We start from the raw sequence: 112,898 nt of genomic DNA on the forward strand, positions 1-112,898 counted from the left end.
CGGGTCCGGTTGGCGAAAAAGGCGGGCGGGATCAAGGGTCGGCTGCTTCGGGCCTCGATGAGGAACATCAGCGCAAGCAGCGCTACTCCCACGATGAGCGGGACAACGACGTCAAGGGCAGTCCAAGAATTCTCTGATGCCCTCAGCAGCCCGTAGATGACGGCTGCAAGTCCGAGAGTTCCGGCGAACATCCCGGAGAACTCGGGTCGAGCGGCGTGCACCATTCGACTTTCCCTCAAGAGGCGAGGCCCAAGCACGAGAACCAGGAGCACTACGGGAAGGGCGATGAGGAAGACATAGCGCCAACTCGCTACGTCGGTGAGCACCCCGGAGATTACGGTGCCGGTCACGCCACCGATCCCTGCGAGCGCACCCCAGACGCCGATCGCCTTTGCTCGTTCCGGTGTCTCGGGGAAGAGTACGACGATGAGTGCGAGTGCGGCGGGTGCGGCGATCGCATCGCCAATCCCTTGGATGACCCGGCCGGTGACAAGGATCCACCCAGTTGGCGCGAGGCCCGCGAGGGCGGAACCCGCGGCGAAGACGATGACTCCCGTAAAGAACATCCTGCGTCGGCCCGCGAGGTCGGCGATCCGTCCGCCGAGCAGCAGTAGCCCTCCTGCGGTGAGCGCATATGCGTCGACGACCCAAACGAGGTTTGCGGGGCTGAGGTCGAGGTCAGTGCCGATGCGAGGAAGAGCAATGTTTACAACGGTGAGGTCGAGAACGAGAAGGAATTGCATGACCGCCAGTACTCCGAGGGCCTTCCACCGGCGTGGATCGGCCGGTATGGCGACGCGGTTCGCGACGGGCCGCGTTTCAGAGGTCGACATCGCCGCTTCCGATCTTCTCCCGCAGGGTCCGCCCAGTCTCGAGAAGACTCTTCAAGTCACGCAGCATGTACGGATGACCTCCGCCCGCACCGAGGTGTTCGAAGTCCCCGCTCACCACTGCGGCCATATGAGGAGCTCCGAGGAGATCGTGCGTTACGGTCAAGCGGGAGCGGCCATCTCCCAAGCGCTTGATCGCATATCGCACTTCGGTGGCAGGCTCATCGGCGGATTTCGGATCAACCAAGAAGCGCATTTTCGTCGCGAGCAGCGAGGGTGGATCGTAGGCAGTAACGACACCCTCGATGATGATGTCTGGCGCTGGAACCGTGCCGTCTCCGGCAACAACGCGAAGGTGCGGCGGTTTTTCAACGAAGTAGCGACCTCCGACCCGCGGCTCGACCACAGCACGTCCGCCGTAACCGTATCGGGCTGTCCAATCGGGATCGGTGATTGCCTCCCAAATGCGCTCGGGCGAGACGGCGATCTCGATTTTGTATATCTGAGTCGTACCACGGCGGCGTGATGCGGCCAGGTCTTCGTCGCGCAATCGCGGCACAACAGGAGTGTCGTCATTCATTTCCATGCTCCAATGCCTCTTTCAGTTCGGTCAGCGCTCCGACGCGCTCGGCCGTGTACTTGTCGATCCAGCGGTCGTGGATGAGCCGGATGGGCACGGGGTTCAGGTAGTGCAGCTTCCACCGACCGGATTTTTTGGTCGTGATGAGTCCGGCCCCCTCAAGCACACCGAGATGTCGCATCACACCGAACCGGGTGAGTTCGATGTCGCGCATCAGTTCCGCAAGACTCTGCCCATCGCGGACGAACAGCCGATCCAGTAGCAGCCGCCTCGTCGAGTCGGCCAACGCTTTGAATACCAGTTCGTCGTCGTCCATAGAGGCCAATATAGGTGCCAAGGTTGTCACGTGTCAAAATAGTCACCTATGATGCATGCGAACGAGAGATCGATCGACGTCGCCGATCGACGCGGACGAAGGAGTCATGATGGCCGAAGTACTGCTCTTCCATCACGCGCTCGGCCTCACGGAGGGTTTGCACCTCTTCGCGAACGAGCTACGTCAAGCGGGCCACACCGTGCACACGCCCGGTCTCTTCGAGGGGCGCACCTTCGACTCGATCGAGGCCGGTGTCGCATACGCCGACGAGGTCGGTTGGGATGAGATCATCGCACGCGGCGAGCGCGCCGCGCATCCGCTGACCAACGAGCTCGTCTATGCAGGCTTCTCGCTCGGGGTCATGCCCGCGCAGAAGCTCGCCCAGACCCGTGCCGGCACGAAAGGCGCGCTGTTCTTCTACTCCTGCGTCCCCGTCGCGGAGTTCGGCGGGTGGCCTGCCGGTGTTCCAGTGCAGATCCACGGGATGGATGCCGACCCGATCTTCATGAAGGAGGGCGATGTGGAGGCTGCCCGTGAACTCGTCGAGTCAGCCGACGCCGCCGAGCTGTTCCTCTATTCGGGCGACCAGCACTATTTCGCGGACCCCTGCCTGCCGAGCTACGACGCCGCCGCGACGAAACTCCTAACGCGACGCGTGCTCGAGTTCCTCGCGCGGCGTCAGTGATGGCGCGGGCCGACCGCGAACCGGCTGTTCCCGAGACAACCGGTGAGGACCCGAAGCGGGCTGAATCCTCCACGGGGTGGCTGGTTCGGGACTGTCAGCTGACGGATCGAGGATAGTTCGGCTATTGCCGTTGTCGTCGAGCGCTGCCACGAACAAGGGTTGCGTTCGTCACGTCAGATGGTCTCGCCAGCGTCGGCGAGCAGGACGCTTCCCGTCATGATCGTGGAGAGGTCGCTTGCGGCAAAGAGGACGACGCGGGCAATGTCGTCGGGCGTGCCGGTGCGGCCGATCAGACTCTGGTTCATGACATCCATGGGCGGAATCTCGATTCCGGCGGCTGCTGCCTGCTCCATCATGGTCGTCGCCATGGCGATGTTGCCCTCGGTGGGCACATAGCTCGGGGCGACGCCGAGAACGCGGATACCGAGAGGGGCGAACTCGAGGGCCATCGCCTTCGTCATGCCGCGCGCTGCATGTTTCGAACCCACGTATGCGGTAAGGCCGGGTGCCGGAGCCTGGAAGCCGGCGGTGGAGACGATGTTGACGATAACGCCGCCGCTTTCCGCCATCTGGCTCACGGCCTCGCGTGCGCCGAGGAACGTTCCGCGAGTGTTGACGGCATATACCTGATCCCACAACTCGACTGACATCTGCGGCACGGGGACGCTCGGGAAGAGACCAGCGTTGTTCACCCAGATGGTCAGCGCGCCGGTCACGGCTGCAGCCTTGGCCGCCGCATCCGAGACGGACTTCTCGTCGGTGACGTCCATCCGCACACCCACGGCGGTGATGCCGTGACGTGTACTGATCTCCTCAGCGGCTTCGATTGCGAGTTCGATGTTCAGATCGGCCAGTGCGACATTCGCACCTGCTTCCGCCAGACGCTCCGCGATGGCGCGGCCGAGTCCTTGCGCGCCGCCGGTGACGAGAGCCGCCCGCCCGGTCAGCGAGATCAGATCCGCGAGAGGACGGGTGGACACATCGGGAAAGGGAAAGGACATTGTGGCCTCCGAGTCGGTGACTGAACTGTTATGGCAGACTATGCCAAAACGCGCACCCTGCCAAACGATAGCGTGAACGGATGCAGCGAACCGAAGCACGGATCGGCCGTCCGCCAATCGCGGATCCGGAGGCGTTGCGCTCGAGGCTCCTCGAATTCATCGAAGAGGTCGGTTACCAACGGGCATCGATGAGTGCGCTTGCTGAAGTGGTGGGAATGAGCGTGCGCACCCTTCATCGCTACTTTCCGGCGAAAGCCGACATCGTCTGGGGAGGGATCGAAGTCTCCGTCGTCGCGCTCGCCGCAGAACTGCGCGCCGCGCTTGACCAGACACCTGCCCTCGACGCTGTCGCGGATGCCGTCGCAAAGGCATTCGCTCGCAACGTCGAAGAAGTCACCACCATGCGAGCCCGACTGCGTCTGATTGCGCTGTCATCGGAGCTGCAACACAGCCGATCAGCAACCTTCGACGGCTGGCGGCGTGAGTTCATCGACTTCTTTGCAACTCGTCGCGGCGAGAGCCAAGCGAGTCTGCGATCGGTCGCCGCTGGGGCGGCGATTCACACCGTGATCATGGAATCCCTCAGCTGGTGGGCGCTACACAACGAAGTCGCAGATCCCGCAGAAAGCATTGCCGACGCGATTCGCGGACTGGGTGCGCTGCGCGATGCGTGAGCACGCCTCGGCGATCTGCACCCAGGTCAGTCCGGCACTGCGGACAGCGAACAACAGCCCCGATTCGAGCCCGTCGACTTCGGCGCGCGCCGCAGGCAGGAGCGTGAGCGCACCGTCGACGGCACATTCGGCGCTGTCACCTGTTGCGTCCGCCGTGCGGGGGCGTCTGCAAGCGACCGAACTGGCCGATCTCGGGTAGTGGCGGACCCTGCTTGGGCCTGCGTCCGGCGGTGTCTCCGGCTCCGACGCGGTTGCTGCGCTCGGTGATGGCGACGAGCGCGAGGTGCCGGTCTGCGGTCCAGCAGATGAGCCGTCCGCGCTGATCCTTTGTGCGGCCGAGGATACCGGCGTCGGCCAGTTCGACCAGGGCGTTGTGCGCCGCGGTCTTCGACACCCCGTGCTGCTGGGCGGCGGACTCGACGGTGAGGACGGGGTCAGTCGCGAGCCCGTCGAGGATGCGGCCGATGACGGCGCCGCGTCGCGGGACCGCGGGCGTCTGGCCCCGGGCCCGACGGTAGACGATCAGCTCCTCGCGCGTGCGTTCATCGAGCGCTGCGACGTCGGCGGACAGGCGCACAGCGTTGCCCGCGGCACCCTCGGTGGCCTGGGCGAAAGCGATGACCCAGTCGTCGAGTTGTGGCGGGTCGGCGCGGAACGCGGTGAGACCGGCGATGTACGCGCTCGTGTCTCCGGCGAAGACCGTGCTGATGGGGATGAGGATGTTGCGCAGCGCGTCCGCCCGGTGGAGCACCGTGTGGATGAGCGCGCGCCCGGTGCGGCCGTTGCCGTCGATGAAGGGGTGGATCGTCTCGAACTGCGCGTGGGCGATCGCAGCGCGCACGACCGGGTTGCCGGTCGTCTCGGTCACGAAGCGTGCGAGATCGGTGACCAGCCGTGGCACCTCGGTTTCCGGCGGTGGGATGAACTCGGCTCGCAGCGGACTCCAGCCCGGCCCGCCGACCCAATTCTGCTCGGTGCGCAACCCGGGCTCGAGTGTCGGCTCGATGGCGTGCTGCAGGCCCTCGATGTCGGCCACGGTGATGGGCCGGGAGCGATCGGCGAGCGCGTCGATGGCGGCTTCGGTCGCGCGCACGTTGCCGATCACGTCGAGCGCGACCCGGCTGCCCTCGCGCAGCGACTCGGCGATCGCCAGCCGCTTCGGGCTGATGCGGTTGCCCTCGATCCACGACGACGAGATGCTCTCCGACCGGATCAGCAGGTGATTCAGGTAGGCGCCGCGGGACCCGATGCGCTCGTCGGCGCGCGCGAGCACCGTCACGGCGTCTTCGGCCGCCGACTGCGCCTCTTCACCGAGCGCGGGGAGCGCGGTACCCAGCTCATCGGGGATGAAGGAGTGGTAGCGGCCGGGTGCGCGGTCTTTGCGCCCGAGCTGGCCGACGTCATCGGGATCCCATACCCGTTCGATGAATGTCGGCATCGAGGCCTCCTAAGGCGGGCGGAATTCGAAGTCAAATCAATCTTAGAGCACCTAAGGTTGATTTCGGTCGAGATTTGCCCGCGCGGGTCGGGGACTCACTTTGGCTGAGCCTCGGGTGCACGAAATTGCGTCCCAGCTTGGAGTCGACGCCAATACGGTGCTCGCGCGCCTACGGGAGATGGGCGAGTACGTCAAAGGCCTGGGATGACCAGCCGACGACCGAGGAATACGCCGGTCTCGATTGCGCCCGGTCACCAGTAGCAACTACATGATGTGCAGTTTTCGCACATCGTGTGAAAGGGGCTCAGCGCGAGGGCTGTTGTACGCCGAGAGTTCGCGCAAGATCATATTTGGAAGCGTCGTCGGAACCGGGCTCCACCGTGTAGGTGATGATCCGCAGATCTGTCCCGATCGTGGTGTACACGTCGCAGTCGACGGTGATTGGACCGACGATTGGATGCAGGAAGGTCTTCTCCTCAGACCGTTGCGCGACGGAGGTGCCCTCCAGCCACATTTCTTCGAAACGGTCGATGCGACGCAATCGCTGTAGAAGCTGCTGAACGGAGCGGTCCTTGGGATACCGCAGCGTCGCGTTTCGCATATCCGTCACTAGGGCGCGCTCGAAACGTTCGATGTACGCCGCACTCATCAGGACACTGGGCGCTGTTCCGGTGAACTGCGCTTCGATGAGGTTGTAGTCGCGGTGCGGTTGCCCGAGCATGGCCTGCCAAGACGCGTTTACGGTGAGCAGGGTCCAGTGCATCGTATAGACGCCGATCGCAACATCGGGAGCGCGGAGGAGAAGCCGCTGCACGCTTCGCGGGATGTGGGTTGGCACGTTCGTCGGCAACGGGATCGGTAGCCCCGCCGCCTGGAACAGCTGATCGCGTTCTTCGTCAGACAGCTGTAATGCGCGCGCCAACGCCCTTGCGACCTGCACCGACGGGTTTTGAGAGCGGCCTTGCTCAAGTCGAACGAGATAGTCCACGGACAGCCCTGCCAGCATCGCCACTTCCTCCCGACGAAGACCCGTCAATCGGGCGGACACCGCAGGAAGACCCACCGTCGCGGGCTTCAATCGGGCACGCCACATGTTCAAGAGCTTGCTGAGTTCGCCACGGTCGGTCATGGCTCCATTGTGCAAGAAGCCTCGCAATGGCCACTGGTACCAGGAGTCCTACCCGCATTCTCCCGGCTGCCGCGATGCTGGTCACATCCACCTAGAAAGGAACCCATCGTGGCTGAAATCTTCACCGTCGAGTACTCCTACCCGACCGATACCACCCTCCAGAACGAGCACCTTTCCGCTCACCTGGCCTACTTGGGAGAGCGTGTGGAACAGGGCGAGCTCCTGCTTTCCGGGCCGTGGGGCCAAAACGAGGCTCCCGGTGGGCTACTCATCTACAAAGTCGAGGACCGCGCCCGCATCGACAACATCGTCGACAACGATCCTTACGTCGTTCACAACGTTGTCGTGGACAAGCGCGTGCACAATTGGCGTCCCATCTTCGGACCGGCATCGTCCGCATTCGCTGCCTAACTCTCGGCCTGGCCGCGTGGCAGCGCCAGGCGGCCCTAGCAAATGGAGAAGATCACAAATGAGAAATGGTGGCCTAACAGGTCCAGTAGTCATCCAGCGCATTGAAGGTGCCTTGATCGCGGCTCTCTCGCTCGTGGGCACAATCGTCATCGCCCCAGACTGGTGGTGGATGCCGCTGGCGCTGTTCTTGGTGTTCGATCTGTCCCAACTCGGTTACCTACGGTCTCCCGCCGCAGGAGCAGCCTGGTACAACGCCATTCATACCTACGCCTGGGCGGCAGTTCTGGGTGTCGTCGCGCTAGTAGCCAGCAGCTTCGCGCCCGCTCTGTCGATGTGGTCCGGCATCATCGCCTTCGCCTGGGCATTCCACGTGGGAGTTGACCGGGCTCTCGGATATGGCCTGAAGCTCCCGGATGCCTTCACGCACACCCATATGGGATGGATCGGAAAGAACAGGGAAACGCGTGCCTGAGAGCGACCCCGCGGCGCGGATCGTCGACCGACGGGCGCCGGTAGCTTTCGTACCTTCAGGGCATCAACCGCACCCTGGTCCGCAGCCCGGTCGTCGGCGCGACCGGCGGCAGCAGGGTCATCGCGGCGAGGTCGCGATCCAACGCGTCGATCGGGCGGCCGAAGCCGCGCATGTCCCGGGAGTTCGCCCGCGGCAGCCAGTCAGTCAGCTGCGTATTGAAATCGCCCGGTGAGCCGAACAGCCGGGGCGCAGCACCCCTATTTGTCGTATTTCCAGAATCGACGCTTACCTTCAGCGATCCATTCCAAAGCTTCATCTGTTCGCCGTTGTCGCGTTGCGGTCGTCTTTGCACTTTCAACCCAAACGATATATTCCTTGCGGAATGAGACTGATTGGTTCTCGAAGATTTGCTGAGCAACGACGTTTGTCGACAGTGCGTCTAAGAAGAATGCAGGAGTTTCTATTGGCTTGCTGTTCGGCGCAGCTTTGGCCGTCTTATCGAGCTTTACGCCTCTGTCATTTAGATCCATCGCTTGCTTGACAAAGCCTGCGAGTTCTTCGTCCGAGGGCAGGTCGGACAGACTTGTGATTCTGCTCATGAATCGCTGGCCCGGCTTTACCTTCTTGCCGCATCCGACACTCGCTCGTCGATTTCTTCGAGGGCCAGCAATGCGATTCGAGTTTTGAGGTCGTTGTACCCGTGCAGGTGAGAGTAGAGGCTTGCCGGCTTCACTGCGAAGCGCCGTGCAAGCTCGGCGATGGTCACCTGCTCGAAACCGATCTCATCGACCAGCTCGAAACCGGCCTGCGCCAAACGGTCGCCACTTAAACCCGCTCGTGCCATTCGCCGCATCCTTCCCTCGATGACAAGTCGAACCTACGATGCGTAGGTTATTGCCTACGTGGCGCAGCAAGCACAAAATCGCTCGGGCGATGTGATCAGCGACGACTCACCCGACGCCTGCCCGCTCGGGCAACGAGCCGTGCGCGGCCGGCTGCGCGACCGCACTGGACGCACTGCTGTCCGCGCGCACTGATGGATGCTGAGGGAACGCAGGAGGACGAGTGCCGATCCACGAGCGAGGCGACCAGGGCGCGCAGGGACGGCACGGCGAGCGAGGCGACCCGGGTGCGAAACGCGCAGGCGGCGCGACGCCCGCGAAGCACACCGCACAGCGCGCGCAGGCGTCACTCAAGGCCTCATGGATGCAGCAGCCCGACGATGTCATCGGCCTGCAGCGGGACGCGGGCAACCGCGCGGTCGCGACGCACGTGCAGCGCGATCTCGAGCCCGACTCGCTCGCCGGCCGACATGCGCGCGAGCCGATCCCGAAGGGCGGGCCCGACATCCGGCCGGCGTTGCAAGCGCGGTATCCGGCGCTGCTCGGCGCCCTCACCGCGGCGCAGCTCGACCACTGGCAGCGGGTCGTCGACCATTTCACGATTGCGTGGCACATCGACGCCCGCGTGCGGCGGCTGTGGGATGACTTCGCCTATTACGGTACGGTCCGCGAGCAGCATCCCGACTACCTGAAGGAGCGGCGCCGGCTGCTGAGCGCCGTGCCGCCGAAACCCGACGAGCACCTCAGCGTGGACGTGCGGCTGCTGCTCGCCGACGACGTGCGCGAGCCGCCCGAGTGGGACGTCAAGGCAGAGACCGACTTCCGTCAGTGGGCCGTCGAGCAGATTACGAAACGGCCGCTCGAGCTCAGTATGCGGCCGGTGCCCGGCGAAGCGCTCGGGCAGCACCCGATGCCCGGCATCGTATACAAGACGAAGGGCTTCGTGACGGCCGACGACCTGCGCAACGACTACCCCGAAGAGTACGCGCGGCGCGTGTCGAACCGCGAAGAGCTCACGAAGCTGCGGGAGGCGCTCAAGGAGACGACCGAGGTGTGGCACGAGTTGCAGCCGATGCACGTCGAGCGAAGTGCCATCAACGCGGAGCGCATCGGGTTCGGGGCGATCCGGCACATCTCCGAGGCGCTCGGCGAGGGCAGCGCGCCCTACCCGTCGATCCGCATCTGGGACCCGCCGCGGCAGCTCATCGAGCGTGCGTGGCCGCTGCTGCGCGAGCGCAAGTACGAGCTCGCCGTGCCGATCATCGCCATGGCCGAGCAGTCCACGGCCGAGGCAGCCAAACGTTTCTCGGCGTATGAGAACCGCGTCATGACGGGCGCGGGCACCGCCGTGAAATGGCTCAACCGGCTGAAGACCGCAGGCACCATCGCCGCCGGCATCGCCTCGGGAGGGCTCGGCCTCACAGGCTCGGCCCTCGTCGCCGGCGGCTACACCTTCGCGCAGGAGGGACTCGGCCGCGCGGCTGAAATGCACTACGGCCAGCGCACGAGCCTCGGACTCGCGAGCCTCGTGCAGGCCGCCGGCGTGAGCGCCATTATGACCTACCTCGGCGGCGCCCTGCAGGCCAGATTCCAGGTCGCGATCAAGGCGCGCATCGACCGTATCCCCGACCTCGCGGGCACGAAGCTCGCAGAGCTCACCGCGAGCGCGATGGCCGCCGGCACCTCGTCGGTCTACATGACGGCGACTGAAACCGTTCTGAAGACCGTCGTCGAGGGCAAGGCGCTGCCGAAGAACGCGAACGAGTTCGCCGACCTCATCGTCGACGGCGTGGTGCAGAACGTCGCCATGGATCTCGGCCTCGCCCGCGTCAACAGCCGAGTCGCGAAGGAATATGAGGCGTGGCGCGGCGGCTCGCGCGGCCCCGCAGTCACGGTGCCGGAGACCACGGGCACGGATGCCGGGGGCAGGGCCGGGCGAGCGGCACCCGCGGTCGACGTGCCGGGCGCGGCCGGAAAGACGGGTGCCCGGCTCTCGGATGTAGCCGTGCGATCGCTGCTCACCGAGGCAGGCGGATGGCAACGGCTCCACGCCGAGCTGCAGGGCGGAACGGGCCTCGGCGCGAACCTGCCGCTGCCCGAGCGGCACGCACTCATCGCGCGGTTCGAGGCTCACCGCGAGGGGCTCGCGCGGAACGCGGGCGTGGTGTTCGGCGGCGAAGTCGTCATCATCGACTCGGGCGCGGGGCGTCAGATCGAGGTTCACTTCACGGGAGACGAGGCGGCGCTGCAGGTGCAGCACGCGACCGAATACCTCGATGCGAAATCGAGCGGGTGGGCGCGACAGACCGACGTGCGGCTCGTCGCTGAACCTGCATCGACACGGTCGCCGCAGGCGACCACGGGCGGCCCCGGCGGCAGGGATGCTGCACTCGTCGTCGAGAACCTCGGCCCCGAGGCGCGAGCGCTCGCCACGGAGTTCGTCCCCCTCTACGACCGCTACCGTCGCATGAGCCCCGAAGCGCGATTCGACGCCCTGCTCGAGATCACGAACCGGCAGCTCACGGCGTCGGGTGCGCCGCCGCTCATTCCCAACCACCTGCACAACCCGACGCCCGACCAATTCGGCAAGCAGCCCGCCTCGGTGTGGGAGCTGCATATCAACCGCGATCTCGTGTCTCAGCGGGATCCGACACCAGAGCAGTTCGCCGATGCGTGCGACACGATCGCCCACGAGGCGCGGCACGCGCTGCAGTGGTTCCGCATGGCTCGGCTGCGCATCGAGCGCACGATGCCGGGCGCGACCTACGCCGACGTGCGGTCGCGCGTTGAAGGCGACGTCGTGCTGCGGAACTTCGATGCGCAGACGGTGAAGGCCGCTTGGGAGGCGCAGACCGGGGCACGGCCCGCGGAGTCGTTCCGCGCGGGTGAGCTGCACCATGACGCCGCGGCCGCCTTCTACGAGAGCGTGTTCGGTGCGAACGGTCCGGCTCGGAATCGGATCTACGACATGACGAAGATCCGAAAGGACGAGCTCGGCATCGCGATGCGTCGCCTCGACTTCATCTCACAGCTCGGCCTGCCCGAGAACAACAAGCAACTCGGCGACGCGCGTGCGCGTTTCCAGGAAGCCCTCGATGCGCACACTCGAGCGCACAACGACTACGAGATGCTCATCGAGGAGATCGACGCCCGCATCCACGGGCAGGATGTCGCGGCCGCCGTGCTCAGCGACGCCCGGATGCTCCCGCAGGTGCGCGATCGGGCGCGCGAGGCGCACCGTGCGTTCATCCTCGCCAGTCGCGAGACTCGGGATCCCTCTGGTGGAGGTACTCGTGCCGCCCGAACGACTGCGCGAGCCAACGCCTTCCGCCGGTATGAAGAGGCCATGGAGACGCTGCGTCGGCTCCAGCAGCGCCTCGAGGCGCATGCGGCCGAGGCGGCAAGGGCGGCGGCCTCGGGTGGCGGCGGCGCAGGCGGAACGGCCGGCGGCGGGGCATCCACTCGCTGAACCGGTCAGCTTGGCGAGCCGGGTCGCGAGGCGCGGGTGAGCAACACGTATGCGCTGCATCCGAGGGCGGCGATGATGGCCGCGGTGAGCAGCGACGTCGTACCACCGGTGTCGTGTTGCGGTGCGGCGATGAGAGCGCCCATCACGGCGACGCCGAGTGTTGCGCCCACCTGGCGGACGGCGTTGAGTATGCCGCCGACGCTGCCTGCGGTTCCATCTGGCGCCGCTGACAGCACGGCAGAGATCAATGCGGGGAGGGTGAAGGAGACTCCGAACCCCACAATGGCCAGTCCAACTGCGGTCGGAATTGGCGGGAAGTGAACGGCGACGGTCACGCTGAGTACCGCGCTGCCGAACGCGAACAGCGCCAGACCGCCGATGATCGGTGGTCGTGGTCCGTAACGGGCCACGATCCGGCCCGTCAAGAGAGGGTTCAGCGCACACGGGATCGTGAGCGGCAGCAGGAACATCCCGATCTGGATCGGCGTCAGGTCGAGGTTCTGGAACAGCAGCAAGGGCAGCGCGAATATCGTGCCAGTGAGTACGAAGTTCACCGCGGCGCCGGCGATCAGCCCGGCGACGACCCCCCGCGCTCGGAGCACCTGTGGTGCGAACACGGGCGAGGCGCTTCGCCGTTCGACGATGATGAGGGCCGCCGCAACGGCAATCGCAGCCGCCCCCGACACCGTGGCGAGCACGATGTCCCGGCCGCCGAACGAGATCAGCGAGCCGCTGAGAAGGGCCAGCGTCGCGCCGGCGAGCAACTGCGCGCCGACGTCGATCCGACGTTGGGTCAGAGGAGCGGCGAATCCGGAACCGGCGACCAGTACCAAGACGATGACGGCGATCGGCACGTTGACGATGAACACGGCGCGCCATCCCGCGAACGCCACCAGCGCGCCACCGATGATGGGTCCGGAGGCGAGCCCGATACCGCTGATCGCGGTCCAGGCTGCCAGCGCTCGGGAGCGTGCGGCGGGCTCGTGGTACAGGCGGGTGATCATCGCCATCGACGAGGGGATGCACAGCGCGGCCGCCACGCCCAGCAGCGCGCGCAACGCGACCAGCAGCCCGACCGACGGCGCGAAGGCGGTCAGCAGGGACAGCAGCCCGAACCCGGCGATCCCGACTCGGAACACTCGGTGGGCGCCGAACCGATCGGCGATTGCGCCGGCCGAGAGCAAGGACGCCGCCAGCGTGATCGTGTATCCGTTCACCACCCACTGCAGTCCGCCGACCGAGGCGTGCAGAGACCGAACGATGTCAGGTTCGGCAACGGAGAGCACGGTTGTGTCGAGGAGGACCATGAAGTAGCCGAGCGACAGGCCGAGCAGTGCCCGGAAGCGTCCCGGGTGCGTCGCAGAGCTCACTGAGTGCCGGATATACGACTGGCGCTGGCGAGCGTTCACCATGTATTCCTCCCACGGAATCGAATCGAGTTCGGAGCCAATCCTGTGCGGGACGAGCGAAGTCAGCGACCGGCTGAGCCGTATGCTGATTTCGGAGATTCCGAACGGAGGTGCGTGGTGGAGCTCAGACAACTGGCGGTATTCGAGGCCATCGTTCACGAAGGAACGGTCGGCGGTGCGGCGATCGCACTCGACCGTGCGCCCTCGTCGATATCCGAACAACTGCGCACGCTCGAACAATCACTCGGCGTCACATTGTTCGAGCGGAAGTCGCGCGGTATGCAGCTGACGCCGGCCGGACAGCGGCTGCAGCGGTGGGCCCGCGGCCTTCTCGACACGGCTGATGAGGCTCGCCGTGACGTGGCCGCGACTCCGGTCGAGGTCCGGCTCGGCGCCCTCGAAACCGTCATGGCGATCCACGTGCCCCGCATGCTGGCCCGGCTCAGCGCCCGACGTTCGGGCATCCAAGTGAAGACGAGCTGGACGGCCAGCCGCGTCGCCCTCCTCGAAGACCTCGACAGTGGGGCGATCGACGCTGGACTCCTGCTCGACCTGGGCGAGGGCCTCGGTGAACTCGGATTCGAGACGCCACCAGGCGACTTCGCCTACCTCGACATCGAACCGGTGTCACTCTCCCTCGTGGTGGCGGCGTCGCATCCGCTCGCGCAATCGGCGCCGCCGGAACCCGACAACTTCGAGGTCTACCCGCTCGTCGGCACCAGCCCCGGTTGCTCGTTCTGGCTCGCGGCCGACAAGATGATCGCCCCGCGCACCCCGCGGGTCGAAGCAGGCAGCGTTGCGATCGCGAAAGCCTGGACGATTCACGGCGACGGGCTGGCGCTGCTTCCGGACTTCGCCATCACGACCGAGCTCGCTGCCGGCGAACTCGTGCGCCTTCCGGTCGAGACACCACAACTCGAACTTCGCCTGGTCTGGCGCTCCGACCGCGAAGGGCGCCCCGGCGTCCGCGAGCTCCTCTACGCGATCGCCGATCCGACGTAGAACCGGGTCCCGCCGTGCACGGTCTACGTGCTCGACGGCACGGTGCGCCCGAGAAGGGTGTCAAGCGGCTGCGAACGGCGTTCGAGGAGTTCTGCATAGGTGCCGGCGCGTTCTGCCCAGCGAAGCGTCTGTGCGCGCTCGACCACGATCTCGTTCGGGGTCGGGTTCACCGTCATGAGGGCGATGACCTCGTCGAGGAATTCGTCCAGTGGCAGGGCAGCTGGGTTGATCTTCTCCTGGCCGGCCGTTGCGACCGCCGGCGGCACGAGTTCGGTGACCTCGACACCAGTGCCGGCGAGTTGTGCGCGGAGCGATTCGGTGTGCGCGTGCACGCCCGCCTTCGACGCGCCATACGTGGGCATGGCGGGGAACGGAAGGAACGCGATGCCGGAGGTTACCGTGATGATGTCGCCGCCACCGCGGTTGATCAGGTGCGGGGTGAATGCGTCGATCACACGAATCGTGCCGAGGAGGTTGACGGTGATGGTCGTCTCGGCCTGGGCGAGATGCGCGGGGTCGCGGAGGTCCTCGATGATCATGACACCCGACATCGTCACCACGACATCGAGGTCGGGATGGTTCAGGAGAACCTCGTCACGGGCGCGGAGGACGGATGCTGCGTCGGTCACGTCGATCTCGACCGCCTCGAGATCCTCGACCCTGCCGGTGTCACGCCCCCCGACGATGACGGTGCTTCCCGCGTCGACGAAACGTCGTGCCAGCCCGAGCCCGATGCCGGACGTTCCTCCGACGATCAGAACGGTGCGATTGCTGATGTCCATGTCTGTGTTCTCTCCATGCGATGAGCGGTACGTGCCGATGGCCGGTACGTCTCACCATGGTCACCCGAACGGCACAGCTCAGGAAGGACCCCGTCGGTCCGGGGAGTGACAGGACCCCTTTCACCCGCTGCCGCACGGATATCGTGGCCGCTATGGATGTTGACGGCCAAGCGAATCTCGACGGCGAGGCGAATCGGCTCGGTGAGTACCTCCGCGCGCGGCGCGCGTTGGTCACTCCCGAACAGCTCGGGATCGCCGTCGACTCGAACCGTCGCGTGCCCGGGTTACGCCGCGAAGAAGTCGCGTTCCTTGCCGGCGTCAGTGCCGACTACTACCTCAGGCTCGAACGGGGGCGGGACAGCAACCCCTCTTCACAGGTCTTGGAGTCGTTGGCCCGTGTTTTGCGACTCGACGAAGTCGAAACCGAGTACCTGCTCGGCCTCGGCGGACCTCGCCCGCGAGTCCGGCGGCGGCGGCACACCGAGCGAGTTCCTGCGCGGTTGCACCACCTGCTGGCCGCCCTCGACATGCCGGCATTCATCGAAGGGCGGCATTTCGACGTGCTCGCCTCGAACCCGCTCGCCGTCGCGTTCTCGCCTCGCCTCACGCCCGGGCAGAATCGGCTGCGGTCCCTGCTCTTGGATCCCGAAGAGCGCGAGTTTCACGAGAACTGGGATCGGGCCGTGGTCGAGTTCGTCGCATCGTTCCGGCGCTCCATCGGCGACGACGTCACCGATGCGCGCGCGGTCGAACTCGTCGGCGAACTCTCACTCGCGAGTGCTCGATTCCGATCGCTCTGGGCACGACACGACGTGCAGCAGCTTGACGGGGGCAGCACGATCGTGAACCACCCGACGGTCGGCGAGCTTCGCCTTCACCGTGAGAAGCTTCCCATCGGCGATCTCATCCTCGTGCTCTACTACCCCGACGAACGGAGCGACAGTGCAGAAAAGCTCCGCCTGCTCGCTTCGGGCCGATCAACCGCCGCGCACCCGCGCTCCTCCGAGCGTTCGCATCCCGACGCGCAGGGGTAGATGAAGGATTGGACGACCGCCCGCTCGGAACGGCGCGAGGAGCTCACCTGGTCGGGCCGCCTCAGGATATCGGGGTAGTCGAAGCTCTTCGAGAGAGCGGCGAACGCGGCGAGCGCGGCGTTGAATGCGATCGGAAGCGCGATCAGCAGGATGCTCGCGGCAGGCGACGTCGTCATCGATGATCCTCCTCAGCCGTGCTCGCGTTCACCCCGACCAACTCGGCGCTGACCCGCCAGAGGCGCTCGGCGTCGGCGTGATTCTCGCTACTTTTCGACGAACTGACGCGCTTGCCGTTCGAGAAGAACTCGCCGGTGACCCGCCCGAGTTCGGGAGCGGAGGCCAGCCGGATCGATGTCGCTGCGCCTTGGGCGGGCGTCTTCATGAACGGCTTGATGAGCGGCACGATGACGCGCTGCACAGTTGCCGGGTCCTCGGCGCCGAACGAGGTGCGCACCACGCCGGGATGCAACGCGTTGGAGGTGACCCCGCTGCCCTGCAGCCTTCTGGCCAACTCGTAGGCGAAGAGCACATTCGCGAGTTTCGACTGGTCGTAGGCGTGGGAGCCGGAGTAGGCGCGTTCACCTTGGAGATCATCGAAGTCGATGCGCCCGGTTCGGTGGGCGTTCGACGAGACCGCGACCACCCTCGATGGCGCGCCGGCCTTCAGTCGGTCGAGGAGGAGGTGAGTCAGCAGGAATGGCGCGAGGTGGTTGACGGCGAAGGTGCGTTCGAGGCCGTCGACGGTGATGTGCCGGGTCTGCCAGAAGCCGCCGACGTTGTTCACCAGCACGTCGATGCGCGGCAGGCGCTGCAGCACCTCGCCAGCGACGCGTCGCACCTCCGCTTGCGAGGAGAGATCGGCGACGAACGCGTCCACCATTCCATCGCCGGCCTCACGGATGTCGCGTGCTGCGGCCTCGGTGCGCTGCCGATCACGCCCGATGATCGCCAGGTGCGCACCCGCTCGAGCCAGCCCGAGGGCGGTCGCCTTGCCGATGCCGCCCGTCGCGCCGGTCACGAGCACGACGCGTGGCCGGGGCCCGGGCGGAGTCGAGGCCGACGCGGCATCCGACGGGGATTCCGAGTGATCGCGGCGCTCTGCTCCTCGCGACATGGCACCTCCCTCGGCGCGGATGAACCCAGTATGCTCCGGAACTCGCCTGGCCACAGCTGCGCGTGCTCGCGGACACCGACTGTGTTTCGAGGATCACCCCTGCGCTGACCCGATCAGTTGTGGGAGATGCGAGACGGAGTCGCCGGAACCGATGAGGTCGGGGCGGCGGCATCGCCCTGGCCGTCGAGGAGCAGGCGGACTGAGATCGCGGCGACGAAGCCGAACGAGATCGCAGTCCCCACGACGAGCCGCAAGCTCAGACTCCCCAGATCGGGCCACGCGCTGACGCCGATGTTGAGCACGAGGGCGACCACGCACAGCGCAACCCATCCCGGCCTTCCATCCGACGCGAACCGGCGTGCGAGCACGATGCAGGCGACGATCCACGACACGGTCGTAATGCCGAACCCGATCTCGTGCATGATGCCGTGCCAGCTGATGTCGGGAGCACCTTGTGGCGCGCCCGGTGGGAAACCTGCACCTGCGTCCGTGACGAAGACGCCGGCGATGATCAGGCCGATGCCGTTGAGTGCGATCAGGATGGGCGCCCAGGTCGACGCGCGTCCAGGGTGGAGTCGGCGTCGCAGGCCGAGAGCGCACGCAACGTACAACGCACCCGCGAGCACGAAGCTCGAGACCTGAATCCATCCCAGCTCGCCGAGGCTGAGCAGACTCAGTGGATGACGAGTCGGATCGAACCCGTCGCGAGTGAAGGCCTGCAGCGCCCAGATGACGAGGAACACTGGTCCGGCGAGGACGCCGCAGACGAGGAGTCGGGTCGTTGTTCTCTCGCCGCGGGCAGCGGTATCGGATGTCGACATGGTGGAACCCTTTCCCGAGCCCTCGTACCTCCGATGGAGGACGGAAGCTCGATGCTCAACAGTGAACTAAGAAGTTCAGTATTGCAGACTGAACCAATTGGTTCAATGTCGAGGGGTCGCGACTTTCAGAACGACTGCGCCAGGCGACTGAGTCCCTCGATGATCGTGGTGGGCGCGTAGGTGGTGAACGAGAGCCGCAGCGCGGTTGGGTCCGGTCGATCAGCGTAGAACGGCGCTCCCGGCACGTACGCGACCGAGTGCTCGATCGCCCGGTCCAGCTGGTGCGACGCGTCATGCCCGTGCGGCAGCGTGACCCACACGAACATCCCGCCTTGCGGGATGGTCCACGTGCTGCCGGCTGGAAGCGTCGCGGGCAGCGCGCCGAGCATCGCGTCGCGACGCTCGCGGTACGCTGCGCGGATTCGGCCGAGCACGGCCTCGAGGGTGCCGCCGCGCACGTAGTGCGCCGCAGCCGCCTGGTCGACGGTCGACGTGTGCAGATCGGCGGCCTGCTTAGTCACAACGACGGTCGAATGGAGATCGGCTCGAGTTCGGATCCAGCCGAGGCGAAGTCCAGGTGCGAGGATCTTGGAGAAACTGCCGACGGTGATGACGTGCTCGATCGAGAGGGCGGCGAGATAGGGCAGCGGTTCGCCCGAGTACCGCAACTCGCGGTAGGGCTCGTCTTCTATGATTCGGAATCCGTGGGTGGCAGCGAGCCGAGTGAGGCCCTCGCGCGTCCCGAGGTCGAGCGTGGTGCCGGTGGGATTCTGAAACGTCGGCACCGTGTACATGAGCTTGGGGCGATGCTGCAGGGCCAGCCGGTGCAGGGCATCGAGGTCGATGCCGTCGGCATTCACCGGGATGCTGACAACGCGCGCGCCCGCGAGGGTGAACGCTTGGAGTGCGGCGAGATAGCTCGGGCGCTCGACGAGCACCGTGTCGCCCGGATCGAGCAGTGCGAGCGCCAAAAGGCTGAGCGCCTGCTGCGACCCGGTCGTGATGAGGATCTCGTCGCTCGTGGTCGGCAGGCCCTGAGCGGTGTACCGATCGGCGATGAACTCGCGAAGCGCGACATTTCCCTCGGTCGTCGAATACTGCAAGGCGCCCGGATCGGCGAGCACAGCATCGAACGAGCCTCGAAGCCCGCCGAGATCGAAGAGCTCCGGCGCCGGCAGTCCGCCGGCGAATGAAATGATGTCGGGGTTCTCGGTGAGCGCGAGCAGATCGCGAACCGGAGAGCGCGTCGTGCCGCCGGAACGTCGAGACAGTTGGGGGAGCGGAGTCGGAGTCGGCATGAGGACCTTGTCGGCAGAGTGACGGAATCGCTGGATCAGGCGGCCGCTGATCGTGTCACTGGCCGGTGGGGCACGTCATCGTGGTGGGATGGCGGTGTCGAAGCTTTACGGTACAGAATGTATCGTATGGCGGCAATGACATTGGGGCGACCACGGCACGAGAGCATCGACCGCGCAGTTCTCGATGCTGCCGCGCGGATCATCGAACTCGAGAACTATCGGGCGCTCACCATCGGCCGCGTCGCCAAAGACGCCTCGACGACGCGTGCTGCCGTGTACCGGCGATTCAGCACCACCGCAGAACTCGTCATCGCAGTGCTGAGCGACCGGTTCGGCACCGACCCCGGCGTCGACACCGGCGACCTCGAGACCGACCTGCGAACCATTCAGCATCATCGCCTGGAACTGTTCAACCACCCGCTGATCGCTCGTGGTCTTCCGGGACTGATCGATGATCTCTCGATGCAACCCGACGCCGCTCAGCGCTTCTCCGCCGAGTTCCTGGGGCCCCGACGCATGGCGACGACTCGCGCCGTGCATCGTGCGATCGATCGTGGCGAGCTCGATGCATCCGTGGATGTGGAGTGGATCAGCGACCTCCTCACGGGGCCGTTGCTGATGCGAGCGCTGCTTCCGGGCCTTCAAACGATCGACTCAGCGCTGATCGAGCACACGATCAGGGTCGCCCTCAGCGAGCTCACCGAACTCGGCGCGAAGGAGCGCTCGCGATAGTCCTCTGCGATCTCATCGCACAGCGTGACCGAACCCGAGTCATGCGGGCTGGTGGGTCAGCCGAAGGGCACCGCTTCGAGCACCGTGACCTGCACGGTGCGGTTCGGCGCCTCATAGGCGACGGAGTCGCCGACGTACCGGCCGATGATCGCCGCGCCGAGCGGGGAGGTCGGTGAATACACGTCGAGGTCGACGCTCCCATCGAGGTCGGCGAGCTCGCGACTGCCGAGCAGGAAGCTCGTCGGCTCGGCGTCGCCGTCGAACCGCACCGTGATGCGCATACCGGGCTCGACGAGCCCGTCGTCGGGCTTGAGACCCACCTCCGCGTTGCGCACCATCGCGCGAAGCTCAGTGGCGCGCGCCTGCTCAGTGGCGGTCAGTGTTCGTCCGGGCCGGGAGAGTTCGGCGAGTTCCGCTTCGAGCCGCTCCAGTGCGGCCGGCGTCATCCATACGGATTCCATGGTCATCGGGGAGTTCCTCCCTCTCGGCGACCCCGCGGAGTCGTCTGGCAAAGAACTTCCCATCTTAGCCGAAGTGCCGGAGAGCGGCATCCGAAACCGCTGGCGTCGCTCTACCGGCTCAACCAGGCGATCAATGTTCCGATCGCGGTGAGGAGGATCAGAGCGATGAGCCCGTAGCGCCGTATCTGCACCGCGAGCAGCGCGACCGACGGGCGCCGGCGTCGTCGACGCCGGCGCCGTGGCGCGCGAGGGGGTTCGGGCGGAGTGCTCAGTTGGCGCTCGGCACGATGAGACCGCTCGTCGCGGTGCGAGCTTTGGTGAAGCGGGCCTGCACGTCGGCCCAGTCGACGATCTCCCAGAACGCCTTCACGTAGTCGCCGCGCACGTTGCGGTAGTCGAGGTAGTACGCGTGCTCCCACACGTCGAGCTGCAGCAGCGGGGTCACGCCGAGCGGCGCGTTGCCCTGCTGGTCGAAGAGCTGGAAGATCACGGGCCGGGCGCCGACGCTGTCCCAGGCGAGCACCGCCCAGCCCGAGCCCTGCACGCCGAGTGCGGTCGCCGTGAAGTGGGCACGGAACGTGGCGAACGAGCCGAAGCCGTCGTCGATGGCCGCCGCGAGCTCGCCCTCGGGAGAACCCCCGCCGTCGGGCGACATGTTCTGCCAGAAGACGCTGTGGTTGATGTGGCCGCCGAGGTTGAATGCCAGGTCTTTCTCGAGCTTGTTGACATTCGCGAGGTTGCCGCTCTCGCGGGCCTCCGCCAGCTGCTCGAGCGCGGTGTTCGCGCCGGTCACGTAAGCCTGATGGTGCTTGGAGTGGTGCAACTCCATGATCGTCGCCGAGATGTGCGGCGCGAGCGCTGAGTAGTCGTAGGGCAGGTCGGGCAGTGAGTAGGCCGGCATTCGGATGCTTCCTTTCGATGTGCCGATCACGTTTGAGAGCGGCGGTGGCGGGTCAGAGCTCGGGGATGTCGTGGTCGAGGCGGTGGAAGCGGCGATCGCGGTAGACGAGCGACGGCGCTGCGGGCCCGAGGAACACCTCGAGCACCTCGGCGACGACGAGGGACGAGCCGCCGACCGGCACGGTCTGCAGGGTGCGACAGCGCAGCGCAGCACTCGCGTCGGCGAGCCACGGCTCACCGGTCTCGAGCCACGACCACCCCTGTTCGGTCGTGAACCGGGGCGCGCCAGAGTGCGCGAACGCGCGGGCGACGTCGACCTGATGTGCGGCGAGGAAGTGCACGACGACGGTCTCCGCTGCGAGCAGCGCACCGGCCGAACCCGTCGCTCGCGTCACCGAGAATGAGAGCGCGGGCGGGTCTGCTGCCACCGATGCGATGCTCGACGCGGTCAGTCCGACCGGTCCGTCGGGCGTCATTCCGGTGATCAGGCCGATGCCGGCGGGGTGCCCGCGGAAGGCGGCCTTGAACCCGTCGGCGGTGGCGATCGGGTCGCGCACTGCGGCGGCATCCGTCATGAATGCGACGCCTGCGGGGGGAGCGCGGTGATCACCGGGTGGTCGAAGCTCAGCATTCCGGTCTTGGCGGCGCCGCCGGGGGAGCCGAGCGCCGACGCCGAACCGGGGGTGATCTCGAAGAACTCGACGTTGGCCTTGTAGTAGTCGGCCCACATCTCGGGCAGGTCGTCTTCGTAGTAGATCGCCTCGACGGGGCACACCGGTTCGCAGGCACCGCAGTCGACGCATTCGTCGGGGTGGATGTAGAGCGAACGTTCGCCCTCGTAGATGCAGTCAACGGGACACTCGTCGATGCACGCCTTGTCTTTCACGTCGACGCACGGTAGCGCGATCACGTACGTCACGGGGTGATCACCGACTTCACGATTCGCATACCTCTACCGTAAAACCTCAAGTAGCCTTGAAGTCAAACGAGGGGGCCGGATGTCGCAGCAAGACGAGCACGCGACGGCGACGTCGACGGCGCGACATGCGCCCGACGAGCTGATGACCGTCGGCGAGATGAGCCGGCGCACCGGCGTCGCACCGTCGGCGCTTCGATTCTACGAAGACCTCGGCCTCATCGCCTCCCAACGCACGGGCGGCAATCAGCGGCGCTATGCACGACACATGCTGCGGCGCGTCTCGCTCATCTCGGTTGCGAAGCGGCTCGGCATTCCCCTCTCCGACGTGCAGACGGCGTTCGAGAACGTGCCGCTCGACACGACGCCGAGCCACGAGGACTGGCAGCGGGCCTCACGCCGCTGGAAGCGACAGCTCGAAAAGCGCCGCCACGGCATCGAACGCCTCGAGCGCGAACTCACCGGATGCATCGGCTGCGGGTGCCTCTCGATGAAGGCGTGCGGATTGCTGAACCCCGACGACGCACTCGGTGACGACGGGTCGGGCCCCCAACGGCTCTGACCCCCTCGGCGAGAAGGTCGGCGCCTCAGACCGCCGCGACGAGACGCGTCACCTCGGCCAGCACCTCGTTGTTGTACGTCGCGTCGGCACGATCGGTGCGCGTCATGATCGCGAGGATCAGGGGCTCGGCGCCCGGGCGCCACAGCACACCGGCGTCGTTGACCACCCCGTAGTCGCCGCCGCCGGTCTTGTCCGCGAGCTCGAACGGAGCAGTGAGGCCGGCTCGCATCCGGGCGCCCGATGTGGTGTTGCGAAGCATCCACTCCTGGAGTCGAGCGGCGGCGAGCACACCGGCGCGCTGCTCGAGGATGAGCGCCCGGTACAGGCCGGCGATGTCGTCGGGGGTCGACGTGTCGCGCTCGTCGCCGGGCAGCGCGTCATTGAGCTCGGGTTCCCACCGGTCGAGTCGCGTCGCCTTCGCACCGAGTGAGGCCGCGAACGAGGTGATCGCCGATGGGCCACCGAGCTCGCGGAGCATCAGGTTGCCGGCCGTGTTGTCGCTGAAGCGCAGTGCTGCGTCGGCGAGTTCTTCGGGTGTGGCTTGATACGTCGTGGTCTTGTCGAGCACGTTCGAGTTCTCGACGATGTCGGCGCGAGTGAAGGGAATCGGCGTCGCCCAGTACTCCTCGTCGTAGCCGCGCGCCTGCACGAGGGCGGCTGCCGCGAGGGTCTTGAACAGGGAGCACATCGGGAAGAGCTCACCGCCGCGGTACCGGAATGAGCGTCGCGAGTCGTGCCAGAGAGCGGTGACGCCGATGGTGACGGATGTCGCGCGCTCGAGTTCGGCGACCGCCCGCGCCAGTTGGCGGTGACCGCCGACCGCGGGCGAGGGCGGTGCGGCGAACGCCGGCGGCGGCGAGAAGACGGCCGCGGCTGCCCCGGCGGTGGCAAGGCCGCCGAAGGCCAGCAACGAGCGGCGTGAGACGGGGGATGTCGGTCGATTCGTCATGTCCGGAGTCTGACCCGCGGTCGGCGATGCAGGCAAAGGCGGGAATGCGGCGATCAATGCAAGAATCGCATGCATGTCGCGACACCTCGATCTGCGAGCCGCGTGCGAGGCCTTCGTCTCCGTCGCCGAGCACGAGAGCTTCACGGCCGGCGCGACGGGTGCGGGGGTCACGCAATCCGTGGCGAGCCGCCGCGTCGCGGCACTCGAACATCACCTCGGGGCGCGGCTCTTCGAACGATCGTCGCGGCGGGTGGAGCTGACGGCGTTCGGTCGCGGTGTGCTGCCGAGCGCCATCAAACTCGTCGATGCGGCGCACGAGCTCTCCGACGACGCGGAGCGATCACGTCGGCTTCCAGTGACGGTCGGCGTGCCGCATCGCATCGACGAAGTGGAAGCGGCGAAGCTGACCTCCGGTGCAGCGCTCCGGTCGATGAACGTGGAACTCGTTCCCGCTCGTCCCGCAGAACGGGCCGAGTCCCTCGCCGCCGGGCGCACGACGCTCAATCTCGAGCCCATCGCGCCCGACCGCGCTCAATGGGCGGAATCACTCGGCGTCGCGGGGTCGGCGCCCCCCCCCCACGACCGGGAGTTCTATTTCGCCGAGCTTCGTCCGCGCCGGGGCATCCGTCGCATCGCACGACTCTGGTTGCAGCCCGAAGACGACGTCCCGCACGTGCGGGACCGCCTGGAACGAGTGAGGAACGGCGCCGGACTTGCGCCGGCACAGCTCCGGATCTCGCCATCGAACATCAACGCGATGGCCGCGGTGCTCGGAGGTGAAGACCTCGTGCTCTGCACCCTGACAGAGGGCGAGTCGTTCGGCCTCCGGTGGCGGGCACTCGGCGACCTGCATCTCGTGCGCGGATACGCCCTCGCCTCCCGTGAGGGGCAACTCGCGTCGCGGTTCCTCGATATCGCCCGCCCGCACATCGCCGCGCTGCTGCACTCGAGCGAGGTCGGCGGTCCCGCCGCCCCCACTCCGCTGGCGAAGAGGCCTTCACGTGGACACTGACCGGGCAGTACTTCGCGAAGCAGCCGACGTGCTCAGTGGGGCGGGCCTGCGCGCGTCGATCGCCGTGCGCGACCTCGGCACCGGACGGGAGCTCTCGCTGGCCGCGGACGACGCCTACCCGCTCGCCTCCGTCGTCAAGCTTCCCCTCGCGCTCGCCGTGCTGCAACGCGTCGCCGCCGGCACGATCGACCCGGCGCGCCCGGTGACCCTCGACCCGGGCGATCGCACACCGGGCGTCACCGGCTACTGCCGATTCCGGCACCCGACGATCGTCTCGGTCGAAGACCTGCTCTACATGGCAGTGTGCCTGAGCGACGATACGGCGGCCGACGCCTTGTTCGCACTCTGCCCGCCCGACGTGGTCACGGCGTCGCTTCGCGAGGCCGGCATCGCGGGCCTCACCGTGCGCCATTCGATCCGAGAACTGCATCTCACGCTCGCCAGCACGCTCCCGCCCGAGCAGATGCCGCACGCGCTCGAACTCGCGATCCGGGCCTCCACGCGCGGCGGCGGCCACCTCATTCCACAACTCGACGTGTCGAGCGCGAACGCAGGCACCGCGAACGCTTGCGTCGAACTGCTCGATCGCATCTGGCGCGCCCCGTCGCTCAGTGGCCAGAAGGATCGGCTGCGAGGTCTACTGGGCATGAACGTCATGCGTCACCGGCTCGCCCCCGACCTGGAATCGGATGACGCGGTGTGGCACTCCAAGACCGGTACGTTCCTGCATCTGCGCCATGAGGTCGGCGTGCTCGAGCATGCCGACGGCGGCGTCTTCGCGATCGCCGTGCTCAGCGAGTCATCCGTGCCAGCGCAGCGTCAGCCCGCAGCCGAGCAGGCTCTCGGCTTCGCCGCGAAGCTCCTGCACGACCGGGTGCGATCAGCGGCCTGACCGAAGTGTTCGGCGACTCGCGCCGCTGCGCGCGTCGGCTGCCGCCCGGGCATCGGCGACGCGGTACCCCGACGCCCGCAAGGCCACGTCGGTGAGGATCGCGCCTCATCGACGGCAGGTGTCGCGTAACCCATGGGTTGCGAGACAGAAGATGCGTTACTGAGGTATCTCAGCGGCATTCTCGCTGACCAGCTCAGCAGAAACCGTACGATCAAACCTCCCAGTCTGAGCGATAGCGGCGCGCGGAGAGCAGTTCGGACCAGTCTTCATCTTCGGCGCTCTCATCGGCGCGGTCGCCACGAGCGCCGCCGACCAACTCGCCGCGAACGCAGCACTCGGTGGCCTTGCCGAAGGGCCGAACCCTGCTCTCGGCTTCATCGCGATCGTGCTCTGTATCTTCGCTCAGGTGTCATCCAGGCCGCATTCGGGCTCGGCCTTGGCATCGTCTACGCGGCGACCACCGGGGAAGGCGTGTGGGTGCTCGGGCTCACCGCCCGCCGCACTCGTCAAGCTCCCGGCGATCTGGGCGATCACGGCGATCGCCGCGCTTCTGTACGGTTTCGCGCCGCGCGTCGCCGGCCCGATTGCCTACGCCGTGCTCGGCTGCTTGTTTGCGCTCGAGCTGGGTGCTGACCTCGGGCTCGTCCCGCGCGAGGCTCTCGTCGTCTCGCCGTACACGCTTGTGCCGGCGCTTCCGGTCGGTGCGCTTACCGTGATCCCGATGCTCCTCCTCACCGCCGCATCCGCTGCACTGGTCGCTATCGCGCCGCGGGGCTGCGTCGACGCGATCTACTCCACTGACGCGGCGCACTGATCGCCGGAAGACCACGCCCGGAATGGTCCTGAGTGCGTGCGCGGCCAACTGCGCGACCCTTGCGTGCGTGCGAGACGCCCGCGGATCCCCGGCTACACCCGGCATCGAGAACGCTGCGACCTGCCACGTCTCCGGCCAACGCCAGCATGGCGGGCCGTTCGTAATACGAGTTCGCGAGGCTGTCGTCGTTCTCTGCCGAATAGGCTGCGGCGAAAGCATCGTAGTCATTTGCCCGATGCTGCGCTCGGGCCTCAGTGCGCTTAGGTGCGTCCGTCATAGGCTCCATCCCGTCAACTTGCTAGACCGCGTGGCTGGTAATTCTGAACGTCAACTCGATCGAAGGCGAATCTGTCTTGGGAGTGGTTGCCGATTCGGGCCGTATTTCGCGGCAAGGTAGATCGGGGGATGGGAGGAAACAAACGTGGATGTGTATGAAGCCGTAAACAGTCGCCGGTCTGTGCGCGCGTTTAGCGATGAGCCAGTGCCCAAGACGGTGCTCGAACGAGTACTGACTGCGGCGATGCGGGCACCATCGAGTGGCAACCTGCAGCCCTGGCATGTGCATGTCGTGGCCGGCGAGCCCTTGTCTGAACTGAAGAGACGCGCGACCGCCAGGGCGTTGGCTGGAGATCCAGGTGATGAGCGGGAGTATCCGATGTACCCGGCCGAGCTGGCCCCGCCATACCTTGATCGTTTCTCCGCGGCGGCCGCGCAGAGATATAAGGCGCTGGGGATTGAGCGCGACGACCCGGAGCGGCCTGCGAAGATCGCAGCTTTGAACTCAGGCGCGTTCGGCGCGCCTGTCGTGCTGTTTTGCTATGTCGATCGGACGATGGGCCCAGGCCAGTGGACGGACGCGGGGATATACCTGCAGACGGTGATGCTACTGCTGAGGGCGGAGGGGTTGCACAGCTGCCCGCAGGTGATGTGGACGATGTATCGAGAGACGGTCCGCCAGACGATCGGGGCCGATGAAGGGCTCGTGCTGGTCTGCGGCGTTTCAGTGGGATTCGAGGCGGAAGGCGTACCGCCGCTGCGCACCGGGCGGGCACACGTGACGGAATCCGTGAGTTTCCTCGGCGCATGATCGGGTCATCGCGCATCGTCGTGAAACTGGTTCGGACATGTGAGCGGGAAGCACACGACCTCGTCGGCGCCGAAGGGTAGCCTCGGCACATGACGGTCGCACCGGCGACGGGGTTCGATGTTCGCGAGTACGCGCGCACTGCGCACGGCAGCCACCGCGCTGAACTCGATCTCGCCGTCTTCTCGACGGCACCCTTCGCACCCGAGGTGGCGCGGCTGCTCGCGGTGCTCCAGATTCTCGAGGGCGCCACGATGGCGCACCTCCGAAACGTGCTCGTCACGCCGACGCACAAAGATGCGCGCGTCACCGCCTTCCTGGTGACGTGGGCGTACGAGAAGTTCTGGATCGCCGACGCACTGGGAGCGATACTCGACGCCAACGGCCCGGTTTCGCCCACGGGTGGCGGCGAGCGCGTCGAGGTCGTGAGACGGGTCGGGGCGCGGGGCCCGGTGCGGCGGGCCTTCGCCGGGTTCGCTCAGGGCCCATCCGTCGTCGGAGCGCACATGGCGGTCGGGCTCGTCGACGACTGGGTGCTGAGTGCCGCATACCGACGTGCGGTCGACACCGCGAGCAACGCCGCGCTCGCCGAAGCGCTCGCCGGAATCCTCGCGGTGAAGGCGCGGCACACGCGGTTCTTCGATGAGGAGGCGCGGCGCCGCCTGGCGGCATCACCGCGAGCAGTGCGACTGACTCGCGGCGAGTGGCGCAGGTCGGGGATGCCCGTCGGCAGCGGAGTACTCGGCGAGGGAGACCACGGGTTCTTCACTCGATTCGTCTGGTCGGGATCCGAAGGCTCGGCCCTGGCGGAGGACATCGAACGCGGCATCCGAGAACTGCCCGGTATCGACGCGCGCACGGCCGCGCGAGTGCGAGCGCATCTCGCACGCTGACCGCGCGCAGTGCGCAGACGACGAGGGAGGACACGAATGGCATTCGACATCGACAGGTACACCGCGACTTCCGTCAGCGTGCACTGGGACGACCTCGACCTCGGGAGCTTCCGCGAGCACCCCCTGCCCGAACGATCACTGCGCACCCTGCGATACATGGCCGACGTCGAGTACCACACCATCTGCTACACCCGCGATCTGTTGACGACTCCATCGCACCGCGAAGCCGACGTGAGCGCCTTCATGACGATGTGGAACCGCGAGGAGTTCTGGCACGGCGAGGCGCTCGCCGCGGTGCTCACGATGCACGACATCACGATCGACTACGACGTGCTCAAAGCGAGTCGGTTGAAGCTCGGCTGGAAGGACCGCCTCGACCCCATCAAGCAATCGGTGCTCGGATCACTCGTCGGCACCGACTTCGTGGCGGTGCACATGTCGTGGGGGGCGGCGAACGAGTGGTCGGCGATCACCGCCTACCAGCGCATGGCCGAGCTCGAGGAGCATCCGGTGCTCGCGGAGTTGTTGCGTCGCATCGCGAAGCAGGAGGCGAGGCACGTGGCGTTCTACACTTCGCAGGCGCGCGACCGCCTCGCGGCGAGCGTGAAGGCACAGAAGATCACGCGCTTCGCGCTGAGCCGGTTCTGGGCGCCGGTCGGGTCGAGCATCATGTCCACTGATGATGTACGGCACGTGATGCATCATCTGATGAGCGGGCCCGAAGGTCGGCGCGCCGCGCGAAAGGTCGACGACAGCATCAGCGGCATGCCCGGCCTCGACGGTCTGACGATCGTGCAGGACGCGCTCGACGGCCTCGGCGTGCCCGCCTGAGTCGGTCGACTTCGCGCGCGGCTGCCTCGACCCGGTCGTGGCGGCCGGGGTCCAGCGCCCGGGTACCGATCGACGCGCAGAGCGTCGATGCACCGCTCTCGAGGTTTGCGATCTTCCTGGTCGTCACGATCGCCGAGACGGATGACGCGCTCGTCGCCCGGGGCAGGGCGAGTTCGGAACCTACTTCATCGGGTACCCGGGTCACCTGGGTGATCGAACTCATGCTCCGGCGCATGTTCATCGGCGATCCGCCGGGATTCCACGATCCTATCCTCGACGTCTCGACCGTGGTCACGGGTTCCATGTTCTTCGTGCCGTCGAATGCGACGCTCAGGAGTCTCTCTCTCGATGAAGCGGATGCCGAGGCATCCGCTCACTGAACGCAGGAGCGGCCGCCCCGGCGTTGAAGCCGGGACGGCCGCTCATCGCTCATCGGCGGATCAGGCCGTTGCCGCGTTGTCGCGCTTCGGCAGCTTCCAGCCGGGCCGCACGAAGTGGCAGGTGTACCCGTTCGGGTACTTCTCCAGGTAGTCCTGGTGCTCGGGCTCGGCCTCCCAGAACGGGCCGGCGGGGGAGACCTCGGTCGTCGCCGGGCCCGGCCAGAGGCCGGAGGCGTCGACATCGGCGATCGTCTCGTATGCGACGACCTCCTGCTCGTCGCTCGTCGGGAAGATCGCCGAGCGGTAGCTCGTGCCGATGTCGTTGCCCTGGCGGTTCTTCGTCGACGGGTCGTGGATCTGGAAGAAGAACTCGAGCAGGTCGCGGTACGACTCCGTCTCGGGGTCGTACACGATCTCGATCGCCTCGGCGTGGGTGCCGTGGTTGCGGTAGGTCGCGTTCGGCACGTCGCCGCCGGTGTAGCCGACGCGCGTGCTGAGCACTCCCGGGCGCTTGCGGATCAGGTCCTCCATGCCCCAGAAGCAGCCTCCGGCGAGAATGGCGGTCTCGGTTCGTGCAGTCATCGTGCGTTCTCCTGGTTCTCGAAGAGGGTGCGGTATCGACCGTAGCCCGACTCGTCGAGCTCGGCGAGCGGGATGAAGCGGAGGGCTGCGGAGTTCATGCAGTAGCGCAGGCCGCCGGCATCGGCGGGTCCGTCGTCGAAGACGTGGCCGAGGTGGCTGTCGGCGCCGGCTGAGCGCACCTCGACTCGCTTCATGAAGAGCGAGCGATCGGTGTGCTCGGTGACGGCCTCAGGGTCGATCGGCTTCGTGAAGCTCGGCCAGCCCGACCGGCTCTCGTACTTGTCGGTCGAGGCGAAGAGCGGCTGCCCCGAGACGACGTCGACGTAGATGCCGGGATCGTGGTTGTTCCAGTACTCGTTGCGGAACGCCGGCTCGGTGCCGCCGTCTTGCGTGACCCGGTATTGATTCGGAGTGAGGCCGGCGAGGGCCTCGGGAGTCTTGCGGTAGTCCTGTGACACGTTTCCTCCAAGCTCGGCGTCGCTGGCTGCGGCGTCATCAGGGAAAACGACGGCGGGCGCAGGAGTGTTCCGCATTCGGGCTCGCCGAGCTGTGGGTTCGCTGTGAACGGAGGACATGCTGCAGCACGCCTCAACTACCGTGACGGCGCATCCGTCACACGAGAGAGCTGAGATCGCCCGCTCGTTACGATTGCGGGGTGAGTGAACCCACCGTGCAGAGCCTGCCCGCATCCGTCGATGTCGAAGGCGCGGTGCGGCCCGAGCGATCGGCGCATCTGCTCGACGCGCTCGCACAGCGGGTGGTCATCGCCGACGGTGCGATGGGCACGATGCTGCAGGAGCACGACCCGACCCTCGACGACTATCAGCAGCTCGAGGGTTGCAATGAGATCTTGAACGTGAGCCGGCCCGACATCATCGGCCAGATCCACGACGCCTACTTCGAGACCGGCATCGACGCCGTCGAAACGAACACGTTCGGGGCGAACTGGTCGAACCTCTCCGACTACGGCATCGACGACCGCATCGAGGAGCTCGCCGCGGCCGGCGCCGCCATCGCCCGCGAACGCGCCGAGGCGTGGCAGGCGAAAGACGGTCGGGAGCGTTGGGTGCTCGGATCGATGGGTCCGGGCACGAAACTGCCGAGCCTCGGTCACACGAGCTACGCGCACCTGAAGCAGACCTTCGCGCTCCAGGCCGAGGGTCTCATCCGCGGCGGCGCCGACGCCTTCCTGATCGAGACCTCGCAAGACCTGCTGCAGACGAAATCGGCGGTGAACGGCTGCAAACAGGCCATCGCCTCGACCGGCGTGCGGCTGCCGATCTTCGTCGAAGTCACCGTCGAGACGACCGGCACGATGCTCATGGGCTCCGAGATCGGCGCCGCGCTGACCGCTCTCGAGCCGCTCGGCGTCGACGCGATCGGCCTGAACTGCGCGACCGGCCCCGCAGAGATGAGTGAGCACTTGCGGCACCTCTCGAAGTACTCGAACGTGCCCGTCATGTGCATGCCGAACGCCGGACTGCCGGTGCTCGCGGCGAACGGCGCGAGCTACCCGCTCACACCTGACGAGCTCGCGACCGCGCACGAGCAGTTCGTGCGCGAGTTCGGCCTGAGCCTCGTCGGCGGATGCTGCGGCACCACGCCCGCGCACATGAGCGCCGTCGTCGCGAGGCTGCGCGGGTCCGAGGCATCCGCTCTCGCTTCGACAGGCTCAGCGCGCGAGCACGACCCGGGAGTCGCGAGCCTCTACCAGCACGTGAGCTTCAGCCAGGAGAGCTCGTATCTCGCGATCGGCGAGCGCACGAACGCCAACGGGTCGAAGGCGTTCCGCGAGGCGATGCTCGACGGCCGATGGGACGACTGCGTCGAGATCGCCCGCAACCAGGTGCGCGACGGCGCGAACCTGCTCGACGTGTGCACCGACTACGTGGGCCGTGACGGCTCAGCCGACATGCGCGAGATCGTGTCGCGGCTCGCGAGCGCGTCGACGCTGCCGCTCGTCATCGACTCGACCGAGCCGGCCGTGCTGCAGGCCGGTCTCGAACTCATCGGCGGCCGGCCCGTCGTCAACTCGGTGAACTTCGAAGACGGCGAGGCGCCCGCCAGTCGCTTCGCCCGAATCATGCCGCTCGTCAAGGAGCACGGTGCCGCCGTCATCGCCCTCACGATCGATGAAGAGGGGCAGGCGCGCACCGCGGAGAACAAGGTGCGCATCGCATCCAGGCTCGTCGACACGCTCGTCGGCGAGTGGAGCATGCGCGTCGACGACATCATCGTCGACGCCCTCACCTTCCCCATCGCGACCGGTCAGGAGGAGACCCGCCGCGATGCGATCGAGACGATCGATGCGATTCGGCAGATCACGGCTAAGTACCCCGGCATCAACACGACCCTCGGCGTCTCGAACGTGTCGTTCGGCCTCAACCCGGCCGCTCGTTCGGTGCTGAACTCGGTCTTCTTGCACGAAGCCGTCGAGGCCGGCCTCACGAGCGCGATCGTCGACGCCGCGAAGATCGTGCCGCTCGCCTCGGTGCCCGATGACCGGCGCAAGGTCGCCCTCGACCTCGTGTGGGATCGCCGTGAGTACGCCGCCGATGGCACCCTCACCTACGATCCGCTCGTGACGATGCTCGATCTCTTCGCCGGCGTCGACATGGCCGCGATCCGCGATGCGCGGGCCGCCGAGCTCGAGGCGCTGCCAGTGGGAGAGCGGCTCGAACGGCGCATCATCGACGGCGAGGCGAAGGGTCTCGAAGCCGACCTCGACCTCGCCCGCGCCGGGGGACTCAGCGCCATCGAGATCATCAACGTGCACTTGCTCGAGGGCATGAAGGTCGTCGGCGAACGCTTCGGCTCGGGCGAGATGCAACTGCCGTTCGTGCTGCAGTCGGCCGAGGTGATGAAGAGCGCAGTCGCCCTGCTCGAACCGCACATGGAGAAGTCCGCCGCAGGTGGCAAAGGCAAGATGGTCATCGCGACCGTGCGCGGTGACGTTCACGACATCGGTAAGAACCTCGTCGACATCATCCTCTCGAACAACGGCTACGAGGTGATCAACCTCGGCATCAAGCAGCCCATCGCCGACATCATCAAGGCGGCCGAAGAGCACGACGCCGACGTGATCGGCATGTCGGGGCTTCTCGTGAAGTCGACCGTGGTGATGAAGGAGAACCTCGAGGAGCTGAACGCCCGCGGGCTCGCGAAGCGCTGGCCCGTCATCCTCGGCGGCGCCGCACTCACCCGTACCTACGTCGAAGACGATCTCGCCGGCATCTTCGAGGGCGAGGTGCGCTACGCCCGCGACGCCTTCGAGGGCCTCGCGCTCATGGAGCCGCTCGTCGCCGTCGCCCGCGGCGCCGATCCGGCGAGCGTGGGCCTGCCCGCGCTCAAGAAGCGCATCCACCGACCCGGACTCCTCACCGTCACCGAGCCGGAAGCGATGCCCGCGAGATCGGATGTCACGGCCGACAACTCCGTGCCGACCCCGCCGTTCTGGGGCACCCGCATCGTCAAGGGCATCGCGCTCGCCGAGTACTCCGCGTTCCTCGACGAGCGTGCGACGTTCATGGGGCAGTGGGGGCTGAAGCCCAGCCGCGCCGACGACGGCGCAAGCTATGACGAACTCGTCGCGACCGAGGGCCGCCCGCGACTGCGGTACTGGCTCGACCGCATCCTCGCCGAGGGGCTGCTCGACGCATCCGTCGCCTACGGGTACTTCCCGGTGGTCGCCGACGGCGACGACATGGTCGTGCTGCATCACGGCGACGACCCTGACGGCGTGCTGGGCGCTTCGGGTCTTCTCGCGCCCGATGGCGGCTCGGGCGGTGCGATCGGCAGCGACCGGCTCCGATTCCACTTCCCGCGCCAGCGCCGTGATCGACACCTGTGCCTCGCCGACTTCGTGCGTTCGCGGGAGTCGGGCCAAGTCGATGTCGTCGCCGTGCAGCTCGTGACGGCAGGGCAGCGCGTGAGCGAGGCCACCGCGAAGATCTTCGCCGAGAACCGGTACCGCGACTACCTCGAGCTCAACGGGCTCGCCATGCAGCTCACGGAGGCGCTCGCCGAGTACTGGCACTCCCGTGTGCGCGACGAGCTCGGCCTCGGCGGCGAAGACCCCGATGACGTCGCCGGACTCTTCAAGCTCCACTATCGGGGTGCCCGCTTCTCACTCGGCTACCCGGCGTGTCCCGACATGGAAGACCGCCGCAAGGTCGTCGAGTTGTTGAAGCCCGAGCGCATGGGCGTCGTGCTCTCGGAGGAGCTGCAACTGCACCCCGAGCAATCGACCGACGCGTTCGTCTTCCACCACCCCGAGGCGAAGTACTTCTCGGTGTAGTGCGGCGGAAGGGTCAGCGGCCAGCACGTCGTTCGCGCACCCGCTGCGGCCCATTCGCGGGCAGCTTCGCGCGCCGAAGCGCTGCGAGTACCGCCGGCCCCACGACCACGATGCCGATCACCGTGGTCACCGCGCGCACGGTATCCCACGTGAGGGTCGAGGTCACGAGCGAGTACATCGCGAAGGAGGCGACGTTCTCGCCGATCGGCGCGCCTCCGTCGTAGGAGATGCCGGTGCCGCCGCCGACTGCGAAGGGCCAGAACCAGATGTTCATGGCGAGGCCGAAGGCGTAGGACGCGACCGCACCGTAGCCGGCGAGCATCACGATCTCGAGGACAGTCGCACGTCGTACTGAACTGACGGATGCCGTGCGCGGTCTGATGCGCGGCAGCAGCCCCGCACCAGCGGCCACCCAGGCGCACGCGAACATCTGGAACGGCGCCCATGGGCCGAACCCGACCCAGAGCACTGACGACACGGCGATCGTGAGCATGCCGAGAAGGAACCCGAACCGGGACCCGAACGCCCGGCCGGCGAGGATCAGCAGGATGAAGACCGCCTCGATGCCGCCGATGCCCGCGCCCGCAATGCGGATCCCGGCACCGATCGCAGCGAGCACGCCGAGGAGGGCGACCGCCTTCGCGGAGCGCATCTGCCGGTCGAGGCACAGGAGCACGCCCGCGATGGCGGCCGGAAGTACGGCGAACGCGACGATCGGCGCCGCGCGCTGCGCGTCGGCAGGCACTGCGGCCGCGAGCAGCGGCCAGCAGAACGCTGCCAGCGCCACGAGACTGCCGCCGACGAGGGCGGCCGAGGTCATGAGATCGCGACGATTCGCGGTGACGCGGCCGTCTCGGGTTCCGAGCTTCGCTCGCGTCACGCCCTCACCCCCGCTGGTGAAGCAGGCACCGGTGAGATCGTTCCGCCGACGATGTGCAGCTTGCGGCTCGCGAATCGCTCGGCGAATTCGGTATCGTGCGTCGCGAACAGCACGGTTCGCTGCTCGTGCACGGTCTCGACGAGCGCGGCGCCGACGAGGCTGCGGGCGTGCGCATCGAGTCCGCGAGCCGGCTCGTCGATGAGGAGCACGGAGGGGGCGGGTGCGAGTTGGATTGCAATGGCGAGGCACAGGCGCTCGCCGGCCGACAGGTCGCGCGGATGCCGCAGCAGCAGTTCGTCGAACGCGGTGACGTCTGACGGCGTGCTGCGCCCGAGCAGTCGGACGAACGTCTCGGCGGTCGGCACAGCCGGCCGATCTCTTCGATCGGCCCGGTGGCACTCTGCGGCGACCGTGGTGCAGAAGAAGAGATCGTCGAACGACTCCGGCACCAGGGTGACGGAGCGGCGGCGGTCGCGGGCGGCGAGCCCGGCCACGTCGGCGCCGTCGATGATCACGCTCTCAGCGGCATCCGGAACCGCGATTGCCCACAGCAGGCTGCTCTTGCCGGCGCCGTTCGCTCCCTCGAGCGCGACCACCTCGCCCGCGACGAGTGCGAAGCTCGCATCGCGTACAGCCTCGGTCTGGCCGCGCGTCACGCTCAGACCTCGCACGGAGGCGAGCGGATGCTGCGGCGTCGCCCCGACCGGGTTGCGCGCCGTGGGGGATGCCCATTCCGCGCCGCCCTCCGGATCGAACCGTGATTCCGGCACGGCCGACGGAGCGACACCGACGGCCACTCGCGTGTCGTGAATCTCGAGCCACGCGTCGGCGATACCGTGCCACTCGGCGGTGCGGTGCTCGGCGATGACGACGCAGACACCGGACTCGTGGGCGGCGCGGTCGAGTGCGTCGCAGACCGTGCCGCGTGCCGCGGCATCGAGCTCAGCAAGGGGCTCGTCGACGAGCAGCAGGGCCGGGCTGGAGATCAGCGCCGCGGCGATCGCGACGAGCGTCGCTTCGCCGGCCGACAACGCGGCGATGGGACGCCCGAGCAGCCGAGTGATGCCGAGCCGTTCCGCGGTCTCGCGCACACGCTCGTCGATGTGCGCGGGGGAGTCGCTCCGCGTCGCGAGTGCGAACCCGATCTCGTCGAGCACCGTGGCGGTGGCGAACGCGAGACGAACCTGCTGAGCGACGGCGCCGACGAACCCCGACGTCTCACGCGGCGGGCTCTCGCGCCGGTCGAACCCGCCGACCTCGATGATCCCGCCCTGGCGGCCTCCCTCGAAGTGCTGGAACAGCCCGCTCATCGCGTCGAGCAGGCTCGACTTGCCCGAACCGGTCGGGCCGACGACGACCGTGAGCGTGCCGGGTGCGAAGGCGATGTCGAGGGCCTCGAGGCACCATGCACCGCCCTGATCGAGGGAAGCGTTCGTGAGGGTGACCGGCCGCGCCGGGTCGGGCTCGAGTCGGGAGGATGCAGCGAATCCCCGCACCTCCATCGATGCGGCTACCGCAAGTGCGCGTTCGATGGTGTGCTCGAAGACCGGGACGAGGAGTGCGGCAGGCCCGCGTTCGCCTCGGAGGGCGGCGGCTCGGCGCATCCGGCGCACGGACTCGGCCAGGGCTGGAGCGGTCGCCCACGCGATGACGAGCGATCGTGAGATCGCGCGCAGCGGCCCCCGCGTCGATCCGTGCACGAACATGCGCTGCACGTCGACGATGGCGTTCGCAAGGCCGAAGGCGAGGATGACGGCCGCGAACGGCAGAGCGCTCAGTGCGGCATTCGAGATCCCGCCACTGGTCACCGGACCGAACAGCGAGATGTGCGCGAACGGGCCGTCGAGCGGGATTCGCGGCGCATCCAGGAGGAGTACCCCGCCCCCGGAGCCGCCGCCGAACACGATCCGGTAGGCGACTCGCGCGACCACGAACACGGCTGCGACGATCGCCGCCGCCCGAAGCGGAGCCGCACGAAACCGCATCACCCGGCCGGAGTCGGCGTCTCCGTGCCGGTCGTGTAGACGAGGCCGACGCTCTGGCCCGGCTCGAGCTGCAGCGTCGGGAGCCCCGCTTGGGCGTACTCCCACTCGGCATCGGCCGACGTCTTGACCCAGAGCGCCCAGTACGCGTACGCAGGGGGCATCGACCGGCACGACTCGACGAATGACGCTTCGCCTTCGACCTCGACGGTCTCGTCGGCCGCAGGTCGCCCTTGGACGCGGCAGATGATCTGGTCGCCCCACTCGGCCGATCCCTCGGTGGTGACGCCGGCCGAGCCGAGTGCCGACACCGCATCGACGACGGATGTCGCCTCGACGCACTCCGACGCGGACGCGGTGTCGAGCGTGCCGAAGTCGACGATGACCGACACGCCTTCGCACGCGGAATCGGCCGCCGGAGTCTCCGAAGCCGAAGACGACGCGACCGTCGGCGCGGGGGATGCGGCCGCGCAGCCGCTGACGGCGAAGACGCCGACGAGAACCAAGGTGAAGAGGGGCAGTCGCACGTCGTCCACCCTAGCGACGAGCTGATCGAGGCCGCACTCACGTGAAGCACCGTGACGCCGACGGGCGGACGCTCGGTACGAATGGCTTGTGAACGCGAGGATCCCTTCGGTTAGTCTGTCGGGATTGGCAACTTCCGCGGGCGGAGGGCGCTCGCGGATCGTCGCATTTCGGGGGATCGGCCGATGAGTCGCGTTCCCCGACTGGGGAGAAGCATGAGCGAATCGTCCGGACCAACGACCGCCGCACGGCCCACGACGGGCGGATCGACCGGACTCGGCACACCGCGCAGGCGACCGCCCGGTCGGCGGTGGCGTGCGTTCGTCTCCGCCGGGGCCGTGATCGGACTCGCGGCCACGGCCGGCATCGGAGTGCTCGCGCGAGACGCCGTCGTCGATCGCGAAGCGAGCATCGAGGCGACGGCCCTGCTCACCGAGGCGTCGAATCTCGATGCGAGCCAGCTCGGCGTGCACGGCGGGATCCTGACTGCACGGGCGTCCCAGGACGCGACCGAGGCGCTCAGCGCGGCCGATGCGGCACTCGCGGCGGCGAGCGGTAAGTCGGACGCGGCCGACCTGGCGGCATCCGTCGCGGCGCTGAGGTCGTTCGAGCTCTTGGCGCCCGAACGCGTGTTCGCCCTCGCTGACCTGACGCGCGCCCACGCAGCGACTGTGCACGCCGCGGTCGCAGAGTACGACCGGATTGCGGCGGAGCGAGTCGCCGCAGAGCAGGCTGCCGCGGAGAAGGCTGCCGCGGAGAAGGCTGCAGCTGAGCAGGCGGAGGGCGCACAGCCTGCGCCCGCCGCACCTGCACCTGGCGCGCCCGCGAATCCGAGCGAGGCACAGGTCATCGCCCGCGACATGATGGCCGCGCGGTACGGGTGGGGCGACGACCAATTCGGATGCCTGGTCGCCCTCTGGAATCGCGAATCGGGCTGGAATGTCTACGCCGGCAACCCGAGCGGCGCCTATGGAATCCCGCAGGCGTTGCCGGGAAGCAAGATGGCCGCTGCAGGCGCCGATTGGCAGACGAGCGCGGCCACGCAGATCAGTTGGGGCCTCGGCTACGTGGCCGGACGGTACGGCACAGCGTGCGGTGCGTGGGCGCATTTCGAAGCGAACAACTGGTATTGATTCGCGCCGACAGGATTTACATCACGAGCGCGGGGTGCTGGTGCACGTGGATGACATTCACAGGAGAACATGAGGGTCTGTCCAGAACCTCTCGGCAGACTGGCCCCTTCGCCCGGGCGCCCCCGCTCGTGGATCGTCGATCAAGGATCGCCAAGCGCTCTGCGCCCCGGCGATCCGCCTTGTGAAAGTCATGCAGAACCAGTCTTCTTCTTCTGAAACCCCTTCGTCCGAACACCGCGAGACCACGGCACTTCGCCAACGGCCGCGCCGCAATCGCCCCCTCTGGAGGAGCGGCCCGATCCTCGCCACCGCCGCGGTCGTCGTCGTCGGCGCCATGGTCGGTACCGGTTTCGCCGTGCAGACCGCCGTCGCCGCGCAGAGCGAGAGCGTCGCCGAGACCGAGGCACTCACAGCTGCCGCGAACCTCGACATCGAGCAGCTCGGCTCCCATGCCGGCATCCTCGAGGCTCGCGCGGTGAAGGAGGCCAACGACACGCTCACCGTGGCCAACGACACGATCGTGGCGGCACAGGGCAAGGCGGATGCCACAGTACTCACCTCCTCCGTCGCCGCACTCGGGGACTACGAACTGCTCGCACCCGAGCGTGTCTTCGAGCTCGCGAACCAGACGCAGGCGCACGTAGTGCCGGTGCAGGCTGCAGTCGCCGAAGTCGATCGCATCGCCGCCGAACAGGCCGCATCCGCTGCGGCCGCTGCCGCGGAAGCTGCCGCCGCCGCCGCGGCAGCGGAGGAGGCCGCAACGCCCACACCGTCGACTCGCCCGACCGGGCCCGCGAACCCCAGCGGCGCCCAGGCGATCGCTCGCGACCTCATGGCCTCCCTGTACGGCTGGGGCGACGACCAGTTCGGCTGCCTCGTCTCCCTCTGGAACCGCGAGTCCGGTTGGAATGTCTACGCCTCGAACTCCTCGAGCGGCGCATACGGGATCCCCCAGGCTCTGCCCGGGAGCAAGATGGGCAGCGCCGGTGCCGACTGGCAGACGAACGCCGCGACCCAGATCACCTGGGGTCTCGGCTACATCGCCGGCCGTTACGCCACGCCCTGCGGCGCCTGGGACCACTCGGAGTCCGCCGGCTGGTACTGATCGCCGTCGAGTGATCGAGCGGCGGTGTCGTCGGGTTCAGCCCGATGTCACCGCCGCTCGGCATTTTCCAGGTGTCAAGCGGCTGCACGGACATCCATGCCTCGATAGCCTGACGGCATGAACGAGCACGGGGGCACGGGCCGGGAAACACGGAAAGCGACGGCATCGGCGGGTGGCGGCATCGTCGCGCTCGGAAAGCGTGTGACGGCCTGGGCATTGGCCAAGAAGCCCGTTCGTGCGTTCCTGCTGTACCAGGAGCACCACGGTGCGATGCTCGCCGACAGCGTGACCTACCGCGCGCTCTTCTCGGTCTTCGCGGGTGTCTTCCTCGGGTTCGCCATCGCCGGAGTCTGGCTGGCCGGAAACCCCGACGCGCTCGAAGCGCTCATCGCCACGCTCGGTACGGCGATCCCCGGCCTCGTCGGCGAAGGCGGACTCATCGACCCCGACGACCTCGTGCAGCCGCTGACCCTCAGCATCGCGGGCATCATCGCGCTGATCGCGCTCGTCGGAGCGGCAATCGGGGCGATCGGCTCGCTGCGCACGGCGTTCCGTGCGATCGGCGACCAAGCCGACGATCAGACGTTCTTCCTCTGGCTGCTGCTGCGCGACCTGCTGCTCGCCATCGGGTTCGGTGCTGCGCTCGCGGCCGCGGCTGCGGTGACGTTCTTCAGCACTTCCGCGCTCGGCACTTTGCTGGGCTGGCTCGGTATCGCCACGCACGACCCCGTGTTCGATGCGAGCACCAGAATCGTCTCGATCATCGTGATCTTCACCATCGACACCCTCGTGATCGCCGTGATGTTCCGACTGCTCTCGGGCCTGCGACCGAGTGCCCGTTCGCTCTGGACCGGGGCGGTCATCGGCGGCGTCGGGCTGTCCGTGCTGCAAGTGCTCTCGGGCCTGTTCCTCGGGGGCGCGACGAACAATCCGCTGCTCGCATCCTTCGGATCGCTCATCGCCCTGCTCATCTGGTTCAACCTGTCGAGCCAGGTCATCCTCATCGCCGCGGCGTACATCGTCACTGGCGTCGATGAGGAGCACGACCGCGTGCGCGCACGCCACGGCGCGCCGACGATCGCGATCAGGCGTATGCAGCACGCCGAGCGGCGGGCAGCGGATGCAGCGGCCGAACTCGCGGCGGCGCGCGACGCGGTCGAGCGTGAGCGGGTAGGCGGCTGACGGGGGCGACACGAAAGCCGCTGCACGCCAGAATGGGCAGATGCCGACCGTGTTGCATTTCGTCCGATCCGTGATCTCGCCGCTCACGCGCACTCGGCTGTTCCGCTGGAGCGCACCTCGAGTACTGCCGCGGGTCGAGCGGGTGTTCCGGGTGGCCTTCGGCGGCCGGGTGCAGCTCAGTGCGCTCCTCGTTCCGTCGCTCGTGCTGCACACGACGGGCGCGAAGTCGGGAGAGATGCGAGAGAGCGCGCTCATGTACACCCCCGACGGACGCGGGCGCGCGATCGTCGCAGGCACGAGCTTCGCGCGCGATCGGCATCCCGGCTGGACCTACAACCTGATTGCTCACCCCGATGCCGCCATCACGGTGCGGGGCAGGCGAATCCCGGTGCGTGCGAGAGTGATCGGCAGCGACGAACGCGATGCCGCGTGGGCCCGCATCGAGGCCCAGTGGCCGGGGTACCGCGCGTACGAGCGCGATTCGGGTCGTGTCGTGCGTTTGTTCCTGCTGCAGCCGGTCGCCGACACGCACCACGCCTCGATGTGAGGTGTCTGCGGCGACGCGTCGATGAATGCCACAGGCCGCGCTCAGCACCCGCGATTAAGCTGGGGACATGACGCGACGTCGCAGCGAACCCATCTACAGCGCGGCCATCGTGGCCGGGCGCGGACTCTTCGGGTTCTGGGGTCTGAAACGCAGCGTCACTGGCGTCGAGAACGTTCCCAAGTCCGGTGGCGCCGTTCTCGCGATGACGCATTTCGGGTACTTCGAGTTCGCACTCGTCGAATGGGTGACGTGGCTGGCGACGCGCCGGCACATCCGGTTCATGGCCAAGCAGGGCGCCTTCGACAAGCCCGTCGTCGGCTATCTCCTCCGTGGCATGAAGCACATCGCCGTCGACATGAAGGCCGGTGCCGCCGCCTACGGAAAGGCGGTCACCGCCCTTCGAGACGGCGAACTGCTGGGCGTGTTCCCCGAGGCCGGTGTCAGCGCGTCCTTCACCGTGCGCGAGCTGAAGTCGGGTGCGGCACGACTCGCGGCGGAGTCGGGCGTGCCGATCATCCCGGTCGCGGTCTGGGGTGGGCATCGATTGATGACCAAGGGTCATCGGATCCGATTCTTCGAACGGTTCGGGGTGCCGGTGAGCTTCGCTTTCGGGGCGCCGATCACCGTCGGCGCGAACGATGACCCCCGCACCGTGACCGAGCGACTGCGCGAGACGATGCAGGGGCTCGTCGATCGGCTCCAGGCCGAGTATCCCGTCGACGGCACCGGCAAGTGGTGGCAGCCGCGGAAGCTCGGCGGCACCGCGCCGACGCCCGAAGAGGCAGCCGCCGCCGATGCCGCGCGCGATGCGACGCGTGCCTCCGCACGCGACGGCGACACCGCCCCGGCCGGCTGAGCTCGAACGCGCGCAGCGTCCCAAGCAACCCGAGACATCCCTGACTCCACGCGTTAAGCTCGGAACATGTGCAGGAACATTCACACCCTCCACAATTTCGAGCCTGAGACCACCGACGACGAGGTGCACGCCGCCGCGCTGCAGTTCGTGCGCAAGGTGAGCGGTTCGACGAAGCCCTCGAAGGCCAACGCCGAGGCGTTCGATCGCGCAGTCGCCGAGATCGCGCACGTCACGCGGCATCTGCTCGATGATCTCGTCACCAGCGCACCGCCGAAGAACCGCGAGGTCGAGGCCGCCAAGGCCCGTGAGCGGGCGGCTGGTCGGTACGCCGCGATGCCGGCCGCACAGACGGCGTGATCCCGCGAGGCGGCCGGGCGACGCGCCCACCGGGGGAGTAGCGTCGGTTCCATGGCCGATGCCGTCACTCTCACAGTTCCGGGTCCGCACGGCGATCGCGACGTGCGGATCTCCAGTCCGACACGTGTGCTCTGGCCCGAGGCCGGCATCACGAAGCTCGAACTCGCCGAGTACTTCATCGCGGTCGGCGCACCGTTCGTCGAGGCGAACGGCGACCGCCCGGTGTCGCTGCAACGATTCCCGGGAGGCGTCGACGGCGAGCAGTTCTTCTCGAAGAATCCGCCGAAGGGCGCGCCCGAATGGGTGCGGTCGGTGCCCGTGACCTACCCGAGCGGGCGCACGCATCCGCAGCTCGTGATCGACGAGCCTGCCGCCGCGGTGTGGGCCGCGCAGATGAACACGATCGTGTTCCATCCCTGGGCCTCGCGCGCCGAGGCCCCCGACTTTCCCGATCAGCTGCGCATCGACCTCGATCCGCAGCCAGGCACCGGATTCAGCGAAGCCGTGCCCGTCGCGCTCGCGCTTCGCGAGCTCTTCGGTGAGGTGGGGCTCAGGGGCTTCGTGAAGAGCTCGGGCAGCCGCGGCATCCATGTATTCGCGCCGATCGAGCCCGAGCGGGAGTTCCTCGACGTGCGGCACGCGGTGATCGCGCTCGGTCGCGAGCTCGAGCGACGGATGCCGCAGCAGGTCACCACCAACTGGTGGAAAGAGGAGCGGGGCGACCGCATCTTCATCGACTTCAACCAGGCCAACCGTGATCGCACGATGGCGGGCGCCTACTGCCCCCGCCCGCTGCCGCTGGCCTCGGTGTCGTGCCCGCTCGAGTGGGATGAGCTCGAGCGGACGGATCCGAGCGAGCACACGGTGCGCACCGTGCCCGAACGGCTGCAGCGCGTCGGCGACCCCTGGAAGGGCATGCACGATTCGCCCGGCCGCATCGACACCTTGCTCGAGTGGTGGCAGCGCGACCTCGACGACGGGCTCGGCGAGTTGCCGTTCCCGCCCGACTTCCCGAAGATGCCGGGCGAGCCGCCCCGCGTGCAGCCCAGCCGGGCGAAGCAGCAGCGCTGATTCATCGAACCAGCAGCGCTGATTCATCCGCGCGGGAGCGGCAACCCCGCGACGTCGGCATACGAGGGCATCGGTGCGCCGTCGATCGAGTCACCGGTGAGCGAGGCGACGGTCGAGGCGATCGAGCCGAGCGCGGTGCGGAACAGCAGCGAACCGGTGCTGATCCTGGCCACACCGAACCCGGCGAGCTCGGCGATGCTCAGGCTCGGCTGCACGAGCACGTTGAGCGGTGCGTCGATTTCGTCGGCGAGCGCGGTGATGGTCGCAGACGCGAGCACGCCGGGCACGAAGATGCCGGATGCGCCGGCCGCCAGATACCGCCGGGCGCGCGACACGGCACTGCGGTGGCGTTCCCCAGAGCGGATGCCGCTTCGGGCGAGATCCTCGATCCAGAACGGGTCGGTGCGGGCGTTCAGGTAGAGCTCCGGCGCAGCGGCGGCGATCGCTGCGACTTTCGCCGCGGCCAGATCAGGATCGACGAGGCGCCCGTCGGCGTCGGAATCCTCGATGTTCACCCCGACGCACCCGAGCGACGCGAGCTGGGCGGCGAAGCGGCCGACCTCGTCCGGATCATCGGAGAACCCGGCTTCGAGGTCGACGGTCAGGGCGACGTCGTGCTCGGCGGCACGTCGAGCGAGATCGAGGGATTCCGGTGCGATCGCACCATCGCCGTCGCGCTTGCCCGCGGCGACGGCGATGCCGAGACTCGTCGTGCCGATCGCGTCGTGGCCGGCGGCGTGGAGCCAGCGCACCGAGGCGAGGTCCCATGCGTTCGGCAGGAGGAACGGGCCGCCCGGCCGGTGCAGGGCGGCGAATTCAGCGGCCGTGAGCATGCGCTGCCGCCGCTCTTCCATCGGTGCGCGCTGTGTCGATGATCGCTTCGGCGATCGCGAGTGCGTGGTGCGGTGCAGGGCATGCACGAGGTCCGGCGCCGAAGGCGAGCACTCGAGCCGCGTGATCTGCATTGGCGGCGCGGTCCGGGCCGTCCAGTCGCAGTGTGACGACGTCATGATCGTCGCGATCCGGCAGCAGACGCCTCGTGAACGGCACCGGGGAGTCGTCACGAAGCACGGCTTCGAGCAGCGCTCGCGTGGGCTCCGTGTCGGTGGCGGCCGCGGCTCGATCGAGTGCTCGCTCGATGAGCGCCGCCGTTGCCGCGTAGGCCTGCACGAGCAATTGCGTGCGCAACACCTGATCTGTCTCGTCGAACACACCCGCCGCGCCGAGCAGCGCGTCCACGGCGGCGTCCGCGGCCGACGATTCATCCGTGTCGCCGTTCGGGTAGGCCGACGCCACCGTCGCGACGAGCGCCGGCAGCGAGTCGGGGTCGCGGAAGCCGAGCGCCGCGCCGATCGTCACGATCGGGATGCGATGGGCCAGCTCAGCCATCGCGTCGGATCCGTCTATGCCCCTGTGTCGGTCTGCGAGGGTGGATCGCGCACGTTCGGAGGCTGCGCGAGCGAGGAGCGCCGGGTCGAGCGCGGCGAGGAGCGCGTCGATGCGCGCTCGGCGAGCATCGTGTTCGGCACCGTTCACGAACCTCGACACTTGTGCGCGGAAGCGCTGCAATGAGGTGCCGTTCGTGCTCACAGCTTCGGGCACTCGAGCGGCCGGGTCTGAGAGGATGCGCGCGACATCGGCGCGGTCGATGATCTCGGTCATGACTCGACGCTATTCCCGACACGCTTCGATGGGCGACGAAGTGTCACCGTCGTATCGTGGAGGCATGCACGGAGATGCCGATCTCGCAGAACCAGCCCGACTCATGGGCGAGCCAGCTCGGGCGGCCATGCTCGTGGCACTTCTCGACGGTCGCTCGCTCCCGGCGAGCGAGCTCGCCGCGATCGCCGGCGTCGCCCCGCCGACCGCGAGCGCGCACCTCGCGCAACTGCTCGGCGGCGGCCTCGTCACCGATCGGAAGCTCGGCCGGCACCGCTACTTCACGCTCGCGGGGCCGAACGTGGCGAATGCCGTCGAGGCCCTGCAACTCATCGCGCCGCGCCGTGCCGTGACCTCGTACGCCCAGTCCACGGCCTCCGAACGGCTCGCGCTCGCGCGATCGTGCTACGACCACTTCGCCGGGCGGCTCGCGCTCGATCTCACGGATGCGCTCGTCGGGGAGGGCGTGATCGCGCCGCTCGTCGCCGGCGAGTCTGGCCGGGTGCTCGATCCGAGCACGCCGCTCGCGCAGCGCCTGGGCATCGCCGAGCTGGCCGGCCCTTCGCGCCGGCCCGCCGTACGCGGCTGCCTCGACTGGACCGAGCGGCGCCCGCACATCGCGGGCCGACTCGGCGAGCACGTGCTCGCGCGGCTCCTCGCCGAGGGCTGGGTCGTGCGGCGCTCCGGCGATCGCTCACTGCGGGTGACCGACGCGGGCGAGCGGGTGTTCGCCTCGCTGGGGTGAGACGCGGTCAGACCTCGATGCCGGTCAGACCTCGATGCCGGTCTGGCCCGACGCAGGGTGGACGTGTGCCGACGACGCGGGGGGCGGGGCGCCATGCACCTCGCGGTGCAGCCGCTCCATGCGCGCATCGAGGTCGGCCGCCGTGTGCGCGGCATTCGTCAGGCCGTCGAGGAGCTCTTGCGGCACCTGCCGGTCGTACTTGTAATAGATCTTGTGCTCGAGGCTCGCCCAGAAGTCCATGGCGATCGTGCGGATCTGCACCTCGACGGCCACCGGGTGCGCGCCGGTGGAGAGGAACACCGGCACCTCGACGATGACGTGCAGGCTCTGGTAGCCGTTGGCCTTCGGTTCCTTGATGTAGTCCTTGACCCGCATCACTCGGATGTCGCGCTGCGCCGTGAGCAGCTCGAAGATGCGGTACGCGTCGGAGACGAAGCTGCACGTCACGCGCACGCCCGCGATGTCGGTGATCGTGTCGCGGATCATCTCGAACGTGGGATCGATGCCCTTGCGCTGCATCTTCTCGACGACGCTGTCGAGGCTCTTCAGCCGGCTCGAGATGTGCTCGATGGGGTTGTAGTCGTGGGTCTGGCTGAACTCCTCGCGCAGGATCGAGAGTTTCGTGATCACCTCGTCCATGCCGAACTTGTACCGGAGCATGAAACGCTCGGTCTCGTCGCGGAGCGCGCGCATCTCATCGAGCGTCTGGCCGTCGATGGTCTCGAGCGTGCGTTGCGCACGCGCCGTGAGCATGGGCGGCGTTGCGGCGTGCCGAGTTGGCGGGGTTCCGTCGAGCGGGGTCACGGATGCCACGCTACGACCTGAAGCTCTGCATTTCCTTTGATCACCGCGCCCGTTCGCCGATGGCGCATCGTTATTCTCGAGACATGGCAGATTGGCTCACCGTCGCACCCGGCATCCATCAGCGGCGGTACGACCCGTTCGACATCTCGATCGTCGTGATCGAGGGCGATGACGGTCTCCTCCTCGTCGACACCCGGGTGCAGCCGAGCGAGGCCGAAGAACTCGCCGCCGACATCGCGGCCCGATTCGGCCGACCGGTGCGCTGGGTCGTCAACACGCACGCGCACTTCGACCACACGTTCGGCAACCAGGTCTTCGGGCCGGGTACGACGATGGATGCCGCGATCTACGGCCATGCCCGCATCTACGCGCACTTCTCCGAATTCGAGGGCCCGCGGCTCACCGCCTGGCGGGCCGACCCCGCGCGTGAGCCCGGTCGGCAGTGGGAGGACGTGGTGCTCACCGCTCCGACGCATCCGCTCGCCGAACCCCTGATGCTCAACCTCGGGGGCCGTCTCGTCGAGCTGCTGCCGCAGCTGCCGGCGCACACCGACACCGACCTCGTGGTGTTCGTGCCCGACGAGCGGGTGTGGATCCTCGGCGACCTCATCGAGCAGTCCGGGCCTGTGATGTACGGATCGGGCAGTTTCCCCCTCGACTGGCCGGGCGTGCTCGAGTCGCTCGCCGCTCAGATGCGGCAAGACGACCGCGTCATCCCGGGCCACGGCGGGGTCGTCGATCGTGCGTTCGTCGAGCGGCAGGCCGATGAGCTCCGGCTGATAGCCGACCGCTTCCGCGCGGCGCACGACGCCGGCCTCACGGCCGCCGAGGCACTCGCAGCCCACGACGATTGGACGATCCCCGTCGATGGGCTTGTCGGCGCCGTCGAACGCGCCTACCTGACACTCGATCGTGCCGCGGAGGCCGGCGCGTGACGGGCATCGACGAGCCGTTCGAGATCAACGTCTCCGCAGGCGAGCTCGACGAGTTGCGCACGCGGTTGCGGCAGACCCGATTCGTCGAGGCGAGCAGCGCGCGCCCCTGGGCAGCGGGCGTTGATCCCACCTACCTTTCCGAGCTTGTCGCCGAGTGGGCGGACGCGTTCGACTGGAGCACGGTCGAGATGGAGCTCAATCGTCTCGACCACCGCGTGGCGGTCGTGCACGGCACGCGGCTGCACTTCGTGCGTATGGGTGTCGGTGCGGCCGACGGGCCGGTGCTGCCGCTCCTGCTCATGCACGGCTGGCCGTCGAGCTTTCTCGAGATGCTGCCGCTCGCCCGCGCGCTGCAGCACGAAGGCGAGGCTCGAGGCATCCGTTTCGAGCTCGTCATTCCCTCGATGCCAGGTTTCCTCTTCTCGGAACTGCCCGACGGCCCGCTGACCAGGGAGGCCATGGCCGATCTGATGGCGGAGCTCATGGAGCAGCTGTTCGGCGACGCACGCTTCGGGGTGTTCGGCGGCGACATCGGCGGCACGGTCGCCGCCTGGATCGCGGCGAAGCACCCCGATCGTGTGCTCGGCCTCTACATGATCCACCCGCCGTTCCCATCCGAGTTCACCGAGCCGCTGTCGGATGCCGAACAGCGGATGCTCGACGCCGAGGCCGTCTTCGACGAGGGTGACGGGGGCTACAGCGCGATCATGGGGACCCGCCCCGACACCATCGGAGCCGCGCTCATCGACTCGCCCGCAGGTCTCCTGGCCTGGATCATCGACAAGCTGCGCGACTGGAGCGACTCCGACGGCGACCTCGAGCGCCGGTTCGATCGCGAGAGCCTGCTCACGCTCGCGACCCTCTACTGGTCGACCGGTTCGATCGGCACGTCGTTCCGTCAGTACTTCGACTATCCGGCGAACCGTCCGCGACCGGTGATCACGGTGCCGGCCGGGTTCACGCTCAGTGCCGAGGCGATCATCCGCGACATGCCGAAGAGCATCGCCGACCGCGCTTGCAGTGACATCCGAATCTGGCATGCGGCGACCGTGGGCGGTCATTTCATGGCGCACGAGGAGCCCGAGTTGCTCGCGGGACACCTCGCCGCGTTCTTCGAGGCGCTCGAGCGCTGACGTCGCGCACCGTCGGCGCTGCGATGCGCGCGAGCTGTCAGCCCCGCCCGACGGAGGCAGTGGGCTCGAGTTCCGATGCGATGGCGGCGAAGGCTCGGTCGAGTGCCGCCTCGAACCGGTGCGGCGGCGGTGCTCCGTACCCGACGACCATCGCGGGACCGCGTGACGCAGCCGCATCGCCGAGGCGATACGAGCGCAGCCCATCGAGGCGCACACCGAGCCGGTCGGCTGCGGCGGTCACGCGACGCTCGTCGACACCGGCAGGCAATTCGATGAGGCAGTGCAGCCCGGCGCGCATCCCGCTGACCCGACATCCCTCGAGTTCTGCGGCGACACGCGACTCGAGACGTTCGCGCCGCGCACGGTACTCGGCGCGGCGGCGGCGCACGGTGCGGTCGTACTCGTGCGCGCGCATGAAGGCGTCGAGTGTCGACTGGTTCAGCACGTCGGCGAGACCACTCGTCGCGAGCAGTTGCTCGTCGAAGGCGGAGGCGAGGCGCTCGGGAACGACCGTCCAGCCGAGCGCGACGGCCGGCGCAAGGCTCTTCGACGCAGTGCCGAGGTAGATCACCGAATCGGGCGCGAGGGCTTGCAGGGCGCCGATCGCGCGTCGATCGTAACGGAATTCGCCGTCGTAGTCGTCTTCGACGATGAACGCCCCGGCGCGTTCGGCCCACGTGACCACCTCGAGTCGCCTCGAGGGCGCCAGTGCCGCTCCGGTCGGGAACTGGTGAGCGGGTGTGAGGAGCACGGCGTCGACGGAGAGTGCGTCGAGCTCTGCGACGACAGCGCCGTCGCGGTCGACCGGCACAGCGACGACCTCGAGTCCGGCGGCCCGGATGATGCGTCGGTGCGCCTCGTGCCCGTACTCCTCGACGGCGATGCGTCGGGCGCCGTGCGACACGAGGGCACGCGCGACCATCGCGAGACCCGCGCCGAAGCCACGCGTGACCGCGATCCGGTCGGCAGGCGCCCAAACTCCGCGGGTGCGGGAGACGTACTCGGCGAGCGTGGAGGCAAGCGCGGGGGAGCCGCGCGGCGGGCCATAGCCGAAGGCTGAGGCCGGCGCGTCGAGCGCCGAGCGGCGGGCGGCCGTCGCCCACTCGCGGCGCGGGAACGACGAGGCATCCGGAATGCCGCCGCGAAGGTCGAGACCGAGTCGCTCTGGCGTGCGCGGCGGTTCCGATTCGGCCGCTGCGCCGACGCTACGATCGCCGACCCAGGTGCCCGCGCCGACCCGCGTCTCGAGCCATCCCTCCGCCGCGAGACGCCCGTAGACCTCGGCCACGACGTTGCGCGCGATGCCGAGGTCGGCGGCGAGGGATCGGCTGGCGGGCAGCCGGCTGCCCGATTCGAGACGGCCATCACGCACTGCCACGCGCAGCGCCTCTTCGAGTGACGACGACTTTCGATGCGCATCGAGGTCGAGGTGCAGGTCGAGCCCGTGAATGGCCCATGTTCTCGGCATGGAATTGGACTGTAGCAGGGGTCAGATCATTCGTAGCGTTGGCTCATGACCATCACCGATGCACTCGTCGACGTCCCCGTCCGCCTCGACTTCGAGGCGATCGTCCCGCGGTTCTCGCGCGCGGTCGCTTCGCTCGACCATGCCGCCACCGCCGAGCTCGATCGAGTCGGCATCGACCCGCAGCTGCGCGAGATGGTGCGGCTGCGCGCCTCGCAGATCAACGGATGCGTCTACTGCGTCGACATGCACTCGAAAGATGCGCGCACGGCCGGCGTCTCCGAGCAGAAGCTCCACGCGGTCGTCGTCTGGCGCGACTCCGGGCTGTTCACCGCCGCCGAGCGGGCCGCCCTCCACCTGACCGAGTCGATCACACGCCTCTCGGAAACCCACGTGCCAGAGGAGGATCTCGCCGCCACCGTCGCCGTCTTCGGCGAGGAGCGCACGGCAGCGCTCATCTCACTCGTCATCACGATCAACGTGTGGGACGCGATCGGAGTGACCACGCGGTGCTGGCCCGTATCGCACGATGCCGCATGACGGGCCGCATCGGTCTGCGATGATGCAGAGATGACGGATGCCACGCGCCCACCGGTTCTGCAACTGCGAGTCGTCATCGAGGCCGAGGACTTCGACCGCGCCGTGGCGTTCTATCGCGACGCACTCGGCATGCCCGAACTCATGGCTTACGCCGAGGACGGTGACGACCGGGTCTCGATTCTCGACGCTGGGCGCGCGACGCTCGAGATTGCGAACCCCACGCACAAACGCGTCATCGACGAACTCGAGGCCGACGGAGTTCCGAGCCAGCGCATCCGGCTCGCTTTCGAGGTCACCGACGGTGCAGGCACCACTCGTCGGCTCGCCGATGCCGGTGCGGCGATCGTCGCCGAACCGGTGGTGACACCATGGCAATCCCTCAACTCGCGCCTCGATGCGCCCGCCGGTCTGCAGATCACGGTGTTCGAGGAACTCGAAGGCTCAGAGGAGCGAGCGCTGCGCGACGGGTTCAGTACGGAGGGCGAGCGAGGCTGAGCGCTCGGCATCGGGTCAGACGTCGCCGTCGACGTAGAACCAGCGGCGTCCGTCGCGAATGAACCGGCCCCGTTCATGCAGCACGCCTCGATCTCCGTCGGAACGGTAGGAGGCGCGGAACTCGACCTCGCCGTCCCGGTCGAATGGACCGCCGCGAACGGCGTCGACGATTTCGAGTCGATACCACCGCAGCTCGTGCTCGATGTCGAGAACCGCCGGACGGGTGCTCGGATGCCACGTCGACCGCAGGTAGTGGGCGTCGCCGACCGCGAAAGCCGTGTAACGGGAGCGCATGAGCTGGACTGCCGTCGGGGCATCCGTCGCCCCCGCGAGCAGCGGGCTGCAGCACTCGCCGAAAACGGATCCGCTGAGGCACGGGCAGCGCTCGTCGGCGGCCGGAACGGGGGAGCGGTCGGCAGTCGGCATGCTCCCAGTATCGCGGCGCACGGCGGCCGACCATCATGGTCTGCACAGGAAGAACTGAGGAACCCTTCAGAAACTCGGGGCAGAGTGTCTGACTTGTGCCCTCGCTCGGGGGCCGTCCCCCAACAGAAACCCGATCCGAGCACCTCAGACCTATGCGCAACGACACTACTTCAACGCCCGAAACCGAATCCGCCTCCGCAGAGCAGCACCAGCGCCGCGACATCCGCCGCCGCCGAATCGGCCGCAAGCGACTCGTCGTCGCCGGCGCAATCGTCGCCACCGGCCTCGTCGTCGGCGGCGGATTCGCGGTGCAGGCGACGCTCGCCACGCAGGCGAGCATCGATGCGACAGCCGCTCTCAGCGAATCGACCGGTGTACGTCACGACCAACTCGGCGCGTACAGCGCCATCGCCGAGGCCCGCACGCGCAACAGTGCAGCGGACACCATCACCGCAGCCACTGTCACGCTCGCCGCAGTGGACGGCAAGGTCGATTCCAGTGGGCTCGCGGCATCCGTCGCCTCGCTCGGCGACTACGAGCGGTTGCCCCTCGATTCCATCGTCGACCTCACGAAGCAGACTCGCGCAGAGACCGCGAAGGCCGCCGCCGCGGCTGCGGAGTTCGACCGCGTCCAGGCCGAGCAGGCGGCCGTAGTGGCCGCGGCACTCGCACAAGCGAACACGCCTGACGGGGCACGAGCGACCGCCCGTGCTCTGGGAGCGTCGAAGTACGGTTGGAACGAATCTCAGTTCCAGTGCCTGAACCAGCTCTGGCAGAAGGAGTCGGGCTGGTCGTACACCGCCTACAACGCGTCGAGCGGCGCCACCGGCATCCCGCAGTCGCTGCCCGGCAGCAAGATGGCCACCGCCGGCGCCGACTGGCAGACCAACGCCGCGACCCAGATCAGCTGGGGCCTCGACTACATCGCGCGTGGCTACGGCACGCCGTGCAGCGCGTGGTCGCATTCTCAGTCGATGAACTGGTACTGACGCCGACCCATCTCGCGTATGGTTGCCGCACGGGGCCGTCCGGGCCTCCGATCAAAGGGCAAATCCATGTCAGACAAGTCGCCGAAAAAGTCGTCGTCCAAGACGGCAGCCAGCAAGACGCTCAAAGAGAAGCGCGCCGACAAGAAGGCGAAGGTGGAGAACCGCAGCGGAAGCGACGCAGTGAGCGACGCCACGCACCGCAAGCGTTGACAGCGGTCGTCGTCACCCGGTGAGAGGTTCGCCGTCGACACCGGTGCGATCGACCGTTCGGGCAGATTTGCGAGCGACGCTTCGGCTTCGTCGTCCGTCCGAACGGTTCGCCGTTCACGTCGCGCGGGGGTCGAGCAGCCCGGCGCGATCCGGATGCCGGTCGAACCACTCGCTGACGTACCAGCAGCTCGGCACGATGTGGCGCGTCGAGGTCGCCTCGACGTCATCGGCCGCGAATTCGACGAGCTCCCCGGCCAGGCCACTGCCACGGTACGGCGGGTTCGTGAAGGTCCGGGTGAACGCGACCGAGTCGCCGAGCACCCGGTAGTCGAGCACGCTCGCGATGTCTCCGTCGACCAGGAGCACGTAGCGCCGCGCGTCCGGGTCGTGGCTGAGTTCCTTGTGCACCTGTTCAGGCTACGCCGTGGCGTTCAGTGTCCGCGGAGGCGGTCGAGGTCTCGTCGCTCGCGTTTGGTGGGGCGGCCGGCGCCACGGTCGCGCGTGGCGACCACGGCCACGGTCTCTCGAGGCGGCGGGGGCGGCGTGCGATCGTCGACCGCCGCAGCTGCGAGCGGCGCCGACACACGCTTGACGAGGGTCTGACGCACGACGAGCATGCGATCGAACCCGCCGATGCGAACGCGCACCTCGTCGCCCGGTCGTACGGGCTGCGCCGCCTTCGCGCGTTCACCGTTGACCCGCACATGTCCCGCGCGGCATGCGGCCGTCGCAGCAGATCGCGTCTTGAACTGGCGCACCGCCCACAGCCAGGCGTCGACGCGCACCGGTGACTCGCCGTTCATGTCATCAGCCTACGGGCGGGCCGTGCCCTCGCGGCGCGTGCGGCATGCTGGAGTCATGAGCGGAGCGAGCGGCGACGAATGGGTCGAAGGTCCCGACGGCGCACGGTATTGGGGCAGGTACGGTGCGGCGGGGCTGCTCGTCGTCAGCCCGACGCGAGAGGTGCTGCTCCAGCACCGTGCGGTGTGGAGCCACTTCGGCGGCACCTGGGGGATTCCCGGCGGCGCGCGGCACGAGCACGAAACCGCTGTCGAGGCGGCCGTCCGCGAGGCCGGTGAGGAGGCGGGCGTGACGCCCGAACTTCTCGAGGTGCGTTTCAGCACCGTGCTCGACCTCGGATACTGGTCGTACACGACGGTCGTCGCCGATGCCACCGAACGATTCGAGCCGGTCGTGAGCGACCCCGAGAGCATCGAGTTGCGGTGGATCACGGCCGATCGGGTCACCGAGCTCGCGCTGCATCCGCGGTTCGCCGAAGCCTGGCCCGGCCTCGCCGCGAGACTCTGAGCCGCCGGATCAGGTGATGCGCTCGCCGACCTGTGAATTCGCAGCCCGCGGGAACCACGGCACGATCGGCGACGTGCGCGATCGGTACTCGTCGTAGTCGGGGTACTTCGAGCGCGAGATCGACTCGGTGAAGATCGTGGATCCGATGAAGAGCGTCGTCAGCAGCACGGCCCCGGCGATGCTCCAGTGCAGCCACGCACCCGTCGCGGTCACGGCGAACCCGTAGAAGACCCACCACTGCCCCTGCTCGAAGAAGAAATTCGGGTGGCGCGAGACCAGGAACAGCCCCGTCTGCAGGAATTCGGGCTGCGGCGTGCGACCCGCTGCGCGCTCTGCGACCTTCCACCGGTGGAACACCCACTGCTGATGGTCGGCCACGGTCTCCCCGACCAGGAATGCCAGGAACACGATCGCGAGCACGGCGTCACCGGCCCCGAGCTGTGACGCGCCGGCTTCGAAGACCGTGTACGCAGGCAGGCAGATGAGCAGGATGATCGCGTTCTGGTAGATCGAGATGAACAACAGATTGAACGCGGCGAACTGCACGCGCGACATCCGCCCGCGCAGCACTGCCCACCGGTAGTCCTCGCCGCCGGGGCGATAGCCGCCCTTGCGGGCGAAATTGAGGGTCAGACGGATGCCCCACGCACTCACGAGTACCGCCATCAGCACGAGCCGCGCGTCGAATCCGCTCGCACCCGCGAAGACCCAGACATATGCGATCGGGGCGATCGACCAGATGCGGTCGACCCATGAGTACTCGCGAGTGATGATCGAAGCGAGCCACGTCGCGAGGGTGATCGCGGCACAGATCAGGAGACACACGTGCAGTGGAGTCATGGCGGCATTCTACGGATCGATAGGATCGTGTCGTGGCTGGGGAGCGCGCGGGGGTCGTCGGTTCGGAGATCTGGACGATCCCGAACATCCTCAGCATGCTCCGACTCGCCCTCGTTCCGGTCTTCCTCGTCTTCATCGTGCGCGGTGACTACGTCGTCTCGCTCATCGTGCTGATCGTCGCGAGCTTCACCGACCTGCTCGACGGATACCTCGCGAGGCGCCTCCGGCAGGTGACCAGGCTCGGGCAGCTGCTCGACCCTGCCGCCGATCGGCTGTACATCTTCGCCGCTCTCGTGGGGCTCGCCGCCCAGGGTCTCGTGCCCTGGTGGATCGTCGTCGTGATCGTCGCTCGCGACGTCTTCCTGCTCACCCTCGGCGTCGTGCTCGCGAACCACGGATACGGGCCGCTGCCCGTGCATCAGCTCGGCAAGGTCGCGACCTTCGCGCTGTTCTTCGGCCTGCCCGTGATCATGCTCGGGCTCGCATTCCCGGTCGTCGCCGACATCAGCCAGCCGGTCGGCTGGGCGATCACCCTGTGGGGGGCCTTCCTCTACTGGTGGGCCGGGATCATCTACGCGATCGAGACCGCTCGCGTCATCCGTATTCCGCGGGTGGCAGACGAGCCTCGATCGGATACGCTGGGACAGGGAGGTTAGTGTGGCGGATTCCGACATTACTCAGGCCGGTGGCACGAACGAGACCGGTGGCGAACCGTCGACGGCAACGTCGACGCAGGCTGCGGTCGACGGTGCGACCGATTCGACCATCGGCTTCAGCCGTGAGACGGCGGCGCAATTGAGCGCGCTCGACGCCGACATCACCGCTGAAGAGCAGGAGGCGATCGCTGCGCTCCCCTCGGGGTCGGCGTTGCTCATCGTTCGTCGGGGCCCGAACAGCGGCGCCCGATTCCTCCTCGACACCGACGTCACAGTCGTCGGTCGTCACCCAGACGCCGACATCTTCCTCGACGACGTCACCGTCTCGCGGAAGCACGCGGAGTTCGTACGGCACCGCAGTGCGTTCGAGGTGCGCGACCTCAGCTCGCTGAACGGTACCTACTACGACGGCGTGCGCATCGAGACGGCCCTACTGAGCGATGGTGCAGAGGTGCAGATCGGCAAGTTCCGCCTCACCTTCTACGCCTCACGCCGCGACCTGGCTCCGGTGGCGAGCGAATAGTGGCAGCTCCCGCTGCGTCCACGCGCGCGAGCGGCCAGGCGCCACTGCTGGGCATCGGTCAGGTTCTCGCCCGACTTCAGCCCGAATTCCCCGAGCTGACTCCGTCGAAGCTGCGGTTCCTCGAAGAGCAACGTCTCGTCTCGCCGGCGCGCACCGCGGCAGGCTATCGCAAGTTCTCCACCGTCGATGTGGAGCGCATCACGGTCGTGCTGTCGATGCAGCGCGACCACTACCTGCCGCTCAAGGTGATTCGCGCGCACCTCGAGGCGATCGACGCGGGCGAGACGCCGGCTCTGCCTGGGGCGACGAGTGCCGCGGCGTTCCTCGCCGGTGCCCGCAGGTTCCGACGTGACGAACTCATTGCACAGGCCGGCGCGACGAACGCGCTGCTCGACGACGCCGTCTCGACGTCGCTGCTGCCTGCAGCCGAGTACTACGGCGACGAGGCGCTCGGTGTGCTCCGCTCGCTCGTCGCACTCCGCGCGGTGGGCATCGAGCCACGCCATCTCCGCGGAGTACGAGCCGCGGCCGAGCGCGAGGCGGCGCTCGTCGAGCGTGCGATCGCGCCGTCGCGGCGAGCGGATGCCGCAGACAAGGCTCGTGCCGTCGAACACGGTCTCGAGCTCGCGGGTCACCTCGAGGCGGTGCACGCGAGCGTCGTGCGTGCCTCGCTCGGCAAGCTCGCGAGATGATGTCGCGACACGCCGTGACGTTCGGCCCGATGTGTTCGACAGAGGCTGTCGCCCTCGGTAGCGTGGAACTCGCGTCGACGGGTGCCGGCGCGAGAGTGAGGGGCGAATCGGATGAGTAAGCTCGACCGGACTCCACGCTCGCGCTACGACCTCGGGTTGCTCTTCACCGACGGCATGCCCGTCCACGATGACGCCACCGGGTATCGGGGCGCGGTCGCGGCTCGAGCTGCGGGCATCAGTTATCGACAGCTCGACTACTGGGCGCGCACGCAACTCGTCGAGCCGACGGTGCGCGGTGCAGCGGGTTCCGGAACGCAGCGACTCTACGGATTCCGCGACATTCTCGTGCTGAAGCTCGTGAAACGTTTGCTCGACACCGGCATCTCACTTCAGCAGATCCGTACGGCCGTCTCCCAGCTCCGAGAATCCGGCATCGACGACCTCGCGCAGACGACCCTCATGAGCGACGGCGCGAGCGTGTACCTGTGTACATCCGACGATGAGGTCATCGACCTCGTCAACCGCGGCCAGGGTGTGTTCGGCATCGCCGTCGGCAAGGTGCTGCGAGAGGTCGAGACGACTCTCGTCGAGATCAACACGCAGCCGGCCGATCCGCTCGACGAGCTCGCTGCGCGACGCGGCGAACGCCCGCGCAAGATCTCCTGACGATCACGCAGCCGACTGCTCGTCACTGCGACTGAGCGTCTGCACGACTCAGCGTCTGCACGACTCAGCGTCTGCACGACTGAGCGTCTGCACGACTGAGCGTCTGGGGAGTTGGTCCGCGTTCAGGCGAAGGGTGTCGGGCTGTCGAGCGGCAGGCCGGCGAACTCGCCGATGTGCGCGGTGCGCAGCACGCGCTCGAGCAGCTGGTCGAAGTGCGCCGACATCTCTTCGGCACTCTCTCCGGGCCACATGTGCAGCGGCTTCGCGGCACCCTGCGCCTGCTGCAGCGACGTGCGCTCGGGCAGCTGGGGCGAGAGCACGAGCGGGCCGAACATGTCGCGCAGCTCCTTGATGCGGAACTGGTGCTCGAGCGACTGCACGCGCGCGCGGTTCACGATGATGCCGAGCGGCTGCAGTCGAGGAGATAGGCCACGGCGGATCTCTTCGATCGCTCGGAGCGCCCGGTCGGCCGCAGCGACGGAGAAGAGCCCCGGCTCGGTGACGACCGCCACCCGGTCGCTCGCGGCCCACGCGGTACGTGTCAGCGCGTTCAGCGACGGTGCGCAGTCGATGAGCACGAGTTCGTAGTCGGCTTCGACGTTCGCGAGCGCTTCTTCGAGCTTCCAGATGTCGCGAATCGACGGGTGCGGCCCGTCGAAGTTGATCGCCGACGGGCTGCCGATCATCACGTCGATCGTCGACTGCGGGTTCGATCGCGCCCATCCGCTCGGCGCGATGGCCGATCGAACGATCTTCTCCTTCGGGGAGGCGAGCACGTCGGCGACGTTGAGATGACCGGCGACCTGGATGTCCATACCGGTCGAAACGTCGGACTGCGGGTCGAGGTCGACGACGAGGGTACGGACGCCGCGCGCGAACGCTGCCGACGCCAGTCCGAGGGTGACGGTCGTCTTGCCGACACCGCCCTTCAGAGAACTGACGCTGAGTACGTGCACGAACAGATACGTTACCTTTACTACTCGGGCGATACCTAAACGTTCGCTGTGCGGAAACCCGTCTGAAAGGTCTGCATGTTCACGAAGATCCTGGTTGCCAATCGCGGCGAGATCGCCATCCGTGCGTTCCGTGCCGCTGTCGAACTCGGTGCGAAGACGGTCGCGGTGTACCCGTTCGAGGACCGCAACTCGCTGCACCGCCTGAAGGCCGACGAGGCGTACCAGATCGGAGAGCCGGGGCATCCGGTGCGCGCGTATCTTGACGTCACCGAGATCATCCGCGTGGCGAAGTTGTCGGGCGCCGACGCGATCTACCCGGGATACGGGTTTCTCTCGGAGAACCCCGAGCTCGCGCAGGCAGCCGAGGCCGCGGGCATCACCTTCATCGGTCCGCCGAAGCGGGTGCTCGAGATGGCCGGCAACAAGGTCACCGCGAAAGAACACGCGATCGCCGCAGGCGTGCCAGTGCTGAAGTCGACACCGCCGTCGCGCGACATCGAAACGCTCATCGGCCAGGCCGACGAGGTCGGCTTCCCGATCTTCGCCAAGGCCGTCGCCGGCGGTGGCGGACGCGGCATGCGCCGGGTGAACACGAAGGATGATCTGCGCGCCGCCCTCGAGGAGGCGATGCGCGAGGCCGACAGCGCCTTCGGCGACTCGACGATGTTCCTCGAGCGGGCGGTGCTCCGGCCCCGTCACATCGAGGTGCAGGTGCTGGCGGATGCATCCGGCGAGACGGTGCACCTCTTCGAACGCGACTGCTCGGTGCAGCGCCGCCACCAGAAGGTCATCGAGATCGCGCCCGCGCCGAACCTCTCCGACGAGGTGCGCCGGTCGCTCTACCGCGACGCGATCGCCTTCGCGAAGTCGATCGGCTACGTGAACGCCGGCACCGTGGAGTTCCTCCTCGACACGGTGGGCGAGCGCGCGGGCGAGCATGTCTTCATCGAGATGAATCCGCGCATCCAGGTCGAGCACACGGTCACCGAAGAGGTCACCGATGTCGACCTCGTGGTCTCGCAGATCCGAATCGCGGCGGGGGAGTCGCTCGCCGACCTCGGCTTGGCGCAGGAGTCGATCCGGCTCCGCGGTGCCGCGTTGCAGTGCCGCATCACGACTGAAGACCCGACCGCCGGGTTCCGGCCCGACACCGGCAAGATCACCACGTACCGGTCTCCGGGCGGTGCCGGCATCCGCCTCGATGGCGGAACGATCAACCCCGGTGCCCAGATCAGCCCCCACTTCGACTCGATGCTCGCGAAGCTCACGTGCCGCGGACGCGACTACCCGGCCGCGGTGGCACGCGCCAAGCGAGCCCTTGCCGAGTTCCGCATCCGCGGTGTCTCGACGAACATCTCGTTCCTCCAGGCAGTCCTCGAAGACCCGGCGTTCGTCGCCGGAGACCTCAGCACGTCGTTCATCGACGAGCGCCCGCAGCTCGTGCGCGGGCGTGTCTCGAAGGACCGCGGCACCAAGATCCTGAACTGGCTTGCGGATGTCACGGTGAACCAGCCGAACGGAGCGGCACCGACGACCGTCAGCCCGGTCGAGAAGCTGCCTCCGATCGACCTCACGACCCCGGCACCGGCGGGATCGCGCCAGCGCCTCCTCGAACTCGGCCCAGTCGGTTTCGCACAGGCGCTTCGCGCGCAGACTCCGCTTGCCGTGACCGAGACGACATTCCGCGACGCGCATCAGTCGCTCCTCGCGACCCGCGTGCGCACTCGCGATCTCGTGGCGGTGGCGCCCTACGTCGCTCGGATGACTCCCGAGCTCCTCTCGGTCGAGGCTTGGGGCGGCGCGACCTACGACGTCGCCCTCCGCTTCCTCGGAGAAGACCCCTGGGCGCGCCTCGCTGCGCTCAGGGAGACACTGCCGAACATCAACATCCAGATGCTGCTTCGAGGCCGCAACACGGTCGGGTACACGCCGTACCCGACCGAGGTCACCGATGCGTTCGTGCGCGAGGCCGCGGCCACCGGCGTCGACATCTTCCGCATCTTCGACGCGCTCAACGACATCTCGCAGATGCGCCCGGCGATCGATTCGGTGCTCTCGACCGGGCACGCCGTCGCCGAGGTCGCGTTGTGCTATACCGGCGATCTTCTCGATCCGGCCGAAGATCTCTACACGCTCGACTACTACCTCGGTCTCGCCGAGCAGATCGTCGACGCCGGAGCGCACGTGCTCGCGATCAAGGACATGGCCGGCCTCTTGCGGCCCACCGCCGCTGAGAAGCTCGTGACGGCCCTCCGCGAACGTTTCGACCTCCCGGTGCACCTGCACACCCACGACACCGCTGGCGGCCAGCTGGCGACGTTGCTCGCGGCAAGCCGCGCGGGCGTCGATGCCGTCGACGTCGCGAGCGCACCGATGGCCGGCACGACGAGCCAGCCTTCGGCGTCGTCGCTCGTCGCCGCGCTCGCGCACACCGAACGCGATACCGGCATCTCGCTCGACGCCGTCTCCGACCTCGAGCCCTACTGGGAGGCCGTGCGCCGCCTCTACCGCCCGTTCGAGTCTGGTCTGCCCGGTCCCACAGGTCGCGTGTACCACCACGAGATCCCGGGTGGACAACTGTCGAACCTCCGACAGCAGGCGATCGCGCTGGGCTTGGCCGACGACTTCGAACTCATCGAAGACATGTACGCGGCCGCCGATCGCATCCTCGGCCGGGTGCCGAAGGTGACGCCGTCCTCGAAGGTCGTCGGCGACCTCGCCCTCCACCTGGCAGCGGTCAAGGCCGACCCCGACGACTTCGAAGCGAACCCCGAGAAGTACGACGTGCCCGACTCCGTCATCGGATTCATGGCCGGCGAGCTGGGCGACCTGCCCGGCGGATGGCCGGAGCCGTTCCGCACCAAGGTGCTCGCGGGCAAAGACATCCGCATCGGCGTCACGGAGCTCACCGCGGAGCAACACGCGGCGCTCGAGGCCGACAGCGGGACGCGGCGGGCGACGCTGAACGCCCTCCTCTTCCCGGCGCCCACACGTCAGTACGAGCAGATTCGCGAACTCTTCGGCGATTTGTCGGTGGTCGATACGGCCGACTACCTCTACGGACTCCGCCAGGGCGCCGAGCACGTCGTCGAGATCGACACGGGTGTGCGCCTCTACGCCGGTCTCGAGGCGATCGGCGAAGCCGACGACAAGGGCATGCGCACCGTCATGACCATCCTGAACGGCCAGCTGCGGCCGGTCTTCGTTCGCGATCGTTCCATCGTCGTCGAGACGCGCACGGCCGAGAAGGCGGATGCCTCTCAGCCCGGACAGATCGCCGCGCCGTTCTCCGGCGTGGTGACCCTGCAGGTCGAGGCCGGCACCGAGATCGCGGCCGGCCAGAGCGTCGCTTCGATCGAGGCGATGAAGATGGAGGCCGCCATCACCTCGCCCATCGCGGGCGTCGTCGAGCGGGTCGCGATCCCCAAGACGCAGCAGGTCGAAGCGGGTGACCTGCTCGTCGTGGTGCGCCCGCGCTAAGCTGGGCGTTGGTTGACACTGATGAGGAGGGGTATCGGTGGCTGAAGACAAGTTCGAAGAAGAAGCTGCGACGCGTCGCGGTTCGGCAACACGTACGTCGGCGCTCGATCGCGGCCGCAGGCTCGCCGCCACCGGCGCGCACTCGGGAGCGGAGCTGGCAGAGAACCCGAACGTTCGGGTCGACCTGCCGCCGGCACCGGTGCACGAGATGCCCGACGACGAGGTCGCAGTTGCGATCGACGACGTCGCGGTCAATCCCGGCAGCCTGGTCGGCGGTGGCAGCAGTACCACTTCCGTCGAGGTCATCACTCCGGCTCTCGCCGGTGCCGGATACCGCGGTGCTGCGCGGCGTGAGCCCTCGCCATATAGCGCGCTGCTCGCCTCCGACGCATCGAAACTCCGCCGCGAGCGGGTGAGCACTGACACGGGCAGCCATGTCGCGGTTGTCGATGTCCCCGGTGAACCGCAGCTCCCGCCAGAGGTGCCCGAGACCGCTGATTCGCTGACCGCCGATCGGCTCATCGACCTGAACCGCACGACTCGGCCCGCGCCGCAGGGCGGCCTGAACCGGTTCGTCTACGAGGCATCCCTCCACCTGGTCAACCTCGGTGATTCGGCGAAGGTGCAGGCGCACAAGGCCCTGAGCCACCGCATCCAGAAGCGTTTCGAGGGTGGCGCGCGCTTCGTGCCGGTGCTCACCCGAAAGGGTGGAGTCGGCAAGACGACCATAACGGCGCTGCTCGGTATGGCCCTCGCCAACGCGCGCGACGACCGCATCATCGCGATCGATGCCAATCCCGACCGCGGCACCCTCGCTGAACGCGTCGACCGCCAGACCCGCGAGACCGTGCGCGACGTAGTGGCGAAAGCCTCGTCGATCGGCGGGTACACCGACTTCTCCAGGTTCGTCTCACGCGATGAGACTCGTCTGGACATCCTCGCCTCCGACACCGACCCGACACTGTCCGAGGCGTTCGACGACAACGACTACAACGTCGTCGCCGGCCTTGCCGCGCGGTACTACTCGATCGTGCTCACCGATTGCGGCACCGGCATCGTGCACTCCGTCATGCGTGCCACGCTGCAGCGTGCCGACTCGGTTGTGATCGTCTCGGGCGGCAGCGTCGACGAGGCCCGTCTCGCGTCCGAGACGCTGACTTGGCTCGAGGCAAACGGATACGGTGAACTCGTGCGCAATGCCATCGTGGCGATCAACCTCGCGACCCAGGGCACGCACCTCGTCAAGGTCGACGAGATCGAGGCGCACTTCCAGTCCCGAGTGCGCGAGATCGTGCGCATTCCCTATGACCCGCAGCTCGCGGCCGGTTCCGTCGTGAACTGGCACGAACTGCGACCCGTCACCCAGCACGCGGCTCGTGAGCTCGCGGCGCTCGTGGTGGAAGGCATGCCCGCCGAGCGCGAGCACTGAACGGAGAACCATTGCCCGAACGACCCATTCGCCTGTTCGGCGACCCTGTCTTGAAGACCGTCTCCGCCCCCGTCGAACAGGTCGACGAGCGTGTGCGCGCACTCGTGACCGATCTGCTCGACAGCGTGAGAGTTCCCGGCCGCGCAGGTGTGGCCGCCTCGCAGATCGGCGTGAACCTGCGCGCGTTCAGTTACAACGTCGACGGTGAGGTCGGCTACATCTTGAACCCCGAGATCGTCGAGGTCACCGGCGAGAAAGAGCTCATCGACGAGGGTTGCCTCTCGGTTCCGGGGCTCTGGCACAAGACGCCGCGGCATCCGTTCGCCCGCGTACGCGGCATCGACCTCGACGGCAACGAGATCGAGGTTTCGGGCACGGGGCTCATGGCCCAGGCCCTGCAGCACGAGACCGACCATCTCGACGGTCTGCTGTACATCGACCGCCTCGAGAAGGCCGAACGGCGTCTGGCGATGAAGGAGATTCGCGAGTCGGACTGGTTCTGACTCGCGAGCACCCACCGACGACGAAGGCCCCGCGAGCGGGGCCTTCGTCGTTTCGTGAAGCAGTCCCTGATCGAACTCAGTGCACGATCGAGTGGCCCTCGGTCGCAGGTGCGCCCGAGTACATCGCCTCGACGTGCGGTGCGAAGTCGGCGAGGATGATGTTGCGCTTGATGCTCATCTTCGGCGTCAGGTGGCCGCTCTCTTCGGTGAGCTCGATCGCGAGCAAGGTGAACTTGCGGATCGATTCTGCACGCGAGACGGTCTCGTTGGCCGCATCGATCGCACGCTGCACCTCGGCGAGCACCGCCGGGTTGACGGTCGCCTCGTCGATCGACATGCCGGCATCTTCACCGTTGTTGTTGAGCCAGACGGGCAGCATCTCGGGGTCGAGGGTGATCAGCGCCGAGATGAACGGCTTCTTGTCGCCGACGACGATGATCTGGCCCACGAGCGGGTTCGCGCGAATGGGGTCTTCGAGCGTGGCGGGGGCGACGTTCTTGCCACCCGCTGTGACGATGATCTCTTTCTTGCGCCCCGTGATCGTGAGAAAGCCGTCGGCGTCGAACGAGCCGATGTCACCGGTAATGAACCATTCACCGTCGAACGACGCTGCGGTCGCCTCGGGGTTCTTCCAGTACTCCTTGAAGACATCGATGCCCTTGACCTGGATCTCACCGTCGTCGGCGAGGCGTACGGCGACACCGGGGAGCGGGGGGCCGACCGTGCCGATCTTCGACTTGTTCGCGAGGTTCACCGTTGCGGGCGCCGTGGTCTCGGTGAGGCCGTAGCCCTCGAGGATCGTGATGCCGAGGGCGTGGTAGAAGTGGCCGAGGCGCGGGCCGAGCGGGGCGGAGCCCGACACGGCGTACTTGACATTGCCGCCCATCGCCGCGCGCAGCTTGGAGTAGACGAGGGTGTCGAAGAGCTTGAACTTGAGCTTCAGGCCGAAGGGGACCTTGCCACTCTCTTTCGCGGTCGAGTAGGCGACCGCGGTGTCGGCGGCGGAACGGAAGATCTTGCCCTTGCCGCCGGCTTCGGCCTTCTGCTCGGAGACGTTGTAGACCTTCTCGAAGACTCGCGGCACTGCGAGCAGGAATGTCGGCTTGAAGCTCGCCAGCGAGGGGAGGAGCTGCTTGGTGTCGGGCTGGTGGCCGACGCGCACGCCGGCGTGCACGGAGAGCACCGCGATGAAGCGCGCGAACACGTGCGCTGTCGTGATGAAGAGCAGCGTCGAGGCGCCGCCGGGGTCGGACACGACCTCGCTGAGGGCGACCGCGGAGTTGCGGGAGAGCTCCACGAAGTTCGAGTGGGTGAGCACGCACCCCTTAGGCCTACCGGTCGAGCCGGAGGTGTAGATGAGCGTGGCGATGTCGGAGCCCACCGCGAGGCTGCGACGACGCTCGATCTCTTCGTCGGGAACCTCGGTGCCGCCGGCGATGAGCTTGTCGAGGTCGCCGAGGTCGATCTGCCAGGTTTCGCGGATCAACGGGAGATCGGGGTGCACCTCGTCGAAGCGTGTGAAATGGTCGGGCGTTTCGACGATGAGGGCGATCGCGCCGGAATCGCTGAGGTTCCAGCGCACCTGGGCGGGCGCACTCGTCTCGTACACCGGCACGAGCACGGCGCCGGCGAACCAGGTCGCGAAGTCGATCAGGGTCCACTCGTATCGGGTCTTGCACATCAGACCGATCTTGTCGCCCGGCTGGATGCCGGCCGCGACGAGCCCTTTCGAGAGTGCGATGACCTGGTCGTAGAACTCCTTGGTGGTGACCGGAGTCCAGCCGCCGTCAGTGGTCGGGAGCGAGAACAGCACGGAGTCGGGCGTCGCAGCGACGCGGTCGACCAGCAGGTCTGTGGTGTTCGCCTCGGGGTCGGCGGCAACCACAGGTGGGGTGGCGAATTCGATCACGGTAGCTCCTTCGGCACCGGGAGGGTTGCACGCGGCTCGGGTACCAGCGCGAACCGCGGCAATGGGGGTCTACTACACTCTAGTCGTTGCTCGTGCGGCCCCAGGTCTCGGCTCGATCACGCTCGTCCCCATCTGAAAGGCAGCCTCCTGGTGCACGCGATCGGAATCGACATCGGTGGAACGAAGATCGCCGGAGCGGTCGTCGACCAGCTCGGCAACATCGTCGCGAACGAGCGAGTCGCCACGCCGGCCGGTGACGCGAGACTGCTCGAAGACGCGGTCGTGCGAATGATCGATTCCCTGCGCGCCGGTGCAGAGGCCGAGATCGTGGCGATCGGGGTGGCGGCGGCGGGTTTCGTCGATGCGGCGCACTCCACGGTCTACTACGCACCGAACATCGACTGGCGCAACGAGCCCTTCCGCGAGAAGCTCGAAGCCCGGGTCGGCACTGCCGTGGTCGTCGACAACGACGCCAACGCGGCGGGCTGGGCGGAGTTCCGGTTCGGGGCGGGCCGCATGGTCAGCGACATGGTGATGCTCACGATCGGCACCGGGGTGGGCGGCGCGATCGTCGCCGGCGATCGCCTCTTCCGTGGGGGCTTCGGCGCCGGTGCGGAACTCGGTCACCTCAGGGTGGTGCCCGACGGGCTTGCGTGCGGGTGCGGCCAGCGCGGGTGCATCGAGCAGTACGGTTCGGGCCGGGCGCTGCTGCGCATGGCGAACGAGATCGCCGATGCCGGCGGCATCGGCCAGAACCTTGCGCGGGTACGCACCGAGCACGGCGGACTCGACGGGCACCTCGTCGGCGCGCTCATCGAGTCCGGCGACCCCGGTGCGATCGCTGCGCTGCGCCAGTTGGGCCACTGGCTCGGGCAGGCCGCGGCGAGTCTCTCGGCGGTGCTCGATCCGCAGCGCTTCGTCTTCGGTGGTGGGGTTGCGGCGGCCGGAGAGCTGCTGCTCGAGCCGATCCGCGCGGCCTTTCTCGAACACCTGCCGGCCCGCGGCTACCACCCCGAAGCCGACTTCGTGATCGCCGAACTCGTCAACGACGCCGGGGTCGTCGGCGCGGCCGACCTCGCGCGAGTCTGGGTCGCCGAGCACGCCTGAGCCGCCGGCGCTAGGCTGAATCGGCGACGCTCGGCCGGGTCGCTGCCGCAGTGGGAAGGAGCTTCAGGGTGTTCTACTGGATCATGAAGCACCTCGTCATCGGGCCGATCCTCCTCTCGATCTTCCGACCGTGGGTCGTCGGCCTCGAGAACGTGCCCAAAGAGGGGCCCGTCGTGCTCGCCTCCAACCACCTCTCGTTCATCGACTCGATCTTCCTGCCGCTCATCGTCGACCGCCCGGTCGCCTTCCTCGCCAAGAGCGAGTACTTCACGGGCAAGGGACTGAAGGGCTGGGCGACGAGACTGTTCCTCAAATCGGCAGGGCAGCTCCCGATCGACCGATCGGGCGGCAGGGCCTCCGAGGCGTCGCTCGAGACAGGGCTGCGCGTGCTCGGCGACGGCAAGATCCTCGGCATCTACCCCGAAGGCACCCGCAGCCCCGACGGCAAGCTGTATCGAGGGCGCACCGGTGTCGCCCGCATGGTGCTCGAAGCCGGTGTCCCCGTGATCCCGGTGGCGATGATCGGCACCGAGCACGTGATGCCGATCGGCACGCGCCTGCCGAAGGTGCGACGCATCGGCATCATCCTCGGCGAGCCGATCGACTTCAGTCGCTTCGAGGGGCTCGAGGGCGACCGATTCGTGCTGCGTTCCGTGACCGACGAGCTCGTCTACGACCTCCGCGGGCTGAGTGGTCAGGAATACGTCGACGTCTACGCCAGTTCGGTCAAGGAGAAGCGCGCTCCGCAATCGCGATAGGCTCGTTCAGCGGCGGCGCAACGTGCGTCGCCTTTCTCTTTCCCGGCGCGATCGTGCGCCCGAATCCCTCAGGACATCCCGTGGTAGAGCTCGTCGAGCCGGTCGTGAATGCAGATCCCTCCGTGATTGCCGGCCTCGACTATTGGCGCACCCTCCCCATCAAGCAGCAGCCGACGTGGCCTTCGCCCGAGGCCGCCCACGCGGCATCCGCTGAACTCTCAACGCTGCCGCCGCTCGTCTTCGCGGGCGAGGTCGACATCTTGCGCGACCGTCTGGCCGCGGCCTCCAGAGGCGAAGCCTTCCTGCTCCAGGGCGGCGACTGCGCCGAGACCTTCGCGGGCGCCACGGCCGACCAGATCCGCAATCGTGTGAAGACCGTGCTGCAGATGGCGGTCGTGCTCACCTACGGCGCGTCGATGCCGGTCGTGAAGATGGGTCGCATGGCGGGTCAGTTCGCCAAGCCCCGCTCGAGCGACAGCGAGACTCGCGGAGATGTCACGCTTCCCGCCTACCGCGGCGACATCGTGAACGGGTACGACTTCACGCCCGAGTCCCGTGCCGCCGATCCGGCGCGGCTCATCAAGGGTTACCACACCGCCGCCTCGACCCTCAATCTCATCCGTGCGTTCACCCAGGGCGGGTTCGCCGACCTCCGGCAGGTGCACTCGTGGAACCAGGGGTTCGCGTCCAACCCCGCCAACGCTCGCTACGAGACCATGGCCCGCGAGATCGACCGCGCGATCAAGTTCATGGAGGCGTGCGGCGCCGACTTCGAAGCGATCAAGCACACGGAGTTCTACACCGGCCACGAAGGCCTGCTCATGGACTACGAGCGGCCCATGACTCGCATCGACTCGCGTACGGGCACGCCGTACGACACGTCGGCCCACTTCATCTGGATCGGCGAGCGTACGCGCGAGCTCGACGGCGCACACGTCGACTTCCTCTCGCGGGTGCGCAATCCGATCGGCGTGAAGCTCGGCCCGTCGACGACACCCGAGACCATGCTCGAGCTCGTCGAGAAGCTCGACCCTGAGCGCGAGCCCGGCCGCCTCACCTTCATCACGCGCATGGGTGCCGGCAAGATCCGCGACGCGCTGCCGCCACTCCTCGAAGCCATCAAGGTGAGCGATGCCAACCCGGTGTGGGTCACCGACCCGATGCACGGCAACGGCATCACCACGCCCAACGGCTACAAGACGCGTCGCTTCGACGACGTCGTCGACGAGGTCAAGGGCTTCTTCGAGGCGCATCGCGACGCCGGAACGCACCCGGGCGGCATCCACGTCGAGTTGACCGGCGACGATGTCACGGAGTGCCTCGGCGGCTCCGAGCACATCGACGAAGAGACCTTGGCGACGCGCTACGAGTCGCTCTGCGACCCGCGCCTCAACCACATGCAGTCGCTCGAGCTGGCCTTCCTCGTGGCCGAGGAACTCGCAGCTCGCTGAGTTGGAGCGCGGGGCGTCCGGTGGCGGGTGCCCCGCGCACCGCTCGTGAGCGGGCGGCCGGCGTCAGGCCGTTCGTCCGATCCGTTCCGCTCCGATCTGCTCAGAGCGTGAGCGTGCCGACGAGCTTCACTGCGCTCCCGCGCACTGCCTGCGCGTCCGCGGCGGGGTCTTGCGAGGTCACGGTGACGAACGCCAGGAACGGTGTAGGGAAGCTGTGTGCGACGGTGAACTCCGCCGCCTCGAGCGCCTCGATCGCATCGGAGAGCTTCATGCCGACGACGTTCGGCACGCTCACGAGGTCTTGGCCCTTCGAGATGACCACATCGATCGAGTCGGCGGGTCGCACGGGATCGGTGTTCGCACTCGCGCTCAACACGGCGTCGGCCGGAATGGCACCGGAGTTGTCGAACTCGGAGCCGACCTCGTTCATGGTCAGGTCCGCGGCGGCGAGCGCGGCCTCGGCCTCCGCCCTGGGCATGCCGACGACATCGGGCACGGCGCCGGCCGAGACCACAAGGGTGAGCTTGCCGAGTTCGGGGTACTCTGCGCCGACCGCATTGCCGTCGGCGTCGAGCACGTCGATGACGAGGTCGGCCGGCAAATCGGTCGAGAACTGCATGGCGCTGCCTTCGGCGACCGTGAAGTCGCTGAGCGCGGCGCGGGCTTCGGCGGAGGGGGAGCCTCGCACCTCGGGAACCGGCAGGATGCTCGGCCCCTTCGAGACGTAGAGCGTGACGAGCGAGCCGCGTTGTGCCTGCGATCCGGCTTCGGGGTCTGTGCCCGAGACCTGGCCGATCGGCACCACGGGGTCGTTACGTTCGGCGGGCTCGACCGTGAACCCGGCCTCTTCGAGCAAGGTCGTCGCGCTGTCGGGTGCGAGGGTCGCGGTCTCGGGCACCTGGGTGAGCGCACCCGGCCCCGCGCCGAAGTACCAGCCGGTGCCTGCGGCGAGGCCGGTGAGGAGGACGACGAGGGTGAGGATCCAATAGCCGCGCCGTTTGCGGCGATCTGCATTCTTCGCGAGCGCGGCGGTGTCGTCGCCGTCGGATGCCTCGAGGGTCGCTGTCGAGGCGATCGATGCCGCTGCCCCGCCACCGTTGAGCACGCGGGTCTCCGCTGTCGCAGCACCGGCAGGCAGCGCCGAAGCGGGCAGCACCATCGTCGCCTGGGTGGAGAGCGGAAGGTGCGATGAACGGATCGACGGCTCGACCTCGCGCAGACGGTCGAGCATCTCGCGAGCGTCGTTCGGTCGCTCCTCGGGGTCGCGGGCCGTCGCCCAGAGCACGAGCTCGTCGAGTTCGACCGGCACCGCGGGGTTCTTGGAGCTCGGCGTGGGTACTTGGTCGTTCGCGTGCTGGTATGCGATCGCCATCGGCGCTTCGCCGACGTAGGGCTGCTCGCCCGTGAGCATCTCGTACATCATGATGCCGACGGCGTAGATGTCGCTGCGAGCGTCGGCGACGCCACGGGTGACGAGTTCGGGGGAGAGGTAGGCGATCGTGCCGAGCAGTGCCTGCCCGGTCGCGGTGTTCGCGCTGGCGGCCCGTGCCAAGCCGAAATCACCGAGCTTGATGCGCCCGTCGTCGGCGAGCAGCACGTTCTCGGGCTTGAGGTCGCGATGCACGATGCCGGCCTTGTGCGCGGCTGCCAGCCCTGACAGCACGGCGTCCATGATGTCGACGGTCTGCTCGGGCGTGAGCTTCTTGTAATCCTTCAGCAGGTCGCGGAGCGTGATGCCCGGCAGATATTCCATGACGAGGTAGGCCATGTCGGCGTCTTGGCCCTGATCGAAGACGTTCACGACGTTCGGGTGGGCCAGTCGCGCGGCCGAGCGAGCCTCTTGCACGAAGCGCGTCTTGAACGTGTTGTCGTCGGCGAGATGGCCGTGCATGATCTTGATCGCGACCCGGCGCTCGAGGCGCAGGTCGGTCGCGAGGTACACAGTGGCCATGCCGCCGCGAGCGATCCGCGAGCGCACCTGATAGCGGCCGTCGATGAGACGGCCGATCATGGGATCTGCGGGCGCGGTGGTCACCCTTCGAGTCTACGAAGAGGTATATGCCGCAGTCGGCGCAAACGCCGACGGCGCGCCGATCGCAATCCCATCGTGATGAGCGGGACCACCGATCAGCCGAGCTCGGAGAGCCAGGCCCTCGCCGACGCCTCCCACTTCGCGTAGTGGTCGGGGTGTGCGCTCAACTGCACGGCTTGCGCGGCCTGCGTGACGGTCAGCGCCTCCCAGCCCACGATGTCGAGGAGCCCCCGGGTGCGCCCGGGATTCGGGTTCGCGGCGCCCCCATAGAACGCCGTCGACGCCCGAACCGGGTCGAGTACCTCCTCGACGGTGCCCCAGCCTTGACTCGGACGTTGCTGGAAGAGCCCGAGCGAGTCGGCGTCGCCGTGGCTCGAGTTCTTCAGTCCTGATTCCTGTGCGGCCGAGGCGAGGGCGATGACGATGCCCTGGTCGGAAACGCCGAGTGCGCGGCCGACGTCGATGACGATTCGAGCGTTGGCGCGCATCTCGTCGGTGAGGGCGACACTCACCGACGCGACGGCCACAATGGCGACGGGCCGGGCGATGCGCAGTACCTGCCCTGCGCGGATGACCCCGGAAGCATCGAGTCCGTTGGCCGCGATGAGTTCCTGCACGCCGATATCGTGGCGCGCCGCGATATCCCAGAGCGTGTCGCCATCCACGACGACATGGGTGTCGGCGGTGACCGGGTCGGCGGGCGGCTGCGGTGCGGGTGCCGGTGCAGCCGGGGCCGGCGCATCCACTTCGCCGGCCCCGGGAGGCAGCACGATCGACTGACCGGGGAAGATCAGGCTCTGCCGGCTGAGCCCATTGACGCTGAGCACCTGGTCGAGCGAGAGCCCGTAGGCCGCGGCGATTCCGCTCAGCGTGTCGCCTGCGGCGACAGTGTGGCGGGAGAGTTCGGTGGCGACAGGTGCGGGCGCAGGAGCGGGTGCCGACGCCGCGCTGTCGCCGGGCAGGGCGAGTCGCTGGCCCGGGAAGATCAGGCTCGACCAACCGAGTCCGTTCAACGCCAGGATGTCGGCGGTGGCAACGCCGTATCGTTCGGCGATGCCGCTCACAGTGTCGCCGTCGCCGACGGTCACTTCGCCGGGCACGGTGGCGGCCGATGCCTCACTCGACGCGGGCGGGGTGGTCGATGCACTCGCAGCCTTCGCCTTCAGCAGCCGTTTCGCCGATTGAGGCACTGCCTCGGCGGGCTGTGCGATGCCGAGCGTGACGGCGATCGTCGAGGCGACCGCGAGCGGCAGCGTGATCAGTCGACGGATGCCTCGACGGCGGCGTGGCATGTCGAACTCCGCCCGTCGCGAACGAGCCGTCGGGTCGGGTTCAGGTTCGGTCTCGGCTTCGTACGACATCGTTCCCCCTTCGCCGGCGCGCTGCTCCCGGCCCCCGCGGCAACCGTCGCATAGCCCCTCGGACGAGTCAAACACCTCCGCGCGAGTCCGGTGAAGCCGTGCCGCGGCGCCCTGCGGCCGCTCTCGCTCAAGTCCGGGTTCCGGAGTGGGCCCAGGTCATGGCAGTCTTGATCCGTGACCGATGCTGCTGCCGAGACCGACTGGCTGACTGTTCCCGACCTCGTCGAGATGCTCGGGCAGAGCCCGAGTCGCATCCGCCGACTCATCGACGACAGGCATCTGCTCGCCACGCGGGTCGACGGTGTCCTGAAGGTGCCCTCGGCGTTCATCCGAGACGATGCGCCCCTGCCCGAACTGCACGGTACGGCGAACGTGCTCGCCGACGCGGGCTTCACCGACACCGAAGCACTCGAGTGGATGCTCGCCGAGGAAGACAGTCTCGGCACCTCGCCGATCGCCGCCCTCAGGGCGGGCCGAAAGGCCGAGGTACGACGCATCGCGCAAGCCCTCGCCTGATCCGAAGCCGTCCCGGCGCCTCGCGGCGCTCGCGGGCTCGGTGATTCAGCTCGCCCGACGGGTGACCGTCTTGGCGAGTGAACCGAGCTCGGCTCGGGCATCGCGACTGAGCGGTGCGTCCTCGAGCGCCGCCATCGCCTTCGCGACATTCGTGGTGATGAGCGCTTCGACCTCGTCGACCGCGCCGCACTCACGGATCGTGCGCTGCAGCATCCGCACCTGTTCGGGCGCGAGGTCGGGGTCGCCGAGGAGTTCGTCGAGCAGTCGACGCTGGCCGGGTGCGAGTCGTTCGCGGGCGATGGCGATGAGGATGGTCCGCTTGCCTTCGCGCAGGTCGTCGCCGCTCGGCTTGCCGGTGACCTCCGGGTCGCCGAAGACGCCCAGCAGGTCGTCGCGCAGCTGATAGGCGATGCCGAGCGGCAGGCCGAACGCTCGAAGGGCGCCGAGTTGGGCGCTCGTGGCTCCGGCGATCGCACCGCCGATCACGAGGGGCGCCTCGACGCTGTACTTGGCCGACTTGTAGATGATGACGCGCTCGGCGCGGAGCCGCTGTTCCGATTCGGGCTGGGCGAGCCAGGCGCGTTCTTCGAGGATGTCGAGATACTGACCGGCCGTCACCTCTGTGCGCATGCGCATGAACTCGCCGCGCGCGGCGCGCGCGGCTTCGCGATCGGGCAGCGGCGAGAGGCCCTCGTCGAGGAGCTCGTCGCTCCACCCGAGCAGTAGGTCGCCGAGCAGGATCGCCGCGGCACGGCCGAAGTCGGGGGAGCTGCCTGCCCAGCGGGAATCCGTGTGCAATTGCTCGAAGAGCCGATGGGCCGACGGAGCACCGCGCCGCGTATCGGAGTTGTCGATGATGTCATCGTGCAGCAGGGCGGCGGCGTGGAACATCTCGAGCGCGGACGCCGCGGAGACGATGGAGAACCGGTCGCGCCCGTTGTCGGCGGCGAACGGGTCGAACCCGTGTGCTCCGACGGCTTCCCAGCCCCAGTAGCAGAACAATGCCCGGAAACGTTTGCCTCCGCTGAGAAAGCGCCTTGAGAACTCATCGAGCGGCTCGAGGTCGGGGCTGATCGAGCGGAGAATGGAGGTGCGTTCGGCGAGGAAATCCTCGATGCGTTCGTGCACCAAATCGATCAGTCGGGAACCGTGAGCCACCTGCCTAGCCTAGCGAGGCGGGGCAGGGCTAGAATGAACTCGGATGCGCCGATCCCGAAGCCTGAGGGGAGTGAGATGCCGCTTTCAGAGCAGGAACAACGTCTTCTCGAAGAGATGGAGCGGAACCTCTATCGCAATGACGCCGACTTCGTGCAAGCAGTCGGCGGCGTTCGAGGTCGCCGACCGAACTACCGGGCGATCGTGCTCGGTGTACTTCTCGCCGTCGCCGGTGCCGGCGCACTCATTGCGGGGGTGGCATCGCAACTGCTCATCGTCGGCGTCATCGGGTTCGCCCTGATGTTCGCGGGTGTGCTCGTCGCTATCACGCCGTCGAAGCGGGGCGCTGCCACGGCCGCACCTGCCGAGCCCGCCGCCGCGGCCCAGGGTAGCCGCCGCTCGGGCGGCGGCTTCATGGACCGCATGAACGATCGTTGGGATCGCCGCCAGGAGGGCCGCGACTGATCCCTCCACTCTCCACCACCTGAACGGGTCGATCTTCGGATCGGCCCGTTTTTTCGTGCGCCGGGCGTCGAGATCGTTCGATCGGACCGCCCGGCCGGAGCCATCCGTCGCCGATCACGCCCGTTCCCTGCCGGGCGCGGCGCAACTCCCTCCACTCCACTCCACGCCAGGCTTTCCCACTGTTGCCGGGAAACTCACAGGCGGTTGACGAGGAAAACGAGCGAATGTCGTTGATTGGTGGATGAGAGTGGAGTAAAGTGGGGTTACCTGGATTCTGGCCGGAGGAAAGGGGGTGATGTGGTGTTCCTCGGTAGCTATGAACCAAAGCTTGATGAGAAAGGCCGTGTCATTCTTCCGGCGAAGTTCCGGGAGGAGCTTTCGAGCGGCCTCGTGCTCACGCGCGGGCAAGAGCACTGCATCTACGTGTTCAGCGCACGGGAGTTCGAGAGCATGAGCGACAAGATCCGCCAAGCCCCGGTAACGAGCAAGCAGGCGCGCGATTACATGCGCGTCTTCCTCTCGGGGGCTTCTGCGGAGACCCCTGACAAGCAGCATCGCGTCACCATCCCCGCAACGCTTCGTGCGTACGCGGGCCTCGACCGCGACCTCACGGTCATCGGTACGGGCAGCCGTGTGGAGATCTGGGACGCGACGGCATGGGCGACCTACCTCGCCGAGCAAGAGGCGGCCTTCGCGGACACGGCGGAGGAGGTGATCCCCGGACTCTTCTGAACCTCGGGCTCCGACTCCCAGCCGGCCGCGCCTGGTGCACTTCCCCGCATCAGGACGAACGGATGGGGATCGGAACCCGAGGCCCGGAAGGCAAGGCAGATCATGGACATCGAACGCATTCACACCCCGGTCATGCTCGAGCGCACGCTCGAGCTCCTGGCCCCTGCCATCGAGGGCGACGGCGCCGTGCTCGTCGACGCGACGCTCGGCATGGGCGGTCACGCGGCCGCGCTTCTCGAGCGGTTCCCGAAGCTCACCGTCATCGGCCTCGACCGCGACACCGATGCACTCGCCATCGCACGCGAACGACTCGCGAAGTTCGGCGACCGCGCTCGATTCGTGCACACGGTCTACGACGGCATCGAGCGCGCTGTGCGGTCGGAGGGGTTCCGCGAAGTGCAGGGCGTGCTCTTCGACCTCGGCGTCTCCTCGCTCCAGCTCGACCGGGCCGAGCGCGGCTTCGCGTATTCGAAAGACGCCCCGCTCGACATGCGCATGGACTTCACGAGTGGTCGCACCGCCGCCGACGTCATCGCTGAAGAGAGTGAAGAGGAACTGCGCCGCATCTTCCTCGACTACGGCGAAGAGAAGCTCGCTGCGCGATATGCACGAGCCATCGTCAAGGCACGAGCGGATGCTCCGATCACCCGTTCATCCGAGCTCGTCGCCGTCATCCAGACCGCGACCCCGGTCGCCGTGCAACGTCAGGGGCACCCCGCCAAGCGCGTCTTCCAGGCACTTCGCATCGAGGTCAACGAAGAATTGTCGGTGCTCGAGCAGGCCATGCCCGCAGCACTCGAGACGATCGCCGTCGGCGGTCGCATCGTCGTGCTGGCCTATCAATCGCTCGAGGACCGCATCGTCAAGCGCGCGCTCAGCGCCGCATCGAGTTCCACTGCCCCTGCCGGACTGCCGATGGAGCTGCCCGAACACCGCCCCGTGTTCAAACTCCTCGTGCGGGGCGCCGAGCTCGCGAGCGAGGCTGAGCAGGCGGAGAACCCGCGTGCGAAGCCGGTGCGACTGCGCGCAGCCGAACGAGTGCGGAGGCCGTCATGAGTGCTGTGCCCATCCAGTCCCTCCCCGTGCCGCGCCGGGGCACCCCCGACCGCGCACCGCGGCGTCTTCGACCGGCGCCCGAACGCGCCGTCCGTGCCGTTCGCGCGAAGCCGAGACTCGCCTACGCCGTCATCGCCCTCGGGGGAGTCGCCGCCATCATCGTCGCCCAGCTGCTGCTCTCGATCGCCGTCACTCAAGGGGCATACGACATCGACGCGCTGCAGACGCGCCAAGCGGCGCTCGCCCGCGAAGAGGCAACGCTCGCAGAGGACCTCGACCGCGTCGAGTCTCCCCAGTTCCTCGCGACGAAGGCCGAGGGGCTCGGCATGGTGCCGAACTCGAGCCCCGTGTACCTCCGACTTTCCGATGGTGCGGTGCTCGGCCAGCCCACCGCAGCATCGGGCGGCGCGGGTGCATCCGCGCCGCTCGTCCCGAATGCATTGATCGACGGCGTGCCGCCTGGCGCCGAGCAGCCGTCAGGAGAGACTCCGACCGGGGGAGTTCCCGGCGATGCGGCGGCCGACGTACCTGCTGGCGCACCGGCAGCACCGCCCGCCGACGGGGGTCTGCCGACTCCCGCCACGCACTGACCGTACGACCATTGGGAAGGCTCGATGAACCGCACCAGCCGTCACCCGATGCGGCGGATCCTCTTCTCCGCGGCCGTGCTCGTCGCAGTGGTCGGCGTCTTCGTCGTGCGCCTCGTCGACATCCAGGTCGTGCGGGCGTCGGAACTCAATGAGCAGGCCCAGGACGCGCGCTCCCAACCGGTCACGGTCCATGGGGCGCGAGGCGACATCGTCGACGCCAACGGCAAGGTGCTCGCCGACAGCGTGATGCGGTACGACATCGTGCTCTCGCCGAAGCAGGCGTCGAAGGCGGTCGTCGAGCGCGAAGTGCCCGACCCCGACAAGCCAGGCGAGCTCAAGGACGTCGAGGTGCCAATGGCCGACCTCGCTGCCGAACTCGGCGCCGAAGTCGGCCTGACCGGCGACCAGGTGCAGGGCATCATCACATCAGAGCTCGCCGAGAACGCGAACGCCGACTACGCCTACGTCGCCAAGCTCGTCGACACCGAGACCTACGAGCGGGTGAAAGCACTCGAGATCCCGTGGGTCTACGCTGACGAGCACCCCAGCCGCCGTTACCCCAACGGCGCCGTCGCTGGCAACCTGCTCGGCTGGGTCGGCACCGACGGCGAGCCCGCGGCCGGACTCGAGCTCTCTGAGAACGAGTGTCTCGCGAGCGAGAACGGCAAGGTCAGCTGGCTGCACAGCCTGCAGGACTGGGTGAAGATCCCCGGCACCGAGACCGTGCACAAGCAGGCACGCAACGGCGGCACGCTGAAGCTCACGATCGACACCGACCTGCAGTGGGAAGTACAGCGCATCGCCCAGGCGCAACGCCAGGCCGTCGGCGCCTCGTGGGCGATGGTCACCGTCATGGAAGTCAAGACCGGTCGACTCCTCGCCGTGGCCGACGTGCCGACCGTCGACCCGAACGACCCCGCCGCCACCGACAAGGACGATCGCGGATCGCGGTCGTTCACCGCGCCGTTCGAGCCGGGCTCGACGTTCAAAGCTCTCACCGCGGCATCCGTCATCAATGCGGGCAAAGCCGACCCGCTCAGCCAGGTCGTCGCGCCGTACCGATACAAGCCCTCGAACGGGGCCGACATCAATGACAGCGCCCGTCACGACGACCAGCAGCTCACGCTCACCGGCGTGCTCATCGAGTCGTCGAACACCGGAATGTCGAAGTTCGGCGAGTTGATGACCGACCGAGCGCGCTACGACGACATGCTCAAGTTCGGTCTCGGGGCCGAGACCGAGGTCGGCTTCCCGGCCGAGGAGCCCGGCGATCTGCACGGCGACCCCGATGAGGACTGGGACAACCAGACGAAGTACGCCACGATGTTCGGTCAGGGCCTCACGACGACCGCCGTGCAGATCGCGAGCGCCTACCAGACCATCGCCAACGGCGGAGTGCGCATGCCGGTCAGCCTCGTCGACGGCTGCGTCAGCGATGACGGCACCGCAACCACACCGCCGTCGCAGGGCACCCAAGTCATCTCCCCAGAGGCCGCAGGGCAGACGAGCCAGATGCTCGAGCGCGTGTACCAGGATGCCTGGCTCTCCGACGAATGGAACATCCCCGGCTACCGCGTCGCGGCGAAGACCGGAACGGCCCAGGTACCTGACGGCAACGGCGGTTACCTCAAGGAGTATCTCGTCTCCGTGTCGGGCTTCGCGCCCGCTGATGACCCCCAGTTCGTCGTTTCGGTGAGCTACATGAATGCCGTTAAGATGAATTCGTCCGCCGCATCCGCTCCCGTCTTCCAAGAGGTGATGAGCCAGGTGCTGAAGAAGTACCGGACCGTTCCATCCGGCGCCCCGGCGCCCGAGCTGCCAGCTACCTGGTGAGAAAGTTGGGTTCGTGACCGGATCGCCTCTCACGGCCCTCCGGCCGAAGCACCCGAGCGCTCGATCGCTCTCCGGCCTCGCCGAAGCGTTCGGGTTCGCCGTGCTCGGCGACATCAGTGGAATCGAGGTGACCGGCGTCGACCTGTCATCGAAGGCCGTACAACCCGGCGACCTGTATGTCGGCGTTCCCGGGCGCAACGCGCACGGCGCCGAGTTCGCGGCTGCAGCGCGCGACGCGGGCGCGGTCGCGCTGCTCACCGACGCCGCCGGCGCCGAGCTCGCGTCCGACGCAGGCCTTCCGATCCTCGTCACGGCCGACGCGCGCGCGGCGCTCGGCGACGTCGCCGCGTGGATTCACCGCACCGCCGAGAACCCCGCGACGCTCTTCGCCGTGACCGGTACGAACGGCAAGACGAGCGTCGTCTACCTGCTCTACGGCATCCTGCGCCAGCTCGGTGTCACGGCCGGGCTCACCTCGACCGCCGAACGCCGCATCGGCGATGAGGCCGTCACGAGTTCGCTCACCACTCCCGAGGCGAGCGAACTGCACGCCCTGCTCGCCCGCATGCGCGAGGTCGAGGTGGGAGCCGTCGGCGTCGAGGTCTCCGCACAGGCGCTTTCACGCCATCGCGTCGACGGTCTCGTCTTCGACGTCGTCGGCTTCACGAACCTCACCCACGACCACCTCGACGACTACTCGTCGATGGACGAGTACTTCGAGGCGAAGCGCGAGCTGTTCCAGCCCGAGCGTGCGCGTCGCGGCGTGGTCACGATCGATTCGGAGTGGGGTCGTCGCCTCGTCGCAGAGTCGCGCATTCCGGTGACGACGCTCACGGCCGTCGATGGAGTCGACGCCGATTGGCGCATCACCGTGCTCGAAGAAGGCGCCGACCACACCTCGTTCCAGCTCGAGGGGCCCGGCGGACGCCGGCTCGAGACGCAGGTTCCACTGCTCGGGTGGTACATGGCGGCCAACGCGGCACTCGCAATCGTCATGCTCGCCGAAGCCGGCTACGATCTCGACCTGATCGCCGCGGCGCTCGAACGCGATGGCGGCGTCAACGCTTACATCCCCGGCCGCGCGGAGCGAATCTCGGGTGACCGGGGCCCCGTCGTCTACATCGACTACGGCCACAGCCCCGACGCGTTCCTGCAGACGCTCGGCGCCATCCGGCGCAGCACCGCCGGGCGCATCGTCATGGTCTTCGGCGCCGACGGCGACCGCGATACGACGAAGCGCGCCGAGATGGGCGCGATCGCCGCCCGTGGCGCCGACGTACTCGTCGTGACCGACTTCCACCCGCGGTTCGAAGATCCGGCGGCCATCCGCGCCGCGCTCATCGCCGGCGCTCGCACTGCCGTGCCCGAGCGCGAGATCCACGAGATCGCCGACCCGCAGGCGGCCTTCCGTGCCGCGCTCGCCCTTGCAGGCGAAGGAGACGCGATCCTCTATGCGGGCCCGGGGCACGAGGACTATCACGAGGTGAAGGGTGTGAAGATCCCGTATTCGGCGAGAGAAGACTCCAAGCGGGCGCTGCGCGACGCGGGGTGGCTGGAATGATCGCCCTGACCTTGGCCGAGATCGCCTCGGCCGTCGGCGGCGTGCTCCGGCTCGACGGCACGAACGCCGCTCCCGAGACGATCATCGACGGCACGGTCACGACCGACTCGCGTGAGATCGGAGTCGGGGGAGTCTTCGTCGCCAAGCGCGGCGAGTTCGATGACGGCCACCGTTTCGCGCCCGCCGCGGCGGAACAGGGCGCCGCCCTGCTCATCGTCGAGCACGCGCTCGAGCTGCCGGTGCCTCAGATCGTCGTCACCGATTCGGTCGACGCCCTCGGGGCACTCGCGACCGAGGTCGTGCGCAGGGTCCGCGAGCTCGGTCGTCTCCGCATCGTCGGCGTGACCGGCTCGAACGGCAAGACGACCACGAAGAACCTGCTGCGCACCGTGCTCGAGCAGGTCGGCCCGACCGTCGCTGCACGGGCGTCGTTCAACAACGAGGTCGGTGCTCCGATCACGATGCTCGAACTCACCTCTGAAACCGAGTTCCTCGTTGCCGAGATGGGGGCATCGGCGGTCGGCGAGATCGCCCGGCTCGTGCGCATGGCCCGCCCCGACGTCGGCATCGTACTGAAGGTGGGCCTCGCACACGCCGGCGAGTTCGGCGGCATCGAACAGACCGTGCGCGCGAAGTCCGAGATGGTTACCGACCTCCTCGAGACGGATGTCGCGGTGCTGAACGCCGATGACCCGCGGGTGGTGCCCATGGCGGATCTGACGGCGGCGCGCGTCGTCTGGTTCGGATTCGGCGAGTCCGCCGACGTGCGCGCCACCGACATCCAGGCGCACGCACGCGGTACCGAGTTCACCGTCACGGTGCCGGGCGGCGAATCGGCACGCGTGCGCTTTTCAGTGCTCGGCGAGCACCACGTCATGAACGCACTCGCGGCGATCGCGGCATCCGTCGAACTCGGTGTACCGCTTGCCGCGGTCGTCGATGCGCTCGAGCAGGTGACGCTCGCCGAACGCTGGCGCATGCAGGTCATGGGCGGCCGCGACGGTGTGACGATCATCAACGACGCCTACAACGCGAGCCCCGACTCGATGTCGGCCGCACTCAAGACGCTCGCACAGGTGAAAGCGCCCGGCTCGCGCACGATCGCGGTGCTCGGCGAGATGAGCGAGCTCGGCGAGTTCTCGGGCGAGGAGCACGACCGCATCGGCCTGCTGGCCGTGCGCCTCGGCATCTCGCAGCTCGTCGTGGTGGGGGCCGGCGCCAGGCGCCTGCACATCACGGCGATCAACGAGGGCTCGTGGGACGGCGAATCCGCCTTCGTCGAGTCCGCAGACGAGGCATTCGACCTCGTTACGGCTTCCGTGCGCCCCGGCGACACGGTATTGGTGAAATCGTCGAACGCGGCGGGCCTCCGCCACCTCGGCGACCGACTGGGAGAATGGTTCGCGTGAGCACTGTGCAGGAACTCGGCGGGACTGGGCAGATGATCGGCCTGCTCGAAGACCGATTGGGAGAATGGTTCGCGTGAGAGCACTGCTGACCGCTGGGGCGTTGTCGCTCGCCTTCACGCTGTTTCTGACCCCGCTGTTCATCCGGCTGTTCACGCGGCTCGGGTGGGGGCAGTTCATTCGCGACGACGGGCCGAAGAGCCATCACGTCAAGCGGGGCACGCCCACCATGGGTGGCATCATCTTCATCCTGGGCACGCTCTTCGGCTATTTCACCGCGACCCTGCTCGTGAGCGACGAGCCGCCGACTGCCTCGGGATTGCTCGTGCTGCTGATGATGGTCGGCCTCGGCCTGGTGGGCTTCGTCGACGACTTCCTGAAGACGCGCAAGAAGCAGAGTCTCGGACTCGGCGGCTGGGCGAAGGTGGCCGGACAAGTGGTCATCGCGGCGACTTTCGCGCTGCTGGCGCTGCAATTCCCGAGTCGGCAGGGGGGAGTCACCCCCGCGAACACCAAGATCTCGTTCATCCGCGATCTCCCGCTGGATTTCATGGTGTTCGGCACGGTCGTCGGCATCGTGCTGTACGTCATCTGGATCTGTCTGCTCGCCGTCGGCACATCGAATGCCGTCAACGTCACCGACGGGCTCGACGGGCTCGCCACCGGTGCGTCGATCCTCGCGATCGGCTCATTCGTGATCATCGGATTCTGGCAGTTCAACCAGTCGCGCTTCAGTGTCAACCTGAATCAGAACGATCTATACCGCAGCTACGACGTGCGCGACCCGCTCGACATCGCGATCGTGGCGACGGCGATCGTCGGCGGGCTCATCGGATTCCTCTGGTGGAACACGAACCCCGCGAAGATCTACATGGGCGACACGGGCTCGCTCGCGCTCGGCGGCGCGCTCGCGGCGCTCGCGATCGTCAGCCACACCGAACTGCTCCTCCTCCTCATCGGCGGCCTCTTCGTCATCGAGACGGGCTCGGTCATCGTGCAGCGCGCGTACTTCAAACTCACGCACGGCAAACGCATCTTCCTGATGAGCCCGATCCACCACCACTTCGAACTGAAGGGCTGGGCCGAGGTCACGATCGTGGTGAGGTTCTGGATCATCGGTGGCCTCCTCGTCGCCGCGGGCGTCGGCGCCTTCTACTTCGAGTGGCTGCAGAGCTGATGACGGATGCCGCAACTCCCGTGCCCGATCGCCTCGATTCGCTGACCAGCTGGAACGCCGACTGGTCGGGGCTTCGCGTCGTCGTGCTCGGACTCGGTGTCACGGGGTTCGCCGTCGCCGACACGCTCACCGAGCTCGGCGCGAAGGTGATGGTTGTCGCGCCCGAGGTCGACGACGACCGTGCCCGCATTCTCGAGGTGATCGGAGCGGAGCTGCTGCGGCATCCGCTCGATGCCGTGCCGACCGCGGTCGTGCAGTTCGCACCCGAACTCGTCGTCGCCTCACCGGGCTTGCCCCCCGATCATCCCGTGCTCGCATGGGCCGCGACCGAGTCGGTCGCGGTGTGGGGCGACATCGAGCTCGCCTGGCGCGTGCGAGACAAGGTCGAGGCTGCCGAGTGGATCCTCGTGACCGGGACGAACGGCAAGACCACGACCGTGCAGATGACGGCGACATTCTTGGCTGCCAACGGCCTGCGCGCGGCACCGTGCGGCAACATCGGGGTTCCGGTGCTCGATGCCGTGCGCGACCCCGGCGGCTTCGACGTGCTCGTCGTCGAACTCTCGAGCTACCAGTTGCATCATCTGCCGAAGACCGGACCAGGCGCGCTGCACCCGTGGGCGAGCGTCGTGCTGAACGTGGCCGACGACCATCTCGACTGGCACGGCTCACCCGAGGCGTATCGCGCCGCGAAGGCGACGGTCTACGAGAACACGAAGGTCGCGTGCGTGTACAACCGCGCCGACGAAGCGACCCGTCGCATGGTCGAAGAGGCCGAGGTCGAAGAGGGCGCCCGCGCCATCGGGTTCGGACTCGACGTGCCCGGCCCGAGCGACTTCGGCGTCGTCGACGGAATTCTCTGCGACCGGGCGTTCCTCGACGATCGTCGTTCGGCAGCGCTCGAGATCATCACGCTCGACGAGCTGGAGCCGCATGGACTCGCCGCACCGCACGTCGTGGCGAACATCCTCGCCGCGTCAGCGCTCGCGCGTTCGTTCGGGGTGCCGGTGGGCGTGATTCACGACGCGCTCGGCGAATTCCGGCTCGACGCGCACCGCATCGAGACGGTCGCGGTCGCCGGTGGCGTCCGCTGGGTCGATGACTCGAAGGCGACGAACCCGCACGCGGCCGAAGCCTCGTTGCGCGCCTTCGGCAAGGTGGTCTGGATCGTCGGCGGTCTGCTGAAGGGCGTCGACGCCGACTCGCTCGTCGCTGCGCACGTCGGGCGGTTGCGCGCGGCGATCGTGATCGGCGTCGATCGCGCATCCCTCGTTGCCGCGTTCCGCCGACACGCCCCCGCGCTGCCGCTCTTCGAAGTGGCGACGGATGACACTGAAACGGTGATGCCCGACGCGGTCGCCTTGGCCGTGAGGGTTGCTGAAGACGGCGACACTGTGCTGCTTGCGCCTGCTGCGGCGTCGATGGACCAGTTCGCCGACTACGGCGACCGCGGGCGGCGGTTCCATGACGCAGTCCGATCGATGCTGGGGGGTGAGGCGCATGGCGACGCCGCCCCGCGCGAACCGCTCCCAGGAGCCTGACCGGCCGGGCGTCTCCGCCGCCCGCATCCGGCTCGGCCGCGTGTTCCGCGTCGAGTCGGCCGACTACTTCCTGCTCCTCGGCACCACGCTCTTCCTCGTCGTCTTCGGACTCGTCATGGTGCTTTCGGCATCCGTCGTGCAATCGCATCTCGAAGACGAGAGCTTCTTCGCCCAAGCGTTGCGGCAGGCGCTCTACGCCGTCTTCGGCGTTCCGATCATGCTCATCGCGAGCCGCATGCCCGAGCGGTTCTGGATGCGGATCGCATGGCCGGTGCTCATCGTGTCGTGCTTCCTCCAGCTCCTGGTCGTGGCGACTCCGCTCGGCATCAAGGTCGGCGGCAACACGAACTGGATCCAGCTGGGGCCCATGCAGTTCCAGCCGTCGGAACTCATCAAAGTCGCCCTCGTCATGTGGCTCGGGCTGATCGTCACGAAGAAGGCGGCGCTGCTCGGAAATCTCGTGCACGGCATCCTGCCGATCATCCTCGTCGGCGGCGGTGCGATCGGGCTCGTGCTGCTCGGCGGCGACCTCGGCACCGTCATGGTCATGGGGGCGATGCTGCTCGGCGCCCTGTTCCTCATCGGCGTGCGATTGCGGCTGCTGGTTCCACCGATCCTCGCCGCGGGTGTCATCTTCGTGCTCGTCGCGATCTCGAGCGAGAGCCGCCTCCGACGCATCACCTCGTTCCTCGACGCGAACTGCGAGAGCGGCGGCTCGGGCGACGCGGTCAGCGATTGCTGGCAGATCCAGCATGGCTCGTTCGCCCTCGCCAACGGCGGCATCTTCGGCGTCGGCCTCGGCAACTCGGCCGCGAAATGGTCGTGGCTGCCGGCCGCCGACAACGACTTCATCTTCGCCATCATCGGCGAAGAACTCGGGTTGATCGGCGCGATCGTCGTCATCGCCATGTTCGTACTGCTCGCCGTCGCACTCAGTCGCGTGCTGCGCGGGGCTCGCACCCCGTTCGCCCGTGCCGTCTCTGCGGCGGTGCTCGTGTGGATCATCGGTCAGGCATGTGTCAATATCGGTGTCGTGCTCGGCGTCTTCCCTGTTCTCGGTGTGCCTCTGCCTCTCGTCTCGGCGGGTGGCACGGCTCTGCTCACCACACTCTTCGCGATCGGCATCGTGTTGTCGGTCGCCCGCGACCCCGATGCGGCTTCTCGTGCCGCCGCTCGGGCCGCGTCGCGCAAGAAGACACGCGCGGCGTCTGCGAGAGCACCGCGATGACCGTCTACCTCCTCGCCGGCGGGGGCACAGCCGGACACGTGAACCCCTTGCTCGCGGTCGCCGACCGGTTGCGCGAGCGCGACCCGGCGGCAACCGTGCTCGTGCTCGGCACGGCCGAGGGACTCGAGGCGCGGCTGGTGCCCGCTCGCGGCTACGAACTGCTGACCATCCCCAAGGTGCCGTTCCCGCGGCGCCCGAACCATGCGGCTCTCGCCTTCCCAGCGCGATTCCGCGCGTCGATCGAGTCGGTCCGCGCCATCATCGACGAGCGCAGGGTCGAAGTCGTCGTGGGGTTCGGCGGCTACGTCTCGACGCCGGCGTACCTGGCCGCACGCCGGGCCGGCATCCCGGTGGCGATCCACGAGGCCAACGCGAAGCCCGGTCTCGCCAATCGGCTCGGCGCCCGATTCGCCGCAACCGTCGGCGTCGCATTCGAGGGCACCCCGCTGCCCGGCGCCCGCCTCGTCGGCATGCCACTTCGTCGTGAGATCGAGACGCTCGACCCTCCCGCACTCCGCGACGATGCGGCCGCACATTTCAGTCTCGACCCGTCCCGGCCGGTGCTCCTCGCCACGGGCGGTTCGCTGGGCGCGCGCCGCATCAACCGCACGATGGTCGACTCGGCGGCCACGATCACGGCTGCCGGCTGGCAGGTGTTGCACGTCACGGGCGCGAACGCAGAGGTCGCCGACCCTGGCGTCGTGGACTATCGCATGGTCGAGTACGCCGACCGCATGGACCTCGCTCTCGCGGTCGCCGATGTCGCCGTCTCGCGCGCCGGCGCCGCCACGGTCAGCGAGCTCGCGGCGCTCGGCATCCCGGCTGTGTTCGTGCCGTACCCCGTCGGCAACGGCGAGCAGCGCTTCAACGCGGCCGGCGTCGTCGAAGCCGGCGGCGGCGTGCTCGTCGACGATGCCGCCTTCGTTCCCGAGTGGGTCGCAGCACAGCTGCTGCCGTTGCTCACCGATTCCGACCGCCGTCGCGGAATGGCGACAGCCGCGGCATCCGTCGGGTTCCGTGACGGCACCGACCGCATGGTGGCGCTCGTCGACGAGGCGCTCGGCGAGGCAGCCGGCGACCGCGCGCGAGGCGCGTAACGTTGAGTGAGCGGATGTCGCGGCATCCGCTCCCATCGAATCCAGCGCCTGTCGGGCGCACCCGCGAACGACCGACCGCATTCCGACCGTACCGAGGAAGAACAGCCGCACCGTGACGATCAAGCCCGACCTCTCAGCCCCGATCCCCGCCGAACTCGGCGCCGTGCACTTCGTCGGCATCGGCGGATCGGGCATGAGCGGCATCGCGCGGCTCATGCTCGGGGCGGGGCACCGGGTCACGGGCTCCGACGCTCGCGATTCCGACAACATCGCCGCCCTCCGGGCGCTCGGTGCAGAGGTCGCGATCGGCCATGACGCGGCGAACCTCGCCGACGACGTCGACACGGTCGTCGTCACCGGGGCGCTCTGGCTCGACAACCCCGAATACCAACTCGCCCTCGAGCGCGGTCTGCCGATTCTGCACCGCTCGCAGGCCCTCGCCGCACTCATCGCGGGCCAGCGGCTCGTCTCGGTCGCCGGCGCGCACGGCAAGACCACCTCGACCGGCATGATCGTCACCGGCCTGCTCGCGCTCGGTGAAGACCCGAGCTTCGTCAACGGCGGCGTCATCGAAGAACTCGGAGTCTCTTCCGCGTCGGGCGACGGTGAGCTGTTCGTGGTCGAGGCCGACGAGTCCGACGGCTCCTTCCTGCTCTACGACACCTCGGTCGCGCTCGTGACGAACGTCGATCCCGACCATCTCGACCACTACGGTTCGCTCGAGGCGTTCGAGCAGGCCTTCGTCGATTTCGCCGATCGGGCCCGAGAGTTCGTCGTGATCTCCTCCGACGACGTCGGCGCGGCACGGGTGGCCTCGAGACTCACGCACGAGCGAGTGATCACCTTCGGCGAGGCGGCGGATGCGACGGTGCGCGTGCACTCCATCGCAACCGACGGCCCCGTGGCATTCGCCGTCTCCTACCTGGGTTCCGACTATCGCGCCCAGCTCCGCATCCCGGGGCGGCACAACGCGATCAACGCGGCGGGCGCGTTCGCGGTGCTCGTGGGCCTCGGCTTCGACCCCGGGGCATCCCTCGCCGGCATCGCGCGGTTCGCTGGCACCGGCCGACGTTTCGAACTGCACGGCACGGTCGGCGGCGTGAGCGTCTATGACGACTACGCGCATCACCCGACCGAGGTCGCAGCCGCGCTATCGGCTGCACGAACGGTCGTGGGGGAGGGGCGCATCATCGCGGTGCACCAGCCGCACCTCTACAGTCGCACGCGCATCTTCGCCAAGGAGTTCGCGGAGGTGCTCGAGCAGTACGCAGACGAGACCGTCGTGCTCGATGTCTACGGTGCAAGGGAAGACCCCGAGCCCGGCGTGACGGGAGCCCTTGTGAGCGAGCGTTTCGACGACCCCTCGCACGTGGCATTCGTGCGCGACTGGCAGGAGGCCGCCGACTACACCGCGGGCATCGCACGTGCCGGCGACTTCGTGATCACCCTCGGCTGCGGTGACGTGTACCGTCTCGTGCCGCAGCTGCTCGGGTCGCTCGAGCAGCAGCGCGGATGACGGTGATGCCACGGTGAAGCGGCCGGAGGGGTTCGACGGGCCGGTCGCGCGAGCACCGCGCTCGAGGCGTCCGGCTTCCCCGGATCCTGCCGACGCGGGCCGCCGGCAGTCATCGGCCGGCGCATCCGAACCAGTGGTTTCCCGGGCCGGAGCGACGAAGCGCGCCAGCGCCCCGAGTTCGTCCTCGTTCGATCCCGACCATATCTCGACCGAGCCGATCGATGTCGTCACCGCAGCCCCGGTGTCTTCGATCGTGCCGGGATCGTCGCGACAGGGAGTTGCCGCACCAGTGCCCGATTCACAGGCGGACGCTCCCGCCGATGGCCGAACAGAAGTCGACCGGCTGCCACGGGATGCACGGGCCGCCAAGCGTGCGGTCGCGGCCGCCGCGAGGGAACGGCGCCGCTATGAGCGCCACGAGGTTCGGCGCTTCACGAAGCGGTCCCGGCGCCGGCGCATCGGCTGGTCGGTCGTGCTCGGCTCCGTCGCGGCGCTCGTCGTGGTGGTCGCGGTTGCCGCCTACTCGCCGTTGATGGCGCTGCGCGAGGTGCGCGTCGAGGGCGCATCGCGCATCCCGGTCGCCGAGGTGCAGGCGGCGTTCTCAGACACCCTCGGCACGCCTCTACCGCTGATCGCGAGCGCCGATGTGCTCGCTGCGCTCTCGGACTTCCCCCTCATCGAGACGTACTCGACGGAGACCATCCCGCCCGGAACCCTCGTCGTGCGAATCGTGGAGCGCGTTCCGGTGGGTGTCGTCGACACCGGCGAGGGACTCGAACTCGTCGATGCTGCGGGCGTCGTCATCGAACGCCCCGCCGAACGGCCTGAGGGGCAGCCGCTCATCGTCGCGGAGGGTGGAGTCGCGGGCGAGGGATTCCGTGCCGCCTCGGCGGTGATCAGGAGCTTGCCGGCCGAGGTGCGCGCCCAGCTCGTGGGGGCATCGGCCGCGACGGCCGACGATGTGCGCCTGGAGCTCTCGACGGGGGCGACCGTCGTGTGGGGAAGCTCCGAGGATTCCGCGCAGAAGGCGACGGTGCTCGCCAAGCTCATGGTCGCCGCTCCGCCCGATGTGGTCGGCGAGTACGACGTCTCGTCTCCGACGAGCGCCGTCACGCGGTGACCGAGGGGCCTGCGAGGCTGTTTTCGGGCTGATCCGGGACGCGGTTCGCGACACGCGGGCGCGCCTTGCGCGGGAGGGTCGGCCGGGCACCTACCGTCAATTTCAGGAATTGCATACTCAGCAAAACTTTAACCTTCGACTAGAGGTTCAGAGTTCGCACGGAAGGCCGGTCATGTCGACAAACCAGAACTACCTCGCCGTCATCAAGGTCGTCGGCATCGGCGGCGGCGGTGTCAACGCCGTCAACCGCATGATCGAACTCGGCCTCCGCGGAGTCGAGTTCATCGCAATCAACACCGACGCGCAGGCGCTGTTGATGTCCGACGCCGACGTCAAGCTCGACGTCGGACGGGACCTCACGCGCGGTCTCGGCGCCGGCGCCGATCCCGAAGTCGGCCGACGCGCCGCCGAAGACCACGCGGAAGAGATCGAGGAGGCGCTCGCGGGCGCCGACATGGTCTTCGTCACCGCGGGCGAAGGCGGCGGCACGGGCACGGGTGGTGCGCCTGTCGTCGCTCGCATCGCGAAGTCCATCGGCGCGCTCACCATCGGTGTCGTCACGAAGCCGTTCGGCTTCGAGGGCAAGCGACGCCAGACGCAGGCCGAACAGGGTGTCGCACGCCTGAAGGAAGAGGTCGACACCCTCATCGTGGTGCCGAACGACCGGCTGCTCGAGATCAGCGACCGCGGAATCTCGATGCTCGAGGCGTTCGCGACGGCCGACCAGGTGCTCCTCGCGGGTGTGCAGGGCATCACCGACCTGATCACCACGCCGGGCCTCATCAACCTCGACTTCGCCGACGTCAAGTCGGTCATGCAGGGTGCGGGCTCCGCGCTCATGGGCATCGGATCGTCGAGGGGGGCCGATCGTGCCATCAAGGCCGCGGAGCTCGCCGTCGCGAGCCCACTGCTCGAAGCATCGATCGACGGCGCGCACGGTGTGCTGCTCTCGATCCAGGGCGGATCGAACCTCGGTATCTTCGAGATCAACGACGCCGCACGACTCGTGCAAGAGGCCGTGCACCCCGAGGCCAACATCATCTTCGGTGCCGTCATCGATGACACGCTCGGCGACGAGGTGCGGGTCACCGTCATCGCGGCGGGCTTCGACGGCGGCGAACCGGGAGCGAAGCCCGTCGAGGCGCGGCGCACGAACTTCATGCCGGCAACAGTCGGTGCAGCTGTCGGAGGCGGGGGCATCTCGAGCGAAGCAGCCGATGTGATCGCCGAGATCGACATCGACGAACTGGTCGAGACAGCCAACTGGGGTGAGGTCGAGTCGAGCACGGCAGATCAGATCGTCTCCGACCCCGCGTTCGACACTGATGACGACGACCTCGACATCCCCGACTTCCTGAAGTGAGCGACATCCACGGCCGGAGCGCCGCGGCGGGCGCTGACACGCTCGCCGGGCGCCTGGTCGAGGTGACCGGGCGAATCGCGGATGCCGCGGCCGACGCCGCTCGCGACGCGGGCGAGGTGACGACCATCGTCGTCACCAAGTTCCAGCCTGCGACACTCGTCGCCGAGCTCGCGGCGCTCGGGGTGCACGATTTCGGTGAGAACCGCCATCAGGAAGCGCAAGCCAAGGCCGCCGAGCTCGCGAGTCTCGACCTGCGCTGGCATTTCATCGGCCAGTTGCAGAGCAAGAAGGCCAAGCAGGTGCGTGGATACGCCTCGGCGATTCACTCGGTCGACCGCGCTGCGCTCGTCGACGGGCTCCGTTCCGACGAGGCATCCGTCGACTGCTTCGTGCAGGTGAACCTGACCGATGACCCCGGCCGGGGCGGCGTCGCCCCCGATGCGCTCGAGTCGCTCGTCGAGCGGGTGCTCGGTACGCCGGGGCTCCAGCTTCGAGGGCTCATGGCGGTCGCCCCACTCGGCGAGCCTGCGCGGCCCGCGTTCGCGCGCGTGCGAGAGTTCTCCGAACTCGTGCAGTCGTTGGAGCCCACTGCGAGCGATCTGTCCATGGGGATGTCGCACGATTTTCGCGACGCGATCATGGAGGGTGCGACACACCTGAGAATCGGAACGGCAATCACCGGGAATCGGCCGGTCGCCGGTTAACCTCGAAGAGACGGAACACAGACGGAGGCAGCGATGTCGAACCCGCTCAAGAAGACCATGGTCTACCTCGGACTCGCCGATGAAGAGCTCGAAGAGGAGACCCAGCAGGCACACGCGCCCGCGCCGGTGACACCGGTCGTGACCGCGGCGCCTGCACCGCGGACCGGCGCGGCGGTCACACCGCTGCGCAAGAACCATGTCCAACCGAGCACACCGCAGGCGGAGATGAACGAGATCCTGACCGTCCACCCGCGTCAATACCGTGACGCGCAAGTGATCGCCGAGTCCTTCCGCGAGGGAGTACCGGTGATCATCAACCTCTCGCAGATGTCGGATGCCGACGCTCGGCGTCTCATCGACTTCGCCAGCGGCCTCTCACAGGGCCTCTACGGCAAGATCGAGCGCGTCACGAGCAAGGTGTTCCTGCTCTCGCCCGCCCACGTGGTCGTCTCGGGGGAGACCGGCGAGAGCGAAGGCGACGTCGACGCGTCGTTCTTCACGCACGCGTAGCGCCCCGTGGGTGCTCTCGTCGTCGTTTGGAACATCCTCTACGCGCTGCTGCTCATCTACTTCTTCGTGATGTGGGGGCGGTTCGTGCTGGATCTGGTGCGCACCTTCAACAGGTCGTGGCGCCCGAGAGGCGCATGGCTCGTGGTCGTGGAGCTCCTCTACAGCCTCACCGATCCGTTGGTGCGCTTCTTCCGGCGGCTCGTGCCGCCGATTCGCATCGGCCAGATCGCACTCGATCTGGGCTGGAGTCTGGCTATGCTCGTGGTGATCGTGGCGATGACCGTGGTGTCACTATTGGCACAGGCAGCGGCCGTGCCCGGCTGATGATCTCCTCCGAGCATGAGGTCGAGATGATCGGCACTCACGACTCCGAGGATGTCTTTGCTACCGTTAGCTGAACGTGATCGAACAGTTCGACAGATTTGAGGGTGGAAAGCCATGGCGCTAACTCCGGAAGATGTGGTCAACAAGCGCTTCCAGGCGACGAAGTTCCGGGAGGGGTATGACCAAGATGAGGTCGACGATTTCCTCGACGAGGTCGTGGTCGAGCTTCGTCGACTGACCAGCGAGAACGAAGAGCTGCGGCAGCGGCTGGCTGCGGCCGAGGCCCGTGCTGCGGATGCGTCGAAGGCGCCGGCTGCCTCGGCGCCGACACCCGCGGTGTACGCCGCGCCGGCTGCGCCGCCTCCCACCGTCGCGGTGCAGATGCAGCAGCCCGCAGCTCCGCAATCGGACTTCGACGAGCAGACGAGCACCACGAACCTCCTGCAGCTGGCCCGCCGGCTGCACGAGGAACACGTGCGCGAGGGCATCGAGAAGCGTGACGCGCTCATTGCCGAGGGTCACGCGACTGCTGCGCGAGTCGTCGCCGAGGCCGAAGCGAAGCAGCGCGCCCAGATCGGCGTGCTCGACCAGGAGCGCGTCGCGCTCGAAAAGCGCGTCGACGAGCTTCGCCTGTTCGAGCGCGACTACCGGGCGAAGCTGAAGAACTACATCGAGGGCCAGCTCCGCGAGCTCGACACGGCGGCCCCGGTGCAGGCGTCGGGCAACCAGGGCTTCTCCGCTCCCGCGGGCTTGCCCGCTGAGCAGCCCGCACCGACCTTCCAGGGCTTTGGAGGCTGAGCGGGCCGTCAAGGTCGGCTCAACCACAGCACTCCTCGTCGTGGCCGGCGCCGCAATCGCGGCGTACGGCCTCGACCAGTTGAGCAAGTTCCTCGTCGTCACGAATCTCACCGAAGGTGAGATCGTGCCCGTGCTGGGAACGCTGTTGCAATGGCAGTTCGTGCGCAACCCCGGTGCCGCGTTCTCGTTTGCGAGCGGCATGACGTGGATCTTCACGATCCTGGCCGCGGGGGTCATCACCTTCATCGTGTGGTTCGCACGGCGCATCCGCTCGGTCGCTTGGGCCGTCGTGTTCGGACTCCTCCTCGGTGGCGTGCTCGGGAATCTGACCGACCGGCTCCTCCGGGAGCCGTCCTTCGGCCTCGGGCACGTGATCGACTTCATCTCGACGCCGTGGCTCATCCCGGCCATCTACAACGTCGCCGACATGGCGATCGTGTCGAGCATGGTGCTCTTCATGATCCTGACGATTCGCGGCATCGGCCTCGACGGCTCGCGTCAACCGCGCGAATCCAAGGCCGCCGAGACGGCACCGGCTACGCCGGAGGCGACCGCAGGCGAGGGCGATGCCGGGCTGCGTGAAGCCGCCCACGGCGCCTGATGGAGCACCGTTCCTTCCCTGTTCCCGACGGCCTCGAGGGTTCGCGCGTCGACGCGGGCCTCGCAAAGCTCCTCGGGTTCTCGCGCACACTGGCCGCGGAGATCGCGTCCCGTGGCGGAGTGAGCCTCGACGGGGCATCCGTCGACAAATCCGACCGCCTGCGCGCCGGCGCCTGGCTCGAGGTGAGTTGGGAGGAGCCGCGCGGTCTCACGATCGAACCGATCGCGGTTCCCGACCTCGGCATCATCCATGACGATGACGACCTCGTCGTCGTCGACAAGCCGGCGGGAGTCGCAGCGCACCCCTCGGTCGGGTGGGCCGGGCCGACCGTCGTCGGAGCGCTGGCCGCCGCCGGATTCCGCATCTCCACTTCCGGTGCACCCGAACGCCAAGGAGTCGTGCACCGCCTCGACGCGGGCACGAGCGGGCTCATGGTCGTCGCCAAGTCGGAGCGCGCATACACCGACCTGAAGCGACAGTTCCACGACCGCGAGGTCGAGAAGATCTATCACACGATCGTGCAGGGCCATCCCGATCCGCTCGCCGGCACGATCGACGCGCCAGTCGGCCGGCACCCCCGCTCGGAGTGGAAGTTCGCGGTGACCGCCGACGGCAAGCACGCGGTGACCCACTACGAAACGATCGAGGCGTTCCCGTACGCGTCGCTGCTCGAGGTGCATCTCGAGACGGGCCGCACGCACCAGATCCGAGTGCACATGGCTGCCCAGCGTCACCCGTGCGCGGGCGACTCGATGTACGGCGCCGACCCGACGTTGTCTGCCAGGCTCGGCCTCGAGCGGCAATGGCTGCACGCGAAGCAACTCGCGTTCGTGCACGTCGGCAGCGGTGAGTGGACGACCTTCGTGTCGGAGTACCCCGCCGACCTCGCACACGCGCTCGACGTGCTGCGCGGGGACTGACGCGCGGTCGACCTGGGCCAGGCGTCACCCGGTCGCCGTAGACTTCAAGGACCCCCGAAACACACTCGCCATACACGATGAGGAGCCCAGTGGCCGCCGATTCCTTCGCCCACCTGCATGTGCACAGCGAGTACTCGATGCTCGACGGTGCGGCCCGGGTGGGGGAGCTCATCCAGGCGGCGAAGAACGAGGACATGCCCGCCGTTGCGATCACCGACCACGGCAACGTGTTCGGCGCCTACGACTTCTGGAAGCAGGCGACCGACGCCGGCATCAAGCCGATCATCGGTACCGAGGCCTACATCACGCCGGGCACGGCGCGCGGCGACAAGACACGCATCAGGTGGGGCAGCGGCGGTGGCGACGACGTCTCGGGCTCAGGTGCCTACACGCACATGACGTTGTTGTCGGAGACGACAGAGGGCATGCACAACCTCTTCCGTCTCTCGAGCCGCGCGTCGATCGAGGGCTACTACTTCAAGCCGCGCATGGATCGCGAGCTGCTGTCGACATATTCGAAGGGACTCATCGCGACGACCGGATGCCCGTCGGGTGAAGTGCAGACCCGGCTGCGACTCGGCCAGTACAACGAAGCGGTGAAGGCGGCATCCGACTTCCGCGACATCTTCGGCAAAGAGAACTACTTCGCCGAGATCATGGACCACGGCCTCGGCATCGAACGCCGCATCATGGAAGACCTGCACCGGCTCGCGAAAGACCTGGGCCTGCCGCTCGTCGCCACGAACGACCTGCACTACACGAACGCCGCCGACGCGAAGAGCCACGCGGCCCTGCTCTGCGTGCAATCGGGCTCGACCCTCGACGACCCCAACCGGTTCAAGTTCGACACCGACGAGTTCTACCTGAAGACCGCGGCCGAAATGCGGCACGTCTTCCGCGACTTCCCCGAGGCGTGCGACAACACCCTGCTCATCGCCGAGCGTTGCGACGTGCAGTTCAACACCAACGCCAACTACATGCCGCGTTTCCCGGTGCCCGACGGGGAGAGCGAAGACACCTGGTTCGTCAAGGAGATCGATCGCGGGCTGGCCGTGCGCTACCCGAACGGCATCCCCGCCGAGGTACGCACACAGGCCGACTACGAGGTCGGCGTCATCCTTCAGATGGGCTTCCCCGGCTACTTCCTCGTCGTCGCCGACTTCATCAACTGGTCGAAGAACAACGGCATTCGCGTCGGCCCGGGCCGAGGTTCGGGTGCCGGCTCGATGGCGGCGTACGCGATGCGCATCACCGACCTCGACCCCCTGCAGCACGGCCTGATCTTCGAGCGGTTCCTGAACCCCGATCGTGTATCGATGCCCGACTTCGACGTCGACTTCGACGAGCGTCGTCGTGGCGAGGTCATCAAGTACGTGACCGAGAAGTACGGCGACGAGCGTGTCGCGCAGATCGTGACGTACGGCACGATCAAGGCGAAGCAGGCGCTCAAAGACTCGGGCCGCGTGCTCGGCTTCCCATTCTCGATGGGCGAGAAGCTCACGAAGGCGATGCCGCCCGCGGTCATGGGCAAAGACATCCCGCTCACCGGCATCTTCGATACGAAGCACCCGCGGTACAAGGAGGCCTCTGATATTCGGGCGATCGTCGAGACCGATCCCGAGGCGAAGACCGTCTTCGAGACGGCACTCGGCCTCGAGAACCTGAAGCGCCAGTGGGGCGTCCACGCGGCCGGCGTGATCATGTCGAGCGATCCGCTCGTCGACATCATCCCGATCATGAAGCGCGAGCAAGACGGCCAGATCGTCACGCAGTTCGACTACCCTGCATGCGAAGCCCTCGGCCTCATCAAGATGGACTTCCTGGGGCTGCGCAACCTCACGATCATCGACGACGCCCTCGACAACATCGAGGCCAACCGTGGGCACCGCCCGGTGCTCGAAGACCTCGCGCTCGACGACCAAGGCGCTTACGACCTGTTGGCGAGGGGCGACACGCTCGGGGTGTTCCAGCTCGACGGCGGTCCGATGCGGTCGCTCCTGCGCCAGATGAAGCCCGACAACTTCGAAGACATCTCCGCCGTCATCGCGCTCTACCGTCCGGGGCCCATGGGCGCGAATTCGCACATCAACTACGCGCTGCGAAAGAACGACCTGCAAGAGATCACCCCGATCCACCCCGAGTTCGAAGAGTCGCTCCGAGAGATCCTCGACACGAGCTACGGCCTGATCATCTATCAGGAGCAGGTCATGGCGATCGCGCAGAAGGTCGCCGGGTTCTCGCTCGGTCAGGCCGACATCCTACGCCGCGCGATGGGCAAGAAGAAGAAGTCCGAGCTCGACAAGCAGTACGCGGGCTTCTCGGGAGGCATGAAGGCCAACGGCTATTCCGATGCCGCAATCCAGAAGCTCTGGGAGATTCTCCTCCCGTTCTCGGACTACGCCTTCAACAAGGCCCACTCGGCCGCCTACGGCGTGCTGAGCTATTGGACGGCGTACCTCAAGGCGCACTACCCGGCCGAGTACATGGCGGCACTGCTCACGAGTGTCGGTGATGCGCGCGACAAGCTCGCCCTCTACCTCAACGAGTGCCGGCGCATGGGCATCAAGGTGCTTCCGCCCGACGTCAACGAGTCGATCGGATACTTCGCCGCCGTTGGTGAAGACATCCGCTTCGGACTCGGCGCGGTCCGGAACGTCGGTTTCAACGTGGTCGAAGCGATCCGCAGCGCACGCGAGACGAAGGGCCGGTTCGAGTCTTTCCACGACTTCCTGAAGAAGTCGCCGCTGCCGGTGGCGAACAAGCGCACGGTCGAGTCGCTCGCGAAGGCGGGTGCGTTCGACTCGCTCGGACACACACGTCGCTCGCTCGTCGAGATCCACGAGGGCGCTGTCGAGTCGGTCGTGAAAGAGAAGCGTGCCGAGGAGGTCGGCGACTTCGGCTTCGACTTCGACAGCCTCTTCGACGACGACGAGCGGGATGCCGCGCCGTCGCTCGTGCCCGCGCGTCCCGAATGGCCGAAGAAGCAGAAGCTGGCCTTCGAGCGCGAGATGCTGGGGCTCTACGTGTCCGACCACCCGCTTGCGGGACTCGAAGCTCCACTCGCGAAGCATGCGTCGACCACCATCACCGATCTGGTGACCTCGGATTCGACGCAGGATGCCGACACCGTCACGGTCGCGGGTCTCGTCACGAGCGTTCAGCACCGCATCGCGAAGGCCTCGGGCAACCAATACGGCATGATCACGGTCGAAGACTTCTCGGGCGAGATCACGGTGATGTTCATGGGCAAGGCCTACCAGGAGTTCGCTCCCGGCCTGCAGGCCGATTCGATCGTGGTCGTGCGCGGGCGCGTCAGCATGCGTGACGACGGTATGAACCTGCATGCCTACAGTGTGTTGACGCCCGAGATCGGTCAAGACGAAGATTCGGGCATCGTGAAGATCACGCTGCCCGACCAACGGGCGACGCAAGAGACGACAGAGGCGCTCCGAGAAGTGCTCGTACGTCATCATGGGGAGACCGAGGTTCGGATCACGCTGACGAAGGGTCGCGTCGGTCGTGTCTTCGAGGTCGGACAGTACCCGGTCAAGGTGACCGCTGACCTGTACGGCGAGCTGAAGAGCCTGCTCGGCCCGAACTGCCTCGTGTGAGGTGAGCATGGAGCCGGTCACGACACGTCGGTATTCTTGAGACATCATGTTGCGCACCATCGATCTCCGTGGCACCCGACCGACTCCGGCGGGCCTGCTCGCCCTCGTACCGAGATCGGCGACCGATGTGTCCGCCGCACTCGACGCCACTCGCTCGATCATCGACGAGGTGCGCGAGCACGGCGAGACGGCACTGCTCGACCAGGCGGAGCGGTTCGACGGCGTTCGTCCGGCAGCGGTGCGCGTGCCCGCAGCTGAACTCGCCGCAACGCTCGATGGGCTCGCCCCCGAGATCCGCTCGGCCGCGCTCCAGACGATCGATCGCGTGCGCGCAGCGAGCGCGGCGCAGGTGCCGGCACCGCAGACGACCGAGCTCGCGGCCGGTGCCGTCATCGAGCAGCGCTGGCAGCCCGTCGCCCGCGTGGGTCTCTACGTGCCGGGCGGCAAAGCGGTCTACCCGTCGAGCGTGATCATGAACGTCGTGCCGGCACAGGTCGCCGGAGTGCGCTCGATCGCGCTCGCCTCGCCGCCCCAGTCCGAGTTCGGTGGACGCATCCATCCGACGATCGTCGGTATCGCGGCGCTCCTCGGCATCACCGAGGTCTATGCGATGGGCGGCGCCGGGGCGATCGGCGCGTTCGCGTACGGCGTCGAGGGCATCGGCCTCGAGCCCGTGCAGCGCGTCACGGGGCCCGGCAACGTCTACGTGGCAGCGGCCAAACGACTCGTGCAGGGGGTCACCGGCATCGACGCAGAGGCCGGCCCCACCGACATCCTCGTCATCGCCGACGAGAGCGCCGACGCTGATTTCGTGGCGGCCGACCTCCTGAGCCAGGCAGAGCACGACGAGCTCGCAGCAGCCGTACTGGTGACCGACTCACCCGAGTTCGCGGCGCGCGTGAGCGAACGCCTCGAGGCCCGGGCGAACGCCACCAGACACAGCGTGCGCGTGCGCCAGGCGATCGACGGTGCGCAGTCGGCAGTCGTGCTCGTCGATGATCTCGAGCAGGCCGCCGACTTCGCGAACGCCTTCGGCCCCGAGCACCTCGAGATCCAGGTGCGCGATGCGGATGCGACGCTCGCACGCATCGAGAACGCAGGCGCGATCTTCGTGGGAGCGTTCTCACCCGTCAGCCTCGGGGACTACGCGGCCGGCTCGAATCACGTGCTGCCGACCGGCGGTCAGGCACGGTATGCGTCGGGACTCTCGGCGGCGACGTTCCTGCGGCCGCAGCAGATCGTGCGGTACGACGAGACGGCACTTCGCGCAGTCGCTCCCGTCATCGCCGCACTCTCGACGGAGGAAGACCTTCCGGCGCACGGGGAAGCGATCACGGCTCGCTTCGAACGATGACACGAGCGCGCAGACGTTCGAGGGCCGGCGGCCCAGCGGCGAACACGCGCGAACCACCGCCGCTAGGCTTGGAGCACCATGTATTGTCCGTTCTGCCGCCACCCGGATTCCCGCGTCATCGACTCGCGCACGAGCGACGACGGGCTCTCGATCAGACGCCGACGCCAGTGCCCCGAGTGCGGACGCCGGTTCTCGACCACCGAGACCGCGAGCCTCGTCGTCATCAAACGTTCCGGCGTCGTCGAGCCGTTCAGTCGAGAGAAGGTCGTGCTCGGCGTGCGGAAGGCCTGCCAGGGGCGTCCGGTGACGGATTCCGATCTCGCGGTACTCGCGCAGAAGGTCGAGGAGACCATTCGCTCGACGGGCGCGTCGCAGCTCGAGGCGAACGATATCGGCCTCGCGATCCTGCCCCCACTGCGTGAGCTCGACGAGGTTGCGTACCTCAGATTCGCGAGCGTCTACCAGGCCTTCGACTCGCTCGACGATTTCGAATCCGCGATCGAACAGCTTCGCGAAGAGCACGGCCGGCTTCCGGCCCGACCCGTCGAGTGACGTCGGGTCGCGTGCTCGCACTCCGATAACCTGAGTGCGGCATGTATCGACTTCTCTTCTCCGTCTTCCTGTCTCGCATGGACCCTGAAGACGCCCATCACCTCGCATTCCGGGTAATCCGTGCGCTGCCGACGCTGGGGTTCGGAAAACTCGTCGAGCGGGTGACCGCGCCCGATCCCTCGCTCGTCGTCGAGACGCTCGGCCTCAGATTCCCATCGCCGTTCGGCGTCGCGGCCGGCTTCGACAAAGACGGCCTCGCCGTGCGGGGGCTCGGGCAGCTGGGATTCGGGCACGTCGAGGTCGGCACCATCACCTCGATCGCACAGCCCGGCAACCCTCGGCCGAGGCTCTTCCGCCTCGTCGGCGATCGCGCGCTCGTGAATCGCATGGGCTTCAACAACGGCGGTGCGGATGCCGCGGCGGGCCGTCTCTCGCGGCTGTCACGCCGTCGCGACCGCCCGGTCCTGGGCGTGAACATCGGCAAGAGTCGGGTCACCGAGGTCGAAGACGCCGTCGCGGACTACGAACGGAGCGCCCGGGTGCTCGCGCCGTTCGCCGACTATCTCGTGGTCAATGTCAGCTCGCCGAACACCCCCGGCCTTCGCGGCCTGCAGGAGATCGACTCGCTCGCCCCGCTGCTCGAATCGGTGCGTGCGGCCTCAGGGGCGACGCCGCTGCTCGTCAAGATCGCTCCCGACCTCGCCGACTCGGAGATCGTGCGCATCTGCGAGCTCGTGCAACGCCTCGGACTCGACGGCATCATCGCGACGAACACGACGATCTCGCGCGAGGGCCTGCGCGCCGCGGCATCCGTCATCGAGGCCATCGGGGCAGGAGGGCTCTCGGGCGCCCCGCTCGCGGCCCGCTCGCTCGAGGTGCTGCGGCTCATTCGCGGGCAGGTGCCTGCTGAACTCTGCGTCGTCTCTGTCGGCGGTGTCGAGACCGCGACCGACGTGCAAGACCGTCTGGATGCCGGCGCCACCCTGGTGCAGGGCTATTCGGCGTTCATCTACCGTGGGCCGCTCTGGGCGCGTCAGGTGAATCGCGGGCTCGCGAGGTTCGTACGTGACCGCCGGAGTTCCCTCGCTGCACGCGTCTAGGCACCGCGGGTCACTGCACTAGAGCACGCCGATCTCCGCGAGCTGGTCGGCGATCGTCGAGCCGTCGCTCGCCGACACCCACGGCACACCCGCCGCGTGCTGTTCACCCTTTGTGCGACCGCCCGCGAGCACGGCCTCGCCCTTCGAGAGACGCCGGATCGCGATGGCGGCCACCCGGCCGGGATGCTCTGCAGCGAAACGCTCATAGAGCTCTTCATCATGCTGGCCGTCGTCGCCGATCAGCAGCCAGCGCATGTCGGGGAACTCTTCGGCGAGGCGTCGCAGGTTGAGCTCTTTGTGCTCACGGCCGCTTCGGAACCAGCGGTCGTGCGTCGGACCCCAGTCGGTGAGCAGCAACGGGCCCGCGGGATAGAGATTGCGTGACAGGAACCGCGTCAGCGTCGGGGCGACGTTCCAAGCGCCTGTCGAGAGATAGATGACGGGCGAGCCCGGATGCGACCTGACGAGCCGTTCGAAGAGCACAGCCATGCCGGGTGTCGGGATGCGCGCGTGCTCGTCGAGCACGAAGGTGTTCCAGAATGCAACGAACGGCCGGGGGAGCGCGGTGACCATCACGGTGTCGTCGACATCGGAGATGATGCCGAAGTCGACATCGGGGCCGACGATCCAGATGGGCGCTTCGACGACCTCGGATCCTTCGGTGCGGAGAGTCACGCGATGCCAGCCCGGCTCGAGCGACACCGGCACCTTCGTGTCGACGACCCCGCCGCGGTCGGCCAGAACCTCGACGCGCTGGCCGGCGACTTCGATGACCACGGGCACGTCGCCGACGGGCACGCTCGTGAAGCTGCGCCATCCGCGAATGCCCTGTTCGCCCCGGCGGCGGCGGCGCTTGGACCGTTCGTTCGGGTCGACCGGGCGGCTGAGCAGGACGCGGCAGAGCACGCGCACCCACTCGGTCGAGCCGTAGCCGGTGTAGGGCACCACGGTGGGAACGTGTCCTCGACGCCGGGCCCAGCGTTCGCGGATGTCGTGGGCCCAGTCTTCGAGGCGCGCAGCACGATGCCGGACCTGGCGCTCTCGAGATCCGGCCGGAAGGGGGGGACTCGCCGGCATCCACTCAGTCTGTCATGAGGGGGAGTCGCGCCGCGAAACGGGCCGCGGGTGGTCGGAGCGCGTCTGCGGCTCCCGGTAGAGTGGACGCGCAACTGAGGAGGTTCCGTGCCGAATGTCGACCTGATCCTGGGGGCCGATCCGAGCCGGAGGCGCTCGATCCGCACCGAACCGACGCAGCGACGCAGTACGCAGCGGCTCGATGCGCTGCTCGATGCCGCCGCCGAGATCGTCGATGAGTCGGGCTTCGAACGGCTGACCACGCAGATGGTCGCCGAGCGTGCCGGTGCGTCGATCGGCACGGTCTACCGCTATTTCCCCGACCGTGTCGCGGTGCTGCACGCACTGCGCGAGCGATCGATCCGACGATTCCGGGAACGGGTCGCCGATGACTTGGCACGTACTGAACTCGCAAGCTGGTGGCAGGTCGTCGACGTCGCACTCGACGCCTGTGCCGCGATGTACCGCGATGAACCCGGTTTCAGCGTCGTGCACGCGGCGCAGCGCGAGACCGCCGACGGCGATGTCGAGCCCGAGTTCGCCCACCGCATGGCACGGGTGATCGAGGCCGAGTTCGGCGGCGATGCCGACCAGACAGAGCTCCGATTCCGCCTCGGTGTGGCGATCGAACTCGGCGACGCGCTCATCAGCCGCGCCTTCGAGCGCGCGGCGGCCGGCGACGAGCGTTACCTCAACGAGGCGAAGCGCCTCGTGCACGACTACCTCGCCGAACACCTCGGAGAATCCCGCGCCTCCAGCAACGCCGCCTGACTTGCCCGGGGCGCGTGCGTTGCCTCTCCGCCGAAATGGTGTTTGGCTTGAAACCGTGCCGGGCGAACGCCGGGCCGGGGATGAGGCACAGCATGATCGAGTTCCGGGGCGTCACGAAGCAGTTCCCCGACGGTACGGTCGCGGTGGCGGGAGTGGACATCGCCATCCCGCCGCGCAAGACGACGGTGCTCGTGGGGTCCTCGGGCTCGGGCAAGACGACCCTTCTGCGGATGATCAACCGAATGGTCGACCCGACCTCGGGCCAGGTGCTCATCGACGGAACGGATGTCGCGACCCTCGACCCCGTCTCGCTTCGCCGCGGCATCGGCTACGTCATGCAGAATTCCGGTCTGCTGCCGCATCGCAAGGTGATCGACAACGTCGCGACGGTGCCGCTGCTGCGCGGTGAGAAGAAGCGCGAGGCGCATGCGCATGCTCTCGAACTGCTCGATACGGTCGGACTCGATCGCTCGCTCGCCGACAAGTACCCGAGTCAGCTCTCGGGTGGGCAGCAGCAGCGGGTTGGCGTCGCCCGCGGTCTCGCGGTCGACCCGAACATTCTGCTGATGGACGAGCCGTTCGGTGCGGTCGACCCGATCGTGCGCGCCGAGCTGCAGCAGGAGTTGCTGCGCCTGCAGGGGGAGCTCGGCAAGACCGTCGTGTTCGTGACGCACGACATCGACGAGGCGTTCCTCCTCGGCGACCAGGTCGTGATCATGCAGCACGGCGGCCAGATCTCGCAGGCGGCGTCGCCGGCCGAGATTCTCGCGAACCCGGCCGACGAGTTCGTCGCGGACTTCGTCGGCGCGAATCGTGGCAAACGTGCCTTGCACCTGACCGAGGTCGATGGGCGCCGGCTCGTCGTCGACGCCGACGGTCGCCCGGCTGGAGTGCTCGCCTCGTGAACTGGCTCTGGTCGAATCTCGACCTGGTCGGCGAGCTGACGCTCACGCACCTCGCGTTGTCGGTGCCGGCGATCATACTGAGCTTCGTGGTCTCAGTGCCGATCGGCTGGCTCGCGCACCGCTACCGATGGTCGCGGGGGGTGCTGCTCGCTCTCTGTGCGCTGCTCTACGCGATTCCATCGCTCGCGCTCTTCATCGCCCTGCCGGCGATCACCGGTCTCGGGCTGCGTTCGCCGGTCAACCTCGTGATCGCCCTGACGCTCTACGGTGTCGCCGTCATCGTGCGCACCTCGGCCGATGCGTTCGACTCGGTCGACCGCGACATCCGCCAGTCGGCCACCGCGGTCGGGTATTCGCCGGTAGGCCGGTTCTGGGGCGTCGAGCTGCCGTTGGCCGGCCCCGTGCTGCTGTCGGGGCTTCGGGTCGTCGTGGTCAGCACGGTGAGCCTTGCGACGGTGGGAGCGGTGATCGGCGTGCGGAGCCTCGGCACCCTCTTCACCGACGGATTCCAACGCGGCATCCAGATCGAGATCTTCACCGGCATCGTCGCGACGATCGTGGTCGCGCTCGTGCTCGACTGGCTCTGCGTGGTCGCCGGCCGGATGCTCATGCCGTGGTCGCGCAGCGACACGACGAGGTCGCGCGCCTCGTCGGCAGCGCTCGTGAAGCAGGCGGATGCCGCATGAACCTCATCATCGACGGCATCGCCTGGATCCTCGACCCGGCCAATTGGGTGGGAGTCGGCAGCATCCCGCAGCGCCTCTGGGAGCACCTGTGGATCTCGGCCGTCGTGCTCGTCATCGCCTCGGCGATCGCCCTCCCCATCGGAGCGTTCATCGGACACACCGGCCGGGGCCGGGAACTCGCGGTCAGGGTCTCGGGCGGGCTCCGAGCATTGCCGACCCTCGGCATGCTCACGCTCTTCGGTCTGTGGCTCGGCATCGGCCTCGGGGCCCCGATCATCGCCCTCGTCATCCTCGCCGTGCCGCCGTTGCTCGCCGGAGCCTACGCCGGCTTCGAATCGGTCGACCGGCGCACGATCGACGCAGCGCGCGCCATGGGCATGCGCGAATCGCAGCTCGTCGGCAAGGTCGAGGTGCCGCTCGGCATGCCGATCATCGTTGGTGGCATCCGCTCGGCGACGCTGCAGATCATCGCGACGGCGACGCTCGCCGCCTACATCGCCGATGACGGACTCGGCCGGTTCATCTTCGCGGGGTTGAAGACGCGCGACTATGCCGAGATGCTCGGCGGATCGATCCTCGTCATCCTCCTCGCCCTCATCGTCGACGGCGTCTTCGCGATCACGCAACGACTCGTGGTGCCCGCCGGCGTGCGTGCGACCCGAACCAGAGAGCTCCGCGCGCGGCCGACCCGGCCTCGAGCGGTCGTGGGGCAACCCATCATCGAAGGGAATCGAGAATGAATACAAAAGGAAAAGGCCGGCTCGCTGCCCTCGCAGCAGTCGCGGTCGGGGCGACAGTGGCCCTGGCAGGGTGCGCGTCGGGCGATCCGCTGGACAGCGGATCGGGAGGCGGCGACGCTTCGTCTGAGACGATCGTCGTCGGCTCGCAGGACTACTACTCCAACGAGATCATCGCCGAGATCTACGCGCAGGCGCTCGAGGAGAACGGCTACACGGTCGATCGGCAGCTCCGCATCGGACAGCGCGAGGTGTACATCCCCGAGATCGAGAGCGGGGAGATCGACGTCTTCCCCGAGTACACGGGCAACCTCCTCCAGTTCTACGTACCCGACACCACCGCCACGACGAGCGACGACGTCTACGCCGAGCTCGAAACCTCGCTGCCCGAGGGCCTTCGGGTGCTCGACCAGTCGCCGGCGACGGATCAGGATTCGTACAACGTCACCAAGGAGTTCTCCGAGACCAACGGCGTGACGAGCCTGGCCGATCTCGCGAAGGTGACGACTCCGTTGACGCTCGGCGGCAACTCCGAGCTGGAGACGCGTCCCTACGGTCCCGACGGGCTGAAAGAGGTCTACGGCGTCGAGGTCGGGTTCACGCCGATCGAAGACAGCGGTGGACCGCTGACGCTCAAGGCACTCGTCGACAACCAGGTGCAGCTCGTGAACATCTACAGCGCCGACCCGAACATCAAGGCCAACGACCTCGTCACCCTCGAAGACCCTGAAGGTCTCTTCCTGGCGTCGAACGTCGTGCCCGTTGTCAGCGAGAAGGTGACCGATGAGATCGCGGAGGTGCTCAACACCGTGAGCGCCGCGCTCACCCCCGAAGACCTCGTCGCGCTCAACTCGCTGAGCGTGAACGAACAGCAATCGGCCGACGAGATCGCGAAGAACTGGCTGGCCGAGAAGGCCCTCTTCTAACGATTCGCGTCGAGATTCGAGGGGTCGGATGCTGCGGCATCCGGCCCTTCCTCGTCGACGGGCGCCGTCGCGTCCGTCGACGCTGCAGCCATGTGCTTCGACTCGGATCGCACCAAGAGCTTCTTCACACCCCAAGCCGCGAACAGGAATACAGCGATGACTCCGACGAACAGGTAGCCGGCCCAATGCAATTCGCGGCTGAGCTCGCGATAGCTGCCCGCCGCCAGCCAGCCGACGGTGACATAGGCGAAGGCCCAGACGACGCACGCTGGGAGAGTCCAGGCCATGAAGCGCCGGTAGCGCATCGAGCTCATGCCGACCGTGAGCGGGATGAGCGAGTGCAAGACGGGGAGAAAGCGGGAGATGAACACCGCGGGTCCGCCGCGGCGCTCGAGATAGCGCTGGGCGCGATCCCAGTTCTCGTCGCCGATCTTGCGCCCCACCCACGAGCGATGGATATGCGGGCCGAACCAGCGGCCGAGGGCGAATCCGATGCTCTCGCCGATGAGGGCGCCGATGACGACGGTGATCGTGAGGGCGAAATACTCGCCGAGCCCTTCGACGGCTGTCGACGCCACGATCACGATCGTGTCGCCGGGCACGATGAGGCCGATCAGCACCGAAGTCTCGAGCAGCATGCCGAGCCCGGCGAGCAGGGTGCGTGCGATCGGGTCGACGGCCTGGACGGTGTCGAGGATCCAGTCGAGGAGCTCGTTCATCGTTCGAGCGTAGCGAGGCGCGCTGAGCGCCCGCATCAGTCTGCGGGGTGATTCCGGGTCGCCGAAACTCGTACCGTAGTCGGGGTCGACGGCGCGCGAATCGACGTGTGCGGGGCCGGCGCTACGAGAACGAGCCGAGCGTGGCGAACAGTGACACGATCGGAATCGCGATGATCAGCACCGCGGCCGCGACGACCATGCCGCGGAAAGCGCCGCTCGGCCGACGGCCGGCCTCGCCGAGGCGGGAGAGCCTGGCTTCGAGCATCGCGATGTCGGGGATCACGCCGCCGGACTCGGCGTACGCCCCCGGCTCGCCGCCGCTTCCGACCTGCAGCATCGCCCGCCGGAGGGCGTCGTCGCCCGCCGCCAGTCGGGCTTGATCGTCGGCGAGCATCTCCGCGAGCAAAGCGACCGAACGCTCGGCGCGATTGGCGATCGGGAACCACGGCAACGCAGTGTGCCACGCACGGAACGCGAGCAGCACGAGGTGATGCAACTGGTCGAGGTGCGCCCGTTCGTGAGCGATGACGGCGCGCAGCTCCGACTCGTCGAGTGCGTCGATGAGTCCCTCGGTGAGCACGGTCGCCGTGCGGATGCCGGGCACGCAGTAGGCGAGCGGCAACGGGTGGGCGAGCACCCGGGTACGAGGTTCCCCGGGCATCGGATCGCCGAGGATGTCAATGAGCTGGTGCTGTCGGCGACGCTCTCGTTCGGCGCGCACCCCGGTGAGCGCCAGGGTGAGCGCGAGGTGCACGGCGAGACCGGCGGCGAGGGTGAGCGCGGCGAGATGCACCACCCCGAATCCTGGGGGGATCGGTCCCACGAACAGGTGCGGAAGGAGTGCGGCGGCCGCAGCGAGCAGGGAGCCCTCTGGGGAGGCGCCGAAGACCAGCAGGCTGCCGATCATCGAAAGCCCGCCGCCGAGGGCGATGGCCTGCCACAGGGCGAGCGCGGTCGCGGGTGATCGGGAGGGCCAGGCTGCCCGGGAGAGCGCGACTGGAATGGGCCAGGCGAGCAGGAGCGCGAACCCGCCGAGCAGTGCAGCGACGGCGAGCATGGTCAAGATCGGGAGAGCTCGTCGAGGAGTCGTCGCAGCGTGGCGGCCTCGCCGGCGCTCACGGTGCCGACGAAACGAGCGAGGGCCGCGTCGCGGTCGCTCGAACGATCGAGCACCTCGTGCATGAGCTCTGCGGTGTGCTCTTCGCGGGTCAGGAGGGCTCGGTAGCGGTGCGGCCGGGTGTCGCGCGCGCGGGTGACGAACCCCTTGCGCTCGAGGCGCGACAGAACCGTGAGCACCGTCGTCGTGGCGACGGCGCGGCCGGGCTCGCCATCGCGGAGCGCGAGCGCGTCGCGAAGATCATTGGCGGTAAGTGCGGCGTCGCGCGACCACAGCAGCTCCATCACGGAGCGCTCCAGTTCGCCGAGACTCGCCATGCCTCCAGACTACCGTCGGCGAGCGAAATGTTCTACGCTCTGTAGAAGAATCTTCTACGCGACGTAGAACGAACGATGGTCGCGACGTGATCGCGTGTGAAAGGTGCATCCGTGAACGAGCTGCTCGACCCGCTGCTCCTGGCCCGATGGCAGTTCGGGCTCACCACCGTCTACCACTTCTTGTTCGTTCCGATCACGATCGGTCTCGCGACCTCGGCGGCCATCTTCCAGACCGCGTGGTACCGCACCGGCAAGCTCGAATACCTGCGCATCACGCGCTTCTTCGGCACGATCTTCCTCATCAACTTCGCCATGGGCGTCGTGACGGGCATCGTGCAGGAGTTCCAGTTCGGCATGAACTGGTCGGAGTACTCGCGATTCGTCGGCGACGTCTTCGGCGCACCGCTCGCCCTCGAGGGACTGCTCGCGTTCTTCCTCGAAGCGACCTTCATCGGCATCTGGATCTTCGGTTGGAATCGCCTGCCGAGGGCCTTGCACCTCGCGAGCATCTGGATCGTCGCGGTCGGCACGATCCTGTCGGCGTACTTCATCCTCGCCGCGAATGCGTTCATGCAGAACCCGGTCGGCTTCCAGTTGAACGAAGAACGCGGGCGCGCCGAGCTCGTCGACATCTGGGCGCTCCTGACGAACCCCGTGGCGCTCGCGGCCTTCCCGCACACGATCGCGGCGAGCTTCATGGTCGGCGCCGGTCTCATCATCTCGGCTGCCGCATGGCACCTCGCACGCAATCAGCATCTCGACACGATGCGGCCTGCGCTGAAGTTCGGCCTCTGGACGATGGTGATTGCGGGCGTACTCACGGTCGTGTTCGGCGACCAGCTGAGCCTCGCGATGGTCGCGACCCAGCCGATGAAGATGGCCGCGGCCGAAGCCGCCTTCAACACGGTCTGCGGCGCGGATGCCTCGTTCTCGCTCTTCACGCTCGGCACCCCCGACGGATCGAGTGAGCTCTTCTCGATTCGGGTGCCGTACCTGCTGTCGCTCCTCTCGACGCACAGCTTCGACGGATGCGTCGAGGGCATCAACGACCTCCAGGCCCAGTATCAAGTGCTGTTCGGGCCCGGTGACTACGCGCCGATCCTCTGGGTGACGTACTGGTCGTTCCGTTGGATGATGGGCCTCGGGTTCCTGCACATCTTCGTCGCCATCGTCGGTCTGTGGCTCACCCGCAAGGGGCGTATGCCGAAGCAGGCATGGGTTTGGAAGGCGGCGGTCTGGAGCTTCCCGTTCTCGCTCGCCGCGATGATCTTCGGCTGGGTCTTCACCGAGATGGGCCGGCAACCCTGGATCGTCTTCAGCCAGCTCTTCACGGAATCCGCGGTGTCTCCGAACGTCTCCGGTCTCGACGTGCTCATCTCGCTCATCGCCTTCACCCTGATCTACGGCGCCTTGGCGGTCGTCGAGTTCAAGCTCGTCATCCGCGCGATCAAGAAGGGCCCGCCGGAACTGGCGGAACCCGACCCCGAGACGGGGCGCGTCGAACAACCCACCACGGTGTACTAGGAGGAATGCGCACATGGATCTCTCGGTGCTCTGGTTCTGGATCGTCGCCTTCCTGTTCGTCGGCTACTTCGTACTCGACGGCTTCGACTTCGGCGTCGGCATGTCCCTGCCGTTCCTCGGCAGGGACGAGACCGACCGTCGCGTGCTGATCAACACGATCGGCCCCGTGTGGGACCTCAACGAGACCTGGGTGATCGTCGCCGGCGCCTGTCTCTTCGCGGCGTTCCCCGAGTGGTACGCAACCCTCTTCTCCGGGTTCTATCTCGCCCTCCTCCTGATCCTGCTCGCGCTCATCGCTCGCGGCGTCTCGTTCGAGTACCGTCACCAGCGTCCCGAAGCTGCGTGGAAGCGACGCTTCGACTGGATGATCATCGTCGGCAGCGCGGTGCCTGCGCTTCTCTGGGGTGTCGCGTTCGCGAACATCGTGCAGGGCGTGCCGCTCGATGCCGACCACAACTACATCGGCAGCTTCTTCGACCTGCTGAACCCGTACGCGCTGCTCGGCGGAGTGACGACACTGCTCTTGTTCTTCACGCACGGCGTGGTGTTCGTCGCGCTGAAGACCGACGGCGACATCCGCGACCGGGCACGGCGGCTCGCGACGAGGGCCGGCGCGCTCACCGTGCTCGTCGCGGCGTGTTTCCTCGTGTGGACCGGCTTCGCATTCGGCTCCACCTGGTTCTGGGTCCTCGCTGTCATCGCTGCGATCGCGCTCATCGGCTCTTGGGTTGCGAACGTTCGCGGAGCCGAGGGGTGGGCGTTCACGCTCATGGCCGTCACGATCGCGGCCGCCGTGTTCGCGCTGTTCGCCTCGCTCTTTCCCGACGTCATGCCGGCTTCGAACGATCCGGCGAACAGCCTGACGATCGCCTACGCCTCGTCGACGCCGTACACGCTCACGGTCATGACGTGGACCGCGGTGATCTTCCTGCCGCTCATCCTCGCGTACCAGGGCTGGACCTACTGGATCTTCCGCAAGCGTGTGATGCGCACGCACATCGAGGCGGCGGCGCACTGACGTGAAACCTCTCGACCCGAGGCTCGTGCGACGTTCGCGGGCGGCGCGCCGATTCCTGCTCGCGGGCGGCGTGCTGGCGTTGGTCCAGGCGCTTGCGATCATCGCGTTCGCCTGGGCGCTCGCGACCCTCGTCGCCGGGATCATCGGCGGAATGGGCTGGGCGGATGCCACTGCACCACTGACCGTCCTCGCCGCTGCGGTCGCGGCTCGCGCCCTCGCCGCCTGGCTCTGGGAGTGGACCGGATCAGCCGGCGCGATGCGTGTGAAGGGCGAGTTGCGCACGGAACTGCTCGCCGGGATCGAGCGCCGCCCGGGCGGACTGCCCGGATTCCCGACCTCGCGCATCGCCACGTTGCTCGGCCCCGGACTCGACGCACTCGACGAGTACTTCGGGCGGTACCTGCCGCAGCTCGTGCTCACCGCCGTCGCGACGCCGCTCCTGATCGCGGCCGTCTGGATCACGGACTGGCTGTCGGGGCTGATCCTCGTGATCGTTCTCCCGCTCGTCCCGGTCTTCATGGCGCTCATCGGTCTGGCGACCGAGGCCGTGCAGCGTCGCCAGTGGACGAGCCTGCAGTCCCTCTCGCGCGGTTTCCTCGAGGTCGTCGGCGGCCTGTCGACGCTCATGCTCTACGGCCGGGCCGAGCGGCAGACCCGGCGGATCCGTCAGGTGACCGACGACTACCGCGTGCATACCATGAAGGTGTTGCGCGTCACCTTCCTCTCGAGCTTCACTCTCGAACTCGCGGCCAGCCTCTCGGTGGCGCTCGTCGCCGTCTCGATCGGCCTGCGGCTCGTCGCCGGTGACATGACGCTCGCTTCGGGGCTTCTCGCGCTCGTACTCGCGCCCGAGGTCTTCTTGCCGCTGCGAAACGTCGGAGCGGCATTCCACGCATCCGCCGCGGGCGTCGAGGCGTCGCGAGATGCGTTCGACCTCTTCGAGGCCACGGAT

Annotated in this window: 116 protein-coding genes (2 of these 116 only partly in view); 75 read left to right on the forward strand and 41 right to left on the reverse strand. The window is 67.7% G+C overall.

Annotation, left to right across the window (positions count from 1 at the left end; genetic code table 11):
• The 3 genes in view from AC1C2T_RS15010 to AC1C2T_RS15020 are tightly spaced (each overlapping or abutting the next) and all read right to left on the reverse strand, a layout consistent with a single transcriptional unit that may run on beyond the window.
• On the reverse strand, positions 1-833 hold the 5' portion of the coding sequence (locus tag AC1C2T_RS15010; protein WP_495385837.1) for an MFS transporter. Its footprint begins 640 nt before the window's first position; only the first 833 of its 1,473 coding nucleotides appear in the window; the start codon lies at positions 831-833; the stop codon falls past the left edge of the window.
• The gene (locus AC1C2T_RS15015) at positions 820-1,410 is read right to left on the reverse strand and encodes an SRPBCC domain-containing protein (RefSeq protein WP_495359712.1); all 591 of its coding nucleotides are present in this window, start codon (positions 1,408-1,410) and stop codon (positions 820-822) included. The genes AC1C2T_RS15010 and AC1C2T_RS15015 overlap by 14 nt, the downstream gene beginning before the upstream one ends.
• Complete coding sequence (locus tag AC1C2T_RS15020) at positions 1,403-1,726, reverse strand: ArsR/SmtB family transcription factor (protein ID WP_495380457.1); 324 nt, start codon at positions 1,724-1,726, stop codon at positions 1,403-1,405. The genes AC1C2T_RS15015 and AC1C2T_RS15020 overlap by 8 nt, the downstream gene beginning before the upstream one ends.
• Before the next feature lie 109 nt (positions 1,727-1,835).
• On the opposite strand from AC1C2T_RS15020, the gene AC1C2T_RS15025 reads away from it, so the two are divergent.
• Positions 1,836-2,411: a dienelactone hydrolase family protein gene (locus tag AC1C2T_RS15025; RefSeq protein WP_495385838.1), complete on the forward strand. Its 576-nt coding sequence runs from the start codon at positions 1,836-1,838 to the stop codon at positions 2,409-2,411.
• 173 nt (positions 2,412-2,584) lie between these two features.
• On the opposite strand, the gene AC1C2T_RS15030 is transcribed toward AC1C2T_RS15025, so the two are convergent.
• Entirely contained in the window at positions 2,585-3,511 is a 927-nt protein-coding gene (locus tag AC1C2T_RS15030; RefSeq protein WP_495385839.1) for an SDR family NAD(P)-dependent oxidoreductase, read from the reverse strand.
• Between AC1C2T_RS15030 and AC1C2T_RS15035 the strand changes: the two genes are divergently transcribed.
• A complete protein-coding gene (locus AC1C2T_RS15035) occupies positions 3,493-4,086 on the forward strand; it encodes an acyl-CoA-like ligand-binding transcription factor (RefSeq protein WP_495385840.1) in 594 nt (197 codons plus the stop codon). The genes AC1C2T_RS15030 and AC1C2T_RS15035 overlap by 19 nt on opposite strands.
• 136 nt (positions 4,087-4,222) lie before the next feature.
• Here the strand turns inward: AC1C2T_RS15035 and AC1C2T_RS15040 are convergent, their stop codons facing one another.
• Both AC1C2T_RS15040 and AC1C2T_RS15045 read right to left on the reverse strand, forming a co-directional pair.
• A complete protein-coding gene (locus AC1C2T_RS15040; protein WP_495385841.1) occupies positions 4,223-5,524 on the reverse strand; it encodes a Fic family protein in 1,302 nt (433 codons plus the stop codon).
• A 304-nt stretch (positions 5,525-5,828) separates the two neighbouring features.
• Complete coding sequence (locus AC1C2T_RS15045; RefSeq protein WP_495385842.1) at positions 5,829-6,653, reverse strand: helix-turn-helix transcriptional regulator; 825 nt, start codon at positions 6,651-6,653, stop codon at positions 5,829-5,831.
• 108 nt (positions 6,654-6,761) lie between these two features.
• Between AC1C2T_RS15045 and AC1C2T_RS15050 the strand changes: the two genes are divergently transcribed.
• Both AC1C2T_RS15050 and AC1C2T_RS15055 read left to right on the forward strand, forming a co-directional pair.
• Positions 6,762-7,064, forward strand: coding sequence for a YciI family protein (locus tag AC1C2T_RS15050; RefSeq protein ID WP_495385843.1), 303 nt, complete (start codon positions 6,762-6,764; stop codon positions 7,062-7,064).
• A 58-nt stretch (positions 7,065-7,122) separates the two neighbouring features.
• On the forward strand, positions 7,123-7,536 hold the full coding sequence (locus AC1C2T_RS15055; RefSeq protein ID WP_495385844.1) for a DUF4260 family protein: 414 nt from the start codon (positions 7,123-7,125) through the stop codon (positions 7,534-7,536).
• Positions 7,537-7,591: 55 nt separating this feature from the next.
• Here AC1C2T_RS15055 and AC1C2T_RS15060 read toward each other — a convergent pair whose 3' ends face one another.
• The 3 genes from AC1C2T_RS15060 to AC1C2T_RS15070 are packed head-to-tail and all read right to left on the reverse strand — an operon-like array spanning position 7,592 to position 8,380.
• Positions 7,592-7,852 (reverse strand): hypothetical protein, encoded by a 261-nt coding sequence (locus AC1C2T_RS15060; protein ID WP_495386134.1) that lies wholly within the window; start codon positions 7,850-7,852, stop codon positions 7,592-7,594.
• Complete coding sequence (locus AC1C2T_RS15065; protein WP_495385845.1) at positions 7,794-8,135, reverse strand: YdeI/OmpD-associated family protein; 342 nt, start codon at positions 8,133-8,135, stop codon at positions 7,794-7,796. The genes AC1C2T_RS15060 and AC1C2T_RS15065 overlap by 59 nt, the downstream gene beginning before the upstream one ends.
• 17 nt (positions 8,136-8,152) lie before the next feature.
• On the reverse strand, positions 8,153-8,380 hold the full coding sequence (locus tag AC1C2T_RS15070) for a hypothetical protein (protein WP_495385846.1): 228 nt from the start codon (positions 8,378-8,380) through the stop codon (positions 8,153-8,155).
• A 221-nt stretch (positions 8,381-8,601) separates the two neighbouring features.
• Between AC1C2T_RS15070 and AC1C2T_RS15075 the strand changes: the two genes are divergently transcribed.
• Complete coding sequence (locus AC1C2T_RS15075) at positions 8,602-11,847, forward strand: hypothetical protein (protein ID WP_495385847.1); 3,246 nt, start codon at positions 8,602-8,604, stop codon at positions 11,845-11,847.
• A gap of 5 nt (positions 11,848-11,852) precedes the next feature.
• Here AC1C2T_RS15075 and AC1C2T_RS15080 read toward each other — a convergent pair whose 3' ends face one another.
• Positions 11,853-13,259 carry an MFS transporter gene (locus AC1C2T_RS15080; protein ID WP_495385848.1) on the reverse strand — a complete coding sequence of 469 codons (1,407 nt, stop codon included), beginning with the start codon at positions 13,257-13,259 and terminating at the stop codon, positions 11,853-11,855.
• Between the two features lie 111 nt (positions 13,260-13,370).
• Between AC1C2T_RS15080 and AC1C2T_RS15085 the strand changes: the two genes are divergently transcribed.
• Positions 13,371-14,258: a LysR family transcriptional regulator gene (locus AC1C2T_RS15085; RefSeq protein WP_495385849.1), complete on the forward strand. Its 888-nt coding sequence runs from the start codon at positions 13,371-13,373 to the stop codon at positions 14,256-14,258.
• 23 nt (positions 14,259-14,281) lie between these two features.
• Here AC1C2T_RS15085 and AC1C2T_RS15090 read toward each other — a convergent pair whose 3' ends face one another.
• Positions 14,282-15,040, reverse strand: a complete 759-nt coding sequence (locus tag AC1C2T_RS15090) for an SDR family oxidoreductase (protein ID WP_495385850.1) — start codon at positions 15,038-15,040, stop codon at positions 14,282-14,284.
• 152 nt (positions 15,041-15,192) lie between these two features.
• On the opposite strand from AC1C2T_RS15090, the gene AC1C2T_RS15095 reads away from it, so the two are divergent.
• Complete coding sequence (locus tag AC1C2T_RS15095; RefSeq protein ID WP_495385851.1) at positions 15,193-16,074, forward strand: helix-turn-helix domain-containing protein; 882 nt, start codon at positions 15,193-15,195, stop codon at positions 16,072-16,074.
• 172 nt (positions 16,075-16,246) lie between these two features.
• Here AC1C2T_RS15095 and AC1C2T_RS15100 read toward each other — a convergent pair whose 3' ends face one another.
• The 3 genes from AC1C2T_RS15100 to AC1C2T_RS15110 all read right to left on the reverse strand — a co-directional run bounded on the left by AC1C2T_RS15100 (position 16,247) and on the right by AC1C2T_RS15110 (position 19,307).
• Positions 16,247-17,188 carry an SDR family oxidoreductase gene (locus AC1C2T_RS15100; protein WP_495385852.1) on the reverse strand — a complete coding sequence of 314 codons (942 nt, stop codon included), beginning with the start codon at positions 17,186-17,188 and terminating at the stop codon, positions 16,247-16,249.
• Between the two features lie 113 nt (positions 17,189-17,301).
• Complete coding sequence (locus tag AC1C2T_RS15105; protein ID WP_495385853.1) at positions 17,302-18,009, reverse strand: DUF998 domain-containing protein; 708 nt, start codon at positions 18,007-18,009, stop codon at positions 17,302-17,304.
• 125 nt (positions 18,010-18,134) lie between these two features.
• Complete coding sequence (locus AC1C2T_RS15110; protein WP_495385854.1) at positions 18,135-19,307, reverse strand: aminotransferase-like domain-containing protein; 1,173 nt, start codon at positions 19,305-19,307, stop codon at positions 18,135-18,137.
• Between the two features lie 126 nt (positions 19,308-19,433).
• Here AC1C2T_RS15110 and AC1C2T_RS15115 point away from each other — a divergent pair, with 126 nt between their 5' ends.
• Entirely contained in the window at positions 19,434-20,039 is a 606-nt protein-coding gene (locus tag AC1C2T_RS15115) for a TetR/AcrR family transcriptional regulator (protein WP_495385855.1), read from the forward strand.
• A 56-nt stretch (positions 20,040-20,095) separates the two neighbouring features.
• Here AC1C2T_RS15115 and AC1C2T_RS15120 read toward each other — a convergent pair whose 3' ends face one another.
• The 4 genes from AC1C2T_RS15120 to fdxA all read right to left on the reverse strand — a co-directional run bounded on the left by AC1C2T_RS15120 (position 20,096) and on the right by fdxA (position 22,319).
• Positions 20,096-20,506, reverse strand: coding sequence for a GreA/GreB family elongation factor (locus tag AC1C2T_RS15120; RefSeq protein WP_495359721.1), 411 nt, complete (start codon positions 20,504-20,506; stop codon positions 20,096-20,098).
• 262 nt (positions 20,507-20,768) lie between these two features.
• Positions 20,769-21,401: a superoxide dismutase gene (locus AC1C2T_RS15125; protein ID WP_495385856.1), complete on the reverse strand. Its 633-nt coding sequence runs from the start codon at positions 21,399-21,401 to the stop codon at positions 20,769-20,771.
• 52 nt (positions 21,402-21,453) lie between these two features.
• Entirely contained in the window at positions 21,454-21,975 is a 522-nt protein-coding gene (locus AC1C2T_RS15130) for a flavin reductase family protein (protein ID WP_495385857.1), read from the reverse strand.
• The gene (gene fdxA / locus AC1C2T_RS15135) at positions 21,972-22,319 is read right to left on the reverse strand and encodes a ferredoxin (protein WP_495385858.1); all 348 of its coding nucleotides are present in this window, start codon (positions 22,317-22,319) and stop codon (positions 21,972-21,974) included. The genes AC1C2T_RS15130 and fdxA overlap by 4 nt, the downstream gene beginning before the upstream one ends.
• 79 nt (positions 22,320-22,398) lie before the next feature.
• Here fdxA and soxR point away from each other — a divergent pair, with 79 nt between their 5' ends.
• Complete coding sequence (soxR, locus tag AC1C2T_RS15140; protein ID WP_495385859.1) at positions 22,399-22,878, forward strand: redox-sensitive transcriptional activator SoxR; 480 nt, start codon at positions 22,399-22,401, stop codon at positions 22,876-22,878.
• 25 nt (positions 22,879-22,903) lie between these two features.
• Here the strand turns inward: soxR and bla are convergent, their stop codons facing one another.
• Positions 22,904-23,827 carry a class A beta-lactamase gene (bla, locus tag AC1C2T_RS15145; protein WP_495385860.1) on the reverse strand — a complete coding sequence of 308 codons (924 nt, stop codon included), beginning with the start codon at positions 23,825-23,827 and terminating at the stop codon, positions 22,904-22,906.
• A gap of 73 nt (positions 23,828-23,900) precedes the next feature.
• Here bla and AC1C2T_RS15150 point away from each other — a divergent pair, with 73 nt between their 5' ends.
• From AC1C2T_RS15150 to AC1C2T_RS15180, 7 genes are all read left to right on the forward strand, one after another.
• A complete protein-coding gene (locus AC1C2T_RS15150; RefSeq protein WP_495385861.1) occupies positions 23,901-24,839 on the forward strand; it encodes a LysR family transcriptional regulator in 939 nt (312 codons plus the stop codon).
• On the forward strand, positions 24,829-25,731 hold the full coding sequence (locus AC1C2T_RS15155; protein WP_495385862.1) for a serine hydrolase: 903 nt from the start codon (positions 24,829-24,831) through the stop codon (positions 25,729-25,731). Before AC1C2T_RS15150 ends, AC1C2T_RS15155 begins: the two co-directional genes overlap by 11 nt.
• Before the next feature lie 436 nt (positions 25,732-26,167).
• Positions 26,168-26,545, forward strand: coding sequence for an efflux permease Rv1217c-related protein (locus AC1C2T_RS15160; protein ID WP_495385863.1), 378 nt, complete (start codon positions 26,168-26,170; stop codon positions 26,543-26,545).
• Between the two features lie 421 nt (positions 26,546-26,966).
• Positions 26,967-27,632, forward strand: a complete 666-nt coding sequence (locus AC1C2T_RS15165) for a nitroreductase (protein WP_495385864.1) — start codon at positions 26,967-26,969, stop codon at positions 27,630-27,632.
• A gap of 89 nt (positions 27,633-27,721) precedes the next feature.
• Positions 27,722-28,522: a hypothetical protein gene (locus AC1C2T_RS15170; RefSeq protein ID WP_495385865.1), complete on the forward strand. Its 801-nt coding sequence runs from the start codon at positions 27,722-27,724 to the stop codon at positions 28,520-28,522.
• Positions 28,523-28,558: 36 nt separating this feature from the next.
• Complete coding sequence (locus AC1C2T_RS15175; RefSeq protein WP_495385866.1) at positions 28,559-29,353, forward strand: ferritin-like domain-containing protein; 795 nt, start codon at positions 28,559-28,561, stop codon at positions 29,351-29,353.
• 209 nt (positions 29,354-29,562) lie between these two features.
• Positions 29,563-29,733, forward strand: a complete 171-nt coding sequence (locus AC1C2T_RS15180; protein ID WP_495385867.1) for a hypothetical protein — start codon at positions 29,563-29,565, stop codon at positions 29,731-29,733.
• Positions 29,734-29,793: 60 nt separating this feature from the next.
• On the opposite strand, the gene msrA is transcribed toward AC1C2T_RS15180, so the two are convergent.
• Positions 29,794-30,315: a peptide-methionine (S)-S-oxide reductase MsrA gene (msrA, locus tag AC1C2T_RS15185; protein ID WP_495385868.1), complete on the reverse strand. Its 522-nt coding sequence runs from the start codon at positions 30,313-30,315 to the stop codon at positions 29,794-29,796.
• A complete protein-coding gene (msrB, locus tag AC1C2T_RS15190) occupies positions 30,312-30,773 on the reverse strand; it encodes a peptide-methionine (R)-S-oxide reductase MsrB (RefSeq protein WP_495359734.1) in 462 nt (153 codons plus the stop codon). Before msrB ends, msrA begins: the two co-directional genes overlap by 4 nt.
• A gap of 212 nt (positions 30,774-30,985) precedes the next feature.
• On the opposite strand from msrB, the gene metH reads away from it, so the two are divergent.
• Positions 30,986-34,612 carry a methionine synthase gene (gene metH / locus AC1C2T_RS15195; RefSeq protein WP_495386125.1) on the forward strand — a complete coding sequence of 1,209 codons (3,627 nt, stop codon included), beginning with the start codon at positions 30,986-30,988 and terminating at the stop codon, positions 34,610-34,612.
• A 13-nt stretch (positions 34,613-34,625) separates the two neighbouring features.
• On the opposite strand, the gene AC1C2T_RS15200 is transcribed toward metH, so the two are convergent.
• The 3 genes from AC1C2T_RS15200 to AC1C2T_RS15210 are packed head-to-tail and all read right to left on the reverse strand — an operon-like array spanning position 34,626 to position 38,001.
• A complete protein-coding gene (locus tag AC1C2T_RS15200; RefSeq protein ID WP_495385869.1) occupies positions 34,626-35,492 on the reverse strand; it encodes an ECF transporter S component in 867 nt (288 codons plus the stop codon).
• On the reverse strand, positions 35,489-37,477 hold the full coding sequence (locus tag AC1C2T_RS15205) for an ATP-binding cassette domain-containing protein (RefSeq protein WP_495386126.1): 1,989 nt from the start codon (positions 37,475-37,477) through the stop codon (positions 35,489-35,491). Before AC1C2T_RS15205 ends, AC1C2T_RS15200 begins: the two co-directional genes overlap by 4 nt.
• Positions 37,477-38,001: a hypothetical protein gene (locus AC1C2T_RS15210; protein ID WP_495385870.1), complete on the reverse strand. Its 525-nt coding sequence runs from the start codon at positions 37,999-38,001 to the stop codon at positions 37,477-37,479. The genes AC1C2T_RS15205 and AC1C2T_RS15210 overlap by 1 nt, the downstream gene beginning before the upstream one ends.
• A gap of 213 nt (positions 38,002-38,214) precedes the next feature.
• Between AC1C2T_RS15210 and AC1C2T_RS15215 the strand changes: the two genes are divergently transcribed.
• From AC1C2T_RS15215 to ligD, 7 genes are all read left to right on the forward strand, one after another.
• Positions 38,215-39,132 (forward strand): aggregation-promoting factor C-terminal-like domain-containing protein, encoded by a 918-nt coding sequence (locus tag AC1C2T_RS15215; protein ID WP_495385871.1) that lies wholly within the window; start codon positions 38,215-38,217, stop codon positions 39,130-39,132.
• Between the two features lie 190 nt (positions 39,133-39,322).
• Positions 39,323-40,237 (forward strand): aggregation-promoting factor C-terminal-like domain-containing protein, encoded by a 915-nt coding sequence (locus AC1C2T_RS15220; protein WP_495359739.1) that lies wholly within the window; start codon positions 39,323-39,325, stop codon positions 40,235-40,237.
• Between the two features lie 117 nt (positions 40,238-40,354).
• Positions 40,355-41,419 carry a YihY/virulence factor BrkB family protein gene (locus AC1C2T_RS15225; RefSeq protein WP_495385872.1) on the forward strand — a complete coding sequence of 355 codons (1,065 nt, stop codon included), beginning with the start codon at positions 40,355-40,357 and terminating at the stop codon, positions 41,417-41,419.
• 40 nt (positions 41,420-41,459) lie between these two features.
• Positions 41,460-41,966, forward strand: a complete 507-nt coding sequence (locus tag AC1C2T_RS15230; protein ID WP_495385873.1) for a nitroreductase family deazaflavin-dependent oxidoreductase — start codon at positions 41,460-41,462, stop codon at positions 41,964-41,966.
• A gap of 67 nt (positions 41,967-42,033) precedes the next feature.
• Positions 42,034-42,822, forward strand: a complete 789-nt coding sequence (locus tag AC1C2T_RS15235; protein WP_495385874.1) for a lysophospholipid acyltransferase family protein — start codon at positions 42,034-42,036, stop codon at positions 42,820-42,822.
• Positions 42,823-42,888: 66 nt separating this feature from the next.
• Entirely contained in the window at positions 42,889-43,179 is a 291-nt protein-coding gene (locus AC1C2T_RS15240) for a DUF2277 domain-containing protein (RefSeq protein ID WP_495359743.1), read from the forward strand.
• 51 nt (positions 43,180-43,230) lie between these two features.
• Positions 43,231-44,250 (forward strand): non-homologous end-joining DNA ligase, encoded by a 1,020-nt coding sequence (gene ligD / locus AC1C2T_RS15245; protein WP_495385875.1) that lies wholly within the window; start codon positions 43,231-43,233, stop codon positions 44,248-44,250.
• Positions 44,251-44,273: 23 nt separating this feature from the next.
• On the opposite strand, the gene AC1C2T_RS15250 is transcribed toward ligD, so the two are convergent.
• Both AC1C2T_RS15250 and AC1C2T_RS15255 read right to left on the reverse strand, forming a co-directional pair.
• A complete protein-coding gene (locus AC1C2T_RS15250) occupies positions 44,274-45,083 on the reverse strand; it encodes an isocitrate lyase/PEP mutase family protein (protein WP_495385876.1) in 810 nt (269 codons plus the stop codon).
• Positions 45,067-45,912 (reverse strand): hypothetical protein, encoded by an 846-nt coding sequence (locus AC1C2T_RS15255; protein ID WP_495385877.1) that lies wholly within the window; start codon positions 45,910-45,912, stop codon positions 45,067-45,069. Before AC1C2T_RS15255 ends, AC1C2T_RS15250 begins: the two co-directional genes overlap by 17 nt.
• 64 nt (positions 45,913-45,976) lie before the next feature.
• Between AC1C2T_RS15255 and AC1C2T_RS15260 the strand changes: the two genes are divergently transcribed.
• A complete protein-coding gene (locus tag AC1C2T_RS15260; protein ID WP_495385878.1) occupies positions 45,977-46,654 on the forward strand; it encodes an ArsR/SmtB family transcription factor in 678 nt (225 codons plus the stop codon).
• A 24-nt stretch (positions 46,655-46,678) separates the two neighbouring features.
• On the opposite strand, the gene AC1C2T_RS15265 is transcribed toward AC1C2T_RS15260, so the two are convergent.
• Entirely contained in the window at positions 46,679-47,347 is a 669-nt protein-coding gene (locus tag AC1C2T_RS15265) for a GTP pyrophosphokinase (protein ID WP_495386127.1), read from the reverse strand.
• A 194-nt stretch (positions 47,348-47,541) separates the two neighbouring features.
• On the opposite strand from AC1C2T_RS15265, the gene AC1C2T_RS15270 reads away from it, so the two are divergent.
• Both AC1C2T_RS15270 and AC1C2T_RS15275 read left to right on the forward strand, forming a co-directional pair.
• Positions 47,542-48,393 carry an MBL fold metallo-hydrolase gene (locus AC1C2T_RS15270; RefSeq protein ID WP_495385879.1) on the forward strand — a complete coding sequence of 284 codons (852 nt, stop codon included), beginning with the start codon at positions 47,542-47,544 and terminating at the stop codon, positions 48,391-48,393.
• A complete protein-coding gene (locus AC1C2T_RS15275; protein WP_495385880.1) occupies positions 48,390-49,526 on the forward strand; it encodes an epoxide hydrolase family protein in 1,137 nt (378 codons plus the stop codon). Before AC1C2T_RS15270 ends, AC1C2T_RS15275 begins: the two co-directional genes overlap by 4 nt.
• Positions 49,527-49,563: 37 nt before the next feature.
• Here AC1C2T_RS15275 and pdxR read toward each other — a convergent pair whose 3' ends face one another.
• Entirely contained in the window at positions 49,564-50,994 is a 1,431-nt protein-coding gene (gene pdxR / locus AC1C2T_RS15280) for a MocR-like pyridoxine biosynthesis transcription factor PdxR (protein ID WP_495385881.1), read from the reverse strand.
• A gap of 45 nt (positions 50,995-51,039) precedes the next feature.
• Here pdxR and AC1C2T_RS15285 point away from each other — a divergent pair, with 45 nt between their 5' ends.
• Together AC1C2T_RS15285 and AC1C2T_RS15290 are read left to right on the forward strand one after the other, a co-directional pair.
• Positions 51,040-51,531: a carboxymuconolactone decarboxylase family protein gene (locus AC1C2T_RS15285; RefSeq protein WP_495385882.1), complete on the forward strand. Its 492-nt coding sequence runs from the start codon at positions 51,040-51,042 to the stop codon at positions 51,529-51,531.
• A gap of 30 nt (positions 51,532-51,561) precedes the next feature.
• Positions 51,562-52,026, forward strand: a complete 465-nt coding sequence (locus tag AC1C2T_RS15290; RefSeq protein ID WP_495359752.1) for a VOC family protein — start codon at positions 51,562-51,564, stop codon at positions 52,024-52,026.
• A 15-nt stretch (positions 52,027-52,041) separates the two neighbouring features.
• On the opposite strand, the gene AC1C2T_RS15295 is transcribed toward AC1C2T_RS15290, so the two are convergent.
• Entirely contained in the window at positions 52,042-52,452 is a 411-nt protein-coding gene (locus AC1C2T_RS15295) for a YchJ family protein (RefSeq protein WP_495385883.1), read from the reverse strand.
• Between the two features lie 152 nt (positions 52,453-52,604).
• On the opposite strand from AC1C2T_RS15295, the gene AC1C2T_RS15300 reads away from it, so the two are divergent.
• Both AC1C2T_RS15300 and AC1C2T_RS15305 read left to right on the forward strand, forming a co-directional pair.
• Entirely contained in the window at positions 52,605-53,441 is an 837-nt protein-coding gene (locus AC1C2T_RS15300; protein ID WP_495385884.1) for an aggregation-promoting factor C-terminal-like domain-containing protein, read from the forward strand.
• Positions 53,442-53,507: 66 nt separating this feature from the next.
• Entirely contained in the window at positions 53,508-53,651 is a 144-nt protein-coding gene (locus AC1C2T_RS15305) for a hypothetical protein (protein WP_495354277.1), read from the forward strand.
• Positions 53,652-53,765: 114 nt separating this feature from the next.
• Here AC1C2T_RS15305 and AC1C2T_RS15310 read toward each other — a convergent pair whose 3' ends face one another.
• Positions 53,766-54,059: a GNAT family N-acetyltransferase gene (locus AC1C2T_RS15310; protein WP_495359755.1), complete on the reverse strand. Its 294-nt coding sequence runs from the start codon at positions 54,057-54,059 to the stop codon at positions 53,766-53,768.
• 23 nt (positions 54,060-54,082) lie between these two features.
• On the reverse strand, positions 54,083-54,454 hold the full coding sequence (locus tag AC1C2T_RS15315) for an RNA-binding S4 domain-containing protein (protein ID WP_495385885.1): 372 nt from the start codon (positions 54,452-54,454) through the stop codon (positions 54,083-54,085).
• A gap of 55 nt (positions 54,455-54,509) precedes the next feature.
• On the opposite strand from AC1C2T_RS15315, the gene AC1C2T_RS15320 reads away from it, so the two are divergent.
• Entirely contained in the window at positions 54,510-54,959 is a 450-nt protein-coding gene (locus AC1C2T_RS15320) for an NUDIX domain-containing protein (RefSeq protein WP_495385886.1), read from the forward strand.
• Between the two features lie 9 nt (positions 54,960-54,968).
• On the opposite strand, the gene AC1C2T_RS15325 is transcribed toward AC1C2T_RS15320, so the two are convergent.
• Positions 54,969-55,799 (reverse strand): DUF1295 domain-containing protein, encoded by an 831-nt coding sequence (locus AC1C2T_RS15325; RefSeq protein WP_495385887.1) that lies wholly within the window; start codon positions 55,797-55,799, stop codon positions 54,969-54,971.
• A gap of 32 nt (positions 55,800-55,831) precedes the next feature.
• Here AC1C2T_RS15325 and AC1C2T_RS15330 point away from each other — a divergent pair, with 32 nt between their 5' ends.
• The 4 genes from AC1C2T_RS15330 (at position 55,832) to AC1C2T_RS15345 (ending at position 58,336) form a co-directional block, all read left to right on the forward strand.
• The gene (locus AC1C2T_RS15330; RefSeq protein WP_495385888.1) at positions 55,832-56,455 is read left to right on the forward strand and encodes a CDP-alcohol phosphatidyltransferase family protein; all 624 of its coding nucleotides are present in this window, start codon (positions 55,832-55,834) and stop codon (positions 56,453-56,455) included.
• Between the two features lie 109 nt (positions 56,456-56,564).
• Positions 56,565-56,978, forward strand: a complete 414-nt coding sequence (locus AC1C2T_RS15335) for an FHA domain-containing protein (RefSeq protein WP_495386128.1) — start codon at positions 56,565-56,567, stop codon at positions 56,976-56,978.
• Positions 56,975-57,670, forward strand: a complete 696-nt coding sequence (ftsR, locus tag AC1C2T_RS15340) for a transcriptional regulator FtsR (protein ID WP_495386129.1) — start codon at positions 56,975-56,977, stop codon at positions 57,668-57,670. The genes AC1C2T_RS15335 and ftsR overlap by 4 nt, the downstream gene beginning before the upstream one ends.
• 111 nt (positions 57,671-57,781) lie before the next feature.
• Positions 57,782-58,336 carry a MerR family transcriptional regulator gene (locus AC1C2T_RS15345; protein ID WP_495385889.1) on the forward strand — a complete coding sequence of 185 codons (555 nt, stop codon included), beginning with the start codon at positions 57,782-57,784 and terminating at the stop codon, positions 58,334-58,336.
• Positions 58,337-58,458: 122 nt separating this feature from the next.
• Here AC1C2T_RS15345 and AC1C2T_RS15350 read toward each other — a convergent pair whose 3' ends face one another.
• Positions 58,459-59,292, reverse strand: a complete 834-nt coding sequence (locus tag AC1C2T_RS15350) for a ParA family protein (protein ID WP_495359762.1) — start codon at positions 59,290-59,292, stop codon at positions 58,459-58,461.
• Between the two features lie 75 nt (positions 59,293-59,367).
• Between AC1C2T_RS15350 and AC1C2T_RS15355 the strand changes: the two genes are divergently transcribed.
• Genes AC1C2T_RS15355 through def form a run of 3 tightly spaced genes read left to right on the forward strand, consistent with a single transcriptional unit; the run spans position 59,368 to position 64,704 of the window.
• Positions 59,368-62,772: a pyruvate carboxylase gene (locus AC1C2T_RS15355; RefSeq protein WP_495385890.1), complete on the forward strand. Its 3,405-nt coding sequence runs from the start codon at positions 59,368-59,370 to the stop codon at positions 62,770-62,772.
• 37 nt (positions 62,773-62,809) lie between these two features.
• Complete coding sequence (locus AC1C2T_RS15360) at positions 62,810-64,201, forward strand: MinD/ParA family ATP-binding protein (RefSeq protein WP_495385891.1); 1,392 nt, start codon at positions 62,810-62,812, stop codon at positions 64,199-64,201.
• Positions 64,202-64,212: 11 nt separating this feature from the next.
• Entirely contained in the window at positions 64,213-64,704 is a 492-nt protein-coding gene (gene def / locus AC1C2T_RS15365; RefSeq protein WP_495385892.1) for a peptide deformylase, read from the forward strand.
• A 76-nt stretch (positions 64,705-64,780) separates the two neighbouring features.
• On the opposite strand, the gene AC1C2T_RS15370 is transcribed toward def, so the two are convergent.
• Complete coding sequence (locus AC1C2T_RS15370; RefSeq protein WP_495385893.1) at positions 64,781-66,613, reverse strand: AMP-dependent synthetase/ligase; 1,833 nt, start codon at positions 66,611-66,613, stop codon at positions 64,781-64,783.
• 150 nt (positions 66,614-66,763) lie between these two features.
• Here AC1C2T_RS15370 and AC1C2T_RS15375 point away from each other — a divergent pair, with 150 nt between their 5' ends.
• The 3 genes from AC1C2T_RS15375 (at position 66,764) to AC1C2T_RS15385 (ending at position 69,929) form a co-directional block, all read left to right on the forward strand.
• The gene (locus AC1C2T_RS15375; protein WP_495385894.1) at positions 66,764-67,720 is read left to right on the forward strand and encodes an ROK family glucokinase; all 957 of its coding nucleotides are present in this window, start codon (positions 66,764-66,766) and stop codon (positions 67,718-67,720) included.
• A gap of 68 nt (positions 67,721-67,788) precedes the next feature.
• A complete protein-coding gene (locus AC1C2T_RS15380) occupies positions 67,789-68,478 on the forward strand; it encodes a lysophospholipid acyltransferase family protein (protein ID WP_495359768.1) in 690 nt (229 codons plus the stop codon).
• Positions 68,479-68,558: 80 nt separating this feature from the next.
• Positions 68,559-69,929 carry a class II 3-deoxy-7-phosphoheptulonate synthase gene (locus AC1C2T_RS15385; RefSeq protein WP_495385895.1) on the forward strand — a complete coding sequence of 457 codons (1,371 nt, stop codon included), beginning with the start codon at positions 68,559-68,561 and terminating at the stop codon, positions 69,927-69,929.
• 100 nt (positions 69,930-70,029) lie between these two features.
• Here the strand turns inward: AC1C2T_RS15385 and pknB are convergent, their stop codons facing one another.
• Both pknB and AC1C2T_RS15395 read right to left on the reverse strand, forming a co-directional pair.
• On the reverse strand, positions 70,030-71,964 hold the full coding sequence (pknB, locus tag AC1C2T_RS15390; RefSeq protein WP_495385896.1) for a Stk1 family PASTA domain-containing Ser/Thr kinase: 1,935 nt from the start codon (positions 71,962-71,964) through the stop codon (positions 70,030-70,032).
• Positions 71,965-72,056: 92 nt separating this feature from the next.
• On the reverse strand, positions 72,057-73,322 hold the full coding sequence (locus AC1C2T_RS15395; RefSeq protein WP_495385897.1) for a LysM peptidoglycan-binding domain-containing protein: 1,266 nt from the start codon (positions 73,320-73,322) through the stop codon (positions 72,057-72,059).
• 174 nt (positions 73,323-73,496) lie between these two features.
• Here AC1C2T_RS15395 and AC1C2T_RS15400 point away from each other — a divergent pair, with 174 nt between their 5' ends.
• A complete protein-coding gene (locus AC1C2T_RS15400) occupies positions 73,497-73,838 on the forward strand; it encodes an Rv2175c family DNA-binding protein (protein ID WP_495385898.1) in 342 nt (113 codons plus the stop codon).
• Positions 73,839-73,883: 45 nt separating this feature from the next.
• Here the strand turns inward: AC1C2T_RS15400 and AC1C2T_RS15405 are convergent, their stop codons facing one another.
• Complete coding sequence (locus tag AC1C2T_RS15405; protein WP_495385899.1) at positions 73,884-74,996, reverse strand: polyprenyl synthetase family protein; 1,113 nt, start codon at positions 74,994-74,996, stop codon at positions 73,884-73,886.
• Between the two features lie 75 nt (positions 74,997-75,071).
• Between AC1C2T_RS15405 and AC1C2T_RS15410 the strand changes: the two genes are divergently transcribed.
• The 24 genes from AC1C2T_RS15410 to AC1C2T_RS15525 all read left to right on the forward strand — a co-directional run bounded on the left by AC1C2T_RS15410 (position 75,072) and on the right by AC1C2T_RS15525 (position 102,152).
• On the forward strand, positions 75,072-75,458 hold the full coding sequence (locus AC1C2T_RS15410; RefSeq protein WP_495359774.1) for an SCO2097 family morphological protein: 387 nt from the start codon (positions 75,072-75,074) through the stop codon (positions 75,456-75,458).
• A 300-nt stretch (positions 75,459-75,758) separates the two neighbouring features.
• A complete protein-coding gene (mraZ, locus tag AC1C2T_RS15415; RefSeq protein ID WP_115958231.1) occupies positions 75,759-76,190 on the forward strand; it encodes a division/cell wall cluster transcriptional repressor MraZ in 432 nt (143 codons plus the stop codon).
• Between the two features lie 102 nt (positions 76,191-76,292).
• Complete coding sequence (gene rsmH, locus AC1C2T_RS15420; protein ID WP_495385900.1) at positions 76,293-77,246, forward strand: 16S rRNA (cytosine(1402)-N(4))-methyltransferase RsmH; 954 nt, start codon at positions 76,293-76,295, stop codon at positions 77,244-77,246.
• Positions 77,243-77,836, forward strand: a complete 594-nt coding sequence (gene ftsL, locus AC1C2T_RS15425; RefSeq protein WP_495359776.1) for a cell division protein FtsL — start codon at positions 77,243-77,245, stop codon at positions 77,834-77,836. The genes rsmH and ftsL overlap by 4 nt, the downstream gene beginning before the upstream one ends.
• Before the next feature lie 24 nt (positions 77,837-77,860).
• Positions 77,861-79,669 (forward strand): peptidoglycan D,D-transpeptidase FtsI family protein, encoded by a 1,809-nt coding sequence (locus AC1C2T_RS15430; protein WP_495359777.1) that lies wholly within the window; start codon positions 77,861-77,863, stop codon positions 79,667-79,669.
• A gap of 13 nt (positions 79,670-79,682) precedes the next feature.
• On the forward strand, positions 79,683-81,230 hold the full coding sequence (locus AC1C2T_RS15435; protein ID WP_495385901.1) for a Mur ligase family protein: 1,548 nt from the start codon (positions 79,683-79,685) through the stop codon (positions 81,228-81,230).
• Positions 81,227-82,639, forward strand: a complete 1,413-nt coding sequence (locus tag AC1C2T_RS15440; RefSeq protein ID WP_495385902.1) for a UDP-N-acetylmuramoyl-tripeptide--D-alanyl-D-alanine ligase — start codon at positions 81,227-81,229, stop codon at positions 82,637-82,639. Before AC1C2T_RS15435 ends, AC1C2T_RS15440 begins: the two co-directional genes overlap by 4 nt.
• 73 nt (positions 82,640-82,712) lie before the next feature.
• The gene (gene mraY / locus AC1C2T_RS15445) at positions 82,713-83,813 is read left to right on the forward strand and encodes a phospho-N-acetylmuramoyl-pentapeptide-transferase (RefSeq protein WP_495359780.1); all 1,101 of its coding nucleotides are present in this window, start codon (positions 82,713-82,715) and stop codon (positions 83,811-83,813) included.
• Complete coding sequence (gene murD, locus AC1C2T_RS15450; RefSeq protein ID WP_495386130.1) at positions 83,813-85,354, forward strand: UDP-N-acetylmuramoyl-L-alanine--D-glutamate ligase; 1,542 nt, start codon at positions 83,813-83,815, stop codon at positions 85,352-85,354. Before mraY ends, murD begins: the two co-directional genes overlap by 1 nt.
• A complete protein-coding gene (gene ftsW / locus AC1C2T_RS15455; protein WP_495385903.1) occupies positions 85,314-86,582 on the forward strand; it encodes a putative lipid II flippase FtsW in 1,269 nt (422 codons plus the stop codon). Before murD ends, ftsW begins: the two co-directional genes overlap by 41 nt.
• Positions 86,579-87,679 (forward strand): undecaprenyldiphospho-muramoylpentapeptide beta-N-acetylglucosaminyltransferase, encoded by a 1,101-nt coding sequence (gene murG, locus AC1C2T_RS15460; RefSeq protein ID WP_495385904.1) that lies wholly within the window; start codon positions 86,579-86,581, stop codon positions 87,677-87,679. The genes ftsW and murG overlap by 4 nt, the downstream gene beginning before the upstream one ends.
• Positions 87,680-87,791: 112 nt before the next feature.
• A complete protein-coding gene (murC, locus tag AC1C2T_RS15465) occupies positions 87,792-89,195 on the forward strand; it encodes a UDP-N-acetylmuramate--L-alanine ligase (protein ID WP_495385905.1) in 1,404 nt (467 codons plus the stop codon).
• 289 nt (positions 89,196-89,484) lie between these two features.
• On the forward strand, positions 89,485-90,315 hold the full coding sequence (locus AC1C2T_RS15470; protein ID WP_495385906.1) for a cell division protein FtsQ/DivIB: 831 nt from the start codon (positions 89,485-89,487) through the stop codon (positions 90,313-90,315).
• A gap of 172 nt (positions 90,316-90,487) precedes the next feature.
• Positions 90,488-91,678 (forward strand): cell division protein FtsZ, encoded by a 1,191-nt coding sequence (gene ftsZ / locus AC1C2T_RS15475; protein ID WP_495359785.1) that lies wholly within the window; start codon positions 90,488-90,490, stop codon positions 91,676-91,678.
• Positions 91,675-92,382 (forward strand): YggS family pyridoxal phosphate-dependent enzyme, encoded by a 708-nt coding sequence (locus tag AC1C2T_RS15480; protein WP_495385907.1) that lies wholly within the window; start codon positions 91,675-91,677, stop codon positions 92,380-92,382. Before ftsZ ends, AC1C2T_RS15480 begins: the two co-directional genes overlap by 4 nt.
• 33 nt (positions 92,383-92,415) lie before the next feature.
• Positions 92,416-92,892, forward strand: a complete 477-nt coding sequence (locus AC1C2T_RS15485; RefSeq protein WP_495359787.1) for a cell division protein SepF — start codon at positions 92,416-92,418, stop codon at positions 92,890-92,892.
• 6 nt (positions 92,893-92,898) lie between these two features.
• The gene (locus AC1C2T_RS15490; protein ID WP_495359788.1) at positions 92,899-93,216 is read left to right on the forward strand and encodes a YggT family protein; all 318 of its coding nucleotides are present in this window, start codon (positions 92,899-92,901) and stop codon (positions 93,214-93,216) included.
• A 114-nt stretch (positions 93,217-93,330) separates the two neighbouring features.
• On the forward strand, positions 93,331-94,014 hold the full coding sequence (locus AC1C2T_RS15495) for a DivIVA domain-containing protein (protein ID WP_495359789.1): 684 nt from the start codon (positions 93,331-93,333) through the stop codon (positions 94,012-94,014).
• Positions 94,004-94,615 (forward strand): signal peptidase II, encoded by a 612-nt coding sequence (lspA, locus tag AC1C2T_RS15500; protein ID WP_495385908.1) that lies wholly within the window; start codon positions 94,004-94,006, stop codon positions 94,613-94,615. Before AC1C2T_RS15495 ends, lspA begins: the two co-directional genes overlap by 11 nt.
• Positions 94,615-95,535 carry an RluA family pseudouridine synthase gene (locus AC1C2T_RS15505; protein ID WP_495359791.1) on the forward strand — a complete coding sequence of 307 codons (921 nt, stop codon included), beginning with the start codon at positions 94,615-94,617 and terminating at the stop codon, positions 95,533-95,535. The genes lspA and AC1C2T_RS15505 overlap by 1 nt, the downstream gene beginning before the upstream one ends.
• 77 nt (positions 95,536-95,612) lie before the next feature.
• The gene (dnaE, locus tag AC1C2T_RS15510) at positions 95,613-99,146 is read left to right on the forward strand and encodes a DNA polymerase III subunit alpha (RefSeq protein ID WP_495359792.1); all 3,534 of its coding nucleotides are present in this window, start codon (positions 95,613-95,615) and stop codon (positions 99,144-99,146) included.
• Positions 99,147-99,192: 46 nt separating this feature from the next.
• The gene (gene hisD, locus AC1C2T_RS15515) at positions 99,193-100,500 is read left to right on the forward strand and encodes a histidinol dehydrogenase (protein ID WP_495359793.1); all 1,308 of its coding nucleotides are present in this window, start codon (positions 99,193-99,195) and stop codon (positions 100,498-100,500) included.
• Positions 100,501-100,578: 78 nt separating this feature from the next.
• Complete coding sequence (nrdR, locus tag AC1C2T_RS15520) at positions 100,579-101,052, forward strand: transcriptional regulator NrdR (protein ID WP_495359794.1); 474 nt, start codon at positions 100,579-100,581, stop codon at positions 101,050-101,052.
• Positions 101,053-101,093: 41 nt separating this feature from the next.
• Complete coding sequence (locus tag AC1C2T_RS15525; protein ID WP_495359795.1) at positions 101,094-102,152, forward strand: quinone-dependent dihydroorotate dehydrogenase; 1,059 nt, start codon at positions 101,094-101,096, stop codon at positions 102,150-102,152.
• Between the two features lie 18 nt (positions 102,153-102,170).
• On the opposite strand, the gene AC1C2T_RS15530 is transcribed toward AC1C2T_RS15525, so the two are convergent.
• Entirely contained in the window at positions 102,171-103,229 is a 1,059-nt protein-coding gene (locus tag AC1C2T_RS15530; RefSeq protein WP_495359796.1) for an App1 family protein phosphatidate phosphatase, read from the reverse strand.
• 105 nt (positions 103,230-103,334) lie between these two features.
• Here AC1C2T_RS15530 and AC1C2T_RS15535 point away from each other — a divergent pair, with 105 nt between their 5' ends.
• From AC1C2T_RS15535 to AC1C2T_RS15555, 5 genes are all read left to right on the forward strand, one after another.
• On the forward strand, positions 103,335-103,997 hold the full coding sequence (locus AC1C2T_RS15535) for a TetR/AcrR family transcriptional regulator (RefSeq protein WP_495359797.1): 663 nt from the start codon (positions 103,335-103,337) through the stop codon (positions 103,995-103,997).
• Positions 103,998-104,089: 92 nt separating this feature from the next.
• Complete coding sequence (locus AC1C2T_RS15540) at positions 104,090-104,902, forward strand: ABC transporter ATP-binding protein (RefSeq protein WP_495359798.1); 813 nt, start codon at positions 104,090-104,092, stop codon at positions 104,900-104,902.
• A complete protein-coding gene (locus AC1C2T_RS15545) occupies positions 104,899-105,588 on the forward strand; it encodes an ABC transporter permease (RefSeq protein WP_495385909.1) in 690 nt (229 codons plus the stop codon). Before AC1C2T_RS15540 ends, AC1C2T_RS15545 begins: the two co-directional genes overlap by 4 nt.
• On the forward strand, positions 105,585-106,328 hold the full coding sequence (locus AC1C2T_RS15550; RefSeq protein WP_495385910.1) for an ABC transporter permease: 744 nt from the start codon (positions 105,585-105,587) through the stop codon (positions 106,326-106,328). The genes AC1C2T_RS15545 and AC1C2T_RS15550 overlap by 4 nt, the downstream gene beginning before the upstream one ends.
• On the forward strand, positions 106,325-107,251 hold the full coding sequence (locus AC1C2T_RS15555; protein WP_495359801.1) for an ABC transporter substrate-binding protein: 927 nt from the start codon (positions 106,325-106,327) through the stop codon (positions 107,249-107,251). Before AC1C2T_RS15550 ends, AC1C2T_RS15555 begins: the two co-directional genes overlap by 4 nt.
• Here AC1C2T_RS15555 and AC1C2T_RS15560 read toward each other — a convergent pair.
• The 3 genes from AC1C2T_RS15560 to AC1C2T_RS15570 form a co-directional block, all read right to left on the reverse strand.
• Entirely contained in the window at positions 107,248-107,970 is a 723-nt protein-coding gene (locus tag AC1C2T_RS15560; RefSeq protein WP_495385911.1) for a DedA family protein, read from the reverse strand. The two genes, AC1C2T_RS15555 and AC1C2T_RS15560, sit on opposite strands and share 4 nt — an antisense overlap.
• Positions 107,971-108,091: 121 nt before the next feature.
• Positions 108,092-109,027: a M56 family metallopeptidase gene (locus AC1C2T_RS15565; RefSeq protein ID WP_495386131.1), complete on the reverse strand. Its 936-nt coding sequence runs from the start codon at positions 109,025-109,027 to the stop codon at positions 108,092-108,094.
• Positions 109,028-109,029: 2 nt separating this feature from the next.
• Positions 109,030-109,404, reverse strand: coding sequence for a BlaI/MecI/CopY family transcriptional regulator (locus AC1C2T_RS15570; RefSeq protein ID WP_495359803.1), 375 nt, complete (start codon positions 109,402-109,404; stop codon positions 109,030-109,032).
• 111 nt (positions 109,405-109,515) lie between these two features.
• Here AC1C2T_RS15570 and AC1C2T_RS15575 point away from each other — a divergent pair, with 111 nt between their 5' ends.
• The 3 genes in view from AC1C2T_RS15575 to cydD are tightly spaced (at most 13 nt apart) and all read left to right on the forward strand, a layout consistent with a single transcriptional unit that may run on beyond the window.
• The gene (locus AC1C2T_RS15575) at positions 109,516-110,928 is read left to right on the forward strand and encodes a cytochrome ubiquinol oxidase subunit I (RefSeq protein ID WP_495385912.1); all 1,413 of its coding nucleotides are present in this window, start codon (positions 109,516-109,518) and stop codon (positions 110,926-110,928) included.
• Between the two features lie 13 nt (positions 110,929-110,941).
• Entirely contained in the window at positions 110,942-111,946 is a 1,005-nt protein-coding gene (gene cydB, locus AC1C2T_RS15580; protein ID WP_495385913.1) for a cytochrome d ubiquinol oxidase subunit II, read from the forward strand.
• Position 111,947: 1 nt separating this feature from the next.
• A protein-coding gene (gene cydD, locus AC1C2T_RS15585; RefSeq protein WP_495385914.1) for a thiol reductant ABC exporter subunit CydD crosses the window boundary here: on the forward strand, positions 111,948-112,898 show its 5' portion. The gene runs 696 nt beyond the window's last position; the window shows 951 of its 1,647 coding nt (coding positions 1-951); it begins with the start codon at positions 111,948-111,950; the stop codon falls past the right edge of the window.

The sequence above is a fragment of the Agromyces sp. Y558 genome, from assembly GCF_059445415.1.

Coding starts and splice junctions, on each gene's coding strand:
- AC1C2T_RS15015 (WP_495359712.1), bottom strand. CDS start 1,410: ATGAATGACGACACTCCTGTTGTGCCGCGATTGCGCGACGAAGACCTG.
- AC1C2T_RS15020 (WP_495380457.1), bottom strand. CDS start 1,726: ATGGACGACGACGAACTGGTATTCAAAGCGTTGGCCGACTCGACGAGG.
- AC1C2T_RS15025 (WP_495385838.1), top strand. CDS start 1,836: ATGGCCGAAGTACTGCTCTTCCATCACGCGCTCGGCCTCACGGAGGGT.
- AC1C2T_RS15035 (WP_495385840.1), top strand. CDS start 3,493: ATGCAGCGAACCGAAGCACGGATCGGCCGTCCGCCAATCGCGGATCCG.
- AC1C2T_RS15040 (WP_495385841.1), bottom strand. CDS start 5,524: ATGCCGACATTCATCGAACGGGTATGGGATCCCGATGACGTCGGCCAG.
- AC1C2T_RS15045 (WP_495385842.1), bottom strand. CDS start 6,653: ATGACCGACCGTGGCGAACTCAGCAAGCTCTTGAACATGTGGCGTGCC.
- AC1C2T_RS15055 (WP_495385844.1), top strand. CDS start 7,123: ATGAGAAATGGTGGCCTAACAGGTCCAGTAGTCATCCAGCGCATTGAA.
- AC1C2T_RS15060 (WP_495386134.1), bottom strand. CDS start 7,852: ATGAAGCTTTGGAATGGATCGCTGAAGGTAAGCGTCGATTCTGGAAAT.
- AC1C2T_RS15065 (WP_495385845.1), bottom strand. CDS start 8,135: ATGAGCAGAATCACAAGTCTGTCCGACCTGCCCTCGGACGAAGAACTC.
- AC1C2T_RS15070 (WP_495385846.1), bottom strand. CDS start 8,380: ATGGCACGAGCGGGTTTAAGTGGCGACCGTTTGGCGCAGGCCGGTTTC.
- AC1C2T_RS15080 (WP_495385848.1), bottom strand. CDS start 13,259: ATGGTGAACGCTCGCCAGCGCCAGTCGTATATCCGGCACTCAGTGAGC.
- AC1C2T_RS15090 (WP_495385850.1), bottom strand. CDS start 15,040: ATGGACATCAGCAATCGCACCGTTCTGATCGTCGGAGGAACGTCCGGC.
- AC1C2T_RS15095 (WP_495385851.1), top strand. CDS start 15,193: ATGGATGTTGACGGCCAAGCGAATCTCGACGGCGAGGCGAATCGGCTC.
- AC1C2T_RS15100 (WP_495385852.1), bottom strand. CDS start 17,188: ATGTCGCGAGGAGCAGAGCGCCGCGATCACTCGGAATCCCCGTCGGAT.
- AC1C2T_RS15105 (WP_495385853.1), bottom strand. CDS start 18,009: ATGTCGACATCCGATACCGCTGCCCGCGGCGAGAGAACAACGACCCGA.
- AC1C2T_RS15110 (WP_495385854.1), bottom strand. CDS start 19,307: ATGCCGACTCCGACTCCGCTCCCCCAACTGTCTCGACGTTCCGGCGGC.
- AC1C2T_RS15115 (WP_495385855.1), top strand. CDS start 19,434: ATGGCGGCAATGACATTGGGGCGACCACGGCACGAGAGCATCGACCGC.
- AC1C2T_RS15120 (WP_495359721.1), bottom strand. CDS start 20,506: ATGACCATGGAATCCGTATGGATGACGCCGGCCGCACTGGAGCGGCTC.
- AC1C2T_RS15125 (WP_495385856.1), bottom strand. CDS start 21,401: ATGCCGGCCTACTCACTGCCCGACCTGCCCTACGACTACTCAGCGCTC.
- AC1C2T_RS15130 (WP_495385857.1), bottom strand. CDS start 21,975: ATGACGGATGCCGCCGCAGTGCGCGACCCGATCGCCACCGCCGACGGG.
- soxR (WP_495385859.1), top strand. CDS start 22,399: ATGTCGCAGCAAGACGAGCACGCGACGGCGACGTCGACGGCGCGACAT.
- bla (WP_495385860.1), bottom strand. CDS start 23,827: ATGACGAATCGACCGACATCCCCCGTCTCACGCCGCTCGTTGCTGGCC.
- AC1C2T_RS15150 (WP_495385861.1), top strand. CDS start 23,901: ATGTCGCGACACCTCGATCTGCGAGCCGCGTGCGAGGCCTTCGTCTCC.
- AC1C2T_RS15170 (WP_495385865.1), top strand. CDS start 27,722: ATGACGGTCGCACCGGCGACGGGGTTCGATGTTCGCGAGTACGCGCGC.
- AC1C2T_RS15175 (WP_495385866.1), top strand. CDS start 28,559: ATGGCATTCGACATCGACAGGTACACCGCGACTTCCGTCAGCGTGCAC.
- msrA (WP_495385868.1), bottom strand. CDS start 30,315: ATGACTGCACGAACCGAGACCGCCATTCTCGCCGGAGGCTGCTTCTGG.
- AC1C2T_RS15205 (WP_495386126.1), bottom strand. CDS start 37,477: ATGCGGTTTCGTGCGGCTCCGCTTCGGGCGGCGGCGATCGTCGCAGCC.
- AC1C2T_RS15215 (WP_495385871.1), top strand. CDS start 38,215: ATGAGCGAATCGTCCGGACCAACGACCGCCGCACGGCCCACGACGGGC.
- AC1C2T_RS15220 (WP_495359739.1), top strand. CDS start 39,323: ATGCAGAACCAGTCTTCTTCTTCTGAAACCCCTTCGTCCGAACACCGC.
- AC1C2T_RS15225 (WP_495385872.1), top strand. CDS start 40,355: ATGAACGAGCACGGGGGCACGGGCCGGGAAACACGGAAAGCGACGGCA.
- AC1C2T_RS15230 (WP_495385873.1), top strand. CDS start 41,460: ATGCCGACCGTGTTGCATTTCGTCCGATCCGTGATCTCGCCGCTCACG.
- AC1C2T_RS15235 (WP_495385874.1), top strand. CDS start 42,034: ATGACGCGACGTCGCAGCGAACCCATCTACAGCGCGGCCATCGTGGCC.
- AC1C2T_RS15240 (WP_495359743.1), top strand. CDS start 42,889: ATGTGCAGGAACATTCACACCCTCCACAATTTCGAGCCTGAGACCACC.
- ligD (WP_495385875.1), top strand. CDS start 43,231: ATGGCCGATGCCGTCACTCTCACAGTTCCGGGTCCGCACGGCGATCGC.
- AC1C2T_RS15250 (WP_495385876.1), bottom strand. CDS start 45,083: ATGCTCACGGCCGCTGAATTCGCCGCCCTGCACCGGCCGGGCGGCCCG.
- AC1C2T_RS15255 (WP_495385877.1), bottom strand. CDS start 45,912: ATGACCGAGATCATCGACCGCGCCGATGTCGCGCGCATCCTCTCAGAC.
- AC1C2T_RS15260 (WP_495385878.1), top strand. CDS start 45,977: ATGCACGGAGATGCCGATCTCGCAGAACCAGCCCGACTCATGGGCGAG.
- AC1C2T_RS15265 (WP_495386127.1), bottom strand. CDS start 47,347: ATGCGCGCGCTCCGCGACGAGACCGAGCGTTTCATGCTCCGGTACAAG.
- AC1C2T_RS15270 (WP_495385879.1), top strand. CDS start 47,542: ATGGCAGATTGGCTCACCGTCGCACCCGGCATCCATCAGCGGCGGTAC.
- pdxR (WP_495385881.1), bottom strand. CDS start 50,994: ATGCCGAGAACATGGGCCATTCACGGGCTCGACCTGCACCTCGACCTC.
- AC1C2T_RS15285 (WP_495385882.1), top strand. CDS start 51,040: ATGACCATCACCGATGCACTCGTCGACGTCCCCGTCCGCCTCGACTTC.
- AC1C2T_RS15290 (WP_495359752.1), top strand. CDS start 51,562: ATGACGGATGCCACGCGCCCACCGGTTCTGCAACTGCGAGTCGTCATC.
- AC1C2T_RS15295 (WP_495385883.1), bottom strand. CDS start 52,452: ATGCCGACTGCCGACCGCTCCCCCGTTCCGGCCGCCGACGAGCGCTGC.
- AC1C2T_RS15300 (WP_495385884.1), top strand. CDS start 52,605: ATGCGCAACGACACTACTTCAACGCCCGAAACCGAATCCGCCTCCGCA.
- AC1C2T_RS15305 (WP_495354277.1), top strand. CDS start 53,508: ATGTCAGACAAGTCGCCGAAAAAGTCGTCGTCCAAGACGGCAGCCAGC.
- AC1C2T_RS15315 (WP_495385885.1), bottom strand. CDS start 54,454: ATGAACGGCGAGTCACCGGTGCGCGTCGACGCCTGGCTGTGGGCGGTG.
- AC1C2T_RS15320 (WP_495385886.1), top strand. CDS start 54,510: ATGAGCGGAGCGAGCGGCGACGAATGGGTCGAAGGTCCCGACGGCGCA.
- AC1C2T_RS15325 (WP_495385887.1), bottom strand. CDS start 55,799: ATGACTCCACTGCACGTGTGTCTCCTGATCTGTGCCGCGATCACCCTC.
- AC1C2T_RS15345 (WP_495385889.1), top strand. CDS start 57,782: ATGAGTAAGCTCGACCGGACTCCACGCTCGCGCTACGACCTCGGGTTG.
- AC1C2T_RS15355 (WP_495385890.1), top strand. CDS start 59,368: ATGTTCACGAAGATCCTGGTTGCCAATCGCGGCGAGATCGCCATCCGT.
- AC1C2T_RS15395 (WP_495385897.1), bottom strand. CDS start 73,322: ATGTCGTACGAAGCCGAGACCGAACCTGAACCCGACCCGACGGCTCGT.
- AC1C2T_RS15410 (WP_495359774.1), top strand. CDS start 75,072: ATGCCGCTTTCAGAGCAGGAACAACGTCTTCTCGAAGAGATGGAGCGG.
- rsmH (WP_495385900.1), top strand. CDS start 76,293: ATGGACATCGAACGCATTCACACCCCGGTCATGCTCGAGCGCACGCTC.
- ftsL (WP_495359776.1), top strand. CDS start 77,243: ATGAGTGCTGTGCCCATCCAGTCCCTCCCCGTGCCGCGCCGGGGCACC.
- AC1C2T_RS15430 (WP_495359777.1), top strand. CDS start 77,861: ATGAACCGCACCAGCCGTCACCCGATGCGGCGGATCCTCTTCTCCGCG.
- AC1C2T_RS15440 (WP_495385902.1), top strand. CDS start 81,227: ATGATCGCCCTGACCTTGGCCGAGATCGCCTCGGCCGTCGGCGGCGTG.
- murD (WP_495386130.1), top strand. CDS start 83,813: ATGACGGATGCCGCAACTCCCGTGCCCGATCGCCTCGATTCGCTGACC.
- ftsW (WP_495385903.1), top strand. CDS start 85,314: ATGGCGACGCCGCCCCGCGCGAACCGCTCCCAGGAGCCTGACCGGCCG.
- murG (WP_495385904.1), top strand. CDS start 86,579: ATGACCGTCTACCTCCTCGCCGGCGGGGGCACAGCCGGACACGTGAAC.
- ftsZ (WP_495359785.1), top strand. CDS start 90,488: ATGTCGACAAACCAGAACTACCTCGCCGTCATCAAGGTCGTCGGCATC.
- AC1C2T_RS15485 (WP_495359787.1), top strand. CDS start 92,416: ATGTCGAACCCGCTCAAGAAGACCATGGTCTACCTCGGACTCGCCGAT.
- AC1C2T_RS15495 (WP_495359789.1), top strand. CDS start 93,331: ATGGCGCTAACTCCGGAAGATGTGGTCAACAAGCGCTTCCAGGCGACG.
- AC1C2T_RS15505 (WP_495359791.1), top strand. CDS start 94,615: ATGGAGCACCGTTCCTTCCCTGTTCCCGACGGCCTCGAGGGTTCGCGC.
- dnaE (WP_495359792.1), top strand. CDS start 95,613: ATGAGGAGCCCAGTGGCCGCCGATTCCTTCGCCCACCTGCATGTGCAC.
- hisD (WP_495359793.1), top strand. CDS start 99,193: ATGTTGCGCACCATCGATCTCCGTGGCACCCGACCGACTCCGGCGGGC.
- nrdR (WP_495359794.1), top strand. CDS start 100,579: ATGTATTGTCCGTTCTGCCGCCACCCGGATTCCCGCGTCATCGACTCG.
- AC1C2T_RS15525 (WP_495359795.1), top strand. CDS start 101,094: ATGTATCGACTTCTCTTCTCCGTCTTCCTGTCTCGCATGGACCCTGAA.
- AC1C2T_RS15530 (WP_495359796.1), bottom strand. CDS start 103,229: ATGCCGGCGAGTCCCCCCCTTCCGGCCGGATCTCGAGAGCGCCAGGTC.
- AC1C2T_RS15540 (WP_495359798.1), top strand. CDS start 104,090: ATGATCGAGTTCCGGGGCGTCACGAAGCAGTTCCCCGACGGTACGGTC.
- AC1C2T_RS15550 (WP_495385910.1), top strand. CDS start 105,585: ATGAACCTCATCATCGACGGCATCGCCTGGATCCTCGACCCGGCCAAT.
- AC1C2T_RS15555 (WP_495359801.1), top strand. CDS start 106,325: ATGAATACAAAAGGAAAAGGCCGGCTCGCTGCCCTCGCAGCAGTCGCG.
- AC1C2T_RS15560 (WP_495385911.1), bottom strand. CDS start 107,970: ATGAACGAGCTCCTCGACTGGATCCTCGACACCGTCCAGGCCGTCGAC.
- AC1C2T_RS15565 (WP_495386131.1), bottom strand. CDS start 109,027: ATGCTCGCCGTCGCTGCACTGCTCGGCGGGTTCGCGCTCCTGCTCGCC.
- AC1C2T_RS15570 (WP_495359803.1), bottom strand. CDS start 109,404: ATGGCGAGTCTCGGCGAACTGGAGCGCTCCGTGATGGAGCTGCTGTGG.
- cydB (WP_495385913.1), top strand. CDS start 110,942: ATGGATCTCTCGGTGCTCTGGTTCTGGATCGTCGCCTTCCTGTTCGTC.